The 115,343-nt window shown below is 50.3% G+C and carries 101 protein-coding genes and 1 pseudogene (2 of these 102 cut by a window edge); 32 read left to right on the forward strand and 70 right to left on the reverse strand.

All coding sequences use genetic code 11. The annotated features are described in order from the left end of the window. Positions 1 to 338, reverse strand: the 5' portion of a protein-coding gene (locus LVQ76_RS17945) for a phosphoribosyltransferase (RefSeq protein WP_154152421.1). The gene continues 181 nt to the left of window position 1, outside the view; the window shows 338 of its 519 coding nt (coding positions 1-338); its start codon is at positions 336 to 338; its stop codon lies beyond the left edge, outside the window. Positions 339 to 657: 319 nt separating this feature from the next. Here LVQ76_RS17945 and LVQ76_RS17950 point away from each other — a divergent pair, with 319 nt between their 5' ends. Further along, positions 658 to 1,458, forward strand: coding sequence for a Cof-type HAD-IIB family hydrolase (locus LVQ76_RS17950; RefSeq protein WP_232922183.1), 801 nt, complete (start codon positions 658 to 660; stop codon positions 1,456 to 1,458). Positions 1,459 to 1,520: 62 nt separating this feature from the next. Here the strand turns inward: LVQ76_RS17950 and LVQ76_RS17955 are convergent, their stop codons facing one another. The 7 genes from LVQ76_RS17955 to dapA form a co-directional block, all read right to left on the reverse strand. Beyond that, complete coding sequence (locus LVQ76_RS17955; protein WP_232866740.1) at positions 1,521 to 2,285, reverse strand: DeoR/GlpR family DNA-binding transcription regulator; 765 nt, start codon at positions 2,283 to 2,285, stop codon at positions 1,521 to 1,523. A gap of 154 nt (positions 2,286 to 2,439) precedes the next feature. After that, on the reverse strand, positions 2,440 to 3,138 hold the full coding sequence (gene ypfH / locus LVQ76_RS17960; protein WP_232922184.1) for an esterase: 699 nt from the start codon (positions 3,136 to 3,138) through the stop codon (positions 2,440 to 2,442). A gap of 74 nt (positions 3,139 to 3,212) precedes the next feature. Beyond that, positions 3,213 to 5,228 (reverse strand): tRNA(Met) cytidine acetyltransferase TmcA, encoded by a 2,016-nt coding sequence (locus tag LVQ76_RS17965; RefSeq protein WP_232922185.1) that lies wholly within the window; start codon positions 5,226 to 5,228, stop codon positions 3,213 to 3,215. Positions 5,229 to 5,252: 24 nt separating this feature from the next. After that, positions 5,253 to 6,128, reverse strand: coding sequence for a KPN_02809 family neutral zinc metallopeptidase (gene ypfJ / locus LVQ76_RS17970; RefSeq protein ID WP_232866761.1), 876 nt, complete (start codon positions 6,126 to 6,128; stop codon positions 5,253 to 5,255). A gap of 131 nt (positions 6,129 to 6,259) precedes the next feature. Then, positions 6,260 to 6,973 (reverse strand): phosphoribosylaminoimidazolesuccinocarboxamide synthase, encoded by a 714-nt coding sequence (gene purC / locus LVQ76_RS17975; RefSeq protein WP_034459103.1) that lies wholly within the window; start codon positions 6,971 to 6,973, stop codon positions 6,260 to 6,262. Positions 6,974 to 7,080: 107 nt separating this feature from the next. Continuing rightward, positions 7,081 to 8,115: an outer membrane protein assembly factor BamC gene (gene bamC, locus LVQ76_RS17980; protein ID WP_154152406.1), complete on the reverse strand. Its 1,035-nt coding sequence runs from the start codon at positions 8,113 to 8,115 to the stop codon at positions 7,081 to 7,083. Between the two features lie 16 nt (positions 8,116 to 8,131). Continuing rightward, positions 8,132 to 9,010: a 4-hydroxy-tetrahydrodipicolinate synthase gene (gene dapA / locus LVQ76_RS17985; protein ID WP_151995231.1), complete on the reverse strand. Its 879-nt coding sequence runs from the start codon at positions 9,008 to 9,010 to the stop codon at positions 8,132 to 8,134. Between the two features lie 145 nt (positions 9,011 to 9,155). On the opposite strand from dapA, the gene LVQ76_RS17990 reads away from it, so the two are divergent. Further along, the gene (locus LVQ76_RS17990; RefSeq protein ID WP_232922186.1) at positions 9,156 to 9,713 is read left to right on the forward strand and encodes a glycine cleavage system transcriptional repressor; all 558 of its coding nucleotides are present in this window, start codon (positions 9,156 to 9,158) and stop codon (positions 9,711 to 9,713) included. Between the two features lie 14 nt (positions 9,714 to 9,727). Further along, entirely contained in the window at positions 9,728 to 10,198 is a 471-nt protein-coding gene (gene bcp / locus LVQ76_RS17995) for a thioredoxin-dependent thiol peroxidase (protein WP_064512983.1), read from the forward strand. A 54-nt stretch (positions 10,199 to 10,252) separates the two neighbouring features. Here the strand turns inward: bcp and LVQ76_RS18000 are convergent, their stop codons facing one another. Then, positions 10,253 to 11,323 (reverse strand): AI-2E family transporter, encoded by a 1,071-nt coding sequence (locus LVQ76_RS18000; protein ID WP_151995234.1) that lies wholly within the window; start codon positions 11,321 to 11,323, stop codon positions 10,253 to 10,255. Positions 11,324 to 11,534: 211 nt separating this feature from the next. On the opposite strand from LVQ76_RS18000, the gene bepA reads away from it, so the two are divergent. Continuing rightward, the gene (gene bepA / locus LVQ76_RS18005; protein WP_232866748.1) at positions 11,535 to 12,998 is read left to right on the forward strand and encodes a beta-barrel assembly-enhancing protease; all 1,464 of its coding nucleotides are present in this window, start codon (positions 11,535 to 11,537) and stop codon (positions 12,996 to 12,998) included. 11 nt (positions 12,999 to 13,009) lie between these two features. Next, positions 13,010 to 13,366 carry an arsenate reductase (glutaredoxin) gene (arsC, locus tag LVQ76_RS18010; RefSeq protein WP_232866751.1) on the forward strand — a complete coding sequence of 119 codons (357 nt, stop codon included), beginning with the start codon at positions 13,010 to 13,012 and terminating at the stop codon, positions 13,364 to 13,366. Positions 13,367 to 13,406: 40 nt separating this feature from the next. On the opposite strand, the gene LVQ76_RS18015 is transcribed toward arsC, so the two are convergent. From LVQ76_RS18015 to upp, 3 genes are all read right to left on the reverse strand, one after another. Further along, positions 13,407 to 14,108: a DnaA inactivator Hda gene (locus LVQ76_RS18015; protein WP_226812157.1), complete on the reverse strand. Its 702-nt coding sequence runs from the start codon at positions 14,106 to 14,108 to the stop codon at positions 13,407 to 13,409. Between the two features lie 102 nt (positions 14,109 to 14,210). Next, complete coding sequence (uraA, locus tag LVQ76_RS18020; protein ID WP_232922187.1) at positions 14,211 to 15,494, reverse strand: uracil permease; 1,284 nt, start codon at positions 15,492 to 15,494, stop codon at positions 14,211 to 14,213. A gap of 83 nt (positions 15,495 to 15,577) precedes the next feature. Then, a complete protein-coding gene (gene upp, locus LVQ76_RS18025; RefSeq protein WP_034459132.1) occupies positions 15,578 to 16,204 on the reverse strand; it encodes a uracil phosphoribosyltransferase in 627 nt (208 codons plus the stop codon). A gap of 214 nt (positions 16,205 to 16,418) precedes the next feature. On the opposite strand from upp, the gene purM reads away from it, so the two are divergent. The 4 genes from purM (at position 16,419) to ppx (ending at position 21,909) form a co-directional block, all read left to right on the forward strand. Next, on the forward strand, positions 16,419 to 17,456 hold the full coding sequence (gene purM / locus LVQ76_RS18030) for a phosphoribosylformylglycinamidine cyclo-ligase (RefSeq protein ID WP_232922188.1): 1,038 nt from the start codon (positions 16,419 to 16,421) through the stop codon (positions 17,454 to 17,456). Continuing rightward, a complete protein-coding gene (purN, locus tag LVQ76_RS18035; RefSeq protein ID WP_232922189.1) occupies positions 17,456 to 18,097 on the forward strand; it encodes a phosphoribosylglycinamide formyltransferase in 642 nt (213 codons plus the stop codon). The genes purM and purN overlap by 1 nt, the downstream gene beginning before the upstream one ends. A 169-nt stretch (positions 18,098 to 18,266) precedes the next feature. Continuing rightward, positions 18,267 to 20,327, forward strand: a complete 2,061-nt coding sequence (ppk1, locus tag LVQ76_RS18040) for a polyphosphate kinase 1 (RefSeq protein WP_232866133.1) — start codon at positions 18,267 to 18,269, stop codon at positions 20,325 to 20,327. 40 nt (positions 20,328 to 20,367) lie between these two features. Further along, complete coding sequence (gene ppx / locus LVQ76_RS18045; protein WP_232905009.1) at positions 20,368 to 21,909, forward strand: exopolyphosphatase; 1,542 nt, start codon at positions 20,368 to 20,370, stop codon at positions 21,907 to 21,909. A gap of 36 nt (positions 21,910 to 21,945) precedes the next feature. Here the strand turns inward: ppx and LVQ76_RS18050 are convergent, their stop codons facing one another. Beyond that, the gene (locus LVQ76_RS18050; RefSeq protein WP_232922190.1) at positions 21,946 to 24,189 is read right to left on the reverse strand and encodes a sensor domain-containing phosphodiesterase; all 2,244 of its coding nucleotides are present in this window, start codon (positions 24,187 to 24,189) and stop codon (positions 21,946 to 21,948) included. 348 nt (positions 24,190 to 24,537) lie between these two features. On the opposite strand from LVQ76_RS18050, the gene LVQ76_RS18055 reads away from it, so the two are divergent. After that, on the forward strand, positions 24,538 to 24,726 hold the full coding sequence (locus LVQ76_RS18055) for a YfgG family protein (protein ID WP_072009456.1): 189 nt from the start codon (positions 24,538 to 24,540) through the stop codon (positions 24,724 to 24,726). Between the two features lie 73 nt (positions 24,727 to 24,799). On the opposite strand, the gene LVQ76_RS18060 is transcribed toward LVQ76_RS18055, so the two are convergent. Beyond that, positions 24,800 to 25,711: a LysR family transcriptional regulator gene (locus LVQ76_RS18060; RefSeq protein ID WP_134184977.1), complete on the reverse strand. Its 912-nt coding sequence runs from the start codon at positions 25,709 to 25,711 to the stop codon at positions 24,800 to 24,802. 101 nt (positions 25,712 to 25,812) lie between these two features. Between LVQ76_RS18060 and LVQ76_RS18065 the strand changes: the two genes are divergently transcribed. The 3 genes from LVQ76_RS18065 to LVQ76_RS18075 all read left to right on the forward strand — a co-directional run bounded on the left by LVQ76_RS18065 (position 25,813) and on the right by LVQ76_RS18075 (position 28,488). After that, positions 25,813 to 26,922, forward strand: a complete 1,110-nt coding sequence (locus tag LVQ76_RS18065) for an alkene reductase (protein WP_232866126.1) — start codon at positions 25,813 to 25,815, stop codon at positions 26,920 to 26,922. A gap of 64 nt (positions 26,923 to 26,986) precedes the next feature. Continuing rightward, positions 26,987 to 27,547 carry a DsbA family protein gene (locus LVQ76_RS18070; protein ID WP_232866124.1) on the forward strand — a complete coding sequence of 187 codons (561 nt, stop codon included), beginning with the start codon at positions 26,987 to 26,989 and terminating at the stop codon, positions 27,545 to 27,547. 38 nt (positions 27,548 to 27,585) lie between these two features. Then, positions 27,586 to 28,488, forward strand: a complete 903-nt coding sequence (locus tag LVQ76_RS18075) for a DHHA2 domain-containing protein (protein WP_232922191.1) — start codon at positions 27,586 to 27,588, stop codon at positions 28,486 to 28,488. Between the two features lie 70 nt (positions 28,489 to 28,558). Here LVQ76_RS18075 and guaA read toward each other — a convergent pair whose 3' ends face one another. Together guaA and guaB are read right to left on the reverse strand one after the other, a co-directional pair. Beyond that, positions 28,559 to 30,136, reverse strand: coding sequence for a glutamine-hydrolyzing GMP synthase (gene guaA / locus LVQ76_RS18080; RefSeq protein WP_064513022.1), 1,578 nt, complete (start codon positions 30,134 to 30,136; stop codon positions 28,559 to 28,561). Positions 30,137 to 30,328: 192 nt separating this feature from the next. Then, the gene (guaB, locus tag LVQ76_RS18085) at positions 30,329 to 31,795 is read right to left on the reverse strand and encodes an IMP dehydrogenase (RefSeq protein WP_151995780.1); all 1,467 of its coding nucleotides are present in this window, start codon (positions 31,793 to 31,795) and stop codon (positions 30,329 to 30,331) included. 169 nt (positions 31,796 to 31,964) lie between these two features. Between guaB and xseA the strand changes: the two genes are divergently transcribed. Then, positions 31,965 to 33,347: an exodeoxyribonuclease VII large subunit gene (gene xseA / locus LVQ76_RS18090; protein WP_232922192.1), complete on the forward strand. Its 1,383-nt coding sequence runs from the start codon at positions 31,965 to 31,967 to the stop codon at positions 33,345 to 33,347. A gap of 3 nt (positions 33,348 to 33,350) precedes the next feature. On the opposite strand, the gene LVQ76_RS18095 is transcribed toward xseA, so the two are convergent. Next, positions 33,351 to 33,572 carry a zinc ribbon domain-containing protein gene (locus LVQ76_RS18095; protein ID WP_232922193.1) on the reverse strand — a complete coding sequence of 74 codons (222 nt, stop codon included), beginning with the start codon at positions 33,570 to 33,572 and terminating at the stop codon, positions 33,351 to 33,353. A gap of 268 nt (positions 33,573 to 33,840) precedes the next feature. Here LVQ76_RS18095 and eat point away from each other — a divergent pair, with 268 nt between their 5' ends. The 3 genes from eat to eutC are packed head-to-tail and all read left to right on the forward strand — an operon-like array spanning position 33,841 to position 37,388. Beyond that, positions 33,841 to 35,220, forward strand: coding sequence for an ethanolamine permease (gene eat, locus LVQ76_RS18100; RefSeq protein ID WP_232922194.1), 1,380 nt, complete (start codon positions 33,841 to 33,843; stop codon positions 35,218 to 35,220). Between the two features lie 9 nt (positions 35,221 to 35,229). Then, positions 35,230 to 36,618 (forward strand): ethanolamine ammonia-lyase subunit EutB, encoded by a 1,389-nt coding sequence (locus LVQ76_RS18105; protein WP_232922195.1) that lies wholly within the window; start codon positions 35,230 to 35,232, stop codon positions 36,616 to 36,618. Next, positions 36,615 to 37,388 carry an ethanolamine ammonia-lyase subunit EutC gene (eutC, locus tag LVQ76_RS18110; protein ID WP_232922196.1) on the forward strand — a complete coding sequence of 258 codons (774 nt, stop codon included), beginning with the start codon at positions 36,615 to 36,617 and terminating at the stop codon, positions 37,386 to 37,388. The genes LVQ76_RS18105 and eutC overlap by 4 nt, the downstream gene beginning before the upstream one ends. On the opposite strand, the gene LVQ76_RS18115 is transcribed toward eutC, so the two are convergent. Then, the gene (locus LVQ76_RS18115) at positions 37,380 to 38,300 is read right to left on the reverse strand and encodes a transporter substrate-binding domain-containing protein (RefSeq protein ID WP_232922197.1); all 921 of its coding nucleotides are present in this window, start codon (positions 38,298 to 38,300) and stop codon (positions 37,380 to 37,382) included. The genes eutC and LVQ76_RS18115 overlap by 9 nt on opposite strands. Before the next feature lie 293 nt (positions 38,301 to 38,593). Here LVQ76_RS18115 and LVQ76_RS18120 point away from each other — a divergent pair, with 293 nt between their 5' ends. Continuing rightward, positions 38,594 to 39,205: a lysozyme inhibitor LprI family protein gene (locus LVQ76_RS18120; RefSeq protein WP_232866115.1), complete on the forward strand. Its 612-nt coding sequence runs from the start codon at positions 38,594 to 38,596 to the stop codon at positions 39,203 to 39,205. A gap of 68 nt (positions 39,206 to 39,273) precedes the next feature. Here LVQ76_RS18120 and der read toward each other — a convergent pair whose 3' ends face one another. From der to LVQ76_RS18170, 10 genes are all read right to left on the reverse strand, one after another. Next, entirely contained in the window at positions 39,274 to 40,779 is a 1,506-nt protein-coding gene (gene der / locus LVQ76_RS18125) for a ribosome biogenesis GTPase Der (RefSeq protein ID WP_232866114.1), read from the reverse strand. Between the two features lie 122 nt (positions 40,780 to 40,901). Beyond that, positions 40,902 to 42,083 carry an outer membrane protein assembly factor BamB gene (gene bamB, locus LVQ76_RS18130; protein ID WP_232866112.1) on the reverse strand — a complete coding sequence of 394 codons (1,182 nt, stop codon included), beginning with the start codon at positions 42,081 to 42,083 and terminating at the stop codon, positions 40,902 to 40,904. 10 nt (positions 42,084 to 42,093) lie between these two features. Beyond that, positions 42,094 to 42,714 (reverse strand): YfgM family protein, encoded by a 621-nt coding sequence (locus tag LVQ76_RS18135; protein WP_232866110.1) that lies wholly within the window; start codon positions 42,712 to 42,714, stop codon positions 42,094 to 42,096. A gap of 36 nt (positions 42,715 to 42,750) precedes the next feature. Continuing rightward, positions 42,751 to 44,025, reverse strand: coding sequence for a histidine--tRNA ligase (hisS, locus tag LVQ76_RS18140; RefSeq protein WP_232905020.1), 1,275 nt, complete (start codon positions 44,023 to 44,025; stop codon positions 42,751 to 42,753). A gap of 117 nt (positions 44,026 to 44,142) precedes the next feature. After that, positions 44,143 to 45,264, reverse strand: a complete 1,122-nt coding sequence (ispG, locus tag LVQ76_RS18145; protein ID WP_232866109.1) for a flavodoxin-dependent (E)-4-hydroxy-3-methylbut-2-enyl-diphosphate synthase — start codon at positions 45,262 to 45,264, stop codon at positions 44,143 to 44,145. Positions 45,265 to 45,301: 37 nt separating this feature from the next. Continuing rightward, a complete protein-coding gene (gene rodZ, locus LVQ76_RS18150) occupies positions 45,302 to 46,318 on the reverse strand; it encodes a cytoskeleton protein RodZ (RefSeq protein ID WP_232905021.1) in 1,017 nt (338 codons plus the stop codon). Between the two features lie 441 nt (positions 46,319 to 46,759). Next, on the reverse strand, positions 46,760 to 47,926 hold the full coding sequence (rlmN, locus tag LVQ76_RS18155; protein ID WP_151995793.1) for a dual-specificity RNA methyltransferase RlmN: 1,167 nt from the start codon (positions 47,924 to 47,926) through the stop codon (positions 46,760 to 46,762). 176 nt (positions 47,927 to 48,102) lie between these two features. Beyond that, on the reverse strand, positions 48,103 to 48,534 hold the full coding sequence (gene ndk, locus LVQ76_RS18160) for a nucleoside-diphosphate kinase (RefSeq protein ID WP_064513049.1): 432 nt from the start codon (positions 48,532 to 48,534) through the stop codon (positions 48,103 to 48,105). 177 nt (positions 48,535 to 48,711) lie between these two features. Next, complete coding sequence (gene pbpC, locus LVQ76_RS18165; RefSeq protein WP_232922198.1) at positions 48,712 to 51,033, reverse strand: peptidoglycan glycosyltransferase PbpC; 2,322 nt, start codon at positions 51,031 to 51,033, stop codon at positions 48,712 to 48,714. Positions 51,034 to 51,046: 13 nt separating this feature from the next. After that, positions 51,047 to 56,011, reverse strand: coding sequence for an alpha-2-macroglobulin family protein (locus tag LVQ76_RS18170; protein WP_232922199.1), 4,965 nt, complete (start codon positions 56,009 to 56,011; stop codon positions 51,047 to 51,049). A 321-nt stretch (positions 56,012 to 56,332) separates the two neighbouring features. Here LVQ76_RS18170 and LVQ76_RS18175 point away from each other — a divergent pair, with 321 nt between their 5' ends. The 4 genes from LVQ76_RS18175 to LVQ76_RS18190 all read left to right on the forward strand — a co-directional run bounded on the left by LVQ76_RS18175 (position 56,333) and on the right by LVQ76_RS18190 (position 61,107). Next, positions 56,333 to 57,877 (forward strand): PTS transporter subunit EIIC, encoded by a 1,545-nt coding sequence (locus LVQ76_RS18175; protein WP_232922200.1) that lies wholly within the window; start codon positions 56,333 to 56,335, stop codon positions 57,875 to 57,877. Between the two features lie 11 nt (positions 57,878 to 57,888). Continuing rightward, a complete protein-coding gene (locus LVQ76_RS18180) occupies positions 57,889 to 59,253 on the forward strand; it encodes a 6-phospho-alpha-glucosidase (RefSeq protein ID WP_232905024.1) in 1,365 nt (454 codons plus the stop codon). 229 nt (positions 59,254 to 59,482) lie between these two features. Continuing rightward, complete coding sequence (gene sseA, locus LVQ76_RS18185; protein ID WP_232922201.1) at positions 59,483 to 60,334, forward strand: 3-mercaptopyruvate sulfurtransferase; 852 nt, start codon at positions 59,483 to 59,485, stop codon at positions 60,332 to 60,334. After that, the gene (locus tag LVQ76_RS18190; protein WP_232866095.1) at positions 60,334 to 61,107 is read left to right on the forward strand and encodes a MurR/RpiR family transcriptional regulator; all 774 of its coding nucleotides are present in this window, start codon (positions 60,334 to 60,336) and stop codon (positions 61,105 to 61,107) included. Before sseA ends, LVQ76_RS18190 begins: the two co-directional genes overlap by 1 nt. Before the next feature lie 4 nt (positions 61,108 to 61,111). Here the strand turns inward: LVQ76_RS18190 and sseB are convergent, their stop codons facing one another. From sseB to trmJ, 11 genes are all read right to left on the reverse strand, one after another. Continuing rightward, positions 61,112 to 61,888 carry an enhanced serine sensitivity protein SseB gene (gene sseB, locus LVQ76_RS18195; protein ID WP_232922202.1) on the reverse strand — a complete coding sequence of 259 codons (777 nt, stop codon included), beginning with the start codon at positions 61,886 to 61,888 and terminating at the stop codon, positions 61,112 to 61,114. 178 nt (positions 61,889 to 62,066) lie between these two features. Then, the gene (gene pepB, locus LVQ76_RS18200; protein ID WP_232922203.1) at positions 62,067 to 63,353 is read right to left on the reverse strand and encodes an aminopeptidase PepB; all 1,287 of its coding nucleotides are present in this window, start codon (positions 63,351 to 63,353) and stop codon (positions 62,067 to 62,069) included. A gap of 70 nt (positions 63,354 to 63,423) precedes the next feature. Continuing rightward, positions 63,424 to 63,624 (reverse strand): Fe-S cluster assembly protein IscX, encoded by a 201-nt coding sequence (gene iscX / locus LVQ76_RS18205; RefSeq protein ID WP_232922204.1) that lies wholly within the window; start codon positions 63,622 to 63,624, stop codon positions 63,424 to 63,426. Between the two features lie 12 nt (positions 63,625 to 63,636). After that, a complete protein-coding gene (gene fdx / locus LVQ76_RS18210; RefSeq protein ID WP_034459208.1) occupies positions 63,637 to 63,972 on the reverse strand; it encodes an ISC system 2Fe-2S type ferredoxin in 336 nt (111 codons plus the stop codon). A gap of 1 nt (position 63,973) precedes the next feature. Beyond that, positions 63,974 to 65,824: a Fe-S protein assembly chaperone HscA gene (hscA, locus tag LVQ76_RS18215; protein ID WP_232922205.1), complete on the reverse strand. Its 1,851-nt coding sequence runs from the start codon at positions 65,822 to 65,824 to the stop codon at positions 63,974 to 63,976. Between the two features lie 13 nt (positions 65,825 to 65,837). Beyond that, positions 65,838 to 66,353, reverse strand: coding sequence for a co-chaperone HscB (hscB, locus tag LVQ76_RS18220; protein ID WP_232922206.1), 516 nt, complete (start codon positions 66,351 to 66,353; stop codon positions 65,838 to 65,840). A 65-nt stretch (positions 66,354 to 66,418) separates the two neighbouring features. Next, positions 66,419 to 66,742, reverse strand: a complete 324-nt coding sequence (iscA, locus tag LVQ76_RS18225) for an iron-sulfur cluster assembly protein IscA (RefSeq protein WP_064513071.1) — start codon at positions 66,740 to 66,742, stop codon at positions 66,419 to 66,421. Positions 66,743 to 66,819: 77 nt separating this feature from the next. After that, positions 66,820 to 67,206 (reverse strand): Fe-S cluster assembly scaffold IscU, encoded by a 387-nt coding sequence (gene iscU, locus LVQ76_RS18230; protein ID WP_064513073.1) that lies wholly within the window; start codon positions 67,204 to 67,206, stop codon positions 66,820 to 66,822. A gap of 43 nt (positions 67,207 to 67,249) precedes the next feature. After that, the gene (locus LVQ76_RS18235; protein ID WP_151995804.1) at positions 67,250 to 68,464 is read right to left on the reverse strand and encodes an IscS subfamily cysteine desulfurase; all 1,215 of its coding nucleotides are present in this window, start codon (positions 68,462 to 68,464) and stop codon (positions 67,250 to 67,252) included. A 239-nt stretch (positions 68,465 to 68,703) separates the two neighbouring features. Beyond that, positions 68,704 to 69,192, reverse strand: a complete 489-nt coding sequence (gene iscR, locus LVQ76_RS18240; RefSeq protein ID WP_151995805.1) for a Fe-S cluster assembly transcriptional regulator IscR — start codon at positions 69,190 to 69,192, stop codon at positions 68,704 to 68,706. Between the two features lie 130 nt (positions 69,193 to 69,322). Further along, positions 69,323 to 70,063: a tRNA (cytosine(32)/uridine(32)-2'-O)-methyltransferase TrmJ gene (trmJ, locus tag LVQ76_RS18245; protein ID WP_064513080.1), complete on the reverse strand. Its 741-nt coding sequence runs from the start codon at positions 70,061 to 70,063 to the stop codon at positions 69,323 to 69,325. A gap of 119 nt (positions 70,064 to 70,182) precedes the next feature. On the opposite strand from trmJ, the gene suhB reads away from it, so the two are divergent. Beyond that, positions 70,183 to 70,986 carry an inositol-1-monophosphatase gene (suhB, locus tag LVQ76_RS18250; RefSeq protein WP_151995806.1) on the forward strand — a complete coding sequence of 268 codons (804 nt, stop codon included), beginning with the start codon at positions 70,183 to 70,185 and terminating at the stop codon, positions 70,984 to 70,986. Between the two features lie 36 nt (positions 70,987 to 71,022). Here the strand turns inward: suhB and LVQ76_RS18255 are convergent, their stop codons facing one another. Together LVQ76_RS18255 and LVQ76_RS18260 are read right to left on the reverse strand one after the other, a co-directional pair. Then, positions 71,023 to 72,006, reverse strand: a complete 984-nt coding sequence (locus tag LVQ76_RS18255) for a nickel/cobalt transporter (RefSeq protein ID WP_232922207.1) — start codon at positions 72,004 to 72,006, stop codon at positions 71,023 to 71,025. Next, on the reverse strand, positions 71,997 to 72,632 hold the full coding sequence (locus LVQ76_RS18260) for a DUF1007 family protein (protein WP_232866082.1): 636 nt from the start codon (positions 72,630 to 72,632) through the stop codon (positions 71,997 to 71,999). The genes LVQ76_RS18255 and LVQ76_RS18260 overlap by 10 nt, the downstream gene beginning before the upstream one ends. 137 nt (positions 72,633 to 72,769) lie before the next feature. On the opposite strand from LVQ76_RS18260, the gene csiE reads away from it, so the two are divergent. Next, a complete protein-coding gene (gene csiE, locus LVQ76_RS18265) occupies positions 72,770 to 74,050 on the forward strand; it encodes a stationary phase inducible protein CsiE (RefSeq protein WP_232922208.1) in 1,281 nt (426 codons plus the stop codon). On the opposite strand, the gene LVQ76_RS18270 is transcribed toward csiE, so the two are convergent. The 4 genes from LVQ76_RS18270 to LVQ76_RS18285 form a co-directional block, all read right to left on the reverse strand. Then, positions 74,037 to 75,188, reverse strand: coding sequence for a 3-phenylpropionate MFS transporter (locus LVQ76_RS18270; protein ID WP_232866077.1), 1,152 nt, complete (start codon positions 75,186 to 75,188; stop codon positions 74,037 to 74,039). The genes csiE and LVQ76_RS18270 overlap by 14 nt on opposite strands. Before the next feature lie 118 nt (positions 75,189 to 75,306). Next, positions 75,307 to 76,128: an aldose 1-epimerase gene (locus LVQ76_RS18275; RefSeq protein ID WP_232922209.1), complete on the reverse strand. Its 822-nt coding sequence runs from the start codon at positions 76,126 to 76,128 to the stop codon at positions 75,307 to 75,309. Between the two features lie 3 nt (positions 76,129 to 76,131). Further along, a complete protein-coding gene (locus LVQ76_RS18280) occupies positions 76,132 to 77,571 on the reverse strand; it encodes a sugar porter family MFS transporter (RefSeq protein WP_232866073.1) in 1,440 nt (479 codons plus the stop codon). 72 nt (positions 77,572 to 77,643) lie between these two features. Continuing rightward, the gene (locus LVQ76_RS18285; protein ID WP_232922210.1) at positions 77,644 to 80,919 is read right to left on the reverse strand and encodes a DUF5107 domain-containing protein; all 3,276 of its coding nucleotides are present in this window, start codon (positions 80,917 to 80,919) and stop codon (positions 77,644 to 77,646) included. 115 nt (positions 80,920 to 81,034) lie between these two features. Between LVQ76_RS18285 and LVQ76_RS18290 the strand changes: the two genes are divergently transcribed. Next, a complete protein-coding gene (locus tag LVQ76_RS18290) occupies positions 81,035 to 82,231 on the forward strand; it encodes an ROK family protein (RefSeq protein WP_232922211.1) in 1,197 nt (398 codons plus the stop codon). A gap of 55 nt (positions 82,232 to 82,286) precedes the next feature. Here the strand turns inward: LVQ76_RS18290 and glyA are convergent, their stop codons facing one another. Then, on the reverse strand, positions 82,287 to 83,540 hold the full coding sequence (gene glyA / locus LVQ76_RS18295; RefSeq protein WP_154152297.1) for a serine hydroxymethyltransferase: 1,254 nt from the start codon (positions 83,538 to 83,540) through the stop codon (positions 82,287 to 82,289). A 392-nt stretch (positions 83,541 to 83,932) separates the two neighbouring features. Between glyA and hmpA the strand changes: the two genes are divergently transcribed. Beyond that, on the forward strand, positions 83,933 to 85,123 hold the full coding sequence (gene hmpA / locus LVQ76_RS18300; RefSeq protein ID WP_232922212.1) for an NO-inducible flavohemoprotein: 1,191 nt from the start codon (positions 83,933 to 83,935) through the stop codon (positions 85,121 to 85,123). A 93-nt stretch (positions 85,124 to 85,216) separates the two neighbouring features. On the opposite strand, the gene glnB is transcribed toward hmpA, so the two are convergent. From glnB to purL, 5 genes are all read right to left on the reverse strand, one after another. Beyond that, positions 85,217 to 85,555, reverse strand: a complete 339-nt coding sequence (gene glnB / locus LVQ76_RS18305) for a nitrogen regulatory protein P-II (RefSeq protein WP_002438074.1) — start codon at positions 85,553 to 85,555, stop codon at positions 85,217 to 85,219. A 72-nt stretch (positions 85,556 to 85,627) separates the two neighbouring features. Beyond that, positions 85,628 to 86,965, reverse strand: a complete 1,338-nt coding sequence (gene glrR / locus LVQ76_RS18310; RefSeq protein ID WP_064513100.1) for a two-component system response regulator GlrR — start codon at positions 86,963 to 86,965, stop codon at positions 85,628 to 85,630. Continuing rightward, positions 86,962 to 87,681, reverse strand: coding sequence for a two-component system QseEF-associated lipoprotein QseG (gene qseG, locus LVQ76_RS18315; RefSeq protein ID WP_232922213.1), 720 nt, complete (start codon positions 87,679 to 87,681; stop codon positions 86,962 to 86,964). The genes glrR and qseG overlap by 4 nt, the downstream gene beginning before the upstream one ends. A gap of 3 nt (positions 87,682 to 87,684) precedes the next feature. Continuing rightward, a complete protein-coding gene (locus tag LVQ76_RS18320) occupies positions 87,685 to 89,067 on the reverse strand; it encodes a sensor histidine kinase (RefSeq protein WP_370640081.1) in 1,383 nt (460 codons plus the stop codon). Between the two features lie 588 nt (positions 89,068 to 89,655). Continuing rightward, the gene (gene purL, locus LVQ76_RS18325) at positions 89,656 to 93,543 is read right to left on the reverse strand and encodes a phosphoribosylformylglycinamidine synthase (protein ID WP_232922215.1); all 3,888 of its coding nucleotides are present in this window, start codon (positions 93,541 to 93,543) and stop codon (positions 89,656 to 89,658) included. Between the two features lie 270 nt (positions 93,544 to 93,813). Here purL and mltF point away from each other — a divergent pair, with 270 nt between their 5' ends. After that, entirely contained in the window at positions 93,814 to 95,370 is a 1,557-nt protein-coding gene (gene mltF, locus LVQ76_RS18330; RefSeq protein WP_232866064.1) for a membrane-bound lytic murein transglycosylase MltF, read from the forward strand. On the opposite strand, the gene tadA is transcribed toward mltF, so the two are convergent. Genes tadA through murQ form a run of 4 tightly spaced genes read right to left on the reverse strand, consistent with a single transcriptional unit; the run spans position 95,255 to position 98,729 of the window. Then, on the reverse strand, positions 95,255 to 95,758 hold the full coding sequence (gene tadA / locus LVQ76_RS18335) for a tRNA adenosine(34) deaminase TadA (RefSeq protein WP_232922216.1): 504 nt from the start codon (positions 95,756 to 95,758) through the stop codon (positions 95,255 to 95,257). The genes mltF and tadA overlap by 116 nt on opposite strands. Before the next feature lie 58 nt (positions 95,759 to 95,816). Beyond that, a complete protein-coding gene (gene yfhb, locus LVQ76_RS18340; RefSeq protein WP_034459281.1) occupies positions 95,817 to 96,455 on the reverse strand; it encodes a phosphatidylglycerophosphatase C in 639 nt (212 codons plus the stop codon). Positions 96,456 to 96,458: 3 nt separating this feature from the next. Continuing rightward, on the reverse strand, positions 96,459 to 97,826 hold the full coding sequence (locus LVQ76_RS18345) for a PTS transporter subunit EIIC (RefSeq protein WP_232866062.1): 1,368 nt from the start codon (positions 97,824 to 97,826) through the stop codon (positions 96,459 to 96,461). 12 nt (positions 97,827 to 97,838) lie between these two features. Further along, complete coding sequence (gene murQ, locus LVQ76_RS18350) at positions 97,839 to 98,729, reverse strand: N-acetylmuramic acid 6-phosphate etherase (protein WP_232922217.1); 891 nt, start codon at positions 98,727 to 98,729, stop codon at positions 97,839 to 97,841. Positions 98,730 to 98,855: 126 nt separating this feature from the next. On the opposite strand from murQ, the gene LVQ76_RS18355 reads away from it, so the two are divergent. Together LVQ76_RS18355 and LVQ76_RS18360 are read left to right on the forward strand one after the other, a co-directional pair. Next, entirely contained in the window at positions 98,856 to 99,704 is an 849-nt protein-coding gene (locus LVQ76_RS18355; RefSeq protein ID WP_232866061.1) for a MurR/RpiR family transcriptional regulator, read from the forward strand. A 55-nt stretch (positions 99,705 to 99,759) separates the two neighbouring features. Continuing rightward, on the forward strand, positions 99,760 to 100,020 hold the full coding sequence (locus LVQ76_RS18360; RefSeq protein ID WP_064513115.1) for a YfhL family 4Fe-4S dicluster ferredoxin: 261 nt from the start codon (positions 99,760 to 99,762) through the stop codon (positions 100,018 to 100,020). Here LVQ76_RS18360 and acpS read toward each other — a convergent pair. From acpS to rseD, 12 genes and pseudogenes are all read right to left on the reverse strand, one after another. Then, positions 100,017 to 100,397 (reverse strand): holo-ACP synthase, encoded by a 381-nt coding sequence (gene acpS, locus LVQ76_RS18365; RefSeq protein WP_120065337.1) that lies wholly within the window; start codon positions 100,395 to 100,397, stop codon positions 100,017 to 100,019. The two genes, LVQ76_RS18360 and acpS, sit on opposite strands and share 4 nt — an antisense overlap. Continuing rightward, positions 100,397 to 101,128, reverse strand: coding sequence for a pyridoxine 5'-phosphate synthase (pdxJ, locus tag LVQ76_RS18370; protein ID WP_064513118.1), 732 nt, complete (start codon positions 101,126 to 101,128; stop codon positions 100,397 to 100,399). Before pdxJ ends, acpS begins: the two co-directional genes overlap by 1 nt. A 77-nt stretch (positions 101,129 to 101,205) precedes the next feature. Further along, a complete protein-coding gene (recO, locus tag LVQ76_RS18375) occupies positions 101,206 to 101,943 on the reverse strand; it encodes a DNA repair protein RecO (protein WP_232922218.1) in 738 nt (245 codons plus the stop codon). Between the two features lie 4 nt (positions 101,944 to 101,947). Continuing rightward, on the reverse strand, positions 101,948 to 102,856 hold the full coding sequence (gene era, locus LVQ76_RS18380) for a GTPase Era (protein WP_064513120.1): 909 nt from the start codon (positions 102,854 to 102,856) through the stop codon (positions 101,948 to 101,950). Then, positions 102,856 to 103,536: a ribonuclease III gene (rnc, locus tag LVQ76_RS18385; protein ID WP_232922219.1), complete on the reverse strand. Its 681-nt coding sequence runs from the start codon at positions 103,534 to 103,536 to the stop codon at positions 102,856 to 102,858. Before rnc ends, era begins: the two co-directional genes overlap by 1 nt. Positions 103,537 to 103,706: 170 nt before the next feature. After that, positions 103,707 to 104,681, reverse strand: coding sequence for a signal peptidase I (lepB, locus tag LVQ76_RS18390; protein ID WP_034459309.1), 975 nt, complete (start codon positions 104,679 to 104,681; stop codon positions 103,707 to 103,709). A 14-nt stretch (positions 104,682 to 104,695) separates the two neighbouring features. Further along, entirely contained in the window at positions 104,696 to 106,495 is a 1,800-nt protein-coding gene (gene lepA, locus LVQ76_RS18395) for a translation elongation factor 4 (protein WP_064513124.1), read from the reverse strand. A 204-nt stretch (positions 106,496 to 106,699) separates the two neighbouring features. After that, the gene (gene rseC, locus LVQ76_RS18400; protein WP_232866059.1) at positions 106,700 to 107,179 is read right to left on the reverse strand and encodes a SoxR-reducing system protein RseC; all 480 of its coding nucleotides are present in this window, start codon (positions 107,177 to 107,179) and stop codon (positions 106,700 to 106,702) included. Then, the gene (gene rseB / locus LVQ76_RS18405; protein WP_232866057.1) at positions 107,176 to 108,132 is read right to left on the reverse strand and encodes a sigma-E factor regulatory protein RseB; all 957 of its coding nucleotides are present in this window, start codon (positions 108,130 to 108,132) and stop codon (positions 107,176 to 107,178) included. The genes rseC and rseB overlap by 4 nt, the downstream gene beginning before the upstream one ends. Continuing rightward, positions 108,132 to 108,779, reverse strand: a complete 648-nt coding sequence (gene rseA / locus LVQ76_RS18410; protein ID WP_064513130.1) for an anti-sigma-E factor RseA — start codon at positions 108,777 to 108,779, stop codon at positions 108,132 to 108,134. The genes rseB and rseA overlap by 1 nt, the downstream gene beginning before the upstream one ends. A 31-nt stretch (positions 108,780 to 108,810) precedes the next feature. Continuing rightward, entirely contained in the window at positions 108,811 to 109,386 is a 576-nt protein-coding gene (gene rpoE / locus LVQ76_RS18415) for an RNA polymerase sigma factor RpoE (protein WP_034459318.1), read from the reverse strand. Positions 109,387 to 109,408: 22 nt separating this feature from the next. Beyond that, positions 109,409 to 109,498: pseudogene (gene rseD, locus LVQ76_RS22490) on the reverse strand (rpoE leader peptide RseD); the annotation flags it as partial. Positions 109,499 to 109,820: 322 nt separating this feature from the next. Here rseD and nadB point away from each other — a divergent pair. Beyond that, positions 109,821 to 111,437, forward strand: coding sequence for an L-aspartate oxidase (nadB, locus tag LVQ76_RS18420; RefSeq protein ID WP_232922220.1), 1,617 nt, complete (start codon positions 109,821 to 109,823; stop codon positions 111,435 to 111,437). On the opposite strand, the gene trmN is transcribed toward nadB, so the two are convergent. Beyond that, positions 111,422 to 112,159: a tRNA(1)(Val) (adenine(37)-N(6))-methyltransferase TrmN gene (gene trmN / locus LVQ76_RS18425; RefSeq protein WP_232922221.1), complete on the reverse strand. Its 738-nt coding sequence runs from the start codon at positions 112,157 to 112,159 to the stop codon at positions 111,422 to 111,424. The genes nadB and trmN overlap by 16 nt on opposite strands. A gap of 133 nt (positions 112,160 to 112,292) precedes the next feature. Here trmN and srmB point away from each other — a divergent pair, with 133 nt between their 5' ends. Further along, complete coding sequence (gene srmB / locus LVQ76_RS18430) at positions 112,293 to 113,615, forward strand: ATP-dependent RNA helicase SrmB (RefSeq protein WP_151995830.1); 1,323 nt, start codon at positions 112,293 to 112,295, stop codon at positions 113,613 to 113,615. Between the two features lie 144 nt (positions 113,616 to 113,759). Here srmB and grcA read toward each other — a convergent pair whose 3' ends face one another. Beyond that, complete coding sequence (gene grcA, locus LVQ76_RS18435; RefSeq protein ID WP_232866052.1) at positions 113,760 to 114,143, reverse strand: autonomous glycyl radical cofactor GrcA; 384 nt, start codon at positions 114,141 to 114,143, stop codon at positions 113,760 to 113,762. Positions 114,144 to 114,463: 320 nt separating this feature from the next. Between grcA and ung the strand changes: the two genes are divergently transcribed. Continuing rightward, entirely contained in the window at positions 114,464 to 115,144 is a 681-nt protein-coding gene (gene ung, locus LVQ76_RS18440) for a uracil-DNA glycosylase (protein ID WP_232866050.1), read from the forward strand. A 54-nt stretch (positions 115,145 to 115,198) separates the two neighbouring features. Here the strand turns inward: ung and LVQ76_RS18445 are convergent, their stop codons facing one another. After that, positions 115,199 to 115,343: the final stretch of a tRNA/rRNA methyltransferase gene (locus tag LVQ76_RS18445; protein ID WP_064513145.1), read on the reverse strand. It continues 917 nt past the right edge of the window; the window shows 145 of its 1,062 coding nt (coding positions 918-1,062); its start codon lies beyond the right edge, outside the window — the gene reads right to left on this strand; the stop codon is at positions 115,199 to 115,201.

Consider the following 115,343-nt stretch of genomic DNA (forward strand, 5'->3'; position numbering starts at 1 on the left):
TCTAAGATAAATTGAACAAGACGCTTCATCGTTCCGCCTGACTCAATGGCATCATCGATGATGATGACATCCCGACCGCTGATATCTATATTCTGATGGAAAACTATCGCTGAATTATTATTTCTGTCGCCTGGAGTATGCGGGCAGGCAATATAATCCATATTAATATCAAACTCTAACTGCCGGGTCAGGTCCGCAGTGAAGAGGATCCCGCCCGGTACAACCGTAATAATGACTGCGTCATTAAAATGCTGGTTGAGTTGTGCAGCAACTTTCGTCACGCCCTCAGCAATAGCCGACTCACTAATTATGATTTCACCAACATGTTCATGTTTCATAAAAAATTTCTCTTTAGTTATCAGAGCAATCAACACATTCAGAATTTGTAAAACCCTTACTGACCAGACTCGTTACCCCGGCAAGCTCTTGCCCACTTATACCTCTAACAGCATATGTTCTGAAGATAAATCTATCACAAACTATCACCATGGCGATTTTTTAGATCTAAATATTGCACAAAAATACACCAACGAGCATCATCAAGCAGAGTTAGATCATCATAAAGTGTGCGTAATATCGCATAACCCAACATGCTTTGTGAGATTCGAATATCAACTGTCGTCGTCAAAAACTCCAACACATAGAGGCTCTGACCTAATGATTAAACTTATTATTACTGACCTGGATGGCACATTTCTGAATAGTGACGGAGATTATGACAGGGAGTTATTCATGGGGGTCAGCGCACTAATGGCTGCAAAGGGTGTTCACTTCGCAGCCTGTACCGGAAAACAGTGCGACAGAGTTGAGGAGTTGTTTGGAGGGTACAGCAGGAACCTGTGGATTGTGGGAGACAGTGCAACCCGAATCAAACACGACGGACAATTTGTTTATCAGTCACTGATCAAAAATGAGCTGGGCATACGCATCATTAATACCCTTCATGAAGTTAACTCTCAACATGTCATCATCGCCTGTACTTCAGAAGGGGCAGTGATCCGCGCTGACCTTGCGCAAAGGCTGAAGGATAAGGTACGAAATTCGTATTCCAGTATGATTGAAGTAGACGACCTGAGTGCGCTGACATCTGATTTTGTTAAAATTACAGTGTATGACGAGGAAGGTCATTGCCCACAGACTCGACCTCACCTGTCCACTTTCGAAAATGAAGTTTACATTGTGGTGTCAGAAGCGGCGTGGATTGATATTGCGGACTATGGTGTTCACAAAGGAACCACCATACAAAAGCTCCAGGAACTGCTTGGTGTCAGTAAGCACGAAACCATGGCTTTCGGCGATGGCTACAACGATATTGAGTTGCTCGCAATGGCCGAATACAGTTTTGCAATGCGCAATGCCTTCGAGGAAACCAAATCGGTTGCAAATTTTATCACTGGATATAATGACGCAAATGCAGTCCAGGAAACAATCAAACGAATGTTGGCTCTTCAGTCCTAACATCTGCTTGCGCAAGCCATCAGTGAAGGTTCACTCCAGCCTTCACTGATGTGGATTTGAGGCTAATCAACAATCTCGATGCGAAGATTTTCGCTACTGAAATCCTGTACTCGGGTTTCACGGCTCACCACGACAATATCAATAGCATCACAGGTAGCAACTTTGTATCTCGCCACCTGACACATTTTATCTGCAATGACCGCGGCAATAACTTCGTTACTCTGAGCGATGACTTCTTTTTTAAAACAGGCATCTTCGTAGTATACGGCTGTGAGCCCAGCCTGTGGGTCAAGGCCACAAACACCGATAAATGTCTGGTCAAAAATCATATTACGGACCTGGTTTACGGTATCTAAACCTAAAGTGCTCCCTGTTTTGGGACTCACCTTTCCTCCCAACAGAATCAACTCCCCTGACTGTCTACTGCTTAATGCAGAGGCAATTTGTGGCGAATTTGTCACGATGGTGAGTTCAAAAGTCTCAGGGATAAAATCCACCATCGCCAGATACGTTGAACCAGCGTCGATGAAAATACAGGTATCCGGCTTTATCAACTCAGCGCATCGTCTGGCAACATCTGACTTCTCAGAAACACTCTGTGCCACACGGGTTTCAAAGCTTGCTGATTGCTGAAGCTGACAGACAGCCCCTCCGTAGACTTTTTTACATAAACCTTTGCGGGCCAGAACCTGAAGATCACGGCGAATGGTATGTTCTGAAACACCGAGTTGGCGGGCAATATCGGCACCAATCACCCTGCCAGTTTTAGTAAGCATTTGATGAATAAGATCCTGCCGCTGCTCAGGGAAAGCATCATAATCGATCACGAAAAACCTCAATCAAACACAACATTGCATGAAGCATAACATGGATAAATTATCTCAGCAGGAACGTGACGTTCTGGTGTGCCTTTAGACTCCTCCTGTGTTCAAAATCCAGAAGGAGTCTATAGGCAGGAGGGACTTCACTCAGACCGGGTTTTCAAAGAAACTCAACAATATCATCGTTGTTTGGTTTACCGCCGCTGAGCGCCTCATCGAAATAGTGCTTCGGCACGGTATAACGCAGGTGATCGAGCGCAATCTGAATACTGCGGTCATCTATCGCATGGCCCAAATCGTCAATCACATCCAGCGTCACATCACCGCCCAGTTGCATTAACTGTTCGTGAGCATCAAAGGCATGCTTCACATCAATCACTTTATCAACGTCGCCATGAATCAAATGAATAGTGGTTGAAGTTGAGGCATTTTGTGGAAGTTGCGCATAACGGCCATTAAAAGCCACCACGCGAGAGGCCAGTTCTGACTGTGCTTTCACACCCTCAAGCCCCATGATTGCCCCTTGCGAGAAACCAATCAGAGCTGTGGCATTCGCAGGCACGCCACTGTCTTTTTGCAAGTCACGCACCACCTGGACAAATGTTGGCATGATGGCATCAACTCGTGCCTGGCGGTTTTCTTCCGTGACTCCCGCAACGGAAAACCACTCACGGCCTTGATACGGGCCGCTGGGTGCCGGGCCACCAATGCTGACCACCAGCGCTTCCGGGAAATGTGGCGCAAACCAGCTACCAATTTCCCCCATTGCTACCGGGTTATCGCCAACACCATGAAACAACAAAATCAGTTGCTTAGCCGGGCTGGCTGGGCTTTGAACTACAAAATGGTCGTGTTTCATGGTGTTCTCCTTTAGTTTCTGGAGATGACTATACGCCGGGATTCCATGATGACCATACCGTTTGACTGAATGAATTAGTGGAAAAATTGCAATTGCATAAGCGTATTTTTCAGCTCAATACACTGTTGCTCATCGAGTTTTTCCAGCGCCTTTTGCACTTCCTGCCGCATCACAATTAACAATGCTTTACGTCCGGAAATGCGTAATTGCTGGCAAAGTGACTCCACACTTAGACATTGTTGTACTCGGCCACGTAGCGCGTTAAGGGGTAAATCACTGGTGAGCAACAAACGATTCAAAGAGCCCAGGCAGGCCTCCACAGGTCGATGCCCAAAGGCGAACCCTGCCAACTCCAGCCAATCATCACTGTTTAGCGCAGCCTTTTCATCAGGGATAACAGGTAAGGATTGGTCAATCCACGGTTGCAACCACCTAATATCGCGCTGTAGCCGCTGCTGCTCGTGACCAGTCAAAGCCTCACCTTGCTTAGTTAACGGCAATAACGCCATTGCCGTATAGCAGCCACTGCTGGCCTCCCGGTGACTTCCTACGCGCACCAACCGAAAGCCACAGCTTTCCCAAAAGCGCCATAACTCGTTGGTAAAACCAAAACTCACCGAAAGATAATCAGCAGCAAACGTTGCGTGAGCTTTCACTTTGGCAATCATCTGTTGGCCGATTTGCTGACGCTGGCGTAGTGGATGCACAGCAATACGGCTGACGCGCAATCCTTTAAGCGTTGCGGCTAATGGACTACCGCCATGGGCTGCCAGCGATTGCGCCACTAAATTGCCACGTGGGCGCCGAAATCCAGCCCATACCGCCCGACTGAGATCCTCATGAAGCCCACCCTCCTCCACAAGCCAGGTTGCTCCAATCGTTTCCCCACGACTGATTGCAGCAATGAAATGCTGCCCCGGAGCATCCAGCATCCGACGCCAGTCCAGTGGTGAAGTACGATAATGTGCGCCAGACAGTAAGCGGTACATCTGTTGTAGTTGTTGCGATGGTTGTAACGCGCTGGCACGTTCAATGACCTGCAAAGAAATCGAACCTTGCGGGGCTGTCGTTATGTCGATTTCATCAAATAGCAAAACCGCATCAATTAGTTTTTCCAGCGGATCATTTGCAGCCCAACGGATGGGAGTTGAAAGGGTGTAGCGCGTCAGTTCGTCGAGACTTGCGCAGAACTTGAGCATAAACCCACGCCCCGTGCCTTCGTAACCCTGCACCGTGGTTATCAGTAAAACCCGTGAGAAGTGGGATATTAATCTACGCAATTGAGGCGCTGGGAGCGCGGCAGCCTCATCAATAATTAGCCAGTCGGCCTGAAATGCATCGGGGTTGGCAAGCAGTGCGTCAGGCGCAACAAAGTTAAAGCGATCGCCAGCATGCTCAGCGAGCACATCTGTCGCCGCTTTTCCGGGAGCGGTTACCAGCCCTTTGCCTGGAATCCTTTGCAGTAACATACCCGCCAGTGCAGATTTACCACGCCCTCTCGGTGCGGTAACCACCGCAACGCCAGCAGACATGTTCAAAAGCTCATCCAGAATAGCGGCCTGCTCTGCAAAAGGTGCACCATTGGCTGCATGCCATTGTGGACGTGGCGAGAAATCAGGGATTTGCAGCGGCTGATGCTGCTGCCAGAGCACGCATTCGTTATCAACGCTGATACAGTGCTGTAGATGAGCGATAAAATGTGGTGTGGGAATCGCTTCCGGCTGCTCACTCCAGCGGTTTGAATCGCAATCTGGCTGCATCGACCAATTGTCCCATTCGGGAGCCAGCAGAACCAACCAACTGCCCGCTTTAAGCGTTCCCGCAAGGGCTGCCAGCGATTCAGCATCCAGCCCTTCTCTTGCATCAAAGACTGCATGCAGAAACTCACGACCCAATAGAGTGCGCATTGCCGACGTTGCACAATGAAGCGGCAATTCCGGTGCGGCCCCAACCCATAGCCAGTCACCGGGTAATTGCCGGGTAAGAGATTGTACCTGCTGGCTACTCCAGGTTTTCTCACCCGCCATGATGATCATACGGCGAATACCAGCATCAGCCATACTGGCGGTTGCTTGCCTTAGCAGCTCCATGGCTTGCGTCCTTGTCACATCTCGTTATTTGGCGGTATTACCGAAGGTATTGCACTGCGCCGGGTCGCCGCTATCGAAACCGCGTTTGAACCAGGTATAGCGCTGTTCTGAAGTGCCATGGGTGAAGCTGTCGGGAACTACGCGTCCCTGACTCTGTTGTTGCAGTTTATCATCGCCAATCGCTTCAGCTGCATTCAACGCTTCCTGCAAATCTCCGGCATCCAACACTTCTTGTTTTTGCATACTGTTACCCCAGACACCCGCGAAGCAATCAGCCTGCAATTCCATTTTTACAGAAAGACGATTGCCCTCCGCCTGGCTTACACCCTGCTGGAGCTGGCGGACTTTCGGTTCAATCCCTAACAATTTCTGCACGTGGTGTCCGACTTCATGAGCAATGACATAGCCTTGAGCGAAATCACCATCAGCGCCCAGTTTGCTTTTCATTTCATCATAGAAAGAGAGATCGATATACACCGTGCTGTCAGCCGGGCAGTAGAAAGGCCCCATGATTGACTGACCAGTGCCACAACCAGTACGCGTACTGCCGCGATACATCACCAGTTTTGGTGGTTGATAAGTGCGCCCCATCTTCTGGAAAACTTCTCCCCAGGAGTCCTCGGTCGTTGCCAGAATAACCCGGGTAAATTTAGCGGCTTCGTCATCGTTAGGACTGATAGATCGTTGCGTAGATTGCTGTTGCGGAACTGGCTGCCCACCGAGCATTGAGGTGAGATCGACACCATAATAGCTCGCCACAACGACCACTATTAATAAGATGACACCGCCTTTACCGCCGGGTAAGCGGAATCCACCACCGCCGCCTCCGAAGCTTGGGCCAGAAGAGTTGTTTCGTCTGTCTTCAACATTGTCGCTTTCGCGACGACCTTGCCAGCGCATAGTCGACCTCATTATTCACAACTTGTAATAAGTAGATCGTAGGTGGTTAATTCCAGGATTACCATAGGAAACAAGACGTGAAAACGCCGAATGTGAAAACACATTCGGCTTCATAAGAATCGTGCGAGATTTTAGTCTAATTGAACGCCAAGACGACGAGCGACTTCTTCATAAGCTTCAATCAGGCCACCAAGGCTCTGGCGGAAACGGTCTTTGTCCATCTTGTCGAGGGTTTCTTTGTCCCACAAGCGGCTACCGTCTGGGGAAAACTCATCACCCAGTACAACCTCGCCGTTGAACAAACCAAATTCCAGCTTGAAATCGACCAGGATCAGACCCGCGTCATCAAACAGTTTGCTCAGAACATCGTTAGCTTTGTAGCTCAACTCACGCATACGAGCCAAATTCTCTTTGTTCACCCAACCAAAGGTTTCACAGTAAGATTCATTGACCATCGGGTCATGCATCGCATCGTTTTTCAGGAACAGGTCAAACAGCGGTGGATTCAGCTCAATGCCTTCTTCAATACCGAGGCGTTTAACCAGTGAGCCAGCCGCACGGTTACGAATTACACACTCAACCGGCACCATATCCAGCTTTTTCACCAGCACTTCGTTGTCGGAGAGCAGAGCTTCCATTTGCGTAGGAATGCCCGCCTCTTCCAGTTTAGTCATAATGAAATGGTTGAACTTATTGTTCACCATGCCTTTACGGTCAAACTGTTCAATACGAGCACCGTCTCCTGCTGAAGTATCATTGCGGAATTCGAGCACCAACAGATCCGGATTTTCCGTGCTGTATACGGTTTTCGCTTTGCCACGATACAACTCAGCTTGCTTTTGCATCTTTCTTACTCCAGGTGTGATTTAACTAAAAATTCCGCTATCTGTGTCTACGCACACGTTTGCGTAGCCTAACAGAAAAAAGGCCAGAGAGCTCTGGCCTTTAAATGTTACTTGCTGAATGCCGCCTGGAATGCAGCTACCAGAGCATCGTTCTGAGACTGCGTCAGCGTGTGACCTTTTGGATCGATGAACTGCAGACTGCTGCGGTTATCGAGGTCGCCCACTTGCAGTTTATAGTCGCCACTGGACAGACCCGGGTCTTTCGCCCCTAAATCTTGCCATGCGCTGTCAGACAATGGTTTGTATGTTACAGCCATGCTGCCTGTTGAACGCGTAGAGTCAGTGACTTTCATGCCCACTTTCTCAAGCGTTGCCGGTAAACGGTTCCATACGACGTTGAATGGACCACGCACCACCAGCATTGGCAGGCCAGTGTCATCAGCGGCACTTTGAACATCAAGCTGCGTTGCTGCACGGCTTTCTTTGGCGTTTTGCAGATCGGTCTGGGTTTTATCCAGTGCCGCACTGATGCTGTTAAGCATTTCTGCACTATAACGTTGCATAGATGCCGCATCAGAAATTGGCTTTCCGGCCTGTTCCAGATTCAGCAGCTTAACCACCACAGCTTGTTGATAGCCCTGAGGTTTCGCACTGATTTGATAGCGTCCACGGTACTGCTGATCTTCATCAGCACGGTTCCATTGGACCCAGTCAGTGGTCAGCGTTTGGCTTGCGTCATCACGTTTATCAATGCCGTAATTTTTCGCCTGTACAGCGCTTACGACCTGTGGCCACAGCGTTGCACCACGCGCACTTTCAACCATCAGAGTTGCGGTGTCCCCAGTAAACTGAGTACGTGCGCCACTGACTAATGCCAGAGGTTGAGCCGGCGGACGGATATCCAGCTGTTTGCCTACTGCGCCGCTGCCGTTGGTGACCGGAATATTGTATTCACCATTCTGCACCGGCAGGATCATCCCCGCCGGGGAGTGGATTTCCGCGAGGGGTGCTGCATCCAGATAGGATTCGTCACCACTAACCTGGCGCTTATAACGCTGGTCGGTGCTACATGCTGCTAACAGCATGGCTAACGAAACCACTGCAACTTTCGCCACCGTCGACTTCTGTACTGAGTAAGCCATCAAATCTCCCTAAACTTTACAGCAAACCGGCATGCTTGAGCGCGCTAACAATCACCGGACGACTGGCTTCAGTCAGCGGTGTCATTGGCAGGCGTAAGGTATCGGTTGCCACAAGTCCCAACTCCCTACATGCCCATTTGACTGGGATAGGGTTGGGTTCAACAAATAATTTATTGTGCAGCGGCATCAAACGTTCGTTGATAACGCGCGCTTGCGCATATTGCCCATTGGCGGCCAGTTTACACACTTCTGCCATTTCTCGCGCGGCTACGTTTGCCGTCACAGAAATCACACCGTGGCCACCCAATTGCATAAAGTCCAGCGCACTCGCGTCATCGCCGCTAACCAGGATGAAGTCATCTTCAACCAGCTCTTTGATCTGGTTTACTCGTGTTAAGTTCCCGGTCGCTTCTTTGATACCAATAATATTTTTAATCTTCGCCAAACGGCCTACTGTTTCAGGCAGCATGTCGCAACCGGTACGAGATGGCACATTGTACAGCATCTGCGGCAGGTCTGTACTTCCAGCGATGGCTTTGAAGTGCTGATATAGCCCTTCCTGGGTTGGGCGATTGTAGTATGGAGTTACCGTCAGGCAGCCCACAATTCCGCTGTTTTCGAAACGCTTTGTCAGCGAGATAGCTTCAGAGGTGGCATTAGCGCCAGTCCCCGCGATAATCGGAATACGGCCATCGGCCAGTTCCAGCGTCATCAGTACCACATCACCGTGCTCGTCATGGCTCAACGTAGCAGACTCTCCGGTCGTACCTACCGAGACAATCGCCGAGGTCCCGCTGGCGACATGGTAATCAATCAGTTTTTTCAGGCTTGACCGGCAGACATTACCTTTCTCATCCATCGGCGTCACAAGCGCGACAATACTTCCAGTGAACATTGGCCATCCTCTGTGCTAACAAGTGTCTCAATGGTACGTTTGGTGCAGGATCAAAAGCAAGTCACCAGGTGACGCTACACGGTTGTACGCAACTTTTTTTTATGCTTTCCTTATGATATCTCACCGATTCACAGGAAGAACACGTTTGACACTCTCACCACACCATTATTTGGTCATTACGGCCCTTGGGGCGGACAGACCTGGTATTGTTAATACCATCACCCGCCATGTGAGCAGTTGCGGCTGTAATATTGAAGACAGTCGCCTCGCTATGCTCGGTGAAGAGTTCACGTTTATTATGCTGCTATCGGGCAGTTGGAATGCCATAACCCTGATTGAATCAACGCTACCGCTGAAAGGTGCTGAGCTAGATTTATTAATCGTTATGAAACGTACCGCAGCGCAAGAGCGCCCGGCAATGCCAGCAACAGTCTGGGTGCAGGTAGAAGTGACCGACTCGCCTCATTTAATCGAGCGTTTCACCCATCTGTTTGATGTCCATCACATGAATATTGCGGAATTGAGTTCACGTACCCAGCCAGCTCAGGATGGCAATCCACCCCAGCTGTATATTCAGATAACAGCTCATAGTCCGGCAGGTCAGGATGCGAATGTTATTGAAGATGAATTCAAGGCCCTCTGTACAGAACTTAAAGCACAAGGCAGTATTAACGTTGTGAATTATCCACAGCAAGATGATTAAGACGGAGAGTTGTAATGAGCCCACTGAAAGCCGGTGACAGTGCACCGAAATTTAGCTTGCCTGATCAAGACGGCGAGCAGATAAATTTAACCGACTTCCAGGGACAGCGCGTTCTGGTTTATTTTTATCCTAAAGCGATGACACCAGGCTGCACCGTGCAAGCATGTGGCTTGCGCGACAACATGGATGCGTTGAAAAAAAGTGGTGTGGAAGTGCTGGGTATTAGCACCGACAAGCCAGAGAAACTTTCACGTTTTGCCGAAAAAGAGTTACTCAACTTCACCCTGCTTTCTGATGAAGACCACCAGGTCTGTGAGCAATTTGGGGTTTGGGGCGAGAAGTCATTTATGGGTAAAACCTACGATGGCATCCATCGCATTAGCTTCTTGTTGGATGGTGAAGGCAAAGTTGAAAAAGTGTTTGATGATTTCAAAACCAGCAACCATCACGACATTGTGGTGAACTGGCTGAAAGAAAACGCTTAATAGCTACGCTAGAAATATTAAAAAAGCCGACTTTATGTCGGCTTTTTACTTTCTCTAGTTTGGCTTATCGTCTATTAACACGCTATCCGGCCAGGCATGCACCACCGCTTTAATCAGGGTAGCAAGTGGAATCGCGAAGAAGACGCCCCAGAACCCCCACAGACCGCCAAAAATAACTACCGACAAAATGATGACCAATGGATGCAGGTTAACCGCTTCGGAAAATAATACCGGTACCAACAGATTGCCATCTAATGCCTGAATAATTAAATACACGGCAAATAGCGTCCAGAACTCCGGCCCCACTCCAAACTGGAATAACGCCACGCACACCACTGGGATTGTCACGACAAACGCGCCAATATATGGAATCAGCACAGAGAATCCGACCAGCACCGCCAGCAGCAGAGAGTAATTCAGGCCAAAAATCACAAAACCAATATAGGTCACCACACCCACAACCAGCATTTCCAGCACTTTGCCGCGAATGTAGTTCGTAATTTGCTGATTCATCTCCAGCCATACCTGCCCCGCAAGCCCACGGTTTCGAGGTAAAACCCGGCGAACAGCATTAAGCATCTGTTCTTTGTCTTTGACGAGGAAGAACACCATTAGCGGCACTAACACCAGATAGATTGCCAGCGTTAACAGCCCAACTAATGAAGCCAGTGAATATTTCACCACTTGATCGCCCATACCCATCATGCGCCCACGCATGTTCTCGGCGATGGCATCAATGATGCCTGCATCAACCAGTGCCGGGTAACGTCTTGGCAGAGTGGCCGCATAATCAGAAAGTTTATTCAGCATTCCCGGCATGTCACGTATCAGATAGATACCCTGCTGCCAGGCAACTGGCGCAACTACCAGCACCATCAACAGCAAAATGCCGACAAACAGCACCAATACAATCGTTGCAGCCCAGGTTCGTGAACATCCGATACGCTGAAGCCGTGCGGTTGGCCACTCCAGTAAATAAGCCAGCACAATTGCCACCAACAGCGGCGCTAACAGTCCGTGGAAGAAGAACAGAATGACAAATCCTGCAACCAGAATGACTAGCAGTGCGATAGCCTCCGGATCGCTAAACCGTCGTCGATACCACTGCAACAACATTTCAAGCATACATCCCTTCCCTGACAGTATTGTGCGAGGAGAGATTGTATCTAAATGTCACTGTAAAGACTTTGCTTTTTATCTCCGTTCAATGGCGGTTTAAAATTGTCGCAGATAAGATAGGTCTCAGTCATGCGGTGGGCTACAGTTCATTTTTGTATGCGAACAAATTCACGTAATACATGTCGAAGATTAACTTTGATTAAACAGGACAGGACGTATGTTCAAGCAGTTGAAAAAATCGCTGGTTGCAACACTGATGGCAGCTTTGCTTGCGGGTCCAGTAACTCCAGCCTTTGCGGACGTTAGCGACCAACTGCCAGATATGGGAACTTCAGCAGGTAATACTCTGTCAATTGGCCAGGAAATGCAGATGGGCGACTTTTATGTTCGTCAGCTGCGAGGCAGCGCCCCATTAATCAATGACCCTTTGCTCGTGCAGTACATCAACAAACTGGGTATGCGTCTGGTTAGCCATGCCAACTCAGTTAAGACCCCATTCCATTTCTTTCTGATCAATAACGACGAAATCAACGCCTTTGCTTTCTTCGGCGGCAACGTGGTGCTGCACTCTGCGCTATTCCGTTATGCCGATAATGAAAGCCAGCTCGCGTCGGTTATGGCGCACGAAATCTCTCACGTCACACAACGTCACCTGGCGCGAGCCATGGAAGATCAGAAAAAAAATGCCCCGCTAACCTGGGTGGGTGCATTAGGTTCTATTTTACTGGCGATGGCCAGCCCACAAGCGGGTATGGCAGCGTTAAGTGGAACACTCGCCGGCACACAACAGGGCATGATCAGCTTCACGCAACAAAACGAGCAGGAAGCAGACCGCATCGGTATTCAGGTGTTACAGCGCTCCGGTTTCGATCCACAAGCGATGCCAACCTTCCTTGAGAAACTACTCGACCAGTCGCGTTATTCATCTCGCCCACCGGAAATTTTGCTCACCCACCCATTGCCTGAAAGCCGTTTGGCAGATGCGCGCAACCGCGCCAACCAAATGCGGCCGGTGGTGACACAATCTTCAGAAGATTTTTACATGGCAAAAGCCCGTACGTTGGGTATGTACAACTCCGGACGTAACCAACTAACCAGTGATTTATTGGATAGCTGGTCCAAGGGAAATATTCGCGAACAGCACGCAGCAGCATATGGTCGTGCGCTTCAGGCGATGGGCGGTAATAAATGGGATGAGGCCCGTAAGCTTTTGCAACCACTGCTTACCGCACAACCTACAAATGCGTGGTATCTCGATTTATCTACCGATATTGACCTTGGGCAAAATAAATTCGCAGACGCTATCAATCGACTGAAAAACGCGCCTGATTTGAAACAGAACCCGGTATTACAACTTAACCTTGCTAACGCCTATGTTCAGGCAAAACAACCAGAGCAGGCAGCAGCAATTCTCAATCGTTATACCTTCGCTCACCCTGATGATAGCAATGCCTGGGATTTGTTAGCGCAAACCGAGGCAGATTTAGGCAATCGTGATCAAGAACTCGCTGCACGTGCTGAGGTTATGGCACTCGTTGGGCGTCTCGACCAGGCTATTTCGCTGCTCAGTAGTGCCAGCGCTCAGGTGAAATTGGGTAGCTTGCAGCAAGCCCGTTATGATGCGCGAATCGATCAGTTCCGCGAATTGCAAAAACGCTTCCTTCCGTATTCTAAGATGTAACAGGAGTTACGATGTCTACAGCCGTTTCTATTTATCACAATCCGCGCTGCTCTAAGAGCCGTGAAACGTTAAGTCTGCTAAAAGCAAATGGCGTAGAACCCGAAGTGGTGCTGTACCTGGAAACCCCTCCGGATGCGGCAACCATCAAAACGTTGCTCAGCCAATTGGGTTTTGCCAGCGCACGCGAGTTAATGCGTCAGAAAGAGGATTTGTACAAGGAGTTGAATCTGGTAGATAGCGCATTAAGCGAAGAGCAATTGATTCAGGCGATGGTCGATAATCCAAAGCTGATTGAGCGCCCGATAGTACTGGCTAATGGCCAAGCCCGTATTGGTCGCCCGCCTGAGTCGGTGCTAGAAATTTTGTAGTGATAATGGCGGATGCCGCGCTGGGTATCCGCCAAACGAATTAAAGACTCAGAATCTCTTTCACAAACGGGATCGTCAGTTTACGTTGCGCCGTGATAGAAGCATGATCCAGCTGATCGAGCGTCATAAACAGCGTACGCATTTCGCGATCCAGGCGTTTTAACAGGAAGCGACCCACATCTTCTGGCAGCTCAAAACCGCGCAGTCGTGAACGCAGTTGCAGGGCTTGAAGTTTGTCTTCGTCGGAAAGCGGTTGCAGCTTATAGATTTGGCCCCAGTCAAGGCGCGATGCGAGGTCGGGAAGTTGCAAATTGAGCTGGCGCGGAGGACGATCGCCGGTAATCAGCAGACGGGTTTTTCCTGATTCAAGAATGCGGTTATAGAGATTAAAGATCGCCATTTCCCACAGTTCGTCGCCCGCTACACACTCGATATTGTCGATACACACAAGCGAAAGCTGTTCCATACCGTCCAATACTTCCGGGACAAACCAGGTACGCTTATCAAGTGGCACGTAGCCAACCGCTTCGCCACGTTGTGACAGTTCCGCACAGGCGGCATGCAGCAAATGGCTGCGCCCTCCTCCCTCTCGCGACCAGAAATAGATATATCCGCTGTGATCCTGACGGAGCACGGATTGAAGTGCGGCGAGTAAAGAAGGGTTATCACCCGGCCAGAAACTCGCAAAAGTTTCGTCATCAGGCAAATAGAGTGGCAGTGATAGCTGTGCCGGCGTATTCAGAATTACCTCAACCATAACAGGCAGAAAAACGCAGAGAGTCTAACACAGAAATGAGGATCAATAGAACCGGGCGAACGCACCGCCCGGCTTGAGGCAAAACTACTATTTTACGTCGTTTTCTTCAGCATCCAGCACCACTTCTTCCGGGCGCAGCACACTGATAAGTTTGAAGATTAGGCTCAGACTCACGCCAACGACTGTCGCCAGCGCCATACCTTTGAGCTCAGCCGCGCCAATGTGCACTTTCGCGCCACTCACACCGATAATCAGGATAACGGAGGTGAGGATCAGGTTTTGCGTTTTGTTGTAATCGACTTTTGACTCGATCAACACGCGAATACCGGATGCACCGATCACGCCGTACAGCAGCAAGGAAACACCACCAATCACCGGTACCGGGATAATCTGGATCGCCGCCGCCAGTTTACCAACGCAAGAAAGCAGAATTGCCAGAATCGCCGCGCCACCGATAACCCAGGTGGAATAAACACGGGTAATGGCCATAACGCCGATGTTCTCACCATAAGTGGTGTTTGGTGTCGAACCAAAGAAACCGGAGAAAATCGTCGAAATACCGTTGGCCAACATTGAACGATGCAGGCCTGGGTCGCGAATCAAATCTTTCTTCACGATATTTGCCGTTACGACCAGGTGACCCACGTGTTCCGCAATCACTACCAACGCTGCAGGCAGAATTGTGAAGATCGCAAACCACTCAAAACGCGGGGTGTAGAAGGTTGGCAGTGCGAACCAGTGCGCGTTAATAATTGGCGTGACATCGACCACGCCCATGGCGAAGGAGAGCGCATAACCCGCCAGCACACCGATAAGAATCGGGATAATCGCCAGGAAGCCACGGAACAGAACCGAACCAAAGATGGTTACCCCAAGCGTCACCAGGGAAATAATAATGGTGGTTGAGTCAGGAGAAGTGCCATCAGCAGGTAGAAGACCGGCCATATTCGCAGCCACACCCGCCAGTTCAAGGCCGATAACCGCGACAATCGCGCCCATCGCCGCAGGCGGGAACATCACATCCAGCCAGCCAGTACCGGCCTTTTTAACAATCAAAGCCACGATACAGAACAACACGCCACACATGATAAAACCGCCCAGCGCCACTTCATAACCCAGCGGCAGGAGTAGCAGTACCGGTGAAATAAACGCAAAGCTCGAACCGAGATAGGCCGGGATTTTACCTTTACAGATAAAGAGATACAGCAGTGTCCCGATCCCGTTAAACAGCAGTACCGTCGCCGGGTTGATGTGGAACAGAATCGGCACCAGAACGGTGGCACCAAACATCGCGAACAGGTGCTGCAAGCTTAACGGTATCGTTTGCAGCAGGGGTGGTCTTTCGCTCACTCCAATAGCGCGGCGTGTCATCTTTATTTCCTCTGAGGATGGTGTTGTTGTGTTTTAGCCAAAAAAAAGCCGACTCTCAAAGTCGGCTAATTTTATTGAATCAATTATTTGGTACCGAAAATCTTATCACCAGCATCACCGAGGCCCGGAATAATGTATCCGTGCTCGTTCAGACCCTGATCGATAGAAGCGGTGAACAGCTCTACGTCCGGGTGCGCTTTTTCCAGCGCTGCGATACCTTCAGGTGCTGCGACCAGAACCAACACTTTAATGCTGGTACAACCGGCGTTTTTCAGCAGGTCGATGGTTGCGATCATAGAACCGCCGGTTGCCAGCATTGGGTCAACCACCAGCGCCATACGTTCTTCAATGTTAGAAACCAGTTTCTGGAAATAAGGAACAGGTTCCAGGGTTTCTTCGTTACGGTAAATACCCACAACGCTGATACGCGCGCTTGGAACGTTTTCCAACACGCCTTCCATCATGCCCAGACCGGCACGCAGAATTGGCACAACGGTAATCTTCTTACCTTTGATTTGATCAATCTCTACCGGGCCGTTCCAGCCTTCGATAGTGACTTTTTCAGTTTCCAGATCCGCCGTGGCTTCGTAAGTCAGCAAGCTGCCAACTTCTGAGGCGAGTTCACGAAAGCGTTTGGTGCTAATGTCGTTCTCACGCATCAGGCCCAGCTTGTGTTTGACGAGTGGGTGTTTGACTTCCACGATCTTCATACTCTTTCTCCCCGAGATAGTTGGCCACCATAAAAAAAATCGCCGGATTATACCGCTTTTTTAACACCGCGCCACCGCTTCGAGATCAAGCTGGGTGAAATGAGTATAGATTGATAATAATTACATCCCGCTGAATAAGAGGCTCGCAAACGTTTGCCTGCACTGTTAGAATTGCGGCGTTTTTTATTTCTAACCCATCCGCGGGGACTAAGCAGTGACCGACAAAACCTCTCTTAGCTATAAAGATGCCGGTGTTGATATTGATGCTGGTAACGCTCTGGTCGATAAAATCAAAGGTGTAGTGAAAAAGACTCGCCGCCCGGAAGTCATGGGTGGGCTGGGCGGTTTCGGTGCGTTGTGCGCGTTACCTCAAAAGTATCGTGAGCCTGTGCTGGTTTCAGGCACCGACGGTGTGGGTACTAAATTACGTCTGGCGATGGATTTAAAGCGCCACGACACTATCGGCATCGATCTGGTCGCTATGTGTGTCAATGACCTGATTGTTCAAGGTGCTGAGCCGCTGTTTTTCCTTGATTATTATGCAACAGGAAAACTTGAAGTAGAGACTGCTGCGAGCGTTATTTCTGGTATTGCCGAAGGTTGTCTGCAATCTGGCTGTGCATTAGTTGGCGGTGAAACGGCTGAAATGCCGGGCATGTACCATGGCGAAGATTACGACGTTGCTGGCTTCTGTGTTGGCGTGGTCGAAAAATCTGAAATCATCGATGGTTCTAAAGTCACCGACGGCGATGTGCTGATTGCCCTGGCATCAAGTGGCCCGCATTCCAACGGTTATTCTCTGGTACGTAAAGTACTGGAAGTGAGCGGTACTGACCCGCTGACGACAGAGCTTGAAGGCAAACCGCTGGCAGATCATTTACTGGAACCGACTCGCATTTATGTGAAGTCTATTCTGGAATTGATTGAAAATGTTGACGTTCATGCGATTGCACACCTGACCGGCGGTGGCTTCTGGGAAAATATCCCTCGCGTTCTGCCAGACAACACGCAGGCTATTATTGCTGAATCTTCATGGCAGTGGCCTGCGGTATTCAACTGGTTGCAAAAAGCCGGGAATATCAGCCGTCACGAAATGTACCGCACCTTTAACTGCGGTGTAGGCATGCTGATTGCCCTGCCTGAGTCAGAAGCTGAAAAAGCGATAGAATTTTTGAATGCAAAAGGTGAAAACGCCTGGAAAATCGGTAGTATCAAAGCTTCTGATTCCTCCGAGCGCGTGGTTATTGAGTAATGAGACGTATAGTGGTGCTAATTTCCGGCAACGGAAGCAATCTTCAGGCAATTATCGATACTTGTAAGCTGAAAAAGATTAATGCCACCGTGGCGGCTGTATTCAGTAATAAAACCGATGCCTTTGGTCTTGAGCGAGCGCGTGCTGCGGAAATTCCTGCTCACGCGTTAACGGCTAGCCAATTCGCTGACCGCGCAGCGTTCGATCGTGAGCTAATGCTTGAGATCGATGCCTACGCCCCCGATCTGGTGGTGCTAGCCGGTTATATGCGCATTCTTAGCCCGGAGTTTGTCGGTCATTACGCAGGGCGACTGATCAACATCCACCCTTCTCTGCTGCCAAAATATCCTGGCCTCAATACGCATAGCCAGGTGTTGGAAAACGGCGATGAAGTGCATGGAACATCCGTGCATTTTGTCACTGAGGAGCTAGATGGTGGGCCGGTTATTCTTCAGGCCGAAGTTCCAGTTTTTGAAGGTGATGATGAAGAAGACATCACCGCCCGCGTGCAGAATCAGGAACACGCTATTTATCCATTAGTTGTCTCCTGGTTTGTCGAAGGACGCCTGGAAATGCGTGAAAATAGCGCCTGGCTGGATGGCAACAAATTACCACCGCAGGGTCATGCTGCAGACGAATAAAACTTAGGGGCTACGGCCCCTTTTTCACGCCTCCGCCCTACAACGCTTATTAAACTTCATCACGATTTGTCATACTTTACGGCCATCGTTGGACATTCCACGGCAAAGCTCGCCATAATGACAGACGTGACGGCATTTTAACGTCCACGAAAACGGAGTGTGAGGGCTAATGGGTCAGGATAAGCTGTATATCGAAAAAGAACTGAGCTGGTTGTCTTTTAACGAACGTGTGCTCCAGGAAGCAGCGGATAAAATTAACCCGCTGATCGAGAGAATGCGTTTTCTCGGCATCTATTCGAATAACCTTGATGAATTTTACAAAGTTCGTTTCGCCGAGCTAAAACGGCGCATTCTGATCAGCGAAGAACAAGGTACGGCTCCTAACTCGCGCCATTTGCTCAACAAAATTCAGGCGCGTGTTCTTAAGGCCGATCAAGAATTTGATGGGCTATATAACGATCTGCTGCTGGAAATGGCGCGTAACCAGATCTTCTTGATCAATGAACGCCAGCTTTCCCCGAATCAGCAAAACTGGCTACGACATTACTTTAAACACTATTTGCGCCAGCACATCACACCGATCCTGATTAACCACGACACCGACCTGGTGCAGTTTCTTAAAGATGATTACACCTATCTGGCGGTGGAGATTATTCAGGGCGACGATATTCGCTATGCGCTGCTAGAAATTCCATCAGATAAAGTGCCGCGCTTTGTGAATTTGCCGCCGGAAGCCCCGCGCCGCCGCAAACCGATGATCCTACTAGATAACATCCTGCGTTATTGCCTGGACGATATTTTCAAAGGCTTCTTCGATTACGATTCGTTGAACGCCTACTCAATGAAAATGACCCGCGACGCAGAATACGATCTGGTAACGGAAATGGAATCGAGTTTGCTGGAACTGATGTCATCAAGCCTGAAACAGCGTTTGACCGCTGAGCCTGTGCGTTTTGTGTATCAACGTGATATGCCTGATGCGATGGTTGAAATGCTGCGTAACAAGCTGACCATCACCAACTACGACTCCATTATTCCCGGTGGCCGTTACCACAATTTTAAAGACTTCATTAACTTTCCGAATGTCGGCAAAGCCAATTTAATCAACAAGCCACTGCCACGCTTGCGTCATATCTGGTTCGATAAATTCCGTAACGGCTTTGATGCGATACGTAATCGTGACGTATTGCTCTACTATCCGTATCACACCTTTGAGCACGTACTGGAATTGTTGCGCCAGGCGTCGTTCGACCCAAGCGTGCTGGCGATTAAAATCAATATTTATCGCGTGGCAAAAGACTCGCGCATTATCGAATCGATGATTCATGCTGCGCACAACGGTAAGAAAGTCACCGTGGTAGTTGAGCTGCAAGCGCGCTTTGACGAAGAAGCCAATATACATTGGGCTAAACGCCTGACTGAAGCGGGCGTACACGTTATTTTCTCAGCCCCGGGTCTGAAAATTCACGCCAAACTGTTCCTGATTTCCCGTAAAGAAGGTGAAGAGGTGGTGCGTTATGCCCACATCGGTACCGGTAACTTTAACGAGAAAACCGCACGTCTTTATACCGACTATTCGTTACTGACCTGCGATGCGCGCATCACCAACGAAGTACGCCGCGTATTTAACTTTATCGAAAACCCTTATCGCCCGGTGACATTCGAGCATCTGATGGTTTCACCACAGAACTCACGCCGCCTGCTTTACGATTTGGTCGATAAAGAAATCGCTAATGCACAAAACGGCGAGCCATCTGGCATCACGCTGAAACTGAACAACCTGGTCGATAAAGGGCTGGTAGACCGCCTGTATGCGGCTTCTAGCTCAGGTGTAAAAGTAAATCTGCTGATTCGTGGCATGTGTTCGCTTATCCCAAATCTGGAAGGTATCAGCGACAATATCCGCGTAATCAGTATCGTTGACCGCTATCTCGAGCACGATCGCGTCTATGTTTTTGAAAATGGCGGCGACAAAAAAGTGTATCTCTCCTCTGCCGATTGGATGACGCGCAACATTGATTACCGCATCGAGGTGGCCGTCGCTATTCTCGACCCGCGCCTGAAACAACGGGTGCTGGATATCATTGAAATACTGTTCAGTGATACGGTTAAAGCGCGCTACATCGACAAAGAACTGAGTAATCGCTATGTACCGCGCGGCAACCGCCGTAAGGTACGCTCGCAACTGGCGATTTACGATTACATTAAATCTCTTGAACAACCTGAATAACGCACTATGTCGACTATAAAACTATGTTGATGATAAAAACATGCCGATAAAAAAACATGCTCCACGGCCGCAAGAGTTCGCAGCAGTAGACCTTGGCTCGAACAGTTTCCACATGGTTATCGCACGTGTGGTAGATGGCGCAATGCAAATCATTGGTCGTCTGAAACAACGCGTCCATTTGGCCGATGGTCTGAATGCTGAAAACGAGTTAAGCGAAGAAGCAATGGAACGTGGGCTGTCGTGCCTTGCGTTATTTGCTGAACGTCTTCAGGGGTTCTCTGCGGAAAACGTCTGTATCGTGGGTACTCACAGTTTACGCCTGGCCGTAAACGCCGAAGAGTTTCTTAAGCGTGCCGAACAGGTTATCCCCTACCCAATTGAAATTATCTCCGGTAACGAAGAAGCGCGTCTGATTTTCATGGGTGTAGAACATACCCAGCCGGAAAAAGGCCGCAAGCTGGTGATTGATATTGGAGGCGGATCAACCGAACTGGTCATTGGTGAGGATTTCGAGCCAATGCTGGTCGAAAGCCGCCGCATGGGCTGTGTGAGCTTCGCACAAAACTTTTTCCCAAAAGGGAATATCACCCCAGAAAACTTTAAACGCGCTCGCCTCGCAGCTGTACAGAAGCTGGAAAACCTCTCCTGGCAGTACCGCTTACAGGGCTGGAATGTGGCGATGGGGGCCTCTGGCACCATCAAAGCGGCGCATGAAGTGCTGGTCAACATGGGCGAAAAGGACGGGATTATCACCCCTGAACGCCTGGAAATGCTGCGTGATGAAGTGCTGAAGTATAAGAGTTTCAGCACTATGAGCCTTCCGGGGTTATCGGAAGAGCGTAAAGCGGTGTTTGTGCCCGGTCTTGCGATTCTCTGCGGTGTTTTCGACTCGCTGGCCATTCGAGAGTTACGTCTGTCTGACGGGGCTCTGCGCGAAGGTGTGCTGTATGAAATGGAGGGCCGCTTCCGCCATCAGGATATTCGTATCCGTACCGCACAGAGTCTGGCAAACCAGTACCATATTGACAGCGATCAGGCTAAACGCGTACTGACAACGACTGAGCATATCTATCAGCAGTGGGAACTACAAAACCCAAAGCAAGCTAATCCGCAAATGGCCGCGCTGTTGAAATGGTCAGCGATGTTGCACGAAGTTGGACTGAATATTAACCATAGTGGGTTACACCGCCACTCGGCTTATATCCTGCAACACAGCAACTTGCCTGGCTTTAATCAAGAGCAACAGATGCTCATCGCTTCTCTGGTACGTTATCATCGCAAAGCGGTAAAAATTGATGACCTACCACGATTTACGCTGTTTAAGAAAAAGCAGTTCCTACCGCTAATTCAAATTCTGCGCCTGGGGGTGTTACTGAATAACCAACGTCAGGCAACAACCACTCCGCCGACATTGGTGCTAGAAACTGACGAGCACCAATGGACACTGCGTTTCCCACACGACTGGTTCAGCCTGAACACTTTGGTATTGCTCGATTTAGAGCGCGAACAGCAGTATTGGGATAATACGCCAGGCTGGAAGCTTAAGATTGAAGAAGAAGCTAGCCCGAACACTACCGCCTGATTGTTTACACAACCAAACGCCCATCAGGGCGTTTGGTTACTCGGTATCTCGATTTTCCTGAATGACAAGCTTCTCAAGCAAAAGTGGTCGTCCAACCAAATACCCTTGTATGTAATCAATCCCCAGACTTTGCACCGCTGCTTTGACCGCCTCGCTTTCAACATACTCGGCAACCAACTGCATCTTTTTCATCCGTGCCAACTGGCAGATTGAATCAACAATTTGATAATCCAGACTACTGGTCAGGACATTCCGGATAAAACTACCGTCAATTTTCAGGATATCCGCGCTAATATCTTTCAGCCGCGCATAACTGGCATATCCCGTACCAAAATCATCAATAGCAATCCGACAGCCCATATTTTGCAACATAGTCAAGGTCGCGTTAGCTTGCTCAAGATTGGTTAATGAGTTGCTTTCGGTGACTTCGAAAATAAGCTGCCAGGGTTCAATTTTGTAACGCTCCAGTAGACGTTTCACTTCGCTCGCAAACTGCAAACGCCCTACAGAAGCGGGGGTGAGGTTAATTGAGAAACGGCTACCAGGAAGCTGTTTACGATAATTATTCATAAACTTAAGCGTCGCTTCTAATACCCATTTATCGATTTTAGAAGACAAGCCAAACTCATGTGCCACAGGCAAAAACGCATCGGGCATAAACATCGCATCCCCTTCGTTATCCCCTTTCATGCGTAGCAAGATTTCATGGTAAGAGTCGCCACGAATCCCTTCAATACGTTGCGCCATCAAGATGAAATTCCCTGAATCAATGGCGACTTGCAGGCGGTTCATCATCTCCACTTTCTTTCTCACCGCATTCTGCACTTGGTTTGTGCCTTGCTGCTGCAAGCTTTCAGGCTTTGATGTCGAAAGTGACAAATCAGCCATGGTGCTGAGCTCGCCTAGCAGGAAGTAAATATGGGTGACAGGCTGGCGTACATAACAAAAGCTGATACCCACTTGTGGCTGCATCGGCATACCATCCCACATAAAGCGGAACTGCTTAACACGATGGTCAAGGGCGTCGATACGCTCATGATAAGAGTCATAGTTCAACCGAACAGCCAGCTCATGCCCAGACAAGTGATAGACACGTTCGCTGGCGGTTAATATCGGATTCAGATATTCATTGAGTTGCTGCTTGTATTGAATACGAAGTTGCACCCCGTAATTACGACCTAAAAGCTCAAGTTCAGGCACGCGTAGAAAAGCCAGCGCTGAACAAGGATAACGAGATAAGTCACGATTAAGCGCGCGCAAATTGGGCATTTGAACGATGGGGTCGATAAAAGCAACACGGCGCGCCTTGCTATGCAAAAAACGCTGACGAGTGGTGACAACAGCCATCAAGTATATGGTGATAGAAAACACAGCATAACAGGATGAGGCAATGGCCAGATGGAGTTGAAAGCCCATATATGGCGGCAAATAGTTATGAAAACCGCTGCACAGGATCGTCAATATCACCGTCCATGACGTGGTGATAAACAGAAAACCAAAGCGCATCGCTCCCCACAACATTAGCGGTAGAATCAGCGTTAATGTGTAATCCGTTGTGAAAATGGTGCTGAAATCATTGAAGGGCAATAACAGCAGGCTTACCAGTACGATGACCAACACAGCCCATAGCGTAATCTCGACTTTGGTCACGCCCGACTGCATTTGAGCTTTCATCCGCGAGAAAAATGAAAACATAAAACGTGGATTTCGGAACATACGAATGACGGAGTAAAAGAAAGGCATCCCCGTCAAACAACCAATCAGCACCGCCTGAAAATTAATGAGTGTCCGGGTGTGGAGAGGGTTTTCTGCACCGATATTGTTGGATACATCATACCAACCGAAGAAAACCCCTATCTGGTAAATAACTAGAAATGTTGCAGCGTTAACTAACACCAACCACAGCATGCGTTGAGCTGTAAGTTTGATAGCACCAAACATCACTGAGCCACGCCGTGGAACGAAAATACGGTAGCCACCCCAACTAATCGTGATAGGGACGATAAAGTGAACTACTGCCAGTAATGCAGCAATTTCACCTTTTAGAGGGACATATCGGAGGAGTAACGCAATAATAATTCCCGGCAGTGCTGCCCAACCGAAAACCATCAAAAACGCTGTCATTAACCCAAGTGGCATATAGACGAGGAATACGCGCCCTCCGTCCATGACGGTATTGGCATTACACCATTCGGCTATAGGGAAAAGTAGACTCGGCAGCACCAGAGGCAGTGCCCACCATTGATTTTTATACTTGTTATACCAGCTTGCCAGATACATTAGTTATCGCCAAGAACCCTGTCGTCCAGCTCGGGTAAGTTTCGAACAGGCTTCCAACCTGGCCGATAAAACCATATCGCTATGGAATAGAGTGCAGATTCTAGTTAGGGATTGAGTTACGAAGATGATCTAAATCAATTTCTTGATGGAGATTAAAGTCCAATAGTGAATAATTCACAAAAATAACTGTAGATATACTAATCAACTAATATTAAGAAATGTTTATATAACAGGGAGAAATGATTTAGTACGTTATTCACCGATGACCCGGAATTGACCTTGGGGCATCACTGTGTATAAATATCACCGTCGCCCGCGGTTGACGGGTAAACATCAAGGATCATTTGCGTGACACAGGTTACGAGTATGCGAAGACGACATAAGTTTAACAATCGTATGACCCGCATTATTCTGCTCATCAGTTTTCTCTTCCTTTTCGGCCGTTTTGTCTATTCTGCCATCGGTGCCTGGTACCATCATCAGGACAAAGTAGAAGCACAACAAAGTAGCCTGTCAGTGGATAGCACTAACCGGTAACGCCTTATTTTAATTAAAAATTATAACACTGATAACCGCCAGTGGGATTTGTCACGCCTATTACCCGGCCGATTTATTCATTATCCAACCAGTTGATGAAAAATTCGCTGAACATGGAAACCTGTAATGGCTGAAAGCGGCGCTGCGGGTAAACAAACTGTAGCCCCACCTGTTTTTTGTCGTGCCTGCTAAAGCCAATGAAACTGTCTGCCAACAACACTTTCAGCCGCCCTTGTTCAACATCGCGTTTAACATCCCACCAGGATTTACTGGCAATACCGGCCCCGGCCAGCACCCACTGGCGCAAAAGTGCACCGTCATCGCACACCATGGCAGGTGTAACGCGTGCACTTTGCATTTCCCCTTCAGCCTCAAAGCGCCATTCATTCATCAGCGTTCCACGACGCTCCATCACCAGGCAGCGATGTCCGGCCAGATCTTGCACTGAATGCGGTTCCCCATGGGTATGAAGGTAAGCCGGAGATGCCACCAGCACGCGATAGTTCTGCCTGATGACTTTCGTTACCAGATTGCTGTCCGGCAGGTTACCAAAGCGAATGCTCATATCGAGCCGCAAAGAGATCAGATCCACCACATCTTCGCTCAGATACAACGAACTTTTAACTTCCGGATGCTGGCGAGAAAAATCGAGTAACGCAGGTGATAAGTACTGACGCCCAAAATCAGACGGTGCTGCAATCCGTAACGTGCCGCTCAGAATGCCCTCTTTCTGCATCAGTTTCGATTCGGCCAATTCCACTTCCTCAAGCACACGCAGAGCGGCGTAGTAAAACTCTTCACCGCTACGAGTCAATGCAATGGCCCGTGTTGAACGGTTAAAAAAGCGCGTCTGATAGCGTTCCTCTAATGCTTTTAGTCGCGCAGTCATGGTCGCAGGCGACAAATTCATCCGCCTACCCGCTGCCGCCAGCCCACCGGCATCAACCACGGCAACTAGCAGGGTCATATCTTCGAGCTTACCCATTATTCTAATTTCCTGAATAGATAATCAGATTTCAATGCCATTATCAAAACGGCAAGCAGGACGTAAAGTCAAGGCGTCATAATTATCTCGGAGTCGAATAAATGAAATCACGTCACCTGTTTGAGGCCTCTCGTGTAGGATCAGTTGAAACCCGTAGCCGTATTGTTATGGCGCCAATGACGCGTTCTCGTTCCGCGCAGCCAGGTAATATCCCTACCGCGATGATGGCAAAGTATTACCAACAACGTGCAAGTGCCGGACTTATCATTACCGAAGCCACGCAAATTTCGCCACAAGGTCAGGGTTATTCCTGGACGCCGGGTATCCACTCTCCGGAGCAGATTACCGGCTGGCGCCTGGTGACGGATGCGGTTCATCAGGTGGGCGGGAAAATCTTCTCGCAGCTGTGGCACGTTGGCCGCATGTCCCATGAAAGTTTCCATGCGGACGGCAAGCCGGTCGCGCCCTCAGCATTAGCGCCGGATGCACAAGTTTGGGTCGTGGGCGAAGACGGCAAAGGTCGAATGGTGGACTGCCCCGTTCCGCGCGAATTAACGCACGACGATATTGGCCAGGTGATTGCCGATTATCGCCAGGCGGCGCTCAATGCCATTGACGCCGGTTTCGACGGCGTAGAAGTTCATGGTGGCAACGGATATTTGATTGACCAGTTCCTGCGCCGCAGCTCCAACAAACGCACCGACGAATACGGCGGTAGCCTGGCGAACCGCGTGCGTTTTGCGCAAGAAGTGCTGGAAGCCATTAGCGATGCCATTGGTGCCGACAAAACCGGTATTCGCCTGGCTCCGTTTATTACTCAGCGTGGAATGGACGACCCGCAGGCCATCGAAGCGATTCTGGCACTGGCGGCATGGTGTGAGCAAAAAGGCATTGCCTTTATCCATCTGGCGGAAGCCGACTGGGATGACGCACCTCAGGTGCCGTATGAATTCCGTGAAACACTACGGGCGACTTTCAGCGGTGCCATTATCGTGGCGGGGAATTACACCCAGGAGAAAGCAGAAAAGTATCTGGCGGCAGGTATCGTCGATTTAGTTGCTTTTGGACGCCCGTTTGTTGCCAACCCTGATTTCCCGCGCCGCCTTGAGGAAAACTTGCCGCTGGCACCTATTAGCAATCACGCCGCACTGTTTGGCGGCAAAGAAGCGGGTTATACCGACTATCCGGTTTGGTCTTCAGACGAAGTATAAATCCGTTCAATATCTGATAAGTTGTTTCGCATACCAATGCTGAAAACACAATAAAGGGATCGCTATGAGTCAAAACGATAAACCGAATGCCCAGCCACTTGTCTTGGGTCATGGTCCACGTACATTTGAAGTTTTTCTTGAGCCGACCTGCCCATTCTCAGTTCGCGCGTTCAATAAGCTCGGCGCACTGTTGGAAAAAGTGGGTGAAGATAACGTCACGGTGAAAATTCGCCTTCAGTCGCAACCATGGCACATGTTTTCAGGTGTGATTGTGCGCTGTATTCTGGCGGCATCCACCCTGCCAGAAGGCCGGGAAGCGGCGCTTAAAGTGATGCAAGCCGTTGCCGATCATCGTGAAGAATTTGAGTTTACCGATCATTGCAGCGGGCCAAATATGGATGCTACTCCGCAGCAGATTATTGACCGTATCGAACGTTATAGCGGCGTGCAGTTGGCGCAGGCATTTGCTCATCCGGCATTGCAGAATGATATTAAGTGGCACAGTAAATATGCCCGCCAGAATGGGATTCATGTTTCACCGACCTTCATGGTGAATGGCCTGGTGCAGGCCGACCTCGGCAGCGGTGATGATATAAGCGTCTGGGCAGAACGAATTTTAGCTTAAGCCGCGAAGCACATAGAATTGTGAGCAGGAGAGATTAAATGATACATGTCTTTGGCCATTTAAATCCGGACAGCGATACCATCTGCACGGCCTATGTGGCTGCGCGTTGGCTAACGATTAAAGGGCAACATGCTCAGGCGTTTCGCCTCGGTGAGTTAAATAGAGAAACAGCCTACATTTTCCGCCATGCTGACCTGACGCCCCCACCACTGCTTAATGATTCTCTTGCCGGCAAAGATGTCTGGCTGGTTGATTTCACCGAACCCGCACAAGGGCCGGCCTCGCTCAATGAAAGCAATGTCGTCGGAATTATCGACCACCACCGTCTTGGCGGCCTGATCACCCAACTCCCTCCTGAAGTCTGGATTAAACCTGTCGGCAGCAGTGCGACATTGTTATGGCAGTTGATGGTTCCCGCTCATCGCCGTGAGATATCCCCTGGTGAAGCCATTTTGCTATTGGGTGCCGTATTAAGTGATACCGTCGCACTTCGATCACCGACCACCACTGAAGACGACCACCTGGCCGTTGATGAGCTCTGTGCTCTCGCAAAAATTGAGCGTGAGGATTTCATTCGTGATTTGCTGACGGCCAAGACAGATATCATCGGCTTGAGCGCGGATGAGTTGCTCAACAAAGACAGTAAAATGTTCGATATTTTGGGGAATAAAGTCCTCGCCGCACAACTCGAATTATATTCTCTTGAGCAGGCGGAGCCGCTGATTGATGAGCTTAAATCAGCCATGGAACAGCGGGTCATCACATCAGGGGCCGGGTTGGTTGTATTGATGCTGACCGATATCAGCACGGAGTGTTCAAGGCTCTATTTTACTGGCCCGGCACTTGCCGATAACGCGCCCGTTACCATCGCCGGAATGTTAAGTCGCAAAAAACAGCTGCTCCCCTGGCTGCACACTCGACTCAGCCAGACTGCACCATAAAAAAAGCCCATTAAAAATGGGCTTTAATTCAATGAAGAAACGACAGTTATTATTGTTACCTAACGACTGATTATTCCCACTCGATAGTTGCTGGCGGTTTGCCAGAAATATCGTAAACCACGCGGGAAATGCCGTTAACTTCGTTGATAATGCGGTTGGAAACACGGCCAAGGAAATCGTATGGCAGGTGTGCCCAATGTGCGGTCATAAAGTCGATGGTTTCTACTGCACGCAGTGAGACAACCCAATCGTATTTACGGCCATCGCCCATCACGCCAACAGAGCGCACCGGCAGGAACACGGTGAACGCCTGGCTCACTTTGTTGTAGAGATCTGCTTTGTGCAGTTCTTCAATAAAGATCGCATCAGCACGACGCAGCAAGTCGCAATACTCTTTCTTCACTTCGCCCAGCACACGCACGCCAAGGCCTGGGCCCGGGAACGGATGACGGTACAGCATGTCGTAAGGCAGGCCGAGTTCCAGGCCGATTTTACGCACTTCGTCTTTGAACAGTTCACGCAACGGCTCAACCAGCCCCATCTTCATCTCTTTCGGCAAGCCGCCCACGTTGTGGTGAGATTTGATGACGTGTGCTTTACCGGTGGCAGAAGCCGCTGATTCGATAACGTCAGGGTAAATGGTGCCCTGAGCCAACCACTTCACATCTTCCAGTTTCAGTGCTTCTTCATCGAACACTTCAACGAACACACGGCCGATGATTTTACGTTTCGCTTCTGGATCGTTCTCGCCTTTCAACGCGGACAGGAAACGCTCTTCGCCTTTAACGTGAATGATGTTCAGGCCGAAGTGGTCGCCAAACATATCCATCACTTGCTCTGCTTCATTCAAACGCAGCAGGCCGTTATCTACGAACACGCAAGTCAGACGGTCACCAATGGCACGGTGCAGCAGCATTGCGGTAACGGAAGAATCCACGCCACCGGACAGGCCAAGAATCACCTTGTCGTTGCCGACTTGTTCACGCAGGCGAACAATCGCATCTTCGATAATTTTTGCCGGAGTCCACAGCGCTTCGCAGCCGCAGATATCCAGAACAAAACGCTCCAGCAGACGTTGACCCTGGCGGGTATGAGTCACTTCCGGGTGGAACTGCACGCCATAAAAACGTTTTTCTTCGTTTGCCATAATTGCAAACGGGCAAGTCTCAGTACTGGCAACGGTCACGAAGTCCGAAGGGATCGCGGTGACTTTATCGCCGTGGCTCATCCAGACATCCAGCAGTGGCTTACCATCTGCACTCAGGGAGTCTTCAATACCACGAACCAGCGCGCTGTCAGTTTTCACTTCAACTTGCGCGTAACCGAACTCACGTTCGTTGGAGCCTTCAACATGGCCACCAAGCTGCATCGCCATGGTCTGCATGCCGTAGCACACGCCAAATACAGGCACGCCAGCGGTAAAGACATATTCAGGAGCGCGTGGGCTATTCAGCTCAGTAGTACTTTCCGGGCCACCAGAAAGGATGATACCGCTTGGATTGAATTCACGAATCTGTGCTTCCGTGACATCCCATGCCCACAGCTCACAGTAGACGCCCAACTCACGCACACGGCGCGCAACCAGTTGGGTGTACTGAGAACCGAAATCAAGGATAAGTATGCGATGTTTATGGATATTTTCCGTCATTGACGCTTATTCCGAGGCAAGTGAAACAGATAAAGTAAATCGCCCTAAACATTGGCTCTAAATAATTCGAGTTGCAAAAAGGCGGCAAGCTCGTGAATCCCCAGGAGCTTACAAAAGTAAGTGACTGGGGTGAGCGAGTGCAGCCAACGCATTTGCAGCTCGAAGTATGACGAGCAATCAGGTCGAAAAGAATTAAGAGCCCATGCGGTAATTTGGGGACTCTTTAGTGATCGTCACATCGTGCACATGACTTTCCTGAATGCCCGCACCACTGATGCGTACAAATTCCGCTTTGGTACGCAGGTCGTCGATGGTAGCACAGCCGGTCAGGCCCATACAGGAACGCAGGCCCCCCATCTGCTGATGAACGATCGCTTTCAGGTGACCTTTGTACGCCACGCGACCTTCGATACCTTCCGGTACCAGTTTGTCGGCTGCGTTGTCAGTCTGGAAGTAACGGTCAGAAGAGCCTTTGGACATCGCGCCCAGAGAACCCATACCGCGGTAGGATTTGAAAGAACGGCCCTGGTAAAGTTCGATTTCACCTGGAGATTCTTCAGTCCCTGCCAACATGCCGCCAACCATTACCGCAGATGCACCAGCAGCGATAGCTTTAGCAATATCACCAGAGAAACGAATACCGCCGTCAGCGATAACAGGAATGCCCGTCCCTTCCAGTGCTTCAACAGCATCAGCAACCGCAGTAATTTGCGGAACACCTACGCCGGTAACGATACGAGTGGTACAGATTGAACCTGGACCGATACCCACTTTAACCGCACTCACACCGGCATCAGCCAGAGCGCGAGCGCCAGCAGCAGTCGCGACGTTACCGCCGATGATTTGCAGGTCAGGATATTTAGCACGAGTATCACGAATACGTTGCAGAACACCTTCGGAATGGCCATGAGAGGAGTCAATCAGTAAAACATCGACACCAGCGGCCACCAGAGCGTCGATACGCTCTTCGTTGCCTGCACCTGCGCCAACGGCTGCCCCAACACGCAGACGGCCCTGGTCGTCCTTACAGGCGTTAGGTTTACGTTCTGCTTTCTGGAAGTCTTTTACGGTGATCATGCCGAGCAGATGGAAATTGCTGTCTACAACCAGCGCTTTCTCAACACGTTTTTCGTGCATCTTGGATAACACGACATCACGCGCTTCGCCTTCTTTCACGGTAACCAGACGCTCTTTCGGAGTCATGTACACGCTAACAGGCTGGCTCAGGTCGGTAACGAAACGAATATCACGGCCAGTAATAATACCAACCAGTTCGTTACCTTCGGTCACGACAGGGTAACCCGCAAAGCCGTTACGCTCGGTGAGTTCTTTAATTTCGTGCAGGGTGGTTGTCGGCAACACGGTCTGTGGGTCAGTAACAACACCACTTTCGTGTTTTTTCACGCGTTTGACTTCAGAAGCCTGGCGTTCAATCGACATGTTTTTGTGAATGAAACCAAGTCCACCTTCCTGAGCCAATGCAATGGCCAGACGGGCTTCCGTTACGGTATCCATGGCTGCGGACAGCATAGGGATATTCAAACGAATAGTTTTGGTCAGTTGGGTGCTGAGATCGGCCGTGTTAGGCAGAACTGTAGAGTGAGCTGGAACGAGGAGAACGTCATCAAACGTCAGTGCTTCTTTAGCGATTCGTAGCATGGCAATATCTCAACCTGGGGTGAATGAGAACAGATAAAATATTGCCGCGGCATTATACAGAGCGGAATCGATTGCATCCACACTTTTTTCAGAAAACTCCTTGCCAAGTACGATATGGAAGATACTATTGACCGAATAACCCGCTGATTTAAAATTTGATCTGGCTCACATGTCATCGATAAATTCCCCTTCAATTTTTACCGTCAGCCGTCTGAATCAGACGGTCCGCATGCTGCTGGAACAAGAGATGGGGCAAGTCTGGATCAGCGGTGAAATTTCCAACTTTACCCAACCGGCTTCCGGTCACTGGTACTTCACACTTAAAGACGATACAGCTCAGATTCGCGGAGCAATGTTTCGCAACAGTAATCGGCGAGTGACTTTCCGCCCGCAACATGGGCAGCAGGTTTTGGTGCGTGCCACCATCACGCTTTACGAACCGCGTGGTGATTACCAGATAATCGTTGAAAGTATGCAGCCTGCCGGTGAAGGGCTGTTGCAGCAGCAATATGAAGAATTAAAACAGCGCCTCACCGTTGAAGGTTTGTTCGACCAAATTCACAAGCAGCCATTGCCGACGCCTGCACGTCAGGTTGGCATCATCACGTCAAAAACCGGTGCTGCACTGCATGATATTTTGCATGTGCTAAAACGTCGCGATCCCTCGCTGCCGGTCATTATTTACCCGACTGCGGTACAGGGTAACGATGCGCCGATGCAAATTGTTCGCGCCATAGAACTTGCGAACCTGCGCAAAGAGTGTGACGTGCTGATTGTTGGGCGCGGTGGCGGTTCGTTGGAAGACTTGTGGAGCTTTAACGATGAGCGCGTTGCCAGGGCTATTTTCGCAAGTAAGATCCCGGTCGTTAGCGCCGTAGGGCATGAAACTGACGTCACGATCGCCGATTTTGTGGCAGATGTTCGTGCACCCACGCCATCCGCTGCGGCAGAGATTATCAGCCGTAACCAGCTTGAATTGTTGCGCCAGATTCAGTCCCATCAGCAGCGTATGGAAATGGCGATGGATTACTATCTCGCCCAACGCACGCAGCGTTTCACTCGTTTGTATCACCGTTTACAACAGCAACATCCGCAACTGCGTTTAGCACGTCAACAAACCGCGCTTGAGCGCCTGCAACAGCGCCTGAATGCCGCGATGGACACAAAGCTGCGCCGCGGTACCCAACTGCAGCAACGCCTAATGCAGCGTTTGAATCAGCAACAACCGCAGCCAAGAATCCATCGTGCGCAGACTCGCCTGCAACAGCTTGAATATCGTTTATCGCAGGTTGTTACCGCACAGTTGAACAATACCCGGCAGCGCTTTGGCACCGCTATCGCGCAACTTGAAGCTGTCAGCCCGCTGGCAACGCTCGCTCGTGGCTATAGCGTAACAACGGCGACAGACGGCAAAGTGCTGAAGAAAACCAAACAGGTGCATTCCGGGGATATGCTCACTACGCGCCTTGAAGATGGCTGGGTGGAAAGCCAGGTCACCGGCATTACACCGATGAAACCTGTTCGCAAACGTAAAATTGCGGCGAAAAGTTAGAACTTAGTTAGCAACGGGCACGAATTCGACGCGTTTTTTTGAAATCAGCCCGTGGCTGTTCTGGCAGAAATAGTCGACGGCCCCACAAGCTTTTAAGACTTCCAACGGTTTGTGGCAATCCGGGCAGCGGGCCTCCAGGTGAAATTCCTGCTGGCATCTTTCGCAGTGCGCACCTGAGTCTGTTTGCTGTAGCAGTTGTTCACACACTGGGCATTTAATTTCCATCATCACTCCTTACAACACTTCTATGAAAGCCTGAGCCTGTTGTCTTCGATGATAAAGACAAACAGGCGAATAAGCATCATTAACGCTCTTTGTCGCCTACTCTCCCAAATGTAACAATATCGCACCCCAAAACAGTGCAACACACTTCAACACTTCCCGTCTTGTTCATCCAGACATCACTATCTATATGATTAATTTTAATTTTATATTCTGGCATCCTGTTTGCATCGCCTTACAAATACTGTGACTAATGGCGAGGCAGTAAATAATGACAACGCAAACAACAACACTAAAAAGAACACTGGGCAGCTTCCGTCTTTGGGGAATTGCTGTAGGGCTGGTGATATCCGGGGAGTATTTCGGCTGGAGTTATGGCTGGGCTCAGGCGGGAACGATGGGGTTCCTGATTGTCGCAATCGCGATTGCCGCAATGTACTGCGCGTTTATCTTTAGCTTCACCGAACTGACTACGGCAATTCCTCATGCCGGTGGGCCGTTTGCTTACGCTTACCGGGCATTTGGGCCTACCGGAGGATTCATTGCTGGTTTCGCGACGCTTATCGAATTTGTTTTCGCACCGCCCGCCATTGCCATGGCAATTGGCGCCTATCTCAATGTTCAATTCCCGGCGATTGATCCTAAGTGGATAGCCTGCGGCGCGTATCTCATCTTTATGATCCTCAATATTCTTGGCGTCGGTATTGCCGCCACCTTTGAATTAATTGTCACGCTGCTGGCTATCTTCGAGTTGCTGGTATTTATGGGCGTGGTAGCACCGGGTTTCTCTTGGGAGAATTTCACGGCCAATGGCTGGGCTGGCTCAAATAGTTTCAGCGAGCTGGCATTACCTGGGATGTTTGCCGCAATTCCCTTTGCTATCTGGTTTTTCCTCGCCATTGAAGGCGCTTCAATGGCGGCAGAAGAAGCAAAAGACCCACAACGCACCATTCCACGCGCACTTGGCGGCGGTATTATCACTCTGACTGTTCTGGCCATTGGCGTGATGGTTTTCGCTGGCGGCGTCGGCGACTGGCGTACGCTAGCTAACATTAACGACCCGCTACCGCAGGCAATGAAAGTGGTGGTTGGCAGTAACAGCGGTTGGTTGCATATGTTGGTTTGGCTGGGATTGTTCGGCTTAGTTGCCTCGTTCCACGGCATTATTATGGGCTATTCCCGCCAAATTTATTCTCTGGCACGAGCGGGCTATCTACCTGCAAGTCTCGCCAAACTTAATAGCCGGACTCGCACGCCGACGCTGGCAATTCTTGCGGGCGGTGTTGTGGGAATCGCAGCTATTTTCTCTGACTCACTTATCACCATCAGTGGAATGCCGCTCACCGCCTGTATTGTAACAATGTCCGTATTTGGCGCGATTGTTATGTACATCACATCGATGGCGGCACTGTTTAAATTGCGCCGCAGCGAGCCAAATCTCATCCGCCCTTTCAGAGCCCCACTCTTCCCGTTTGCCCCTGCCTTTGCCCTGGCGATGGCCGTCTTGTGTCTGGCTGCGATGGTATACTACAACACATTACTGGCGATGATTTTCGCCGCCATGATGCTGGCAGGTTATATCTGGTTCAAAACCACAGCGAGTGCACGAGAGCGTGCGGCATTGGATCCACAACTTCGGGCAATCTCCTGAGGAGGAGAAATGTATAACACCACTCTGGCGCATCGCAGTTATCGGTTCGCCAGCCTCAAGGCGCTAATGGCTAAAGCATCCCCGGCGAGATCCGGGGATAACCTGGCAGGAATCGCAGCAGAATCAGCTGAAGAGCGGATGGCCGCAAAAATAGCGTTGGCTGACGTACCATTGCGTGAAATTCTCGATAACCCGCTAATTGCCTACGAAGATGACGAAGTCACCCGCCTGATTATTGATACTCACGATAAAACTGCTTTCAAGACCATCAGCCATTTAACCGTAGGTGATTTTCGTGACTGGCTGCTTGATGACACCACCGATAGCGAGACCTTACGCAGCGTCGCAAAAGGCATCACACCGGAAATGGCAGCAGCAGTAAGTAAGTTGATGCGCAACCAGGATTTGATCCTGGCAGCGAGCAAATGCCAGGTGACGACAAAATTTCGCAATACCATCGGATTACCCGGCCGGCTCAGCGTACGTTTGCAACCCAATCACCCAACCGATGATTTGAAAGGCATAGCTGCCAGTATGCTCGATGGATTGCTGTACGGTGCAGGTGATGCGGTGGTGGGTATTAATCCGGCAAGCGATAGCCTGCCCGTGCTTGAACGACTGAACTACATGATGGATGACATCATCAACCGTTTTGCCATTCCGACTCAATCTTGCGTATTAACTCATGTGACTAACACATTGCAGCTGATTGAACGTGGTTCCCCCGTAGATTTAGTTTTTCAGTCTGTAGCGGGAACCGAAGCCGCCAACAGTGGTTTTGGAATTAATCTGGCGCTGTTGCAAGAGGCTTACGATGCAGCGTTAAGTTTAAATCGCGGTACGCTCGGCAATAACGTGATGTATTTCGAAACCGGCCAGGGCAGTTGTCTGTCTTCTAATGCGCATCATGGTGTTGATCAGCAAACTTGCGAAGCCCGCGCCTATTCTGTCGCACGTCATTTCAATCCGTTGCTGGTAAACACAGTCGTAGGATTTATTGGCCCTGAATATCTGTATGACGGTAAACAAATTATTCGTGCCGGCCTGGAGGATCATTTTTGTGGCAAGTTGATGGGGCTGCCGTTGGGTTGTGATGTTTGCTACACCAATCACGCCGAAGCGGACCAGGATGATATGGATACCTTGCTTACTCTGCTATGCAACGCCGGGCTCACCTTTTTAATCGGTGTGCCGGGTGCTGATGACATCATGCTCAACTATCAAAGCACTTCATTCCACGACGCCCTGTATGTCCGCCGCTTGTTGGGACTTAAACATGCACCTGAGTTCGCCGAATGGCTGATCCGTATGCAGATCATTGATACTCATGGGCAGCTTCGCTTAAACGGGATCAACCATCCACTGCTAGCCGCTCTCCCTCAAGGGGTAAACTTATGAATTCAGATGCCTGGACATTGCTGCGGGAGTTCACCGATGCACGCATCGCACTTGGACGCAGTGGCGCAAGTCTGCCAACCAAAGAAGTGCTGAATTTTGGCCTTGCTCACGCGCAGGCCAGGGACGCAGTTCATCAACCATTCCATAGTGATGAGATCAGCAACGAATTAGCCGAATTGGGCCTAATGACCTTAACAGTTAAGAGTGCAGCTGAAGACAGACACATCTATTTGAACCGGCCCGATTTAGGTCGCCAGTTGAGTGATGGAAGTCGGAATACGCTACTAACCAGCAATATTGGAAGTTACGACCTGTTGCTGGTGATTGGTGACGGGCTTTCTTCTCATGCGGTCCACCGTCAATCTGTTGCGTTAATTCGTGAACTTCTGCCCTATGTAAAAACGCTTGGGCTTACGCTTTCCCCAGTCGTACTGGCGCATCAGGCGCGTGTTGCACTTGGAGATGATATTGGTGAGATACTAAATTGCAAAGCCGTAGCAATGCTGATTGGCGAGCGCCCCGGACTTTCATCGCCTGATAGTTTGGGCGTGTATCTGACGTGGAAACCAGAGCGCAAACGACTGGAGTCAGAACGCAACTGTATTTCTAATATTCGCCCAGAAGGGCTGAGTCATTGTGCTGGCGCATTTAAACTCGCCTGGTTACTAGAGCAAGCATTTTTGCGCCGTTTAACTGGTGTAAAACTGAAAGATGAAAGCGATAACCCCGCCTTGCAGCAGAGAATTAAGCCGCTTATCGGTTTAGAATAGTTTTTTATGGGCCAGCGACGGATATTGAACGTTCCATTTCGCTATTTCCTGCTTCAATCGAGCTGGCATCGGCATATTAATTAAAATGTTATCCGGTGGTACTGGCGATAAAAACCATTTGTTATAAATCTTGTCAAATTCGTTAGTAAAAAACATTTCCATCATTGCATTATTAACTGCTTTTTGCAGCGTAATTGATTGACGGGGCAACGCTAATGCAAATGGTTGTGCAGCAATAAGATTATCCTGGGAGATATTATAGCAACCCGGTTTTGCACTTGCAGCCTTGAGCGAATACAGCAAAACATCATCAGCAACAAATACAGAATTATTAGTCACTTTCATCTCCTCAAACCCCGATACTGCCGATTGAGAAAGATGGGTAAAAAGCGAATAACCTAACCTAACATTTAACTTTGCTACAGCCTCCACGGCGATATCACCGGAAGTGACAAAAATAGTATGGCCGGACAACATTTTGATGCTGCCGAGGTGATCCTCTTTATGTGAAATAAATGCTGTAGAAGCATAAAAATAAGGTATTGAAAATAATAGAAATTGCCTTCGATCACTGGTATTGGTTATGTTAGAACATTCAACATCAGATTTATGAGTCAGCAGTGACTGGAAACGTGCGGCTGGAGATACTTTAATCCAATGAATCTCCAGTGGCTTTCCCCCCAATGCCTTCCCAAGATGTTCAGCCACGCTTTTGCATAAATCAATAGCTATACCCGTGGGTTTACCTGCCAGTGTGTAGGAAAATGGAAACTCACCCTCCAAATAGGAAAAAGTAATGCTGTGATTATTTTTAATATTAGTTATCGAATCATCTGACCTGACAATAAATGAAAATAAAGAAAAAAACAAAATCACAACATATTTCATCAGACCAAGTGTTGACTTTAACATTTTGATTGTTCGCTAATGTGTTCTCTTTTATTAAGTAATACATAGAGAGGTTTGATGATGCAAGCTTTCAGGTGATTAAAAGCCGCTCGTTTAGAAAGGATATAGATAATGCATCATTTTTATATTTTTTGTTATGAATGCATTATCGTTTCATTAATAACAAAGTGATATTTCTTTGTGGGATTTTATATTGTATGAGTTATAGAACCACAATTATATGAGACCTTATTATATTTTACTTTTTATATTATAATCGTTAGTAAAATATCACTGCTTTGACCTAAGGTTTGATCATGAAAAAGTACACTCTCATTGCACTTGCCCTACTTCCTCTGGCTTCATTCGCCGCTCCGCCACAGGCATTCAATTTTAGCTGTGGGAAAACTACTGGCGTCTACAGCGACGGCAATGGTGGCGTTTGGGTTGATGGCAAAAAAGCAACGGTTAAACAGAGCAGCCCATCCTACTGGGAAGCAACCAGTGGAAAAACGGTTATCAGTATTGTGCGTTCAACAGAAGGTAATCCTGACATTTCTTTCACAGGCCCGAACCGTATCCATGGGGTCTGTTTAGCCGAGGATGAAGTGAGTTTTGCGCCTACTGCACAGAAGAAAACCCCAGCCAAAGCTGGCCCATCATTTTCTTGTGCTGCGGTAACTAAAGGCAGCATGGAAGATCTTATCTGCCAAAGCTCCACGCTATCAGCAATGGATCTTAAATTGACCGAAACCTACAAACAGGCGCTGGTAAAATCCCATAATAATTCAACGCTTAAAGCCGAGCAGCGTGGATGGATTAAAGGAAGAAATGAGTGCTGGAAGGAAGACGATAAAAACGCATGCCTTGCAGACTCTTATCAACAGCGTTTGAGTGAACTGCAAAGTAAGTATCAAATTAAGGAATAACGGTTATAAAAAAACCCGGTGTGAAAACCGGGTTTTTACTTTTCGTAAGCGGTTATCTCCGCAACAAATTATTTGCTTTTCTTGATGTGTTTAATCAAGCGCTGACGTTTACGCATCTGGTTCGGCGTCAGGGTGTTACGTTTGTTGGCAAACGGGTTCTCCCCTTCTTTGAACTGAATACGAATTGGCGTACCCATTACATCCAGCGATTTGCGGAAGTAGTTCATCAGATAGCGTTTGTAGGAGTCTGGCAGGTCTTTTACCTGGTTACCGTGAATCACAACGATTGGTGGGTTATAACCACCGGCGTGAGCATATTTCAGCTTAACGCGACGGCCACGTACCAACGGTGGCTGGTGATCTTCAGCAGCCATAGACATGATACGAGTCAGTAACGCCGTGCTTACGCGACGAGTAGAACTGTCATACGCTTCACGAACAGACTCAAACAAGTTGCCTACACCGCTACCGTGCAGCGCAGAGATAAAATGAACGCGAGCAAAGTCGATAAAACCAAGACGGTAATCCAGGGTCTCTTTAACTTGCTCTCTGACTTCGTTGCTCAGACCATCCCACTTGTTGACCACAATTACCAGTGAGCGCCCACTATTCAGGATAAAGCCGAGCAGAGAGAGATCCTGATCGGAAATACCTTCACGAGCATCAATTACCAGCAATACAACGTTGGCATCTTCAATCGCTTGCAGCGTTTTGATTACCGAGAATTTCTCAACGGTTTCAGTGATTTTCCCACGCTTACGTACACCTGCGGTGTCGATAAGAATGAATTCGCGCTCATCACGTTCCATTGGGATGTAGATGCTGTCACGGGTAGTGCCCGGCATGTCGTAAACCACAACGCGGTCTTCGCCAAGAATACGGTTAGTAAGCGTTGACTTACCTACGTTCGGACGGCCAACAATCGCCAGCTTGATGGGTAAATCGATAGGGTTGAAGGCTTCTTCTTCCTCTTCTTCTTCCATCTCGTCATCTTCAGACACAATGCCATGTTTAGCATTGAATGCAGCCCAATAGGCTGCATCTTCATCAATTTCTTCTTCCGGCTCACGCGGATTTTTTTCGTCAATGAAAGGAATCAGAACGTGTTCAAGCAGGGTTGTCACGCCACGGCCATGAGAAGCAGCAATAGGGTGAATCTCACCTAAACCCAGAGAGTAGAAATCAATAACCGCCTGGTCAGGGTCCATACCATCAGTTTTATTCGCTACCAGGAAGGTAGGTTTCTGACGTGAGCGCAGGTGTTTAGCAATAGCTTCATCGGCAGGCATCAGGCCTGCACGCGCATCAACCATAAACAGCACGACATCGGCTTCTTCAATCGCCAACAACGATTGTGCCGCCATATGCGTTTCAACGCCGTCTTCCGTGCCATCAATACCACCGGTATCAATAGCGATAAATTCGCGACCTTCCACTTCAGCACGACCATACTTGCGGTCGCGAGTCAGCCCCGGGAAATCCGCGACCAGCGCATCTCGGGTACGCGTCAAGCGGTTAAACAACGTGGATTTTCCGACATTAGGGCGCCCGACAAGCGCAACCACAGGTACCATGATTAAAACCTCATAACTCAAAATTCATCTTAAAACGACGTCAAATCACATCGTTTCTAAAAACAGGAAACGGCTCCTGGACTACCGGAACCGTTTCGCACTTAAAAATACTTCAGGCAAATTTAACGCTTGATAGCGTACAACGTACCGTCTTTCGCCTGAATCAACAGCTTGTCGCTGGCAACAACTGGCTCAGTCTGGAAGCCAGAACTGTCCACTTTTTGTTGAGCAACAAAGCGGCCATCGTCGGCATTGATCCAGTGCATATACCCTTCGCTGTCACCTACAACCAGATAACCGTTGTACAGAACAGGAGAGGTCAGATTACGGTGCAGCAGGTCGCTTTGCGTCCACAGCGTTACACCGCCATCAGCATTCAGAGCCACAACGCGGTCATTCTGATCGACAAGGAAAATACGATTCGCATCAACGATGAAGTCGTTTACTGAACCCAGTTCACGTTTCCACATCACCTGACCTGAACGTAAGTCCAGTGCAGTCAGGTTACCGTTATATGCCAGAGCATAGACCACACCATTAACAATGACAGGTGTGGTATCAACATCGCTCAAACGGTCAATTTCGGTAGCACCGGTTGCCTGAGAGATACGCTGTTGCCAAATAAGCTGACCTTGCTTCATTAACACAGCGCTAACGCGACCGTTATCACCGCCGACAATCGCAGCACCAAACGCTACTGCCGGTGCAGATTCACCGCGCAGAGAAAGTGCTGGCATATCCAGGTTGACGGTCCATTTCACTGCACCATCAGTTTCATCAAATGCCTGAAGCTGGCCATTGCTGGTGTGAACCAGAACTACACCGTCGCTGACCACAGGACGAGAAAGGACTTCGCCTGCAGCTTTACTTTGCCACGCAATACTACCATCAGAGGTGTTAAGCGCATAAACCTGCGCTTTCTCACTCCCAATGTATACGTGTGCACCATCAACTGTTACACCACCAGAAAGCAGTGCTGGCAGGTTGCTGGAGTAGAAGTTTGTCTTTTCAGACAGATCAACAGACCAGACTTCTTTACCATCATCCGCGTTAACGGCTTTAACGGTACCACGGCGGTCTGCGGCATAAATATTGCCGTCCTGCCATGCTGGATGCAGATTGGAATAGAAATCACCAATACCGCTACCAACGGAAGTACTCCATGATTTTTCAGGTTCAAACTGGTTTTCAACTGTCGGCAGTGGAGACATCTTTACCACGTCTTCTTCACCGCTAAACAGTGAACAACCGCTGAGCAGCGTCAGAGAAATCAGCCCTGGTACAAGTAGTTTACGCAATTGCATCGGGTCCCTCTTAGCTCGACAAATTATTAATTTTCATCTGCATCATTTCGCGCAGGGCTGGAGAAGCATCAGTTTGTGAGCCTTTGCTCCACGCATCGCGTGCACCTTGCTTGTCCCCTTTGCTGAGCAGCGCTTCACCGCGCAAATCAGCAACAATCGCTACCCAACCTTCGCCTTTAATGCTGTCGAGGGTTTTCAGCGCCGCATCAGATTGCTTTTGTTGTATTTGAATACGTGCCAGACGTGCGTTGATCAGCGCCTGCAAATTTGCATCGCTGGTGCTGCTCAGGCCTTGCTGCAATTGAGCTGCCGCTTTCGCCAGATCATTGTTATCAGCATACTTCTGAGCCAATTCCAACGACGCTAAAGCACCATATGTATTCTTTGTGCTGGCAGCGAATTTCTCTGCAGCACTCAGTGTTGCAGGTTGATCGGCACGCACAGCATCTGTCACAGTTTGATATTCGAGAGAAGAAGCCATCGAGCTTTCAACCTGATGACCGTTCCAGTAACGCCAACCAACCAGTGCGCCAATACCTAATACGACACCAACCACTAGCGCTTTGCCGTTTTCAGCAAAGAAGCGTTTTACTGCATCAACCTGTTCGTTATCGTTTTCGTAAATTTCCACGCAGTCCTTCTCCTTAACGATTTATCACCGGGGAAATTAACCCAGTAGCGCCTGCAAATGAGCGACCGCGTTTACTTGCTCAACGGTAGTTTGCTCACCTGTGCGCAGATCCTTCACGACGACCTGACCACTTGCAACTTCGGTTTCGCCCAGCACCAGAGCTACACAAGCGCCCCACTTATCAGCACGGACGAACTGCTTCTTGAAGTTGCCACCGCCATAGTTGGTCATCAGCTTAATAGCCGGGACCTGATCACGTAATTGCTCAGCTAACAGCATCGCTGCCGCTTGCGTTCCCTGACCTGACGATATCAGGTAAATATCGACAACAGATTCTGCTTTAAATTCCGGGTTGATAGCTTGAACCAGTAAAACAAGTCGTTCCAGACCCATGGCGAAGCCAACAGCAGGTGCCGCACGGCCCCCCAGTTGCTCGACCAAACCGTCGTAACGGCCACCCGCGCAAACGGTGCCTTGGGAACCCAGGCTGCTTGTCACCCATTCGAAAACGGTGCGGTTGTAGTAATCCAGACCGCGTACCAGGCGCTGATTCACGGTATACGCGATACCAGCAGCATCCAGGTATTGGCACAGCCCTGCGAAATGCTCACGGGACTCTTCGTCCAGATAGTCGCCAAGCGTCGGCGCATCATCCAGCAGAGCCTGAACTTCAGGATTTTTAGAGTCCAGTACGCGCAATGGGTTGCTGTACATGCGACGCTGACAATCTTCGTCAAGCTTCTCTTTATGCTGCTCCAGGAACGCGACCAGCGCATCACGGTAGTTAGCACGCGCTTCTAGCGAACCAATTGAGTTCAGTTCCAGACTTACGTGCTGGTCGATACCCAATGCACGCCACCAGCGAGCAGTCAGCATGATAAGCTCAGCATCAATATCTGGCCCTTGCAGACCAAATACTTCGACACCCAGCTGATTGAACTGGCGGTAACGCCCTTTTTGCGGACGCTCATGGCGGAACATCGGCCCGATGTACCACAAGCGCTGTTCCTGATTGTACAGAAGACCATGTTCGATACCGGCACGCACGCAGCCCGCGGTGCCTTCAGGACGCAGAGTCAGGCTATCGCCGTTGCGGTCCTCAAAGGTATACATCTCTTTTTCAACCACGTCGGTCACTTCACCGATTGCGCGTTTGAATAACGGGGTCTGCTCTACAATCGGCAAACGGATTTCACTGTAACCGTAGCTGCCGAGCACCTGTTTCAGAATGCCTTCAATGCGCTGCCAAATGGCGGTTTCGCCAGGCAGGTAATCGTTCATGCCGCGGATGGCTTGAATGTTTTTTGCCACGTTTATTCTCTACCGAATTTATACAAAAAATGAACCCGAAATCAGACTGCTTGCTTTAGCAAAACGTCTGGCGGGTTCAATCATACACGGGAAGCCGAATGCTTCCCATGTTTCGCTCTATTTTTCCAACTGCTGGATACTAATCCGCTGCGATTCATCAAGCATGGAAGCCTTGGCACGAATACGCGCTTCAAGCTGCGCAATCATGTTTTCGTTATCCATTCGCTCGCGCTGACGCACACCGTCTTCGTAGAAACCACTCATTTTGTGGCCACCGGTCACGCCCAAAGTGGAAACCAGCGCTTCGCCCGGCCCGTTCACCACACAACCAATAATTGAAACATCCATTGGCGTGATGATGTCTTCCAGGCGCTCTTCGAGAGCGTTCACGGTACCAATAACATCGAACTCCTGGCGTGAACACGTTGGGCAGGCGATAAAGTTAATACCGCGAGCACGGATTCGCAAAGATTTCAGAATGTCGAAACCGACCTTGATCTCTTCAACCGGATCGGCAGCCAGTGATACGCGCAGCGTGTCACCGATGCCTTCGGAAAGCAGTAAGCCGAGGCCAATCGCCGATTTCACTGATCCGCTACGCATGCCGCCAGCTTCGGTGATCCCAAGATGCAGCGGTTGATCAATTTGCTTAGCCAGTAAACGATAGGATTCAACCGCCAGAAAAACGTCGGAGGCTTTTACGCTCACTTTGAACTGATCAAAGTTGAGACGATCCAGATGATCGACATGACGCAGCGCTGATTCTAACAACGCCTGGGGCGTTGGCTCGCCATACTTCTCTTGCAGATCTTTTTCCAGCGATCCGGCGTTAACACCGATACGGATCGGAATATTTTTATCCCGGGCACAATCTACAACGGCGCGAATACGCTCTTCGTTGCCAATGTTGCCAGGGTTGATGCGTAAGCAATCGACGCCATACTCAGCAACTTTGAGGGCGATACGATAGTCAAAATGGATATCAGCGACCAACGGGACGTTGACCTGCTGTTTGATGAGCTTGAACGCTTCTGCTGCGTCCATTGTTGGCACGGATATACGAACGATATCTGCCCCAACTCTTTCTAAGGCTCTAATCTGGTTAACAGTAGCTTCAACATCCGTAGTACGGGTGTTGGTCATAGACTGAACGGCGATCGGTGCCCCGTCGCCGATTGGCACATTCCCTACGTAGATCCGCTTGGATTTTCTACGTTGAATTGGGGCTTGATTATGCATTATAAATCTCCACAATTACGCGTCATGCTGGCTGCGATTATTCAGCACTTACTGTCAGACGTGCAACCTGGCTAGTTCTGATAAAGCGACTCAAATCGACAGGTTTACCCTGGAATTGAATCTGAACCGCAGCTGGAGCACCAATTTTCAACTTATACGGTGCCTGACCGGCTAAATTCAAATTGCCATCTTTACGCTGCATACCGCTGAACAATTTCTTGCCGGTTGCGTCAGTCACTTCAAGCCAGCAATCGGCGTTAAAGTTCATCACTAATGCATTCGGGTCAGCTGCAGGAGCCGTAGTCACAGCAGCCTGATCGGTAGGGAGTGCGGCATTTTGCGCCGGAGCCGTTGGTGTTGCAGTGGCTTGCGCATTATCTACAGGTGCCTGGCTTGGTGCCACTACTGCGGAAGAATCCGCTGTAGTGGTTTGCTGAGCCGTTGCTGCCGGAGCCTGATTTGATGCTGAGTCAGTCACTGGAGCAGGCTGCGATGCCGCTGGAGTCTGCACAGGTTGCTGTGCAGAAGTATCAGCAGTAGATGAATCGCTGGTAGTTAAAGGTACTGACTGAGAGTTGCTGTTGCTGGCAGAAAGTTCAGCTGAAGATTGATCGGCCATAGTCGAAATCTCTTCCTGCTGCGCTTTGTGGTTTTGCCACCACCATGCACCTGTCAGGCCGACAACGACAAACAACACGAGCCAGGTAAAGCTCATCAGCCAACCGTCACGTTTCTTACGGCGTTTCCCCAGTGAAAAACTTTGCATCGGAGCCACTTTAGCAGCCCTGATAGGTGCCTGTTTTTCCATCATTGGCAACAGTTCTTCTTCCGGAATACGCACAAGACGTGCATAAGAACGGATATAACCACGCAGGAAGGTAGACGCTAACTCGGCAGGTGCCTTGTCATCTTCAATATCCCGAACGGTAGAAACTTTCAGGCACAGGCGTTCGGCCACGGCTTGTTGGCTAAGACCGAGTTCTTCACGGGCAACACGTAAACGTTCACCCGTGGTTTTTTCTGCATTTGATTCGTGAGTGGCTTCAGTATTCATTAGCTACAATTGCTGGGACTGTTCGATTGAGGAATTAGGCAGGAGTCTTGTAGCACAGCGTTTCCGCTTGACCACGCACTCCCGCTTCGCGAAACAAATCTGTGTTCTGGAAGGTAAAACTCCAGACAACATAACATTCAGCTCAAACTACTTGTTCACATAAATATGCTGCATTTTGTGAACGACTTAATCACTGATGAGTTAACCATAGACACCATTTTTAATGTTGTCAGTCAATTGCGACCAGCGATGGCTTAAATAGATGCGCCTAAACTATTGTTGTACCGTTACATACTGCCTTAAAGTACGGTGAAACGCACCGTAATTATTAATCTTAAAGTCACTAGCCAAACTTGCATAACTGCAAGATATAACTATGTGTTTTTAGAACCCCGCAGCATCACTGCCACAGGGTTCTTATCTGACTAGCGCAATAGTTTATCAGACTGCTTTAACATCAATAGGTTCACCTTGCATACGCTTACGTAACGTACGTTTGGTGCGGTCAATCACTTCGCCAGCCAGCTGACCACAAGCCGCGTCAATATCATCGCCACGCGTTTTACGCACGATGGTAGTGAAGCCGTAACTCATTAATACTTTTGAGAAACGGTCGATACGGCTGTTGGAGCTACGGCCATATGGTGCCCCAGGGAACGGGTTCCATGGGATCAAGTTAATTTTACATGGCGTATCTTTCAGGCATTCTGCCAATTGATGCGCATGCTCAGTACCATCGTTGACGTGATCCAGCAGAACGTATTCCACAGTGACACGGCCCTGATTGGCGTTGGATTTCTCCAGATAACGACGCACAGAGGACAGGAAAGTCTCGATGTTGTACTTTTTGTTGATTGGCATAATCTGGTCGCGAATTTCGTCGGTCGGAGCATGCAGAGAAATGGCTAATGCCACATCAATCATGTCGCCCAACTTATCCAACGCCGGAACCACACCTGAAGTAGAAAGCGTAACGCGACGTTTGGAAAGCCCGAAACCAAAGTCATCAAGCATGATTTCCATTGCTGGAACCACGTTGTTGAGATTCAGCAACGGTTCACCCATGCCCATCATCACGACGTTGGTAATAGGACGTACGCCAGTTTTCTTTTGCGCGCCGATAATTTTCGCCGCACGCCATACCTGACCGATGATTTCAGAAACACGCAGGTTACGGTTGAAGCCTTGCTGAGCTGTTGAGCAGAATTTACATTCCAGAGCACACCCAACCTGGGAAGAAACGCACAGTGTGGCGCGGTCTTCTTCAGGGATATACACCGTTTCAACGAGCTGGTCAGCTATGCGGATTGCCCATTTAATGGTGCCATCGGCAGAACGCTGTTCTTCGGCAACTTCAGGAGCGCGGATTTCAGCGACTTCTTTAAGTCTGTTACGCAGAACTTTGTTGATGTCAGTCATTTCATCGAAGTCATCACTGCAATAGTGATACATCCATTTCATGACCTGATCGGCGCGGAATGGTTTTTCGCCCATTTCGGCAAAGAACTCACGCAGTTGCTGGCGGTTAAGGTCCAACAGGTTAATTTTTTCGGACTTGTTGGAAACGACTGAAACTGGTGTCTCAGGAGTGACAATTTGCTCTGACATAATTTCTTCCGGCCTCGTTGTTACACGTTACGGCCCCAGGTGGGTTAAAAAGATACGCCCCGAAGAGCAAGCTCATCCGGGGCGTAGCATTGTACAAATTCTATGGCACAGAAGCCATGGCTGAAAGCGACGTACATACAAATAAAATGTAACTGTCGCTTAACAGTTAATGCTTATTAGCGAGTGCGTGGGCAAACTTCGCCTTCCGCGAAGAAATAAGCGATTTCACGCGCAGCAGATTCAGCAGAATCAGAACCGTGAGTGCCGTTTTCGGTGAAGCTGTCAGCGTAATCTGCACGCAGAGTACCAGCCAAAGCGTTAGCCGGATTTGTTGCACCCAGGATGTCACGGTGACGCTGAACGGCATTTTCGCCTTCCAGTACGCTAACCATGATTGGGCCGGAAGTCATGAATGCAACCAGACCGTCGAAGAAAGGCTTGCCTTCGTGCTCAGCATAGAAACCCTGAGCCTGTTCAGAAGTCAGGTGCAGCATTTTTGCACCAACAATCTTAAACCCTGCGGACTCAAAACGAGCATAAATATTACCAATAACGTTTTTTGCCACCGCGTTTGGTTTGATGATGGAAAAAGTACGTTCAATAGCCATGATTACCTCTGTGTCTGTTCTGTTTGCCCGGACCCTGTAGGGATTACCGGTTATGATTTGGCGCCGATTATAATGAGCAAGTCTCGCGTTGCCTATGGATGCGGGTAACATTTTTTTAAAATAAGATGAATATCGGCAACATTTTTAAGGCAAACGCCTAAAAATTAGACTAATGCTCTACTGCAATACAAAATGAGCCGCGGCAATCTGCCCAGCTTCATCAAGAACCAAAACCTGGTACGCTCCCGGTTTATCCAGATTTAGTGCGATTCCGCTAATATTTCCATTGACCGGTTCACCGTTCAAAAACCACCAGCGATCGCCCTGTCCTCCCTGAGCACTTAAACGAAGCGGTAAACGCAACTCACCGGGAAGACGCTTCAAAATAGCGCCCTCGCGAACCCCTAACAACAATAAAGGCGTAACTTCATCTTTCTGCTGGGGCGGGCATTGTTCTGACACTTCCGGCAAACGGGCCGTACGTCTTTCACTTATCGGTAACCATGGTTCAAGCGGTAGCGGCCACAAAGAGATAATCTGCTGTCTGGCTCCCGAGCAATCAGCAGCCACGCGTTTTCCCTGTTCATCTAACCAGATGACCTTTCTTAACCCCTGTATCCCTTCCTGGCCCGGTGCTTCAAGCGTGGGCGGCTCGCTGTTATCGAGTAACCAGCCCGTTAATCTGCGCCGACAATTACGGTCTGTGGCTGGCAAGTTCTGCCCACCCGGCCAGCAAATTTGCCCTTCGGAAACAGAAGGCGGACGAGGGTCAACCGGCAGACGCGCCTGCTGCACCGCGGAACTGGCTTGTAGTAAGTTGTTAACCTGATTAAGTAGCGGTACAGCACTTCCTAAGCCAAACTGCCCCGCAACCGGTGTGCTATCCGGGCGCCCTGTCCAGATACCAATCACATAACGTGGATTAATTCCAACTGCCCACGCATCTCGATATCCATAACTGGTGCCTGTTTTCCAGGCTAAAGGCACGATTGCTGGCAATGTGGCATCGGGCTGCGGCTGCGCCTCTCCCGCAAGAATGCGGCGAATAATCCAGGCAGCACCAGCCGACATCAAGGGGCGTTCGACTAATGGTTGCTCTGGCTGTAAACGTAACTGCGCGGCTCGACCATGGCGAGCAAAAGCGCTATATGCGGCGACAATCTGATCAAGACGCGCACCGCCGCCGCCAAGGATCAGCGAGAGATTAGGTTCACTGCCTTGCGGGAAGCGCAAATCCAAACCAATGTTCCGCAATTGCGCGGCAAAACGTTTAGGGCCGTACGCTTCTAGCACCTGAACTGCCGGGAGATTAAGCGAACGCACCAACGCTTCACTCATACTCACCGGGCCATGAAAACCGGTATCAAAATTCCCTGGCCGATAATCACCAAAGCGGCGCGGCACGTCCTGTAACAATGACGTGGCGTGAATCAGCCCATCATCCAGCGCCAGACCATAAACAAAGGGTTTCAGCACCGATCCGGGCGAACGAATGGCAGTCACCATATCGACGTGCCCGAAACGGCTTTGATCGGTGATATCGGCTGAACCTACCCAGCCACGCACTTCCATCGTGGTGTGATCGACGACCAGTATCGCCATTGATGAGCGAGGCGGGAGCTGAGCTTTCCAGTTGAGTGCCAGTTCTTCCAACTGGCGCTGCAATGGCGCATCGAGCGTCGTCGTTATTTTCTGATCTTTGCTGCGATTCACCAAATAGCGTGAAAGCAACGGGGCCAATTGCGGCATTTGCCGTGGCACCAGCCATACCGGTTCTTCGAGAGATTCTTTTACCTGCTGTGGCTCCCAGACGGCTTGCTCAGCCATACGCATAAGAACTTTGTTACGTGCGGCTTGAGCTCTCTCAGGCCAGCGATCCGGGCGCAAACGGCTTGGTGCTTGCGGAAGAACCGCCAGTAAAGCGGCTTCAGCATAACTCAGGTGTTGCGGGGATTTTCCGAGGTAAACCCAACTGGCAGCCCCCACTCCCTGTAACGTCCCGCCAAACGGTGCGCGGTTAAGGTAGAGCGTGAGAATTTGTTCTTTCGATAGATGCCATTCGAGTTGCAAAGCGCGCCAAACCTGGCGGATTTTACCCCCAAATGTACGAGGGTGCGGGTCAAGCAAGCGGGCGACTTGCATCGTCAATGTACTGCCACCGGAAATCACTTTGCCGCTAAGCAAATCCTGCCCGGCTGCACGCAAAATCGATAGAGGATTAATTCCCGGATGATCCCAGAACCAGCGATCTTCATAGTTGATTAAGGCTTCGAGATAACGAGGTGAAACATCGTTTAACGTAACCGGATAGCGCCAGATCCCGTTCTCATCAGCGAAACGCCACAATGGAGTACCATCAGCCGCGACGACAACTCGAGCGGGATTAGCCTGAGAAAGCGGCAGCGGCCAAAGCTTGTCTGCCAGCCAAATCCCCAGACATAAAATAATTGGCAGCACCACCAGGAAATAGCGATGCCGCCAGCGAAATGGCTTTAGCATTTTGCCTTGCCAGTTACGGATGAACAGTCAGCATGCCGGTGCTGGTTCCTGTTGCCCGCCACTGAGGTACATACATCGACTCCACTTGCGAAACCGGCACGTTATAGCTTCCCGGAGTCACAGCGCGAGCAAGATAAACCAGGGTCGCATGCTGCCCTTCATTGAGCGGTAACGCGGCAACAAAGCGATCGTCACGGAACTCCATATGCTGGATATCCGCCTGCTGCATCTGGGTTAACAGACCCTGAACCTGGCTATCACTGTCACTCAGGTTGGCGCTGCTTTCAGAAAGGTTCTGGTTTTCCAACTCAAGCCCGGCAGGCAACAAATCGACCACCAGTGCATCAGGCACATTTTTATCTGCCCATACATCCAGCCAGACCATCACCAGTTCACCACTTTTCAATTCTGACAACGACTTGCTGTTGCCTTTCGCATCAAGGAAATGGCGCTCAATATGCAACACGTTGCTGTAAGGCGCTGGAGCCTGCTGCGGAAAACCAACCGTATCCAATCGAAGATAGAGATTACCCGTCCCGGTATTAGTAATCTGTAGGCCAGCGAGTTGTTCAGCGGACAAATTACGAGTCACTGATTGAGTACCCGATAATGAATCGGTTGCAAAAGATACCTGTGACTGCCAATCCCCTTTCGCCGTTTGCCAGTTGCGACCCGCCAGGAACAACGCATTACTTTCCTGCGTGGAAAGCCAGCGCTGGCTGTATGCAAGATTAGAGAGGTCCATCAGCAATTGATTCTGCTGTTCTGGTAGCAATTTGTTCTCTTCCAGCAGGCTCAGCATCATCGCTTTGTCACGCAACTCACTGCCATAATCTGCCATCCAGATACGCTCGTCGCTACGACTGGTTTGCAAACCTAACTTGATAGCTTCATCGCCTCGTGGTGCGTCCCCCATCAACTTCAATGCCACACCAAGTTGTACCAGCGGTAAGCCTGCACGAGCGCTGCTATGGCGCAACCAAAGTTCACGCAAGGCACCCAATGGCGCTTTTTGCTGACGGGCTAATACCTGAGCGGCGTACGCTTGAACAGCAAATTTACTGGCAGCAGCATCATCGCTGTAGCGTAAAGCGATAACTCCGGAATCCTGGAGATAACGTAGCAGGCGCTGGTTAGCTTTATTTAGCGAATCAGTATTAACGCTATAACCCTGCTCACTCGCACGAACAAGGAAATCGGTCACATACGCTGTTAGCCAGTATTCTTCTGGCCCTTCTTTATCCCATAGCCCAAAACTGCCGTTGTCGCGTTGCATATCCAGCAGGCGAGCAATCCCCAGGTCGATTGCAGCGCGGCGCTGTTCATCGCTAGTTCCTGTAATACCCAGAGCTGCTAACTGTGCCTGGTTGGTATAAAGCGACGGGAACAACCCACTAGTCGTCTGTTCCAGGCAGCCATATGGATAGGCTTTCAGTTCACGAATATAGCGGGCGAGGTTTAGCGGCGGCCGACCACTCAATAGCAACTGGCCTTCAAGTGTTGCTGGTGCCAGGCCGGAAATATGCTGCGGTGGAATATCCCACACTTCACCCGCTGCAAGCACCGCACCACTGTTGATGTTTTGCGCCGGGAACGGAGGACGGACACCTAATTTCCACTGTTTTTGCTGTGCGGCAAAAGTTTCACCCGGCAAGCTAAGCCCAGTAATTTGTGCTGTTAATTCCCCATCACCGAAACCGTCCAATGCACGAACCGGAATAAACACGGTTTTACGCGCACCTGGTAATAACGTCACGGATTGCACTGAAGCAGAGTTCAGCGCAATCAAGCCGGTAGTTTTCAGGTTAATACTGAGTTGTTGAGGTTGGTCTGTCAGGTTGGTGAGATCCATAGCCAGGCGGCTGCTGTCTCCACTGGCCATAAAGCGTGGTGCTGCAAGTTCAGTAACCAGCGGAGCCGCAACAACAACTTTTTCCTCACTGTTACCAAAATGGTCATCGGTCCAGGCTTGCGCCATTACCCGTAGCTCACCATTAAAATCACCAATAGGGAGCGTGACAGTACCTTCACCCTTTTCATCCAGTTGTACAGGTTGAGCTTGCTGAGCAATGATAGTGACATGGTTTACCGGCTTTTTACCGCCACGGCTTAATTCGTCACCTTCATCGCCATCACCACCAAAACGTAAAGCTGCAAGCCGCCCTTCACCCTCAATAACCTGGCCATAGATATCGTATAAATCCGCTCCATAACGTTTACGGCCAAAGAAGGCTTCCCACGGATCTGGGGTTTTATAGTCGGTAATATTCAGTACGCCGCTATCAACAGCTGAAACCAGCACATGAATTTGCTTTGGCATTTCACCGTTAATCGGCTTGGTTTTTACTTTTACCGTGAGGTTTTGATTCGGACGCATTTTGGCTGGTGCTTCTAAAGAAAGCGCCAGTCTGCGACTTTCATCTCCCAGTGGCAGATGCAAAATCCCAACAGAACGTTTTGGCGTGGAGGCGCGGCTCTTATCCCCAGGTCGAATAACAAGCGTGCTGAGATAGAGATCATGCCGCTGCCAACTTTTATCGACCGGAATCGCGATATCCAGACCTTTCTCCGGAACATCAATTTCTTTCCACCACAGCGGGCCATCGCTGGATTCAACCATTGCATAGCCTTTGCCAGCCGCCGGAGCAGAAATATGCAGATTGATGGTGTCACCAGGCTTATAACTCGGTTTATCAATTTTCAGCGTTACACGGTCAGGGCGCACAGCCCCCTCTCCATCGCTGTTGTCCTGCCAGCTGTAGCCTGCCCAAAAGCGAATGCTGCTGACGATATTAGTGTCAGGATCGCGAACTTCCAGACGGTAGGAACCCCACTCAACCGGGAAAGCCACTTTGCCCGTTTCACCTGCGGCAAGATCCAGTTTTTGTTCAGCCTCTACGAGATCTTTCTGATCGTATTGCGACTGCCAGCCCTGGCCCTCTTCCCAGTTCCAGAAGTAATCCCGACGTTCGCGAATTAAACGCACATCAAGACCAGAAACCGCCAGTTTCTCACCTTTAGCATTGGCATAAACAATATCAAAACCAGCGTTCGTGTCCTCGTCGACTATCGGTTGGATTCGTGTGCTGTCAGTGCGGTAATCGTAGATTTCTTTACTAGCAAATTGAGGACGAATGCCTGGCAGTGCTTCAGCAGGCCAGATAGCTTGCTCAGCACGGCGTGTTACCGGACGGCCACCTGATTCCAGCAAGCTGGCTTGCAGCACCAGCCGTAACGGAGAGTGAACATCTGCCCATTGGCTATCGGTGCTTACCGTTGTTTTGCCTTGTTCATCAAGCTGAAGCTGAACCTCATCAAGATTTCGGGTGAGGTTTTCCTCGTTGATGTCGCCAAACTGGAAACCTGGTAAGGACGATACAGCTTCACGTAATGGACGCAGGAACAATTGCCCTTGCAAGCTGTTCCCCGAGGCTGGTGCACCATAGAGATACCGCCCGGCAATCTGGAAGCTCACAGACTCATCAGGGCCAATGGATTGCGATTGGTTTGTGATGTTCAGAGCCATACGCTCCGGCATGAAGTCTTCAACTTTAAAAGCCCAAATACGTGGCTGGTTATCACCCGTATTTACACGCACTTGCCAATTACCCGTTTGTGCATCCTGGCTTAGCGGATAACTGAACTGATATAAGCCATTTTCTGATTTCCAGACCTGCGTTCTGGCGACTTGACCATCAGGTTTTACAACTTCCAGTTTTACTGGCTGCGCTGGTAATACCTTCCCATCACTATCACGTAACAATGCATTCAACAGTACTGTTTCCCCAGGGCGGTAGAGATCCCTCGGGCCAAACATAAACAGCTCCTTACTGAAACCGGGTTCTCCAGCAATGTTAAACTCGGCCAGATCCAGCGCCGGGCGGTTTAAGTCCAGCATCGTAGTCTGCTCGCTTGTTCTCGCCAGCAACAACGTGCCTTTTTCTATTTTTTCAAGCACCGCGTGACCATCGCCATTACTCTTAGCCTGTGCCAGCGTGTGCCCTTTTTCATCAAGCAACGTGATTTCGACATTTGATTGTGCAGCACCATTTTCAAGGCTTTGAGTAAACACATCCAGGCGGTCATGGTAACGATGCGCTGACACCCCGATATCACTCAAAGTAAACAACGTTGCCGCGTTACTGTAACTGTAATGCCCCGCCTGATTCATAATCGCGATATAAACGCCTGGCTGTTGCAGCGGTTTAATCTCGCCTAACGGTAGCAATAGTTTTTCACGGGTATTACGCGCAGGATTAAGATCGAACCTGCCGCTGTAAACTAAGTCAGCAAGTTTTAATAAATTGTCTGATTCCCAATTAGATACTGAGTTTCGGTATTGCCACTGGCTAATAAAGGAACCTAGTGATTCACTTTTTATGCGGTAGAAATTGACATCAATTTTATCGACGTTGAGCGCCATGACCGGTAAACCGGCAATAACTTTAGTGGGAAGTAATGACCCCCGGCTGGCAAAACCAACGCTCGGTTGAATATCACGGGTTGAAATTTGCTTCTCAAAATTACTATCGAATGTCGCTTTATTGAGCGCAAGCAGCCCACTATCAACGGTCAAAATCAGTTCACGTTTCGGCTCGAGATGGCGTAAACGCAATTCTTTAAGGTCGGCTGAAAGCTCCCACGCGCCATCAACTTTCCCACTGGTTTTATCGACTAAATGCGCCACCCGGGAGAAGTCCTGGTTGGGATCTAAAGGGATAGAGAATGTGAGGACCAACGTGCTTGCGCCATCAAGCTGTACTTCAGAGGCATCAAGCAATTTCAGCTGCTTGCCCGCAGAATCCTTCGCCAGTTTTTCGAGCTGCGAGGCATCAGGCTTAACAGGGGCAGCAACCTGTTGCTGAGCGGAAGTTTCGCTCTTCGCCACCGGTTTTGATTTGTCGTTATTGTCACAGCCCGTAAGCGCCAATGCAGCCATTAGCGTTGCAGCCAGTCCTACCAGACGAATTGATCTCATTTTTATCCCTGGCCGATAAGGCCCATTAAATCACCAAGTTCTACAACTATTATGCGGGTTCATCAGAAAAACGAAAGTATCCAAATTCTGCATTGCGTACTCACTCGCAAAGGGAAGCTGGCATCGTGCAACGGTTTCATCAGTAAACCGTGTCAAAGTGCAAGCGCGATCACAGCCTGAAAGGTTACATGTTACCTTCTGAGTCATTTGTTTTTAAAACAATAAGATAGATGGATCGCATGCCTTTTTCCTTGCTACATTTCGCTCTGAGTCGCTGCCTCAACGCGGTGTTTAGCCAAAGTGATAATAAGAGATTGCTAAATGAAAAGTGCCGTTAACGCTCTACAAAACTTCGGAAAATCACTCTACGGGCCTGTGCTTATTTTACCCATCGTCGGTTTATTTATCGCGTTTGGTAATGTATTGGGCAATGGCAACCTGGCCGAATATTTACCGTTCCTTGGCCATTCCTCTATTCAACACACGGGCGTTCTCATCTCCAAATCAGCGGTATCGGTTTTGGCGAACCTGGCGCTGGTATTTGGCGTCGGCATCCCCATTGGTCTGGCGGCCAAAGACAAAGGATATGCTGCATTAATTGGTCTGGTTACTTTTATCGTATTTATTAATGCGATGAACGTAACGTTACAGCTTCAAGGCGAACTGGCTCCTGCCGACCAAATGCGTGCCGCAGGGCAAAGCATGGTGTTGGGTGTCCAGGTGCTTGAGATGGGCGTTTTCGCTGGGATCCTCACAGGCGCACTATCGGGATACTTATACAACCGCTATTCCAGCGTACAGTTTTCTGGTGCGATGGCGATTTACTCCGGTCACTGTTTTGTCGCCATTATTATGCTGCCGGTTTCAATGTTACTCGGCGTAGTGATGAGCGAACTCTGGCCGTTTGCTCAACATGGCATCAGCGCACTGGCGCTGGCGATTAAAGGTGCCGGGGCGTTTGGCGTAGCCATCTACGGTTTCCTGGAACGCATTCTGGTACCAACGGGCCTGCATCACCTTGTTTATACCCCATTCCTGTATACCGAATTAGGCGGTACGGCCGATGTTTGCGGCAATATTTACCAGGGCGCGCGCAATATTTACTTTGCAGAAATGGCCTGCCCGAGCGTGCATCAACTGAGCAGCACTGTGGTGTGGGACGCCCGTGGAATCAGCAAAATGTTCGGCCTCCCTGCGGCAGCACTCGCCATGTATATGACGGCGAAACCCGAACGCAAAGCTGCGGCCAAAGCGATTCTCATCCCGGCTGCGCTGACATCCATGCTGGTTGGGGTCACGGAGCCACTGGAGTTTTCCTTCCTGTTTGTCGCCCCATTGTTGTTTGGCGTGCATGCGGTACTGACCGGCATCGGCATGATGCTGTTCTATTTGCTGGGCGTTCACGCCATCGGTGCCAACGGTATTATCGATTTCATTCTCTATAACCTGCCGCTTGGCACTGAAAAATCCAACTGGCCGATGTATATCGCCGTCGGGCTGACGATGTCGGTTATCTATTTCCTGGTGTTCCGCTTCCTGATTCGTCGTTTCGATATGAAAACACCAGGCCGTGAAAGCGATGAAGAAGAGACAAAACTGTATAGCAAACAAGAATATCAAGCCAAAGGCAGCAATGATGGCTTGGGTGAAGCGATTGTCGAAGGCCTCGGTGGCCGCGCGAATATTGAAGTGGTCGACAACTGTTACACCCGTCTGCGCGTTACGGTACGCGATGTGTCAATTATCGATGAACCCCGCCTCAAATCAACGGGTGCGAAAGGGGTGATTAAACAAGGTAATAACGTTCAGGTGGTCTACGGGCTGCATGTCAAAAAAATGCGTGAAGCAGTAGAGACGTTTCTCTAAAGGAGTCAATGATGTTTAAACCCCCATTTATTTTGTCCATTGCCGGTGGCGGAAGTACTTACACGCCGGGCATTGTTAAAAGCCTGATGGTGCGCCTGGCCGATTTCCCGTTATCTGAAATTCGCCTTTACGATATTGATGGCGAGCGCCAGTCAGTCATTGCTCCGGTGGTTGAGAAAGTCATTCGCGACCATAGCCAAAGCATAAAATTCACTGTTACTACAGACCCGGAAGTGGCGTTTAGTGGTGCCCATTTTGTCTTCGCACAAATGCGCGTTGGGCAATACAAGATGCGTGAGCAGGATGAAAAAATCCCACTACGCCATGGTGTGGTTGGGCAAGAAACCTGCGGGCCAGGCGGGCTGGCATATGGTTTGCGCACCATTTTGCCGATGGTCGAGTTATGTGATTTTGTTGAGCGTTACGCCCATCAAAAAGCGTGGATTGTGAACTATTCCAACCCGGCGGCAATTGTTGCTGAAGGGGTTCGCCGTCTGCGCCCGAAAGCTCGCGTTTTAAATATTTGCGATATGCCGGTTGCGGCAATGCGCAATATGGGTGCCATCCTCGGAGTTGATCGCCACAAGCTCGAAGTTGATTACTTCGGCCTGAACCATTTCGGCTGGTTTACCCGCGTGCTGGTTGATGGTGAAGACCGCCTGCCAGAGCTGCGTCGCCATATCGCTAAGTTTGGCCTGCTGACAGAAGATGCCGCGCAAACCGATCCGCAGCATTCCGACCCGTCATGGGTGAAAACCTGGCGTCACATTAAGCCGATTATGGACCATTTCCCGGAATATCTGCCGAACCCGTATTTGCAGTATTACCTGATGCCAAACGATATCGTTGAGCACCAAAACCCTGATTACACTCGTGCCAACGAAGTGATGGATGGGCGCGAGAAGAAACTGTTTTCTGCCGCCGCTGAATATAAGCAAACCGGGATTTTGCCTGACGCATTCCATGTCGGCGTACACGGTGCCTTTATTGTTGATGTCGCCTGTTCACTGGCCTTTGATTTACGCCAGCGCCATCTGGTGATTGTGGAAAACAAAGGGGCGATTGCAAACCTGCCTTATGACGCAATGGTTGAAGTCCCAGCTTATATCACTTCAGAAGGGCCAGAACCGGTACGCATGGGTGCGGTTCCTCTGTTCCACCAGACATTGTTGATGCAGCAGTTAGCCTCTGAACAACTGCTGGTTGAAGCGACCATCGAAGGCAGTTACGAGAAGGCATTACAGGCGTTTACGCTTAACCGCACCGTGCCAACCATGCAGCATGCGAAAGCGATTCTCGACGATATGATTGAAGCCAATCGCGATTACTGGCCGAAACTACAACAAGCATGGAAAGATGGCGAAAAAGTGGTTTAGTTTTGTGATGTAACCTAAATAATTCAAGTTGCAGGTAGGCGGCAAGGGAGCTTATCCCCAGTCACTTACTTAAGTAAGTGACTGGGGTAAGTGAGCGCAGCCAACACCCCTGCAGCTTGAAGTCTGACGGGTATAAATACGAGACACCTCGCAGCGGTGGATATGGTTGCTTGTCGGTTGGGTAAAAAACACCGACAATCCGATAGTGAATAATCATTCGGAGGCAACCATGTCCACTTCTTTCTTCGTTGCAGGCGACTGGCTCGCAGAACATATTAATGATGAGAATATCCAGATTATTGATGCTCGCATGTTGCCTCCAGGCCAGGAGCATCGGGATATCGCTGGCGAATACCGTGCTGGCCATCTGCCACGCGCGATATTTTTCGATATTGAAGCCCTTTCTGACCACACCAGCCCTCTGCCGCATATGATGCCGCGTGCTGAAGCCTTTGCAGTCGCCATGCGAGAGCTGGGTATCAGTAGTGATAAACATCTGGTTGTTTACGATGAAGGCAACCTGTTCTCCGCACCGCGAGCATGGTGGATGCTGCGTACTTTCGGTGTTGAAAATGTGTCGATTCTTGCAGGCGGCCTGGCCGACTGGCAGCGCGAAGAACTGCCTCTACAGCAGGGTGACGTTAAATTACCGGAAGGTGAATTCGACGTGAATTTCGATCCAATGGTTATTAAGCGCCTGACCGATGTTCTGCTGGTTAGCCATGAAGGCACTGCGCAAATTGTTGATGCCCGCCCTGCTCCACGTTTTAACGCGCAAGTTGACGAGCCGCGCCCCGGCTTACGGCGTGGGCACATTCCTGGTGCTTTCAACGTGCCGTGGAACGATCTGGTTGAAAATGGCCAGTTGAAAACCACTGACGATCTCAATGAAATCTTCACCCGTCAGGGCGTGAGCTTTGAAAAACCGATTATCGCCAGTTGTGGCTCCGGCGTTACCGCCGCAGTTGTGGTGCTGGCGTTAACCACGCTGGGCGTTAACGGTGTTTCACTGTACGACGGTTCCTGGAGTGAATGGGGCGCACGCGCAGATTTACCTGTCGAACCTGCTCAAACGCCATAATGGACAACCGACTGGCTGGTCTTCTTGAGCGCGGGGAATCTTTAACCCGCGCTGAATATCGCGTGCTCTCGCATCTGACCAACCACCCGCTGCTGGTGGGGAATATCACGGTGCGGGAACTGGCCCAGGCGACATTTGTTTCCAGCGCGACCATCATGCGCCTGTGCCAAAAGCTAGGGTTTAGCGGTTTTAGCGAGTTTATCTGGCACTGTAAGCAACTACTTTCCAGCACTCCGCATATTGCTAACCAGCCGGCCCAGTCTGCTTCCGCACTGCCGGTTTTATTTGATCAGTTTGTCGATAATTACCGCCAGACATTCCGTTGGGTAACGCCGGAATTAATGGCGCAGTTCGCCGCATTGCTACGCGAAAAAGAGAGCTTCTTTTTGTACGGTGCTGGTTTTTCTTATTTGTTCGCGGAATATCTGACAAAGAAACTTCAGGTGCTGGGAAAAACTGCCTTTATTTCCGGGCCAGGCGATAGCCGGGGAATATTTCTAAGTAATGCCTCGAAGTATCAAGTATTCATCGCCATTTCTCGTAGCGGTGAAACTGAGCAGGTGTTGGATAAGGCGCGAATTGCGCAAAATGTGGGAATGTCGATTGTGGCATTTACGCGAGCTTCGCCAAACAGTTTATCAGGGCTGGCTGACGTGCATTTTGCACTGTACGACGAGGCGATTCACTATGCGGCCGAAGCCGCAGGCATTACGTCTTTTGAGTCGAATCTGGTGATGCTGATTGATTTACTGCTGTTGCAGGCAACAGCATAAACCATCAAATAATGCGGTTGGTTTTGAAATCGCGCAGGAAACTTCCCCAACGGCGTTCGTAGAAAGGTGTGATGTGAGCCATCATAAAGTGGCTAATACCTTTCTCGCCTTCTACGACCTGGCAAACATCAACCGGTTCATCGCCCGGTAAGGTATCGGACGCGACACTTCCCGCCTGGCGAATAATCGCTTCGATTTCCCCTTCTGCTTCAATGCCAATTAGCAGGTTCGGCTGCTCGTCTGCACGTTCTTTAATGGAGCAGATAAACGCACGCTTCACGGTTTTCAGGTTTTTAAACAGCGTAGTCAGGGAGTCGACCATTTGTGCTGGCGGTTCAGCCACTTCGGAAAGCAGCAAAGAAGTCCCACCATCCAGCACTTCTTGCTGAGTTAACGGGTCGCTTTCATCACTGATTAAATGGGTGATTTCACGCGGGGTGAATTCTTTGCCAGTTGGCAATTTAGCGTTCAGAAACAGCGTCGCGCCCTGCGTCATCTCGAAGAGGGTGCGCACTGGCATTACGACAAATGCCTGCTCGTGGCTGATGGCTTGTTGCAGCGCCTCAACAGAAGTGAAGAACGGAATGACTGAGGTGCCATCGTCTTTTTCCCAGTGTTGCAATTCAACGGCACTATCCGCGTCAATGGCCTCGCCTTCAGCGGCGGTTCCCGGTACCCAAACGGTGGATTCCAGTAACACGCGGAAGAATGCCGGGCGATGAGCAGGTTCAGTGGCGGCCTGCTCAAGCAGGGTTTCGAGTTCGTTTTTTGCTTCTGACATGGTGGTTCCAGGGGAAAACAGAATGAAAATTTGTTGGGTAGATAAATGGAGTGCTATCCACCGCTCGCTTACCAGCAATATGGTGGATGTCGCTTCGCTAATCCACCCTACAACTGCTTTCATTACCTTCGTAGGTCGGATTAGCGTTAGCGACATCCGACATTAACTTGAGGTAACGTTACTTTCCAGTCAACAGATTCGCAATCGCACGCACACCAATGCCGGTTGCACCAGCAGACCACTGCTCAACCGCACCTTTACGGTAAGTAGCAGAGCAGTCAATGTGCAGCCAACCTTCGTGATAGTTTTCCACGAAGTGGGACAAGAACCCGGCAGCCGTGCTCGCACCCGCAGGGAAAGACGCGTTGGAGGTGTTGTTCAGCTCGGCAAAATTAGACGGCAGCTGGTTGCGGTGGAACTCAGCCAGCGGCAAGCGCCAGAATGGCTCGTTTTCTGCCGCAGCGCTTTCCATCAAACGGTTTACCAACCCATCGTCGAAGCTGAACAGCGCGTGGTAATCGTTACCCAATGCGGTTTTCGCCGCACCGGTTAAGGTTGCGCAGTCGATGATCAGTTCTGGTTTTTGTGCACAAGCGTCAATCAGGCCATCAGCCAACACCAGGCGGCCTTCCGCATCGGTGTTCATGATCTCAACGGTTTTGCCGTTGCGATATTTAATGATGTCACCCAATTTGAAGGCGTTACCGCTTACCAGGTTATCAGCACAGCACAGGTAGAGTTTCACGCGTTTGTCCAGGCCGCGAGTGATAGCAAACGCCAGTGCGCCGGTAATGGTGGCAGCGCCGCCCATATCGGATTTCATGGAATCCATGAACGCGCTTTGCTTCATGCTGTAGCCACCGGAATCGAAGGTGATACCTTTACCGACCAGGCAGGCATAAACCGGTGCATCCGGGTTGCCGGTTGGGTTGTAATCTAGTGCCAGCAGTACTGGTGGGCGCTCCGAACCACGGCCAACAGTGTGAATACCCATATAGTTCTGCTCGCGCAGATCTTCGCCTTTGGTGATGCGGTAAGAAACGTTGTCGCAGGCGACATCACACAGCAGGTCAACCGCGCGAGAAGCAAGTTGCTCTGGGCCGAGTTCTTCGGCTGGTGTGTTGATGGTGTGGCGAACCCAATCAATGATTTTCAGGCGGTTATTGAGTTCTTTTTGTTCTTCGTCGTTCAGTACAGCCCAGTCCACTTTACGGGTACCTTTTGGCGCACGGTAACCCTGCCAGAATGCCCAGCTTTTCTCGACATCCCAGCCATCACCCGCCAGCTGGACGTACTTCAAACCCTGACCGTCAATTTTACGTGCCGCACGTTGGATTAGCCCCAGGTCATCTTTGCCTGTCAGGTGCAGGGTAATCCCTTCGTCGTTGATGCTATACGCGGCTTTTTCGCCCCAACGCGCATCGGCAGGCGACGTGGATAGCGTGATTTTCATGGCTTCTGACATTTTCTTTTCCTTATACTTTTCAGCTCATGCTTCATAGAAAAACGGGCCGCCAGAGGCAGCCCGTTGATTTTTATTCCGCTTCATCTAACCAGACTAACAGAATAGCTTCCAGAACTTTTTCATTGGATGCGCTGGGCTCGTCGTCAAAATCTTCGAGTTCGCAGATCCACTGATGCATATCGGTAAAACGTACCGTTTTTGGATCAAGATCTGGACGGCTGTCATACAGAGCTTCACCAATTTCGCGGCTATCGGTCCATTTCAGTCCCATAAGCTACTCCTGTTAGTGCTCACGTGCATGGTTGATGGTGTAACGTGGCATTTCAACCACTAGATCTTCATCCGTTACACGCGCCTGGCAGCTTAAGCGGCTTTCAGGTTCGAGACCCCATGCTTTGTCCAGCATGTCGTCTTCGTCTTCCGTGCTTTCAGCCAGGGAGTCGAAACCTTCACGCACCACACAGTGGCAAGTGGTGCAGGCGCAGGATTTTTCACAGGCGTGTTCAATCTCAATACCGTTGCGCAGCGCAACATCAAGAATGGTTTCACCGACATTCGCTTCCAAAACTGCGCCATCTGGACACAAATCCTGATGAGGCAGAAAAACAATCTTTGGCATGTTAAACCTCGTCCACGGAGTGGCCTTTCAGCGCCTTACGGATTGATTCATCCATACGACGAGCGGCAAAATCCTGTGTTTGTTTGTCTACGTTTTTAATGGCTTGTTCAATCGCATCAATGTCTTCACCGGCAGCAGCAGCATGGAGTGCCACCATTGCCGCGTCGATATCTGCGCGTTCTGCACCGCTCAACAGCGCAGCATCTGTAGCTAATGCACCCTGCAAACTTTCCAGCACGCGGGCCGCATCGACTTTTTGTTCTGCGAGCATGCGCGCTTTCACGTCATGCTCGGCATAGCTCATGGAGTCCTGAATCATGCTGGCGATTTCGCCATCGCTCAGGCCATAAGAAGGTTTCACCTGGATAGAGGCTTCAACGCCGGTGGATTTCTCCATAGCGGTAACACTCAATAAGCCGTCAGCATCAACCTGGAAGGTAACGCGAATATGCGCCCCGCCCGCAGGCATCGCCGGAATACCGCGCAGTGCAAAGCGTGCCAATGAACGGCAATCTTGTACCAGTTCGCGCTCGCCCTGCATCACGTGAATCGACATTGCCGTTTGGCCGTCTTTAAAGGTAGTGAAGTCCTGCGCACGTGCGACTGGAATAGTTGTGTTACGTGGAATGACTTTCTCAACCAGGCCGCCCATGGTTTCGAGGCCGAGCGACAGCGGGATAACATCCAGCAGCAGCATTTCGCTGTCAGGCTTGTTGCCCACCAGAATATCCGCCTGAATTGCCGCGCCGATGGCGACAACTTTATCCGGGTCAATGGAGGTCAGCGGCGTGCGGCCAAAGAACTCGCCGACACGTTCGCGCACCAATGGCACACGGGTAGAACCGCCAACCATCACCACTTCCAGCACTTCGTCAGCGTCCACGCCTGCATCTTTCAGCGCGCGGCGGCAGGCCAGCAAAGTACGTTTTACCAGCGCTGCAATCAGCTCGTTGAACTGCTCGCGAGTGACGGAGCCAGTCCAGCCAGCTACTTCCACTGTGACAGTTTCGGCATCGCTTAAGGCAATTTTGGCGGCAATCGCGGCGTCCAGCAACTGGCGCTGCACACGGTCGTCGCTACGGTCAGCCACGCCGGCTTGCTCACGCAGCCAGTCGGCTAACAGGTGGTCAAAGTCATCGCCGCCCAGCGCAGAATCGCCGCCGGTTGCCATCACCTCAAACACGCCACGGCTTAAGCGCAGAATGGAAATATCAAAGGTACCGCCGCCCAAATCGTAAACCGCGATAACGCCTTCTTTGCCTGAGTCCAGTCCGTAGGCGATAGCCGCTGCGGTCGGTTCATTGAGCAGGCGCAGCACATGCAGGCCAGCCAGACGCGCTGCGTCCTTAGTGCCCTGACGTTGTGCATCGTCGAAATACGCAGGAACGGTAATCACCACGCCATCAAGCTGGCCTTCTAACGCTTCGGTTGCGCGTGCGGAAAGGGCTTTAAGGATGTCGGATGAGATACGAATAGGGTTCAGCAGCCCGGCCGGGGTGTCGATCATCGGCAGGCCGTTTTCACTCGCTTTGAATGAATAAGGCAGATGCGGGTAGCGCGTCTGGATATCAGCAAGTGATCGCCCCATAAGCCGTTTTACGGAGCTGATGGTGTTTGCCGGGTCTGTTGCGGCTTGCGCACGCGCGTCCCAGCCCACATTCAGGCCTTGTTGCTGATAGTGCACCACAGAAGGGAGCAGATGACGCCCTTCATGGTCAGGCAGCGTTTCAGCTTGCCCGCTACGAACAGTTGCAACCAGTGAATTGGTGGTGCCTAAGTCGATACCCGCCGCCAGCTTACGCTGATGAGGTGCCGCACTCAGACCCGGCTCACTAATTTGTAATAACGCCATATTGAGCTTCCAGTTAAAAATCGAGCAGCTTTTCTTCGAGTTGTTCTATTTGGCTGCGCAGTTTATCGAGAAAACGAAGTTTACGCACAGTATCCGCCGCTTGCGTCCACTCCTGGTTGTCCAGTTGCTGCACCATTTGCGCCATGCGGGTTTTCACCATCGCATTCACGTTGGCACTAAAGGATTCCAGGCGGTCGCTGTCTTTGGCGTGCTCGATGTTATCAAGCTCTTCGCGTAATTCGAGTTGTTCCATCAAAAACGCGGTATCGCGCACGGTATGCTGTTCATTCGCCAGATCAAAACCGTTTAATGAAAGGATGTACTCGGCACGTGGCAATGGATGGCGCAGCGTTTGCCAGCCCTGATTAATGGTCGCAGATTGTTGCACCGCAAGCAGTTGTTCCGCTTGTGGACGGCTGGTGTATTTATCAGGGTGGAACTGGCGTTGCAGCTCCTGGTAACGGGTAGCCAGCAGCTCTTTGTTGAGGGTGAAGCCTACCGGTAACCCAAAGAGGGTGAAGTAATCCATAACAGACTCAGGGTTAACATGGTGGTAAAGCGCCATACCCCACAGGCGTGGGGTATGAGCTGAAATCAGACGTGGAAGCTTTCGCCGCAGCCGCACTCATCTTTTACGTTCGGGTTAGTAAATTTAAACCCTTCGTTCAGACCTTCTTTCACGAAGTCGAGTTCGGTGCCGTCCAAAAATTGCAGGCTTTTACCATCGACGACCACTTTCACGCCTTTGTCTTCGAACACGGTGTCTTCTGCCATCGGTGCGTCAACAAATTCAAGAACATAAGCCATGCCGGAGCAGCCTGAAGTACGAACGCCCAAACGCAGACCAAATCCTTTACCGCGATTAGCTAAGAAGGCATTCACACGATCGGCAGCGCTGTGGCTAAGGGTAATCGACATACAACAACCTCAATTGATTTTTCTTCATTCTTTAAGCTGCAGCGGCGTTGGCTGCAACTCAAATTATTTTGAAAAGACTATTTAGCTTCACGCTTACTTTTATAATCCGCAATAGCCGCTTTAATCGCGTCTTCTGCCAGGATTGAGCAGTGAATCTTCACCGGTGGCAGTTCGAGTTCTTCTGCAATGTCGGTGTTTTTGATGGCTTGCGCTTCATCCAGAGATTTACCTTTGACCCATTCGGTCACCAGCGAGCTGGAAGCGATGGCAGAGCCACAGCCGTAGGTTTTGAAGCGAGCGTCTTCAATAATACCTTCATTGTTGACTTTGATCTGCAACTTCATCACATCACCACAAGCAGGTGCACCCACCATGCCGGAGCCGACGTTATCATCGCTATTATCAAAAGAACCAACGTTGCGTGGGTTTTCGTAGTGATCGATTACTTTTTCGCTGTAAGCCATTTTTAGTTTTCCTGAATCCGATATCGACGTTCGAAACGAACGATTAGTGATGAGCCCATTCGATGGAATTAATATCCACGCCCTGCTTAAACATGTCCCACAGTGGAGAAAGTTCGCGCAGACGGCCAATGGACTTACGTACCAGTTCGATGGTGTAGTCGATCTCTTCTTCAGTAGTAAAACGACCCAAAGAGAAACGGATAGAGCTGTGAGCCAGTTCGTCGGTCATGCCCAGTGCGCGCAGCACGTAGGATGGCTCGAGGCTTGCTGATGTACAGGCAGAACCGGAAGAAACCGCGAGGTCCTTCAGAGCCATAATCAGTGACTCACCTTCAACGTAGTTAAAGCTCACGTTGAGGATAGTTGGCACGCCATTTTCCAGGTCGCCATTCAGATAGACTTCTTCCATATCTTTCACGCCGTTCCACAAACGGTTACGCAGCGTGCGCAGACGGGACATTTCTGTCTCCATCTCTTCTTTCGCGATACGGTAAGCTTCGCCCATGCCAGCAATCTGGTGAACAGGCAGAGTACCAGAACGCATACCGCGCTCGTGACCGCCACCGTGTACCTGAGCTTCGATACGAATGCGTGGTTTACGGCGAACATACAGCGCGCCGATGCCTTTAGGGCCATAAATTTTGTGACCAGAGAACGACATCAGGTCAACTTTCAGGGTGCTCAAGTCGATAGGCAGTTTGCCCACGCTCTGAGTCGCATCCACGTGATAGATAATGCCACGCGCACGGCACATTTCGCCGATTGCCGCGATATCTTGCACCACGCCGATTTCGTTATTCACGTGCATGATAGAAACCAGAATGGTGTCGTCACGCATCGCAGCTTCCAGCACGTTCAGGTCAACGATACCGTTGCTCTGTGGTGCCAGATAAGTCACTTCAAAACCTTCACGCTCAAGCTGGCGACAAGTGTCCAGCACAGCTTTGTGTTCGGTTTTAACGGTGATGATGTGCTTGCCTTTCTTCTGATAGAAGTTAGCCGCACCTTTGATGGCGAGGTTATCAGATTCAGTTGCACCGGAGGTAAAGACGATTTCACGCGGGTCTGCACCAACCAGTTCAGCGATTTGGTTACGGGCGATATCAACAGCTTCTTCCGCCTGCCAACCGAAACGGTGAGAACGAGAAGCCGGGTTACCGAAGGTTCCGTCCATAGTCAAAAACTGCATCATTTTCTGCGCAACACGCGGGTCAACCGGCGTAGTCGCAGAGTAATCGAGATAAATCGGTAATTTCATTGCTCTTAAACTCCGTACATCACTCAATGCAATGAATCAGGCAACTGGCTGAATGAACGACCTTTTTGACGGGGTGTGACACCCCGGCCTGATTCTGAAATCTATTTTATTTTTACCCTAAATAGTTCGTGTTGCAGCAAGGCGGCAAACTTGAGAGTCCCCAGGAGCTTACATCAAGTAAGTGACTGGGGTGAACAAGTGCGGCCAACATAGTTGCAACCCGAAATATGACGGGTAAATTAGGCGCGCAGTTTGACGTCGATTGCGTCTTGAGAGCGCGTACTACGATGGTTTTCATTTTGCTGACGGCCAGAGACGTCCAACACTTCCTGGTTATTCACCAGTTCACCCAAGGTGATGTTATTGAGAAAACCGGTCAGACGATCGCTCAGGTCGCGCCACAGCGCGTGAGTCAGGCACTTATCGCCACCCTGACAACCGCCTTTGCCCGCGCAACGCGTGGCATCAACAGATTCGTCTACAGCACTGATAACTTCGCCAACTGCGATGCTGTTTGCTTCTTTACCCAGCAGATAACCACCGCCTGGACCACGTACGCTGGCAACCAGGCCATTTTTACGCAGACGGGAGAATAACTGCTCCAGGTAGGAGAGAGAGATTCCCTGACGTTCAGAAATATCAGCCAACGGTACCGGGCCTGATTCGGAGTTCAACGCAACGTCAAGCATTGCGGTCACGGCATAACGTCCTTTCGATGTCAGTCTCATGTCTTACTTAACCTCAAATCGCCCCTCGAACCGGGGGTTTTTTATAAATGTGATTGTCACATAGCAGGTCGCAAGTCTGACATTCCCGAGTAAATTGGTCAACTATTTAACCTAGTAATTTACTCAAGTATTATTTGCCGGATTTTTTCTCGTTATCAATAGAAGAAAGCATGCCGCGCAGAATGTTAAGTTCTTGAGTTTCCGGGCGTGCGCGGTTATACAAGCGGCGTAATTTGCTCATAATCTGGCCCGGATGGCTGGTGCGAATAAAGCCGGTTTTCAGCAATACTTGCTCCAGGTGAACGTAAAAACGCTCGAGATCGTCAGCCGATGGATACTGAGTCTGGTCTTCAACAACGACCGCTTCTTTGCCTTCTTCTTGTGTAGCAAGCCAGGCGATGCGCACTTCATAAGCGAGGATTTGTACCGCCATCGCCAGGTTCAGTGAACTGTATTCCGGGTTAGCCTGAATCGCGACGTGATAATGGCATTTCTGCAATTCGTCATTGGTCAAACCAACACGTTCACGGCCAAACACAATCGCCACTGGCGCATCTTGCGCTTCAGAAATGGTCTTTAGACCACATTCGCGTGGGTCGAGCATCGGCCATGGCAGCGTGCGTGAACGAGCGCTCGTTCCTACCACCAGACTACAACCCGCCAGGGCTTCGTCGAGGGTATCAACAATTTTCGCCTCGCCAATAACATCACTGGCACCCGCAGCGAGCGCGATTGCCTGAGAGTCAGGTTTCACCAGTGGATTAACCAACCACAGATTTGTCAGCCCCATGGTTTTCATTGCACGGGCTACGGAGCCCATGTTGCCGGTGTGGGAGGTTTCAACCAGCACTATACGTACGTTTTGCAGCATCGTTGACTCATAGCCTGAAAAGATTATCGCGATATCCTATCATAACCCTGGGACATATTCCGAACGCTCTGCTATACTCCGCCGCGTTTTCCCGTTCTTTAACATCCAGAGAGAGACCGATGCATCCGATGCTCACCATCGCCGTGCGCGCAGCGCGCAAGGCGGGCAATTTAATTGTCAAGAACTACGAAACCCCTGACGCTGTAGAAGCGAGTCAAAAAGGGAGTAACGATTTTGTGACTAACGTAGATAGAGACGCCGAGCGTCTGATTATCGAAATTATCCGCAAATCCTACCCGCAACACACCATTATCGCTGAAGAATCAGGCGAACTTGCGGGTACCGAGCAGGATGTGCAATGGGTTATCGATCCTCTGGATGGCACTTCAAACTTCATCAAACGTTTGCCACACTTCTCTGTATCTATCGCTGTCCGTGTTAAGGGCCGCACCGAAGTTGCTGTTGTTTATGACCCAATGCGTAATGAGCTGTTCACAGCTGTTCGTGGTCAAGGCGCACAGCTGAACGGTTACCGTCTGCGCGGCAGCAATGCACGCGACCTCGATGGCACCATTCTGGCAACTGGCTTCCCGTTCAAACTGAAGCAACACGCTACTCCTTATATGAACATCATGACCAAACTGTTCACGCAGTGTGCTGACTTCCGTCGCACCGGTTCTGCTGCTCTGGATCTGGCATACGTTGCGGCTGGCCGTGTTGATGGTTTCTTCGAGATTGGCCTGAAGCCTTGGGATTTCGCAGCAGGTGAACTGATTGCTCGCGAATCTGGTAGCCTGGTATGTGATTTCACCGGCGGCCACAACTACCTGACCAGCGGCAACATCGTTGCAGGTAACCCACGTGTTGTTAAAGCGATGCTGGCAACAATGCGTGATGAACTGAGCGAAGCGCTGAAGCGTTAATCTCGGAAAATGCCTTCCCGTCGGGAAGGCATTCAATTAAAACGGTCGTATCCCTCGCATTACCGGTTGAGCACTCAGCCACATCACCACTGCTGCTAATACTAAAATTCCACCACCTGCAAATGCCAGTGTCGCCCAGGCGACTTGCCGCCATAAAACGGGTGCTTTATTCCCGCTAATGCGTACCGCAAGCTGACGGAAACCGTGGACTAAAAAAGCCAGGCCAGAAATGGTAATAGATGTACCTGCAGCCATCGCAAGCGTCGACAACACTCCCCAGCTATACACGCCAATCACTTTGCTAAACAGCAGCACCATAATTGCCCCAGAGCATGGGCGCATACCCATGGATAAAACAATCATCATTCGGGCACGCCAGTCTTCTCCTGATGCAAGCTGTTCCTGCGTGGGTAAATGCTGATGGCCACAGCCACATTTTTCATCATGTACATGATGAGGCGTGAATGAAGTGAAACGCTTCGGTTTTCGCAGCACACGTTGCAATTTACCCAGGGCTCGACCACACAACATCACACCTAAAACACCCACCAGCAAATAGCTTCCCTTTTCGAGCCAAAAACTGCTCATGTGCAATTGGCGCGAAGGCAGAGCCAAAATCCCCAGCACTACCGTTACCAACCCAATCGCCACCACTCCTTGCAATAAAGATGCTGCAAACGTCAATTTAAGGCTGCTTTTCAGGCGCGAAGGATGTGTCGCAAGCCAGGTCGTAATCACTATTTTCCCATGGCCTGGCCCCAATGCGTGAAGCACACCGTAAACAAAACTAAATGACAGCAATGACCAACCCGCCCGGGTAGGGTTCTCGGCAACCTCACGCAGGAGGGTGCTCATTTGTTGGTTAATCGATTTCTGCCACATCGCACTTTCAATGAGGATTTGCGGCCAGTAATGCCACAAGCTGTAAAGTGCTCCTGCACAAACCAGCAGGAAAAATGCCAGCGGCCACAGGTGAAGCCAACGGCGTGAATGGGGTTTAGCTGAAGGCATTACTGACATTGCAATATCACCTGTTGAGCAAACTGTTTACCCAGTTCCATATCTTCGGGAGGGGCATCGGCTTTATCCAGCGATTGTGCGAAGGCCAGCGTATCTTCGTTCGGCTGCGGGGTTTTCACTGAGATTTTGCAAAGTGAGGCTAATGTTTTCGGCAATTTGGCATCACTGGAGTTGTCGTAACTCATATCAACAAAATAGGTCGGGTCGAACGTCGCAAACTGATACGTCTGCCCCTTCAATGGCTGCGGATGTGCAAGGGGTAAAACAAAGGTCAATACTGCCTGGTGCCCTACCCGTGCAAGGCCATACTCTGGTGGCAGGTTATTAAAGGTCACTTTTTTACCGTTATGCCAGAATTCGGTGAAGTAATGCTGGCCTAAAACATTGGCCATGACTTCGGCTGCCAACTTCTTCCACACTGGCGAGTCCGGTTTGGCATTCCCTGCGTCATACAGTAGATCTGCTGAAGTGATTTCATCCATCGTCCACTGCATTTTAAGGCCAGTAAGCTGGTCGTTTTCGGTCATCACCGTCGTCACAAGGGTGATAAAACTATGTGGATGTGCCAAAGCCACCGGGCTAAAAAGCACGCTATTTAAGGCGAAAAACGCAATTCTGTTACACATTTTCCTGCTCATTATTCTCTCAAGCTTAAAATTCTGTGAGCCAGTCAGAATTACGTAATTAAAAAGCTCAAATGTGACTCTCTACGACAAAAGGTTTAGCTACTCTTAGCATTAATTACTTTGACTCGGTTATGCGGATGATGACACTGCTCTCCCCACCACCATCTGTACTCTCCAGTCCGCAGCGCCGCTGCCACCTGCTTTTGTTGCTATACATACCGGGCCAAACCGTCACTCCTGAGATCCTCGCAAGACTCAACGGGGTCGATGACACCAAAGCCCTGCAAGATATAGCCGACACAGGTGATGAAATCCAGCGCTATCACCGGCTGAGGCTTATCACGCAACAGGATGGTAGCTATCGGATTGAGGGCACGCCTTTAAACCGCCGTCTGTGCTTATTGCATTGGCTACGCCGTGCATTGCGTTTGTGCCCACACTTTGTGCAGCAGCATTTTACCCCGGCGCTCAAAATACAGCTTAAACAGCAAGGAATTCTGACCGCGTTATATGACGAGAAGAACCTCCAGGCGCTGATCGGGCTTTGCGCACGACGCTTGCAAAGGCAATTTGATAGCCGTGATGTGCAATTTTTAACACTGTTTTTGCAGTACTGCTTGCACCAGCACCATGCCGGGATCACGCCAGAATTCACCGAGCAACAACGCGCGTGGACACAAATTCGCCCGGAGTTTGTGGCGGCACTTGAGATTGCCCGCCATTGGAAGCGTCGCGTGCTGCAATCAGCCAACGAAAACGAGCAATTATTCCTGGCGCTATTATTCCAGTTACTACGTACTCCCGACCCGATTCGTGACAATCATGAGCAAGATTTACGCTTACGCTCGGCCATTTTCGGAATGATTGCGCGCTTTCGCGAGCTGGCGGGTATGTCCTTTAGCGATGAACAAGGCCTGAGCGACCAGCTCTACATCCATCTTGCTCAGGCATTGGATCGTTGCCAGTTCGGTATTGGGATTGATAACAGCCTACCGGAAGAAATAACTCGTCTTTACCCACGCCTGATGCGCACCACACGTGAAGCGTTCAATGATTTTGAAAACCATTTTGAAATGCGTTTTTCAGATGAAGAAGTGGGACTGGTGGCGGTGATCTTCGGAGCGTGGCTGATGCAGGAAAATGATCTGCATGAAAAGCAGGTTTTGCTGCTCACTGGCAACAACATTGAACTTGAACAGAGTATTGAACAGCAGCTGCGCGAGCTCACGTTACTGCCGCTCAATATTAAACATCTGACGATTCACAGCTATCAAAAAGAGGGAGCGCCGAAAGAAGTGGTGTTGGTGATTACACCCTACTCCACCACTTTGCCACTTTACTCACCGCCACTGATTCACGTAACGCTGCCGCTGGGTGAACACCAGCAGCAGCAGATCCGTAAGATTATTGAGTGTTAACGCAATATGAGATCGGACGTGGCCGAATGAACAATGCAGGAACGGCCACCAACGCCATAATCCAGAACACCCCACCCTGCATATGCTGGTAAAGGTAGCCGGAGAACATCGTCATAATGGCAATACCACCACCCATTGCTACCGCTGAATAGACGGCCTGCAAACGGATGACTTCGTTACCCTCGCGAGCCGAGATATAACGCATCGCCGCCAGGTGGCAAACAGTGAAGCTGCCGCAGTGAAGGATTTGCGCAGCAATCAGCCACGGCAAATCGGTCGTATACGCCATCAGGCTCCAGCGTAGTATTCCAGTCACACCAGAAAGCAGCAGCAAGTCACGCGCACTCCAGTTACGGAACAGCTTGTTGCTCAGAGCAAAAATCACAATTTCCGCAACAACACCCAGCGACCACAGATACCCAACAACCGACGCGGAATAACCCGCTCCTTGCCAGTAAATCGCACTGAATCCGTAGTAAGCCGCGTGTGCGCCTTGAAGTAATGTCACGCAGGCCAGGAATCGCCATGAACCGAGCACCAGTTTCTTCCACGCAGGCCAACCCGCACCTTCTTTATGGCGAGTTTCACCTTGCGGCATCACGGATGGGCGCAGCATCATGCCGATTAACATCGACGCGACACCAATACTCAGCAGCACCAGAATTGCCTGGTAGCTATACATGCTCACCAGCTTGCCCGTCATGGCGGAGCCAATCACAAACGCCAGCGATCCCCACAGGCGCACACGACCATAATCCATGGTGATTTGACGCTGCCAGGTTCCGGCCAACGCATCGGTAAGCGGCACCAACGGTGAGAAGAACAGGTTAAAACCGACCATCACAATCAAAAGCCAGGTGGCGGTTTGCCCAAACCAGAATGCGACGGCGAAAAGTAATGTGAGTAAGGCGAGGATTCTGAGTGCAAAGACAAGTCGGGAGGGGTCGGTAACTCGAGGTGCCAGCAGCAAGCTGCCGAGGAAACGGGCGATTAATCCTGCCCCTAATAACAGCCCGATGGTTTCAGGCGGTAGTCCTACTCCAGCGAGCCATACGCTCCAGAATGGTAAGAAAATCCCGTAGCTAAAGAAGTAGGTAAAATAACTGAGCGCCAGCCAGCGCGTTGAATGCAAAACCATGATCCCTCCCGTTTTGGAGGCGTTAGTGTGTCCGAGCACTGGCTGGCATGCAAGCAATCATTAACAGACTAATAACACGTTGAAATAGTATGGTCATCCGACACAAAACTGCCGCTCACTACAAAACAACGACTTCCATCTGCAACCGTGTCGTCTCCCCTTGCCTCAACAACACCAAACCCGGCTGCCCGGCCATATTATGGGCATTCACCGGGTGGCTTTGTGGCTCAAGGCAAATAAATGGTTCGTCTGCCATACGGAACACCATCAAGTACGGCGTGGAACATTTTAGCTGCACAAGCAGGTCACCAGATTCAATCAACGCCAAACCGTTCCAACCGGAATAGCCAACATTCAGCCAGTGGTTGTCCGGAATTTTCGCCGTGATGAAATTGGTTTGTGCCGTCAGTTGGTCACTCCACTCAAGAGGTAAGTGACTCTCTCCTTCAGGCCAGAAGCCCGTTGCTCCAAACTGCACGTGTGTCGTGGGTGTGAGATGGAAAAAGGGATGAAAACCCAGCCCATAAACCATCGGCTTACTTCCCCGGTGAGTGAGTTGAAGCTCCGCGATAAAACGCTTATCTTCCAGCCGGTAAACCAGCCGCGCGTGATAATCAAACCCGCACTCATGCTGACTATCCAGCGTTAAAACAATCTGCTTACTATCCTCGGTTTCGACCTGCCAGCTTTTCAGCCAGCCATCCCCATGGAGAAAAAATTGTTCATCGACCGGACTTTTCGGCAGTGTGACCATTTCTCCGTGTAGCCGAAAGCAATTCCCTGCGACTCGGTTTGCCAGCGGTAGCATCGGGAATAATGCTTTTTCAGCTGTATAAAGAATCGGTTGCTGGTGCTTTAGCGAGTCCAGGCTGAGGATTGCCGCCCCTTGCGGGGCGACGGTTAAACGTAAGTGTTCATTTTCGAGTTTCAGACTTTCCATAACTCAGTGCGCCGCTCTTTCAGCACGCACTTTTGCCGCTGCACCGTATTGGTCTGCCATACGTTTTTCCAGCGCTTCCAGGCTCACGCCTTTAGTTTCCGGAACATAACGGCGCACATAGACAAAGCCTGCCGCACAAATCACGCCATATAACAGGAAACTACCCGCAGCCCCGAGACTGGCGTTCAATAACGGGAAGGTATACGTCAGCAAGAAACAGGCAACCCATAACGCCAGGGTGCCTAAGGACATCGCCAGACCACGCACACGGTTAGGGAAAATTTCTGATAGCAGAACCCAGGTAACAGGTGCCAATGTCAGGGCATAAATCGCAATCGCCGCCAGAACGAGGATCAACACCGGCAGCCCCATAATACCGAGACCATATGCTGCACCAATTAATGCATAGATGATGGTCAACCCCGCAGCACCAAACAGCATCAGCTTGCGACGGCCAATTTTGTCCACCAGCGGCAGTGCGGCGAGGGTGAAGATCAGGTTAATCAAACCCGTCGCGACGATGGATTTCAGCGTGCTGTTGATATCAAAACCTGCGGAAGCAAAAATTTCCTGCGCATAGTTAAAGATCACGTTAATCCCGCACCACTGCTGGAACACTGCCAGCACCATCCCGATGATAATGATCGGCTTCACCTGCGGCTGCCACAGCGCACTCCAGGAAACTTTTTGCGTGTCATTGTTCAGCGTTTGCAAAATATCATTCAGGGTGTCGTCGGCGTATTTCTGGTTACCGATGCGTTTAAGCATCTGGTGAGCGCGTTCATTTTTCCCGGCACGTGCCAGCCAGCGTGGCGATTCAGGGACAAAGAACATCAGCACTAAAAACGCCAGCGCCGGAACCAGTTCTGCACCAAACATCCAGCGCCAACCAACCTGCCCGTTCCAGCTTTCAGTAATTTGCTGCATGGTCGCCGCGGTACCAACCGGTTCGGCAATCAACAGGTTAATAAGCTGTGCTGCCAGTACGCCAATCACAATGGTTAGCTGGTTGATAGCAACAAACTTGCCGCGTTTTTCAGCCGGGCTCACTTCCGCGATATACATCGGGCTTAATGCTGATGCGAGACCAATCCCTACGCCACCGACGATGCGATAAACCACAAACATATCGAAGTTACTGGCCATCGCCGTACCCCAGGCCGATGCAGTAAACAGTATCGCCGACATGATAAGCGGTGTTTTGCGCCCGAACCGGTCTGCACACCAGCCGGAAATCAGCGCGCCGAAAATACAACCTACCAATGCGGAACTCATCGCCCAGCCGGACTGAGCGGGATCGGTTATTGAAAAGTAAGCTTCGTAGAAGGGTTTGGCGCCACCAATTACCACCCAGTCATATCCGAATAGCAAACCGCCACAGGCGGCCACCAGACAGATAGTCCATACATACCCCATGCGTAGTTGTGTCTGCACAGTTTTCATTGTTATTCCTCACTTTGTAGAGATACAGAGGAGGCGGGATTTATTTCCCGCCGTTTATTGTTATTTCAGCGCTCAGGCAAAGACGCCGCGCTGCATTGCCAAATGCAGCAAGTGTGCTTTGTCGTGTGCCGGGTTTTGTGACAGTAAAGCTTTCAATGCTGCTTCGAACTCGGAGTGTTCCCCTAATCCCAGATGCCCAAGGGCTGCGACAAACAGGCAGTGTTGCTGGTGTGCAGTCTGACGATCACCATCCAGCGCGACCAAATCTGGCAGCGATACGGCGAAGAAATCGGGTTCAGACGGGTCGTTAAAGTGCTCATCAGCCCAGGTAATAAAGCTACGGAATTGCTGTTGAGCCTGCTCTTTGTCACCTGTGCGCACCAGCGCCATCGCCTGGTAGAACAGGTAATCGACGGGTTGGTCGTTGTAGTAACGCCCGGCTTCCAGAGTGGAGCCCCCTTCCAGCGCACGTTCAAAATAAAGCTGAGCACGCTCCGGTTGCTGGAGTTGCTGTGCGCACCAGCCGAGCAGATACCAAATATCGTTATCGCTCTGGCCGACTAAACGCCCCTCACCTAAGTTCTCCGGGTAACTGAGCGCTTGCTGAAGTAACTCTTCTGCTTCGCCAAACTGTTTATTGGCAATGCACTCCAGCGCACGATATTGCAGGTTAATTAGATACTGCCCGGTGATTTTGCCTTCACCACCTTCCCAAGGATGGAACTTTCTCCGTGCCAGGACTTGCGCCGCCGCATCAGTTTCACCGTGAATATTCCACAAGCTCAACAATTCAGCGGTGAGGTCGTCGCGTTTAAGTACCACATCACGACGAGCTGCGAGATTCGCCAAACGCTGCTCGGTAGCGCGCCCGTTAAGTTTTTGCAGATAATCGAGTTCAAACAGGAAGCGGGCGTTATCGGGCTCAAGTTCAACCGCTCGTTGCAGATAGCTTTCGGCGAGCCTTAAATCGTGTGTTTTATTCCAGGCATGAATCCCCAACACACGCTGTACTGCAGCAAACTCGGGAAGTTGTTGCGCGGCAAATTGCCAACAGGCAACCGCCTCGTTATACCGGCGTTTGCTGTACCAGAAACAGCCGAGCAGGTATTGCGCAAAACCGTCGTGTGGCAGTCGTTGCAGCATTTGCACTTCATCCAGGGTATTTGGGAAGCGCACTTTACGAGCAAAGCGTTCCTGCGCCTGCTGCACAAACGCATGTTGCAGGGCGTGGTCAGTTTCAAGAGAGGCTTGCCATAACAGCGGCATCGCTTCTTGCGAATCGAGCACTTTGAGTAGATCTTTCGCCGCCGAGTCTTTACCAATACTCACCAACCAGCCAGCTAACACACTTGCGTTCACGCCGCGTTTGCCAGTGACACGCAGCAGTTCGGCGCGGTCCGTTTCAGTTTGCGTGATGGTCCAGCGAGCGTAGTGCAGAACATAGCTCAGCGGGTATTCCTCAAGCTGCTGCGCAATCCAGTCGAGTGCTTTTTGTGATTCACCCGTTTGATGCAGTGCCAACGCTTTCAGCCCCATCGCCAGGTTATTGCTGGCATTAAATTTCAGACTTTGGTTTACCAAAGTCAGTGCCTGAGAAGCCTCCTCCTTACGCAGCGCCAGACGTGCAAGCGCGTAGAATGCAGCATCGCGGCAGTTGCCACTCCAGCTTGCTTTGAAATAATCATCAAATGCGCCGTCGAGCTCGCCCTGCTTCTCTTTGGCAGCACCGCGCAACATACTTGCGTCACCGTTTTGCGGGTTCTTATTCAGACGATGTGCGCGTTTCAATGCCGCATCTGCGTACTGTTCAGCAAGCTCCCAGTTGCCACGGTTAAATTCAAGCTGGCCGAGCGCCACGTTGCAGCGGTAATCCTCGGGATCTAATGCCAGCGCTCGCTGGTAATAATCTAATGCTGAACGACTGGCATGGAGGTATTGCTCCAAATGTTGTCCGATAAAATACAGCTCATCACAATTGGTGATGTCATGCGGTTTAGCGGGCACGCTTGCTGGTTGTGGAAGTGGTAAATCTTCAGGGACATGTTCGCAATAGCTGAGAATGAGTGAGCCCTGCGCATCACGCAGATTGAGCGTCAGACGCTGCGGCCAGGTGTCGTTGACCGTTTCCTGCCACGCCTGCGCCGGTTGCAGAGAAAGCGTGGTTTTCCACAGTGTGTTTCCTGCCGATTCAACTTCCAGCGTCACACCAACCAACGGCGCAATGGCGTACACGCCGAGATGTAGTTCACCGTTGAGACGTTCGAGTTTTATCGCCGCCTGAGTGTTGGCATTTTGCAAAGTGCCAAGTTGGCTGTATGGCAGGAAGTTTTGGACGAAGACTTTTTCTTCGTAAGGGGCAATCCAGGTGAAATCGGGCTGATTATCGGTAAACACACCGGTCATCAACTCAATATAAGGACCATTTTCATCGGTTAGATTACGGTCCCAGGCCTGGCCGAAATCACAGTTTCCCCATGACCATTGTTTCTTACCCGGTGAAACATGGTGGTCCGCAATATGTAATAAACCGCCCTGCTCGCCATGATGGTAGGCGCCAACAAAATCGTAATCTGATTTATCCGCCATATACGAGGTTGGTACCGGGATATTTTTGTAGCGCGAGATATCCACGCCTGCGGAATAATCAACTTTGTAGTAAGTGCCGTGGGCCATCGGGAAAGCGGAAACATCGCGTTTACCGTGATCGAATACCGCCGTGACATCGGGCGGGAATACGCTTTGGTGATCATCACCGCCTTTTACCGCCGGGTTCGCCCACCACAGGAAATGACGCGGCGTGGCGTTGCCATTGAATACTTTTCCGGTAATTTCAATCAGCGCTTTTTCTGGATATAGCGTAAAGCCGGTCATCACTTGTAGGCCGCGCATTGGCTCAACTTCACCGAGCCAGACGGTTTGCGCACCGTTGTCATGTTTCTGGAAAGTCACATCTACCGGCATGAAAGTAGTTGGGCGATGATGCTGCGGCCAGTTAAATTCGATACCACCGGAAATCCACGGCCCGACCAGTCCAACCAAAGCTGGTTTCACCACTTCGTTGTAGTAAACAAAGTCGCGCTCCATCACTTTGTCGTAGGCGCGATGAATACGGCCTCCCAGCTCAGGCAATAACATTACGCGGATAAAGTCGTTCTCAATCCACACCGCGTTGTAATCACGCATCTCGCGATTGCCAGTAAGTGTGTCAATAACACCGTAAGGATAAACAGCACCTGAAGATCCCTGATAGACACGGTTCTCCAGAAACATAGGATTCGGGTCTTCCGCACCGGTAGTCCAGGTGGGTAAAGCAATCGTCTCTTGCCAGACGCTAACGGCTCCGTACATTTCGCCTCTCCAGTAAACAAATAACAGTGAAATACGTTATGTTTGCAGTGTAGAGAACTCATTACGGCTTAGAGCGCTTAATGCTCACACAATAAAGTTAACGGGGTTTAGTGAAATGCATAATTCAGGGCTGAATAATCAACGCGTGCGCCAACTTAACCGCCAGACGATTATGAAACTGGTTTGGCAGCATAAGCGGCTAAGTAAATCGCAGTTTGCGCAGTACACCGGGCTGTCCATTCCAGCGGTGAGTAAGATCCTTGAGGAGTTGGTGAGCGATGGCAAACTGAGCCACTCCAGCGAAAACCTCAGCAACCGAGGCATTAACAGCGGCAGTTACCAAATTCCACCTGATGGCGATTTCATTCTGTGCATGAATGTCACCCCCACCAGTATTGAAAGCCAACTGTGCGACGCACAGCTTTCACCGCAAGGGGAATTTGAGCGTATCCATGTGAACGCCGCCACACCGCAGGTATTACTGACTGCTGTTGAGAACATCTGGCGTAATCAACGCAAAATCTGGCCGAAAAAAGTCATCAATCTCGCTCTGGCTATTCATGGGCAAGTCGATCCTGTGACAGGGGTTTCGCAAACCATGCCACAGGCTCCGTGGCGTGAGCCGGTAGAAATTAAATATCTGCTGGAGGAAAAGCTGGGGGTAACGGTAAGAGTCGATAACGACTGTGTGATGCTAGCTCTGGCAGAAAAGTGGCAAAATCCAGCAAACCGCCAGGATTTCTGCGTGATAAATGTCGATTACGGAATTGGTTCATCGTTTGTCATCAACGGACAGATTTATCGCGGCAGTTTGTATGGCAGTGGGCAAATCGGTCACACCATTGTGAACCCAGACGGCATGGCTTGTGACTGCGGGCGCTATGGTTGCCTGGAAACAGTAGCTTCGTTAAGTGCGTTAAAAAAACAGGCGCGCATATGGTTAAAATCGCAACCAGGAACGCCTAAGCTCGACCCTGAATCGATTACCTCAACACAGCTTATTGCTGCCTGGCACGAAGGCAATGAACAAGTACGCCGTTGGGTCGAAAGTGCCGCAAACGCTATTGGGCTAAGTCTGTACAACTTCCTCAATATCCTGAATATCAATCAGATTCTGTTTTATGGTAGAAGCTGTGCTTTTGGTGACAGCTGGCTCGCAACTATCGACAGGCAAATTGGATTCAATCCATTTGATCACGGCGACTCATTAAAGATGAATGCCACACAGATTAGTTTTGGGCAATTAAGCAGGCCACAGCAAGTCATGGGGATTGGGTATTTGTACGCAGAAGTCGCGTTAAATGAGATGTAATAACGAGCAGGAATAAAAAAACCCCGGCAAGCCGGGGTTTCAATGTCAGACGATATTAAGCGTACACAGGTAAACGTGCGCAGATATCGAGAACTTTTTGCTTGGTGCGCTCAATGACAGCTTCGTCGTTGATGCTATCAAGCACATCACACATCCAGCCAGCCAGTTCGCGAACGTCTGCTTCATTGAAGCCACGGCGAGTTACCGCTGGAGTACCGATACGGATACCAGAAGTCACAAACGGGCTCTTCGGATCGTTTGGCACGCTGTTTTTGTTCACGGTGATATTCGCGCGACCCAATGCAGCATCAGCTTCTTTACCGGTCAGGTTTTTATCAACCAGATCCAGCAGGAACAGGTGGTTGTCAGTACCGCCAGAAACCACTTTGTAACCGCGATCCAGGAACACAGAAACCATTGCTTTTGCATTCTTAGCAACTTGCTGCTGGTAAGTTTTGAACTCAGGTTCCATTGCTTCTTTCAGTGCAACAGCTTTACCCGCGATGACATGCATCAGTGGGCCGCCCTGCGCGCCTGGGAACACAGCGGAGTTCAGTTTCTTATAAAGCTCTTCGCTGCCGCCGTTCGCGAGAATTAAACCACCGCGTGGGCCTGCCAGAGTTTTGTGCGTAGTGGTTGTAACAACGTGCGCATGTGGAACCGGGTTCGGGTAAACGCCCGCGGCAATCAGGCCAGCAACGTGTGCCATGTCCACGAACAGTTTGGCATCAACCATGTCTGCGATTTCACGCATTTTTGCCCAATCAACCACGCCGGAATAAGCAGAGAAGCCACCGATGATCATTTTCGGCTTATGGGCTTTAGCTTGTTTTTCCAGATCTGCGTAGTCGATATGACCGCTTTCATCGATACCATAAGGAACGATGTTGTACAGCTTGCCGGAGAAGTTTACCGGGGAGCCGTGAGTCAGGTGGCCGCCGTGTGCCAGGTTCATACCCAGAACGGTGTCGCCTGGTTCCAGCAAAGTGGTGTATACCGCGAAGTTAGCCTGTGAACCGGAGTGCGGTTGCACGTTAGCGTAATCAGCGCCGAACAGCTCTTTTGCACGGTCGATAGCCAGTTGTTCAACCACATCAACGTATTCGCAACCGCCGTAGTAGCGTTTGCCTGGGTAGCCTTCAGCGTATTTGTTGGTTAACTGAGAACCCTGAGCCTGCATCACGCGTGGGCTGGTGTAGTTTTCGGAGGCGATCAGTTCAATGTGCTCTTCCTGACGTACTTTTTCTTGCTCCATGGCCTGCCATAAATCGGCATCGTAATCGGCAATGTTCATTTCACGTTTTAACATTCGCATCTCCAGACTCAGCTAACAGTAAAAATTCGAACAGCTTTGAGGGCTCTCTCAAACAACGGGCAACAGTGTAAACCGAATTGGTATCAGGTGATAGGTCTTGACAGAGGTTTTTACGCAAACGATTGGCTCGGCATCCAGCAAGGGTTTGAAGCCAAAAGTGGCAAGCTATTTCTGCGGATATTAATTCATCATCAACATGCAGAAATTTCACGTTCTGTGAGCCGAATCGACTCAGTAAGTATCCATTTACAATGTAGTACTTTTATTTTGGCGGCGAGTTTTATAAGATGCATTTAAAATACATCAATTAGAAAACCCTAAATAATTCGAGTTGCATCCAACACCCCTGCGGCTTGAAGTATGACGGGTATAAAAGGAGCTATACCATGCTTGATGCCCAGACCATCGCTGTTGTGAAATCCACCATTCCCCTGCTTGCAGCAACCGGCCCAAAACTTACCGCGCACTTTTACGATCGCATGTTCAGCCATAACCCTGAGCTGAAAGAGATCTTCAATATGAGCAACCAGCGCAATGGCGATCAGCGTGAAGCGCTGTTCAATGCCATCTGTGCGTATGCGACCAATATTGAAAATCTGGCGCTGTTACTACCAGCGGTAGAAAAAATCGCGCAGAAACACACCAGCTTCCAGATCAAACCGGAACAGTACGACATCGTCGGTGGTCACCTGTTAGCAACGCTGGATGAAATGTTTAGCCCGGGCCAGGAAGTGTTGGATGCCTGGGGCAAAGCATACGGTGTTCTGGCTGGCGTATTTATCAACCGTGAGGCTGAAATTTACCAGGATAACGCGGCGAAAAATGGCGGCTGGGAAGGGACACGTGCTTTTCGGATTGTGGCAAAAGAGCCGCAGAGCGCACTTATCACTAGCTTCGAATTTGAACCGCTGGATGGCAAACCGGTCGCTGATTATCAACCAGGCCAATACCTTGGCGTATGGCTCAAACCTGAAGGCTTCTCGCATCAGGAGATTCGCCAATATTCATTGACCCGCAAGCCAGATGGCAAAAGCTATCGCATTGCGGTGAAACGCGAAGATTTGGGCCAGGTTTCAAGCTGGTTACACAATCACGCGCAAGTAGGCGATGAAGTGCATCTGGCTGCGCCTGCTGGTGATTTCTTTATGGACGTGAACACACAAACGCCGGTTACGTTGATTTCAGCAGGTGTTGGCCAAACGCCGATGCTGTCAATGCTCGATACGCTGGCGAAAAATGACCATAGCGCGCAGGTGAACTGGTTCCATGCGGCTGAACATGGTGACGTACATGCATTTGCGGATGAAGTGAATCACCTGGGTGAACAGTTGCCACGCTTTGAGCGCCACGTCTGGTATCGCACACCATCCGAAAGCTGCCGTGCACAGGCAAAATTTGATAGCGAAGGGCTGATGGATTTAGTCGCACTTGAGAGCAAAATCAGCGCGCCAGATATGCAGTTTTATCTGTGCGGCCCGGTGAGTTTTATGCGTTTTGCTGCTGAGCAATTGGTGAAGTTGGGTGTTGAGCAAGACCGGATTCATTATGAATGTTTTGGTCCGCATAAAGTGATGTGATCAAAAAACACGGTGGATGTCGCTCACGCTAATCCACCGTAGTACTGCTTTTCGTAGGTCGGATTAGCGCAAGCGACATCCGACATACAATTATTAAATTGCTGCGTCGTCTTCTTCGCCAGTACGAATACGCACTACGCGCGCCACATCAAAGACAAAGATTTTACCATCGCCGATTTTACCGGTTTGCGCAGTACGGATAATGGTGTCCACGCAGGTATCAACGATGTCGTCTGTGACGACAATTTCAATTTTTACTTTTGGCAGAAAATCCACCATGTACTCAGCACCACGGTACAATTCGGTGTGCCCTTTCTGACGACCAAAACCTTTGACTTCAGTTACCGTCATGCCGGTGATGCCAACTTCTGCCAGCGCTTCGCGCACGTCATCCAGTTTGAACGGTTTAATAATCGCATCAATTTTTTTCATGGTATTTCCGGTTCCCGCACAACTCAAGTGTGCTGCCTGGTTACAGTAATCGTGGCTTCAAACTACCACAAACTACTCTTTAAAGTCATTGGCATCGAGTTCATGGCGTGAGAGTAATTTGTAGAATTCAGTACGGTTACGCCCCGCTACGCGCGCGGCCTGGGTAACATTACCTTTGGTCATTTGCAGCAATTTTCGCAGATAGTTCAGCTCGAACTGGTTACGTGCTTCAACGAAAGTAGGCAGCGCAGTATTCTCACCTTCCAGAGCCTGCTGAACCAGCGCTTCGCTGATAACGGGAGCGGATGTCAAAGCAACGCACTGCTCAATCACGTTAACCAACTGGCGCACATTGCCAGGCCAACTTGCCGCCATCAGGCGTTTCATTGCATCGGTCGAAAAGCTACGAACAAACGGCTTATGGCGATCGGCTGACTGACGTAATAAATGATTCGCCAGCAAAGGCACATCTTCCGCGCGTTCTTGCAGGGCCGGGATCTTCAGGCTCACAACGTTCAGACGGTAAAACAGATCTTCACGGAACTCACCGCGCTCCATCGCTTTGGGTAAATCGCGGTGGGTAGCGGAAAGAATACGTACGTCGATATCGAGATCGCGGTTACTGCCTAGCGGGCGCACTTTGCGCTCCTGCAACACGCGCAGTAATTTGACCTGCAAAGGAATCGGCATATCGCCAATTTCATCAAGGAATAACGTTCCGCCTTCTGCGGCCTGGAACAACCCTTCTCTGCTGCTGACTGCACCGGTAAACGCACCACGCGAATGGCCGAATAGTTCAGATTCCAGCAACTGTTCTGGTAATGCACCGCAGTTAATAGCGATAAATGCCTTCTTGCTGCGGGGACTGGCGTTGTGAATGGCCTGCGCAAGGATCTCTTTGCCGGTTCCGCTTTGCCCGTTAATCAGCACGCTGACATCCGACTGAGCCACCATGCGCGCCTGATCCAACAAGCGCAGCATCGTAGGACTGCGTGTAACAATAGTGTCGCGCCACATATCATCACCGGCAGTGACCGTATGCTCGAGAGCATCGTCAATCGCCTTGTAGAGCGCGTCTTTATCAACCGGTTTAGTCAAGAAACTAAATACGCCCTGCTGTGTTGCGGCCACGGCATCCGGAATAGAACCGTGAGCGGTCAGAATGATTACCGGCATTCCCGGTTGTGCTTTCTGGATTTCGGCAAACAACGCCATGCCATCCATTTCGTCCATCCGCAGGTCGCTAATCACTAAGTCGATTTTTTCTCGTCCCAGGAGACGTAACCCTTCAGCACCACTTTCCGCGGTGGAAACGGTATAACCTTCACTGGTCAGGCGCATACCGAGAAGTTTAAGCAGGCCCGGATCGTCATCGACCAACAGGAGTCTTGCAGGCTTACGTTGCGTCATGGTTTCGCCTCCTGCGCGGGCTTGGTATTGTCCGGCAACTCAGCACCGGCAGGTTTGCGGCTGGAAAGCTGGCGTTCGATGTCCGTCAGGTTTTCCAGTTTGCGAGTCGTCAGGCTGAGCTGGCCTCTGAGACGTTGCTGTTGTTCACGCAACGTATCCAGCTCGTTGTCTGACGACTGTTGTAGTTTGCTGTAGCGGGTACGTTCATCTGACAGCGCGAGCAACGATGCCTGCCCATCACGCCAGACCTGGAATAACGAGCGCACCTGTGTAGGCACTTCTGTCGTCATCGTATCCAGCTTAACCATGTAACGGCGGCGCTCGGTTGGGCTAATTTTGGCATTCGCCAACAAAATCCCTCTTTTGAACGTGTCGCGCCAACTATCAGATGGCCAGCGACGTGCTTCAGCCCGCGCCTGAATCGGCGCTAAACGCTCCGCACAATCCATCGCCCGAAGCCAATAGAGAGGGTTACTCATTGAGTCATGGCTCTGGTTTTGCCAGATATCCTCACACTCCGTAGACAAGTAATCGGCCAGTTGCTGTTCCGGCTCTTCCGCTAGTTGTGGGTGTTTAACATCTTTTGGCACAGTATTCTGAACACAGCTCGCCAATAGTAATGGCACAAGTAATGCGGACAGCGGGCGAATTGAAACTGGGCTGCGTAGGCATGGGATTAAGCCGTTACGCAACACGTGAAAAATAGTCGCTTTCATTTTTTATTTGTTCTCGGGAAAGACAGGTAACTCGATTCGGAAGCAGACATCTGCCGTTTCATCATCAATCAGGTGCAATTCGCCATGCATACGACGGATACAATCCTGGGCGATACTCAATCCCAGGCCGCTACCTTTAACTGCACCTTTACGCTGGTGGCTTCCCTGATAAAAAGGTTCAAAGATCATCTCTCGCTCCGCGGATGGAATGGGGTCACCTGTGTTACCCACATCAATATAGAGCAAGTGACCCACCTGCGAGCTTCGTAGATAAATGGTACCGGATTCAGACCCATAGTGCACCGCATTGGAATAGAGATTATCCAGCACGCTCATTAACAACATCGGCTCCGCCAGACAAGCAACCGGGCTAATATCACACTCGGTACGCATCATTTTAGCCCGTGCAGGCAAACTGTGAGCGGCAATAATGACATCCACCAGCGGTGCCAGTTCAACTTTACCCATCTCGAGTGGGACATCTGCCAGTTTACGGTTGTAATCCAGTAACTGCTCAATCAATTTTTGTAAGTGGCGACTACTGTTATCAAGAATTTCCACCACCTCTTTTTGGTCGGTGGTCAGCGGCCCAACAACCTGATCGGCAAGCAGTTCGGTACCTTCACGCATACTGGCTAGTGGTGTTTTTAATTCGTGGGAAATATGGCGCAAAAATTCGTGGCGCTGGGACTCAAGCCAGGAAAGACGCTCACTGAGCCAGACAATTCGCTGCCCAACAGAACGTAGTTCACTCGGCCCTTTAAACAACACCGAATTACCTAATGAACGCCCTTCACCGAGTAAATTAATCATCTTCTCGATACCTTTCACCGGGCCGATAATCATGCGCGTAAAGATAATGACCAATGCAAAGCTCAACAGGAATAACACCAGTGCCTGCCAGCCAAAGAACTGCCCGCGCTCGGCAATCTCTTGTTGAAGTTGCTGTCCACGGGAAAACACCACCGCGCGTGTCGCTTGTACCATCTCAGCATTTTTGGTCGCGAAGTTTTCAAGGTGTGCAGCAGCAGCGGTATCTGGGCCGCTATTTTTGCATTGTATGTTGGCAAGGTCGTTTAACGACTGGCTGAGGTCTTTATAAAGATGGTTATCAGGCAAAACACCGGAATGCGCTTCGAGCATTTGCGTGTAACGCTTACGCTGCCCCTGGTAGACCGTCTCAAGCGTTGCATCATCCAGCACACAATATTGGCGATAGCTACGTTCCATTTCCAGAGCAACGTTTGTCATAGCTTCACTGCGGCGAGCATCCACCAGCGTGGTGCGATTCGTTAACGCAGCTTGATCGCTGAGCGCATTAAGGCTTTGCCAGGCTTGCCATGCCAGAACCAACAGTGGAACCAGCACCAGCAAAAAGGCCATCATGACGAGCTGACGTAAGGATCGCGGGAAAAAATGCCACTGGTTCAATAGACTTATCTCATTGGGACTGCGGATAATTTGATGCTAGCGGGGATTGGCGGGAGTTTAAAGTCTTGAACGCAGAAACAACAAAGGCAGAGAATAATCTCTGCCTTTGTTCTGGAATCAGGCGGTGCCTTACTCAACGTTTCGCCCGGAGCATGATAAAGCAGTACAAGACTGGCAATAATCAAAAGTCGGACGGCAGGCACCTTGAGTGCATCATTCTATGGTTTATGTAGCACAACCCTTGCGGGGGCTGACATAAGAAGGTGAATGAGCCACTGCGCAGTATTATGCATTATATGTGCCACTATTGCTACAAATTACATACATCAATGTTTCCATTATGTTTATTTGCAATAACACACATGAATAACATAGGCGATTTTTTGAACGCACTGTCGCTATTTAGCAACACCAATAGAGCCCGACTTCACAGACCTTTAAAATCAACAAGTTAAACGTCTCCATTTGGAGACAGTAAAAAATAGTGAATGTCGGGTTTTAGTGACAAAAAAATCCCTGCCGAAGCAGGGACTCTATTAAGGCTTAACCAAGTTGCTTACGCGCATTGCGGAAAATACGCATCCACGGGCTATCTTCGCCCCACTCGGCTGGGTGCCAGGAGTTGCTAACAGTACGGAACACACGCTCAGGGTGCGGCATCATAATGGTGACACGCCCGCTTTCGTTGGTTACGGCAGTGATACCGTTTGGTGAACCGTTCGGGTTCGCCGGGTAATTCTGCGTAACTTTACCGAAGTTATCGATAAAGCGCAGTGCCACCAGACCTTTGCTTTCCAGTGCCGCCAGATGAGCCGCATCGCGCACTTCCACATGCCCTTCGCCGTGTGAAACCGCGATTGGCATATGTGAGCCGACCATGCCTTGCAACAGCAGCGACGGGCTTGAAGTGACTTCAACCAGGCTGAAACGCGCTTCAAAACGATCAGAATGGTTACGTACAAAACGCGGCCACAGGTCGCTACCCGGGATCAGTTCACGCAGGTTCGACATCATCTGGCAACCGTTACACACGCCCAATGCCAGGGTTTGTGGACGGTGGAAGAAGGTTTCGAACTCGTCACGGACACGTGAGTTAAAGAGAATGGACTTCGCCCAACCTTCACCCGCGCCCAGTACGTCACCGTAAGAGAAACCGCCACATGCCACCAGCGCCTGGAAATCTTCCAGACCACGACGACCCGCCAACAGGTCACTCATGTGCACGTCGATGGCATCAAAGCCCGCACGGTGGAAGGCTGCCGCCATTTCAACGTGGGAGTTCACACCCTGCTCGCGCAGCACGGCAACTTTCGGACGAGCACCTTTAGCGATAAATGGTGCCGCGATATCTTCTTTGATGTCGAAGCTGAGCTTAACGTTCAGGCCAGGATCGTTGTCATTGGCTTTCGCTTCATGCTCTTGATCGGCACATTCTGGGTTATCACGCAGGCGCTGCATCTGCCATGTGGTTTCTGCCCACCACATGCGAAGCGTGGTGCGGCTTTCGCTAAACACCGTGTGCTTATCAGCGGTCAGCGTGAAACGGTCACCCATAACAGCTTTACCGAGGAAGTGAACACAATCTGCCAGGCCGTGGTCTGCCAGTGTTTTCTCAACCGCTTCGCGATCTGCCGCTCTCACCTGGATTACTGCACCTAACTCTTCATTAAAGAGTGCCGCCAGATGGTCGCTACCTAAAGTTGCGATATCCGCTTCCATGCCACAGTGACCAGCAAATGCCATCTCTGCCAGAGTAACCAACAGACCGCCGTCGGAACGGTCATGGTAAGCCAGCAGTTTCTGTTCGGCCACCAGCGCCTGAATCGCGTTAAAGAAGCCTTTCAGTTGTTCAGCACTGCGCACATCGGCTGGTTTGTCGCCCAGTTGACGGTAAACCTGAGACAGCGCCGTGGCACCCAGCGTGTTATGGCCCGCGCCCAAATCAATCAGCAACAGGGCGTTATCTTCAGTTTGCAGTTGTGGCGTTACGGTACGGCGCACATCTTCAACACGGGCAAATGCGGTGATAACCAGCGACAGCGGAGAGGTCATCTCGCGTTGCTCGGTGCCCTCCTGCCAGCGAGTTTTCATCGACATCGAATCTTTGCCGACCGGAATAGTCAGGCCAAGCGTTGGGCAAAGTTCTTCACCCACTGCTTTTACCGCTTCATAAAGACCAGCGTCTTCACCAGGGTGACCTGCGGCGGACATCCAGTTTGCGGAGAGTTTAATGCGATTGAGCGCGCCAATTTGCGTAGCTGCAATGTTGGTCAGTGCTTCACCAACAGCCAGGCGGCCCGATGCTGCGAAGTCGAGCAGCGCAACCGGAGCACGCTCGCCAAGCGACATCGCTTCGCCGTAATAGCTATCGAGGCTTGCGGTGGTGACCGCACAGTTAGCGACCGGGATTTGCCACGGGCCAACCATCTGATCACGCGCCACCATGCCGGTAACGGAACGGTCGCCGATGGTCACAAGGAAGGTTTTCTCAGCAACGGTCGGCAAGTGCAATACGCGGTTAACTGCATCTGCGATGGTGATGTTGCGAGTGTCCAGCGCGTCGCCCTTCGCTTTCAGGGTTTCAACGTTACGTTCCATTTTCGGCGTTTTGCCGAGCAGCACGTCCAGCGGCATATCAATCGGCTGGTTGTCGAAATGGCTGTCGTTAAGCGTCAGGTGTTTTTCTTCAGTCGCTTCACCGATAACGGCATATGGCGCACGTTCACGGCGGCACAGTTCGTCAAACAGCGGCAACTGGTCTGGCGCAACCGCCAGAACATAACGTTCCTGGGATTCGTTACACCACACTTCCAGCGGGCTCATGCCAGGTTCGTCGTTCAGAATATCGCGCAGTTCAAAACGACCACCACGACCGCCATCGCTCACCAGTTCAGGCATTGCATTAGACAGACCGCCTGCGCCCACATCATGAATAAACAGAATCGGGTTGGCATCGCCCAATTCCCAGCAGCGGTCGATAACTTCCTGGCAGCGACGTTCCATTTCTGGGTTGTCACGCTGTACGGATGCAAAATCCAGATCTGCGTCAGATTGACCGGATGCCATAGAGGATGCAGCACCGCCACCCAGACCAATGTTCATTGATGGGCCACCGAGCACAATAAGTTTCGCGCCCACGGTAATTTCGCCTTTCTGAACGTGGTCGGCACGAATGTTACCAATGCCACCAGCCAGCATGATTGGCTTGTGATAACCGCGTAACTCTTCGCCGTTATGGCTATTCACTTTCTCTTCGTAAGTACGGAAGTAGCCAGTCAGAGCCGGGCGGCCGAATTCGTTGTTAAACGCCGCACCACCCAGAGGGCCATCAGTCATGATATCCAGCGCGGTGACGATACGATCGGGTTTGCCGAAATCTTCTTCCCAAGGCTGTTCAAAACCTGGAATGCGCAGGTTTGATACCGAGAAACCTACCAGACCCGCTTTCGGTTTAGCACCACGGCCCGTTGCACCTTCATCACGGATTTCACCACCGGAACCAGTTGCAGCACCCGGCCATGGAGAAATAGCTGTTGGGTGGTTGTGGGTTTCGACTTTCATCAGGATATGAGCATCTTCCTGGTGATAGTCGTAGCGGCCCGCTTCGTGGTCGGCAAAGAAGCGCCCAACCTGTGAGCCTTCCATGACTGCGGCGTTATCTTTATAAGCTGATAACACGTACTCAGGGTTTTTCTCGAAGGTGTTTTTAATCATTTTAAACAGCGATTTAGGCTGTTCAACGCCATCAATAACCCAGTCGGCGTTAAAGATTTTGTGGCGGCAATGTTCGGAGTTGGCCTGCGCGAACATATACAGCTCGATGTCGTTCGGGTTGCGCCCCAGTTTGGTGAACGCATCCTGTAAGTAGTCGATCTCATCTTCTGCTAAAGCCAGCCCTAAACGGATGTTGGCTTCAACCAGTGCTTCGCGACCTTGCGTGAGCAGGTCAACACTTTGCACCGGCGCAGGCGTGTGATGAGAGAACAACTGCTGTGCACCATCAAGCGAACCAAATACGCTTTCCATCATGCGGTCGTGTAGCAGCGAGGCAACTTCCTGGCGCTGTGCATCGGTCAACGTGCTGGCAGTGATGTAATACGCCACGCCGCGCTCAAGGCGCTTAACTTTGGCCAGATCGCAGTTGTGGGCAATGTCGGTGGCTTTGGAGGACCAGGGTGAGATGGTGCCAGGACGCGGCGTGACCAGAATCAGGTCGCCGGTCGGGGCGTGGTCGGCAAGGGTTGGACCATATTTCAACAACCGTTGCAGACGGGCGTGCTCTTCAGCCGTTAACGGCGCGTCGAGATCGGCAAAGTGAACATACTCGGCATAAATGTCGCTGACCGGAAGGTTGGCGTCATTAAAGCGGGCCAGTAATTTGTTAATACGAAATGCCGATAAAGCGGGCGAACCACGCAGAATTTCCATCATCAAAGATCTCTCGTCTTCGAAACGCCAGGGGGACGCTTCAGTGGGCGCAAGGGGAAAACGGGCGCCATTATAGATAATCCGCCGCCGCGACGAAACCGTTTGCGTAGAAATAAGTGGATTACTTTTCATTGCTTAAAATTCAGCCAGAAATGTTGAATAAGTTGCGCGGTGGCGTTTTGTTAAGCAAAATGCGCCACACCTTTTTGTATAACCTCAACTTTTGAAGCCTGTTGTTAGCGAAGACTCGACGCACCGCAGAAGATTAACTATTTGAAAAGATTTAAGATTAATTATCTGCTCATCGGTGCCGTAACCGTGTTGCTGGCAGTGGCGCTCTGGCCCTCCATACCCTGGTTCGGACAAGCCGAAAACCGTATCGCCGCTATTCAATCGCGGGGGGTTTTACGCGTCAGTACTATTGAGTCACCGCTGACCTACACCCTTTATCAAGGCAAAAAAATAGGCCTCGATTACGAGTTGGCTCAGCAGTTTGCTGACTACCTTGGCGTAAAGCTGGAAGTCACCGTTCGTCCGAATATCCAGGAACTGTTTGATGACATTGACAATAACGATGCCGATGTGATTGCGGCAGGACTGGTCTATAACGCGCAACGCGGTCAGCGTTATCAAGCTGGACCAGCATACTATTCAGTTTCTCAGCAGATGGTTTATCGCATCGGCAGCCCACGCCCCAAAACGCTGGCAGGTGTCAAAGATAACCAACTGGTACTGTCGCCTGGCGTAACTTCACTTAATGCTTTGAACAAGCTGAAAGCAGAAAAATTCCCGGATTTAAGCTGGCGAGTCGATGAACAACACAGCAGCACTGAACTGATGCAAAAAGTGGTTGATGGAGAGATTGCCTTTACCATTGCGGACTCTGTTGCCATCAGCACCTTCCAACGCGTCCATCCACAGCTTGCTGTCGCTCTGGATGTGACCGACGAGCAGCCGGTCACCTGGTTTAGCGCGTTAGATAATGATGATAGCCTTTCCGCGGCGCTACTCGATTTCTATAACCGCCTTAATAGCGATGGCACCTTTGCGCGTCTTGAAGAGAAATATCTCGGTCACGTTGGGGATTTTGACTACGTAGATACACGTACCTTCCTAAAAGCGGTTGATACCGTGCTACCAACGCTTCAGCCGTTATTCGAAAAATATGCCACTGAAATAGACTGGCGTTTGCTGGCGGCGATTTCGTATCAGGAATCGCACTGGGATGATCAGGCCACCTCACCAACTGGCGTGCGCGGGCTCATGATGCTGACCAAAAATACCGCGCAAAGTCTCGGTGTTACTGACCGCTTAGACCCAGAGCAAAGCATTGAAGGTGGGAGTCGTTATCTGAAAGATATGATGTCAAAAGTGCCCGATAGCGTGCCAGAGGAGGAGCGTATTTGGTTTGCTCTGACGGCATATAACATGGGGTATGCCCATATGCTTGATGCCCGTCAGCTTACGGCGAAGCAGAAAGGTAACCCGGACAGTTGGGCGGATGTCAAAACTCGGCTGCCGCTACTGAGCCAAAAACAGTATTACAGCAAAACGACTTATGGCTACGCCCGTGGTCATGAGGCGTACGCCTATGTAGAAAATATCCGTAAGTATCACATTAGCCTTGCGGGATATTTGCTTGAAAAAGAGAAACAGGTAGCGCAAGAAGAAAAATATGCCGAAGCTTACCCGGCAGTAGCTCCTGTAGAACTAGCTACTCCGAGCTACGGGCCTTTTCCTTTAGGGCCTTTTTCTCCAGACGGCGGACTCGAAAAAAATCACTTAACATTGCCGAGCACTCTTCTGCCAGTACGCCCTCAGTCACCATAACCTGGTGATTCATACCAGGGTGCCCTACCACGTCCATCAGAGATCCAATTGCTCCGGTCTTAGCATCACGCGCACCAAACACCAGGTTTCCGATACGTCCATGCACCATCGCACCTGCACACATAACGCACGGTTCGAGGGTGACATACAGTGTTGTTTCCAACAGACGGTAGTTCTGCAGCACCAAACCGCCCTGACGCAACGCCATAATTTCAGCATGGGCAGTCGGATCGTGTCGCCCGATAGAGCGGTTCCAACCTTCACCAATCACCTGGTTGTTATGGACCAGCACTGCACCGACCGGAACTTCACCTTCTTCCCACGCACGGCGGGCAAGGGTCAGCGCATGGCGCATCCAGTGTTCGTGGTTAAATTCGCTTTCTGACAAGGGATTCTCCGGCCTATATTCGGGCGCGCATTATACACAGTCGTTATGCCAGACGGAATTATTCGAGCTGCTGTAACTGACCTTGCGGCGTTACCCGCCAGCGGTGCTGGCAAAAATAGAGCAGAGGGTTATCCTGGTTGCTGTCGCTGTAACCGCTGTAGAGTTGCAAAGGTGTGCCGATTTGCTGTTCCAGCTGTGAGACTTTTTCATGCCCAAGGCAACGTAATGTGAGCACCCACCCACCGTGGGAACGCTTGATTTGGCTGGCAATCAGCTTCACTTTCGGTAACCAGGGAGTATCGAAATACACCTGCTGCACCAGCGGTTGCGGTGAGCCAGTAATCAGCCAGACATCAGCATCTGAGCTTGTCAGGTAATCGGTAAGACGCTGCTGCACAACAGGAAAAGCTGTAACTTGCCCACGGAACCAGGTGACGAAGTTTGCTTCCAACTGCTTGAGGCGCGTTTCGCTATGACCAAAGGTCGCCCCCCACAGTAACAGGCTCATTGGCCAGCGAGCAGCACGTCCTTTAATCAGCAACGCGCCACCTATCACCGGCAAAAGCGGAATGACAAGTAACAGATTGAGAGGCTGATGACGCAGCAGGAAGCGCAAGAAGCTGCCAAACATATCCTGCTGATGAAGCGTGCCATCTAAATCGAAAAATACTACCCGACGCTCACTCTGAGTTGTCAAACGTTACTCCTCTGGATCGTTAAAGCCCATAAACCACGTAAATAAGAACCCTGCGATAACCGCTATCAGAAAGCCTAACAGATAGAGCATCACTTTTCCGGTAACAATGGTTAATGCCAGTGGTAAACCTGAAATGCCAAATGTAATAACCGTCGCCACTTTCCAGTAGCTAATTAATGCCCCGCCAACCGCACCACCCAAACACGCGCCAATAAACGGTTTACCAAGCGGCAAAGTCACCCCGAAAATCAGCGGTTCACCAATACCGAGCAGCCCGACTGGCAATGCCCCTTTGATAAGTTTTTTCAGCCGCTGATTGCGGGTTTTCATGTAGACCGCAAGCGCAGCGCCAACTTGCCCAACCCCAGCCATCGCCAGAATTGGCAGTAAGGCGTTCTGCCCGTGAGTCTGGATAAGCTCAACGTGAATCGGCACCAGCCCCTGATGCAAACCCGAAAGCACCAATGGCAAGAATGCGCCGGAAAGCACCGCGCCAACCACCAGACCACCTTTGTCGATTGCCATTGTGGCGCCGTGAGCAATCGCATCAGAAATCAGGCCACCCAACGGTTGCAAAGCAACAATAGCAATCGAAGCGGTAATCAAAGTCGTCAGGAGCGGGTTGAGGATCAGCTCAATTGAACCGGGCAACAACTTGCGTAAGCGTTTTTCAATCCAGCACATCAACGCTACCACCAGCAACACGGCGATAACGCCGCCGCGGCCAGGCTGGAGGTTTTCACCAAACAGATGGATTTGCGCGAGTTGCGGGCTGGAAAGTATCCCCGCCATCACGCCACCCATCGCCATCGAACCGCCGAATACTTTGGCCGCGTTGACGCCCACCAGAATATTCATGATAGCAAACACGGCGCTACCGAAGATGGCGAGTAAGCCGAGAATGTTCGGGTACTGGGTGGCCATGTCGCCAACAATATCCGGGCGCTTCAGAATGTTGATAATTCCAGTAATCAGACCCGATGCAATAAAAGCTGGAATCAATGGAATAAAGACATTAGCCAGTTTACGCAGCGCTTCGCTCATCGGCGCCTGGTAACGCGCTTTGGCTTGAGCCTTATTCTGCGCAATATCATCTTCTGCTGTGATGACCTGCCCGCTGCTTTGCAGCAGCTCGCGCATGGCATCCACTACTTGTGCGGCACGCCCTGGCCCGACAATCAGCTGATGCTGCTGGCCCTGTTTCACATAACCGCTGACACCTGGCAGTTTTTTCAGACCAGCAATATCCAGCAGGTCATCGTCATTCACTTCTACCCGCACGCGGGTCATGCAGTTTTCGAGACGGGCGATGTTTGCCTGCCCACCGATGCCAAGCAAAATCTCACTGGCCAGAGCCGCTGTCTTATCCATGATTCAGTACCTTTATTTTAAGGCGGAGCGGAGATAACCGTGGCTATCAGCCAGGCGCACTTGCGCGGTTTGAGCATCCACGCCGGTGAGTATCATAAGAATGGCGGGTTTTACTTCATAATCAGTTTGTTTGAGTGCGTTTTCGGCATCGATACGAGCAGCACCAGTAGCCTCAACAACAATACGGCAGGCGCGGTCCACCAGCTTGATATTGGTGGCTTTCATATCCACCATCAGGTTCTGGTAAACCTTCCCTAATTTGACCATCGCGCCAGTGGAAATCATATTCAATACGAGCTTCTGCGCAGTGCCCGATTTCAGACGAGTAGAACCGGTCAACGCTTCCGGGCCGACGACCGGAGAAATAGCAATTTCAGCTTCCAGCGCAATAGCGGAACCCGGGTTACAGGAAATGGCGGCAGTACGGCAACCAAGGTTACGCGCATAACGCAGGCCGCCAATCACATAGGGCGTGCGGCCGGACGCTGCAAGCCCAACCACCATATCGTTAAACGTCAGGTCTAATGCTTTCAGATCGTCTTCACCCAACTGCTGGTTATCTTCGGCACCTTCGACGGCTTTCAGCAATGCCCCTGGACCACCCGCAATTAAGCCAATGACCAAACCGTGCGGAACACCAAACGTTGGTGGACATTCGGAGGCATCCAGAACCCCAAGGCGCCCGCTGGTTCCCGCGCCCATATAAATCAAACGCCCGCCCGCCTTGAGTGATTCACTTGCGGCATCGACGGCAAGGGCAACTTCCGGCAATGTTTTTTCAACTGCCCCCGCCACCAGAGCGTCTTGTTGATTAAAACGCTCAACCATTTCGAGTGTTGAGAGGCAATCGAGATCCATTGTTTGTGGATTACGAGTTTCAGAAACGAGTGAGCCGAGATTCATCATGCACCTTTGAATATTTAATTCCTTACAGTTTCCACATAATGGAATATAAAATTCATTCAGGCGAGCGTAATTTACGTTATTATGGAGCGGCTCACATTATTGACCCGGCAGACTGGAGAGGACATGAACTGTTTACTGCGTATCCGAAGCCGCTACTCAACGCTTGCACAGAGTGACCGTAAACTGGCCGACTTTCTGCTCGAAAAGCCCGACTACGCCCGCCATTTAAGTTCTCAGCAGCTTGCTACTGAAGCCGGTGTGAGCCAGTCAAGCGTGGTGAAGTTCTCCCAAAAACTGGGGTTCAAAGGCTTCCCTGCCCTCAAACTTGCTATCAGTGAAGCGATGGCCAGCGGCCAGCAACCACAATCAGTCGCGGTACATAATCTTATTCTTGGAGACGATCCGCTGCGGCTGGTGGGCGAGAAACTGATCAAAGATAATATGGCAGCGATGCACGCAACACTTGATGTCAACAGCGAAGAAAAGCTACTGGCGAGCGTGAATATGCTGCGCGATGCGCGACGCGTGCTGCTGGTTGGCATCGGTGCATCAGGGCTGGTTGCCAAAAACTTTGCCTGGAAGCTGATGAAAATCGGGATTAATGCAGTGGCAGAGCAAGACATGCATGCGCTACTTGCGACGGCACAAGCCTCAAGCAGTGACGATGTATTACTGGCGATTTCTTATTCTGGTGAACGGCGTGAGATAAACCTCGCGGCAGATGAAACCCTGCGCACCGGCGCGAAGATCCTCGCCATCACAGGCTTTACGCCAAATGCTTTACAGCAGCGCGCGACGCTGTGTCTGTACACCATCGCCGAAGAGCAGGCGACACGCAGTGCAGCAATATCCTCCACCAGCGCGCAGATGATGTTAACCGATTTACTGTTTATGGCGCTGGTACAGAGGGATTTGGAGCACGCACCGAAGCGTATTCGGCACAGTGAAGCACTGGTAAAAAAACTGGTTTGATCGGGGATTGGGCGTATAATGCCCGCCCAGTTTCTGATGTTATCGAGATCTTCCCATGGCGCTACTTATCACTAAAAAATGTATCAACTGCGATATGTGCGAGCCGGAGTGCCCGAACGAGGCCATTTCCATGGGCGATAGTATTTATGAGATCAACGCCGATCGTTGTACCGAGTGCGTTGGGCATTACGAAACGCCAACCTGCCAGAAAGTCTGCCCGATCCCGAATACCATCATCAAAGATCCGGCTCGCATTGAGAACGAAGAGCAACTGTGGGATAAGTTTGTCCAGTTGCATCACGCCGACAAGCTTTAGCTCTCAATAATGACTGTTGCGCAAGCATAGTGGCGCTCATCAGCAAGCGTCACATGCACTGAACGCACACCTAATTTTTGCGCGACTCGCTCGGCCTCTTCCCAAAAACGTAATTGCGGTTTACCCAACGGATCGTTAAACACTTCAAACTGGTTAAACGCCAGGCCGTTGCGAATACCCGTTCCAAACGCCTTCGCCGCCGCTTCTTTTACTGCAAAACGTTTAGCCAAAAAGCGCACCGGTTGCTGGTGCGCCTGATATTGCAGCCATTCGTTGGCACTGAGTACACGCTTTGCCAGTCGGTCTCCCGAACGCGAGATAACGCCTTCAATACGCGCAATCTCCACAATATCGGTGCCCAGGCCAAGAATCGCCATTAGCTACGCGCTTCCTGCATCAGGCGTTTCATTTCTGCCACTGCCTCTTTCAGGCCACTCATCACCGCACGGCCAATAATCGCGTGACCAATGTTCAGCTCATGCATTTCTGGAAGGCGAGCAATGGCTTTCACATTGTGATAAGTCAAACCGTGCCCCGCATTCACTTTCAGGCCTTTTCCGGCGGCGTATGTTGCTGCTTCGGCGATACGAGCCAACTCTTTTGCCTGAGTCGCTTCGTCTTCGGCATCTGCGTAGCAACCAGTATGAATTTCGATATATGGCGCACCAACAGCGACAGCCGCATCAATTTGCGCGTGGTCAGCATCAATAAACAGGGAAACCAGAATACCGGCATCAGCCAGGCGTTTGCAGGCATCACGCATTTTATCCAGCTGACCAGCAACATCCAGACCACCTTCAGTGGTCACTTCCTGGCGTTTTTCCGGCACCAGGCAGCAGAAATGAGGTTTGGTTTCGCAAGCAATACCAATCATCTCTTCGGTTACAGCCATTTCAAGGTTCATGCGTGTATCAAGAGTCTGACGCAGGATACGAACATCACGGTCGGTGATATGGCGGCGATCTTCACGCAAGTGAACCGTAATGCCATCAGCACCAGCTTGTTCACAGATAAATGCTGCTTGTACTGGGTCTGGGTATGCCGTACCGCGCGCATTACGTAAAGTTGCGATGTGATCGATATTGACGCCTAACAGTAATTCAGCCATGACAATCCTCGAGGTCAGAACGGTTTTAGTTGAGGCAGTTTACACCGGGTAAGGAAAGCGTGGCTACGGGCCTTGCGTTATTGCGGGTCTTGAGGTGATTTGAGTGGTCGAATTTTGGGCACAAACTGGCGGAACAATTCGCGGCTTTTAAGAGGCTTGCCGCCAAGATAGGGTTTTAATGCCATACGCGTAAAACGTTTAGCAGCGCGCAACGTGGCGACGTCAGGAAACTCACGGTTAGCAAGCGCTCTTAATTCATGTCCGGTGAAGCTGTATTGATCGACAACAAGGCTTGCGATAAAGCCTTTTTCTTCACGGTATCGATAGGTCATGGTATCGCTGACTTCTTCGCCGCTTCCTGCGCAATGCAAAAAATCCACGCCATAACCCAGATGCCCAAGCAGAGCTAATTCAAAACGGCGTAAAGCGGGTTCGGGTGAACCGCTCGTTCCAGCGAGAGCCTGAATACAGTGGAGATAATCGAAGAATAATTCGGAGAAACGGGTTTCGTCTTCCAGCACGCGTGAAATCAGCTCGTTGACGTACAGGCCGCTGTAAAGCGTGATGCCACTTAGGGGAAGTGCAAGCGAGACAGCTTCGGCGCTACGGAGTGTTTTAACTTCTCCGCGCCCGCCCCAGCGAACCAGCAAGGGGGTAAAGGGTTGTAAAGTCCCTTTGAGATTAGAGCGGCGAGAACGAGCTCCTTTCGCAATTAAACGAACGCGCCCGGACTCTTCAGAAAAAAGATCAAGTAGAAGGCTGGTTTCGCTCCAGGGGCGACTATGCAGGACAAAAGCCCGTTGCCAGCCTTCCATTTTCTTATTTCAGATCGTCGGTATAACCCAGGCTACGCAGCGCGCGCTCGTCGTCTGCCCAACCGGATTTCACCTTAACCCACAGTTCAAGGTGGATTTTGGCTTCAAACATCTCTTCCATGTCTTTACGCGCTTCGATACCGATGGTTTTGATTTTGGCGCCTTTATTGCCAATAACCATCTTCTTCTGGCCTTCACGTTCAACCAGAATCAGGCCATTGATGTCGAAACCACCACGAGCATTCTCTACAAACTGTTCAATTTCAACAGTAACGGAATATGGCAGTTCCGCGCCCAGGAAACGCATCAGTTTTTCACGGATGATCTCAGACGCCATGAAACGCTGTGAACGGTCAGTGATGTATTCTTCCGGGAAGTGATGAATTGCTTCTGGTAGACGCTTGCGAACAATGCTTGCAATGGTGTCTACGTTCATACCGTGTTCCGCAGAAATAGGCACGATATCAAGGAAGTTCATCTGGCTGCCGAGGAATTGCAGGTGCGGCAACAGAATACCTTTGTCCTGAACGTTATCGACTTTGTTCACCGCAAGAATTACCGGCGCGCGCGCGTCACGCAGTTTGTTGAGCACCATCTCATCGTCGGCGGTCCACTTAGTGCCTTCAACCACGAAGATAACCAGTTCAACGTCACCGATGGAGCTGCTGGCAGCTTTGTTCATCAGGCGGTTGATGGCGCGCTTTTCTTCCATATGCAGCCCCGGGGTATCGACGTAAATCGCCTGATACGGGCCTTCAGTATGGATGCCCATAATGCGGTGACGCGTGGTCTGCGCTTTACGGGAAGTGATAGAGATTTTTTGCCCAAGCAACTGGTTTAGCAGCGTGGATTTGCCGACATTCGGGCGACCAACGATGGCCACGAATCCGCAAAAGGTTTGTTCTTCGCTCATTATTCCAGCTCCAGCTTGATAAGCGCCTGCTCAGCTGCAGCCTGTTCCGCTTTACGGCGGCTTGAACCAGTACCAACGACTGGCTCAGGCAGGCCACTCACCTGACAGTGAATGGTAAATTCCTGATCGTGCGCTTCACCACGAACCTGTACGACCAAATAAGCTGGCAGTGGCAAGTGGCGACCCTGCAAATATTCTTGCAGACGCGTCTTAGGGTCTTTTTGCTTATCGCCTGGGCTAATTTCATCCAGACGAGATTGATACCAGGAAAGAATTAAACGCTCAACATTCTGGATATCGCTGTCGAGGAAAACACCACCAATTAAGGCTTCGACGGTATCGGCCAGAATAGATTCGCGGCGGAAACCACCACTTTTCAACTCACCCGGCCCAAGGCGCAGACATTCGCCTAATTCAAATTCACGGGCAATTTCTGCCAGTGTATTTCCACGAACAAGCGTTGCACGCATACGACTCATATCACCTTCGTCTACACGAGGGAAACGATGGTAAAGCGCGTTTGCAATAACGTAGCTAAGAATGGAGTCACCCAGAAATTCCAGACGCTCATTGTGCTTGCTGCTGGCACTGCGATGCGTTAATGCCTGCTGCAACAGATCCTGATGTACAAAAGTGTAGCCCAGCTTACGCTGCAGCCTATTAATTACGATGGGGTTCATGCGATACCAATTAATGAATGCGTCAATTATTCAGCACACGGAACAGACCTGAAAAAGAGAACCAACGCTGTTTCGTTTGCCGTGGCTCCCTTATGGGAGCCAACCTTAATACGGGGGGATATTCTATAGATAACGACATAGAAAGTCGTTATCTGAATGGATTTAATTGATCAATGAATTCCGCCAATACGACTTAAGCGAACACCCGTTGGCCATTCACCCTCTTGTTTCTCAAAACTCATCCAGATAGTGGTTGCTTTACCTACCAGATTTGCCTCAGGAACAAAGCCCCAATAACGGCTATCAGCGCTGTTATCGCGGTTATCACCCATCATGAAATAATGGCCCGGTGGCACAATCCACGTAGCAAGTTGCTGGCCCGGTTGCTGGTAATACATACCCAGTTGGTCTTGAGCGATTGGCACAGTTAAAATACGGTGAGTTACATCACCCAGTGTTTCTTTGCGCTCAGACAGGCGAATCCCGTCTTCTTTAGTCTGGTTCAGCGGCAACTGGAAGAAACCAGAATTAGCTTCACTGCCATTACGACGCGCAAAAGTCTGCACAAAATCACTTGGCTCTACATTGCTGTAGGTAATTGGCAGAGCGTTATCACATGCCTGACCTGAACTGCAATTTGGCTGAATAGTGACTTCTTTTGCCACTGGATCGTAACTGACGCGATCGCCCGGTAAACCAACGGCACGCTTGATGTAATCCAGACGTGGATCTTGTGGATATTTGAACACCACAATATCACCGCGTTTTGGGTGACCCGTTTCTATGAGCGTTTTCTGGTAAATCGGATCTTTAATACCGTAAGCAAATTTCTCCACCAGGATAAAGTCGCCAATTAATAACGTTGGCATCATTGATCCTGATGGAATCTGGAATGGCTCATAAATAAATGAACGTACGATCAAGACAATAGCGAGCACCGGGAATACGGATGCCCCCGTTTCTAACCAACCTGGCTTAGGTGCGACTTTTTTTAGCGTTTTGCTATCAAGTGCATCACCAGTGGCAGCTTGCGCTGCCGCCTGTTTTTCATGACGCTTTGGCGCAAAGATAAATTTATCAATACACCATAAAAGGCCTGTTACCAGCGTCGCTATCACGAGGATTAGCGCAAACATATTCGCCATGCCAACTCCTTAATTTATTTGCTGTCTTTGCCGACGTGCAGAATGGCGAGGAACGCTTCCTGAGGCAATTCGACGTTACCGACTTGCTTCATACGCTTCTTACCGTCTTTCTGTTTCTGCAACAGCTTTTTCTTACGGCTGACGTCACCGCCGTAGCATTTTGCCAATACGTTTTTACGCAACTGTTTAACAGTAGAACGCGCGATGATATGTGCGCCAATAGCCGCCTGAATCGCAATATCAAATTGCTGGCGTGGGATCAGCTCTTGCATCTTCTCAACCAACTGACGGCCACGGAACTGCGAGTTACCACGGTGCGTGATCAATGCCAGGGCATCCACACGATCGCCGTTAATCAGTACATCAACACGCACCATGTCAGAAGTCTGGAAGCGTTTGAAGTTGTAATCCAGAGAAGCATAGCCGCGGGATGTTGATTTCAGACGGTCGAAGAAGTCGAGAACCACTTCAGCCATTGGAATTTCGTAAGTCAATGCAACCTGGTTACCGTGGTAAACCATGTTGGTCTGCACACCGCGTTTTTCGATACACAGAGTGATAACGCTGCCCAGATATTCCTGCGGCATCAGCATATGACATTCTGCAATTGGCTCGCGCAGCTCTGCGATGTTATTCAGTGCTGGCAGTTTAGATGGGCTATCAACATAGATAGTTTCGCCGGTCGTGGTTTCGACTTCGTAAACTACGGTAGGTGCAGTGGTAATCAGATCAAGATCGTATTCACGCTCCAGACGCTCCTGAATGATTTCCATGTGCAGCAGACCCAGGAAGCCACAGCGGAAACCAAAGCCCAACGCAGTGGAGCTTTCTGGTTCATAGAACAGGGAAGCATCGTTCAGGCTAAGCTTGCCAAGCGCATCACGGAAGTTTTCGTAATCGTCTGAGCTAACCGGGAACAGACCTGCATAAACCTGCGGCTTCACTTTTTTAAAGCCTGGCAGCGCTTTATCTGCCGGGTTACGCGAAAGGGTCAGGGTATCGCCGACCGGTGCGCCGAGAATGTCTTTGATTGCACAAACCAACCAGCCAACTTCACCACAGCCCAGAACATCACGATCAACACGTTTCGGTGTGAAAATTCCCAGACGGTCAGCGTTATAAACCTGGCCGGTGCTCATTACTTTGATTTTGTCGCCTTTTCTCATGGTACCGTTTTTGATACGCACCAGAGAAACAACGCCAAGATAGTTATCGAACCATGAGTCAATGATCAGTGCCTGCAATGGCGCTTCCGGATCACCTTCAGGGCCTGGGATATCACGCACCAGGCGTTCAAGAACATCCGTCACACCAAAACCAGTTTTTGCCGAGCAGCGCACAGCATCGGCGGCGTCGATGCCGACGATGTCTTCAATTTCTTGCGCAGCACGTTCTGGATCAGCTGCTGGCAGGTCAATTTTGTTTAGAACTGGAACCACTTCCAGATCCATTTCCATCGCGGTGTAGCAGTTTGCCAGTGTCTGAGCTTCTACACCCTGCCCGGCATCCACCACCAGCAATGCACCTTCACAGGCTGCAAGAGAGCGGGATACTTCATAAGAGAAGTCAACGTGGCCTGGGGTGTCGATGAAATTCAGGTGGTAAGTTTCACCATCAGATGCTTTGTAATCCAGCGTAACGCTTTGCGCTTTGATGGTAATACCACGTTCACGCTCCAGATCCATGGAGTCAAGAACCTGGGCTTCCATTTCACGGTCGGACAAGCCGCCGCAAATTTGGATAATACGGTCAGACAGCGTCGATTTGCCGTGGTCGATGTGGGCAATAATAGAAAAGTTACGTATATTCTTCATAGTTAGAGGTTTTATGCCTTACAAATCCGGGAAAGCTCGGCGCAATGCGCTGTACAGAGCATGATGTCAATGGCTGTCTTTTGCCTGAAACGCCGCATTCTACACTACAACGAGAAAGCGAGGAAACAGGTCATCATGCAAGCGTAGCTGAGTGATGAAAAGCCGGTGGAATGTGTGTCAAATAGATCGTGGGTAGAAGAGGCTTCACCGATTGTCCGCAGAAGTAACCGTTTCGACTCTCAGTGCATCAGGCGGCAGAGCAACGCTTAAAATAACAGGCTGCCAGGTTTCACGACGACTGAGTTTCAAAGAGAAGCCGCGAGCGATAAGAAAACCGCCAACCCCACCCAGCAACGCACCACAAATCGCTGCAAGGTTTGTCCCAAACAGGGCCTGGAAGAGAGCTGAAACCAGAAATAAACCGACCAACGGTGACATGTAAACCAGTAAGGCAGAACCAATCAGGCTACCTTCCGCAATGCCCAATTCGACTTTTTGACCGGCCACCAGCGGCGTATCACACGCAACTGATAAGGTGTGATTGGTTTGCGGGCCAAGCTTATTGAGTATGCGACTACCGCAGCCAGCGCGTGAAGCACAGCTGCTGCATGACGCTTTTACATCACAGCTCAGCAATGCTTCACCTTTTTGCCAGGAGACAACTGTTGCCCACTCTTTGATCATTGCGCAGCCTTGAATTTGATACTGTCAGCAATACGTTTTGCTGTTTGCGGAGGTAATTCACCCACAATGGTGATCTCAGTTTTGTCACGAACCTCAGAACTGACCGTACGGCGACCCGTGCGTAATAGCTGATCGGTACTATTACTTACAGCGCGGCTAATGTTTACTGAGAAGCTAAACAAGCCATCAGAATAGAGACGTGATTCAATCGGGACGTCAACAGTTGGCAATGGACGACGGCTGCTGGATACCTCGCTAAAACCTTGTGGCAACCAGGTCGGTGCCCAGGAGAAATTGACTTTCTCAGCACCTGGAACCGACAGCAATGGCGGTAAATTTGCCTTTGCCAGACTTTGCATCATGGTATTTGCTTCTTTGCTAACGTTGAAAGAAATAACGCGGAATTGTTCCAACGTTTCGCCATCACGATCCAGCAAATCAACACGCAGTGGTAATTTGGTTTCAGAGTCCATCCAAACCATATAGCTGTAACGTGTACCGTCTCGTGCCACAACACGAATGACTTCACACAGGCGATCGGCTATACGTGTACGTCCAACAGAGATGAAGTCGTAATAAGGGGTGAGACGTTTGAAATCGGTGTAGACGATTGATGGGAGCGAATCAACGATGTAATCCCCAGTGAGCGTAAACGGCTCAAGTCCTGGTTCAAAATAGCTGATTTCACTGCCACGCTGGACAACCTCACGACGTGGGCCATCCATCTGAAGCAATTGAGCAAGCGGACGATTATCAAGCCTTGCATGTCGATAGCGTAAAGACTCTATCCCCTGCTTATTAATGCTGATAAATGCCAACTCATAATTGAGTGACTGACTTGCCTGGTTCATCTGCTGCAACAATGCCCCGGACGAAACAGTGTCCGCCGAGGCATTTGAGGTGAACAACAGGCTGCTTGTCATAAGAGACAGGGCATACCAAAGTTGCTTCATTACTGCGATTGAGTTCCTAAAGTTTGGTTTCCTGGCACTTGTACCGCAGCTTGCTGGGTTTGTGCCTGTTCAAACTGGAGTTGCTCGGCGTGTAAACGACGCTGCAATTCGTAATCTTGCAACATGGCATTGATACGTCGACGCTGTTCCTGTACCTGCTGCTGACCTGTGCTGGCTGTGCTGTCAGACGGCACACCCAAACTTACCGGACTCGCTTTACCCATCATCGGCAAGGTGTTAAACACCGGAGCCTCGGGCTGAGCAGGGTTGTCAGACTGACCATTATAGTGCTGCACCCCGACGATTACCGCAAGCGATACGCACGCTGCAACGCCCATTTGGGTGAGTTGGCTTGCCCACGGACGAACCTTATTCCAGAATGACATTTTCTGCCATTGCTGAGGTTCGGGCTGCTGTTCAGTAATGAGTGGCGTGACATTACGCACTGGCTCATTTTCAATCGCGGCCATGACATTGGCTGCAATATCAAAATGAAGTAATTCACTGGTATCGCCGCGCATAGTATCGCGGATTAGGTGGTAGCTCTCCCAGCTGTTCTGCAATGTTTTGTCCTTCGACAAAGTACCGAGCAGTTCGCTATCCAGAGTTTCCCCATCCATTAAAGCGGAAAGCTGTTCTTTCTGCATGCCTAATTACCCTTCCAGTAACCCGCTATCGTCAACGCCTGATTAGCGGTTGAACTTTATTATCAATAGCTTCCCGTGCACGGAAAATACGAGAACGTACAGTCCCTACTGGGCAATCCATGATGACGGCTATTTCTTCATAGCTCAAACCATCCAACTCCCGCAACGTAATTGCCATGCGTAAATCTTCCGGGAGTGACTCAATAGTACGGAAAACTATTTGTCTCAGTTCTTCAGACAACATTAAGTTCTCAGGGTTCGATATTTCTTTCAATGCGCTGCCACTTTCGTAGTTTTCCGCATCAATTGCGTCCACATCACTTGATGGAGGACGGCGTCCCTGAGCAACAAGATAATTTTTTGCCGTGTTGACCGCTATACGGTACAACCATGTATAAAACGCGCTATCGCCACGGAATGAATCCAGCGCACGATAAGCTTTAATGAAAGACTCCTGCACCACATCAGGAACATCTCCTGAAGGTACATAGCGGGAAACCAGACTCGCCACTTTATGCTGATAACGAATTACCAGTAAATTGAATGACTTCTGATCTCCCTTCTGGACCCGTTCGACGAGGACTTGATCCGTTAACTGCTCGCTCATCCGAGGTAATGTCTCCCCAAACCTATTTCCACGCGTAATTGAAAAGCCACCCGAACTCTGCATATCTGAGCAAGTTCACGGTTGGAGCGCTCGATTTGAGCAAAGTTCCGTTACGCCTTTGTTTTCCTGATCTGTTCCACGAATTATCTCTTCTTGATTATAAGTTTCGTGGCACAAACCGTGACACCTTTTTTATCCTAAAAGGCGATCGCTAAACTGCTTGCAGAGTATCGCATGAATCATGATTTTTCATCAGAAAATCTGCCACTAACATCGGACCTGTAACAAATATGGCTTATTCAGCACATAATTCAGATGAAACTGAGATCTTCAGCTCTTTTGTTTAGTTCATATAACACTGGATTAAAAAAATCGTGTTAGAGCCCACATCGGGTGATATGCTGGCCCAACCTTTGTTTAGTAAATTAAACACGATGAATGCAAATTCCGAACTAGCTTGTGATGTATTAATCGTCGGTAGCGGAGCTGCTGGCCTCTCTCTTGCTTTACGGCTTGCCGAAAACAGTAAAGTTATTGTTCTGAGTAAGGGCCCAATCAATGAAGGCTCAACTTTATATGCTCAGGGTGGAATCGCTGCTGTGTTCGATGAAACGGACAGTATTGATTCACATGTAGAAGATACTCTCATCGCAGGTGCTGGAATTTGTGATCGTGACGCGGTGGAGTTTGTCGCCAGTAATGCACGCCACTGTGTGCAATGGCTAATCGACCAGGGCGTGCTGTTTGACACAGAGGTCCACGCAAATGGTGCGGAAAGCTACCATTTGACTCGTGAAGGTGGGCACAGCCATCGCCGAATTCTTCACGCAGCTGATGCCACAGGTAAAGAAGTTGAAACCACGCTGGTCGGTAAAGCGCTGAGCCATCCTAATATTCGCGTTATTGAACGCAGTAATGCTGTCGATCTTATTGTCTCGGACAAAATCGGCCTGCCGGGCACGCGCCGTGTTGTCGGTGCCTGGATTTGGAACCGTAACCGCGAAAAAGTAGAAACTTGTCGGGCGAAAGCTGTGGTCCTTGCCACCGGTGGCGCATCAAAGGTTTATCAGTACACCACAAACCCGGACATCTCTTCAGGTGACGGTATAGCCATGGCCTGGCGAGCGGGTTGCCGTGTAGCAAACCTAGAATTCAATCAGTTTCACCCTACCGCTCTGTTCCACCCGCAAGCGCGCAACTTCCTGCTGACCGAAGCATTGCGCGGTGAAGGTGCCTATCTCAAGCGCCCGGATGGCACTCGCTTTATGCCTGATTTTGACGAGCGTGGCGAACTGGCACCGCGAGATATCGTGGCACGCGCCATCGATCATGAAATGAAACGCCTGGGTGCAGATTGCATGTACCTGGATATCAGCCACAAGCCGGAAGAGTTTGTGCGCCACCATTTCCCAACTATCTATGAAAAACTGATGGGCCTGGGTATCGATCTCACCAAAGAACCCGTGCCGGTAGTACCCGCTGCGCATTATACCTGCGGTGGCGTAATGGTAGATGAGAATGGCCGCACTGATGTTGACGGGCTTTATGCTATAGGCGAAGTGACATATACCGGCTTGCATGGCGCAAACCGTATGGCATCAAACTCATTGCTCGAATGCCTGGTTTATGGCTGGTCTGCAGCGGAAGATATACTGAAGCGCATGCCTTATGCGCGCATTTCCCGCTCTTTACCTGACTGGGATGACAGCCGTGTAGATAATCCGGATGAACAAGTTGTTATCCAGCACAACTGGCATGAACTTCGTCTGTTTATGTGGGATTACGTCGGTATTGTGCGCTCAACGCGTCGTCTGGAACGCGCATTGCGCCGTATCACCATGTTGCAGCAAGAAATCGACGAGTACTACGCCAACTTCCGTGTCTCGAACAATTTGCTGGAACTGCGCAACCTGGTGCAGGTTGCTGAGTTGATTGTGCGCTGCGCCATGATGCGGAAAGAAAGCCGGGGTCTGCACTACACGCTGGACTACCCGGATTTAGCCGAAAACTCAGGGCCAAGCATTCTCTCGCCACTCTACATAAATAAATAGAAATCCTGGGTCAGGCTGCAGTAGCCTTCTGAATATTGCTGGTCTGGCCCACGAATCGTTAATCGATCGGTATAATATTCACCGTCTGTCGGTGACAGCGCCAGCATGACACGATGCGGCAAGCGCGTTTCGTTATCAGCAACGTCGGTACGATAACGAACATGCCATCCCTGCTTTTTAGCCAGTTCAGTAAACGCCGTTCCCGCCGTTTCAGGCATGATCACACAGAAAAAACCGTCTTCCGTAATTAACTGCGTTGCGCTGTTTAACAACGCGCTATGATCCAATGTCGTGGTGTAGCGCGCCTGTGCTCGTTCTGCCGATGCACAATTGCTGCCCTGTTCAAAGAATGGCGGGTTACTGACAATCAGCGAATAGCGCTGTGTCGCCTGCTCAGCCCATTCGCGGATATCTGCACAATGCACAGTTATGCGCGAGGCCCACTGGCAACCTTTGGCATTTTCCGCAGCTTGCTCAGCGGCAACAGGATCAAGCTCCACAGCATCGATCGTGACATTATCAGGTGTGCGTTGCGCGAGCATCAGCGCCAACAAACCACTACCTGTACCGATGTCCAGCACGCTAGTCACGTTTGCAACAGGCACCCAGGCGCCAAGCAGTGTGCCATCTGTACCGACTTTCATGGCGCATCGATCGTGCGCGACAAAGAACTGTTTAAAGGTGAATCCATCACGACGCAATACTGCTTTTTGACTGCACATCTTAGCTACCCTATAGAGAAACGGGTGTAGCATAGGGGAAACTCGCTGCCAGGAAAAGCGTCAGTTACCCACACAAACAGATGAAGATCGCAGCCATAACGTCTATAATCGGCGCCCTACATAGAGGAAGACCATGACTGTAACCACTTTTTCCGAACTGGAACTTGACGAGAGTTTGTTACTCGCGCTCCAGGACAAGGGCTTTACCCGCCCGACAGCTATTCAGGCTGCCGCCATTCCACCTGCACTTGAAGGGCGTGATGTCCTCGGTTCCGCGCCAACCGGTACCGGTAAAACAGCCGCTTATTTGCTGCCTGTGTTACAGCATTTGGTCGATTTCCCGCGTAAGAAATCTGGCCCACCACGTATTTTGATCGTCACGCCAACGCGTGAACTTGCAATGCAAGTGGCCGATCACGCTCGTGAACTGGCAAAACATACTCATCTTGATATCGCAACCATCACCGGTGGCGTGGCTTATATGAACCACGCGGAAGTGTTCAGCGAGAACCAGGATATTGTTGTTGCAACGACGGGTCGTCTACTGCAATACATCAAAGAAGAAAACTTTGATTGCCGTGCGGTAGAGACACTGATTCTTGATGAAGCCGATCGCATGTTGGATCTGGGCTTTGCGCAGGATATCGAAACCATTGCTGCTGAAACACGCTGGCGCAAACAAACCATGTTGTTCTCCGCAACGCTTGAAGGCGACGCGATCAAGAACTTCGCAGAGCGTTTGTTAGAAGATCCGGTAGAAGTTTCTGCAACCTCCTCAACTCGCGAGCGCAAGAAAATCCACCAGTGGTATTACCGCGCAGACAACGTTGAGCATAAAACGGCAATGCTGGTGCATTTGCTTAAGCAGCCAGACACTACACGTTCAATCGTGTTTGTCCGTAAACGCGACCGTGTGCATGAACTGGTTGCATGGCTTCGTGAAGCGGGAATCAACACCTGCTACCTCGAAGGCGAAATGGTGCAGATGAAGCGTACCGAAGCTATCAAGCGTTTGACTGATGGCCGTGTGAGCGTGTTGATTGCGACCGATGTTGCCGCTCGTGGTATCGATATTCCAGAAGTGAGCCACGTGTTCAACTTCGATATGCCGCGTACTGCTGACACTTACCTGCACCGTATCGGGCGTACAGGCCGCGCGGGTCTCAAAGGTACCGCAATTTCTCTGGTTGAAGCGCATGACCATTTGCTGCTGGGCAAAGTCACGCGTTACATGAAAGAACCAATGAAAGCGCGCATTATCGAAGAGCTGCGCCCAACGACCCGCGCACCAAGTGAGAAACTCACTGGTAAGCCGTCGAAGAAAGTGCTCGCGAAGCGCGAAGAGAAGAAAAAAGACGAGAAAGAAAAACCGCGTGTGAAAGTTCGTCTACGCGATAAAAAGAATGTCGGTAAGCGCCGAAAACCTAGCAGTGCTAAAACCGAATCAGCTGAATAAATCGTCAGTGAATATAAAAACCGTCTCCATTGAGGCGGTTTTTTTACGATCTGAGTCAGGTTTTTAACCGTTTAATAACTGTTATTAAGCCAAACCCATAAAAAAGCCGGCGCATGAGCACCGGCTTTTTAAATACTTTAGAAATTACAGGCTAGCAGTGAAAGTACGAGCAATCACGTCACGCTGCTGTTCTGCAGTCAGTGAGTTGAAACGCACCGCATAACCAGACACACGGATGGTCAGCTGTGGGTATTTTTCTGGGTGCTTAACAGCATCTTCCAGAGTTTCACGACGCAGCACGTTCACGTTCAGGTGCTGACCACCTTCCACACGAACTTCAGGTTTTGCTTCCACTGGGATTTCACGATATTCGATTTCACCCAATTTGCTTACTTCTACAACTTCGTCTTCTGCAAAGTCAGCTTTAGCACAAACACAACGTGCTTCGCCTTTCTCGCTGTCCAGCAGCCAGATTGAGTTCAGGAGGGAATCATTTGCAGCTTTAGTAATTTGGATACCAGTAATCATTTTATTTCTCCCTATGGGCTAATTTTGTGATTCTATTTCGGGCCATAAGCTGGCTCATTGGTAAAACCATTGTTGCGTTACTGATCTTTATACTAGCCAAAGTCGCTTCAAACTTTGATTTAAATCAATTAAATCCATGCCTACAATGTGGCTATGATATCATTTATTTGTTTTACATCAACTTAGCTCATCTCGTTCAAATTAAAAAATATGTAAATTTTCAAATTTTTTTAGGTTCCTGCGCATATAGACGCTCAACCATTTTGCTTAGTAGAAAGAAGTGGTTAAGCTAACATCATTCCTAATCGCAGGAGAGCGAGATGACTACCCCCCTCACGTGGCACGACGTGCTGGCGCAAGAAAAGCAGCAACCCTATTTCACAAATACCCTGGCAACCGTTGCCGAACGGCGAGCAGCCGGTGTAACTGTTTATCCGCCTCAGAAAGATGTGTTCAACGCTTTCAGGTTTACTGAGCTGGGTGATGTGAAAGTCGTGATCCTTGGTCAAGACCCTTACCATGGCCCAGGACAGGCGCATGGGCTAGCCTTTTCTGTGCTTCCCGGTGTTGCAGTGCCGCCATCATTAGCCAACATGTATAAAGAATTACAGACCGATATTGCTGATTTTACGCGGCCAAACCACGGCTATCTGGAAAGCTGGGCGCACCAGGGCGTATTGTTGCTCAATACTGTACTAACTGTTGAAGCAGGCAATGCGCATTCGCATGCGAAACTAGGTTGGGAGACGTTCACGGATAAAGTGATAGCGCTTATCAACGAACACTGTGAAGGTGTGGTCTTTTTGCTGTGGGGTTCGCACGCGCAGAAGAAAGGTAGCTTTATCGATCGCAATCGCCACCATGTTTTACAAGCCCCCCATCCTTCGCCTTTATCAGCACATCGTGGGTTTATGGGCTGCGGTCACTTCTCTAAAACTAATGAGTATCTGACAGAGCGCAACCAACCAGCGATTAACTGGACGCCGGTATTGCCAGATTAAAGAGACAAAAAAGCCAGCTTTCGCTGGCTTTTTAAAGCAGTCATTAACAAAGCATCACGCTTTGTTTTGACGCCACCACTCAGAGAGCAACACACCGGTTGCTACTGATACGTTCAGGCTTTCGACATTACCAGTACCGGTAATCGCCACGCTCATATCAGCATTTTCGAAGGTTGCATCGGAAACGCCTTCGCGCTCC

The organism is Buttiauxella cochleicola (assembly GCF_021283185.1).
GTDB classification, from domain to species: domain Bacteria; phylum Pseudomonadota; class Gammaproteobacteria; order Enterobacterales; family Enterobacteriaceae; genus Buttiauxella; species Buttiauxella massiliensis.

Coding starts and splice junctions, on each gene's coding strand:
- LVQ76_RS17950 (WP_232922183.1), top strand. CDS start 658: ATGATTAAACTTATTATTACTGACCTGGATGGCACATTTCTGAATAGT.
- ypfH (WP_232922184.1), bottom strand. CDS start 3,138: ATGAAACACGACCATTTTGTAGTTCAAAGCCCAGCCAGCCCGGCTAAG.
- LVQ76_RS17965 (WP_232922185.1), bottom strand. CDS start 5,228: ATGGAGCTGCTAAGGCAAGCAACCGCCAGTATGGCTGATGCTGGTATT.
- ypfJ (WP_232866761.1), bottom strand. CDS start 6,128: ATGCGCTGGCAAGGTCGTCGCGAAAGCGACAATGTTGAAGACAGACGA.
- purC (WP_034459103.1), bottom strand. CDS start 6,973: ATGCAAAAGCAAGCTGAGTTGTATCGTGGCAAAGCGAAAACCGTATAC.
- bamC (WP_154152406.1), bottom strand. CDS start 8,115: ATGGCTTACTCAGTACAGAAGTCGACGGTGGCGAAAGTTGCAGTGGTT.
- dapA (WP_151995231.1), bottom strand. CDS start 9,010: ATGTTCACTGGAAGTATTGTCGCGCTTGTGACGCCGATGGATGAGAAA.
- bcp (WP_064512983.1), top strand. CDS start 9,728: ATGAGCCCACTGAAAGCCGGTGACAGTGCACCGAAATTTAGCTTGCCT.
- LVQ76_RS18000 (WP_151995234.1), bottom strand. CDS start 11,323: ATGCTTGAAATGTTGTTGCAGTGGTATCGACGACGGTTTAGCGATCCG.
- bepA (WP_232866748.1), top strand. CDS start 11,535: ATGTTCAAGCAGTTGAAAAAATCGCTGGTTGCAACACTGATGGCAGCT.
- arsC (WP_232866751.1), top strand. CDS start 13,010: ATGTCTACAGCCGTTTCTATTTATCACAATCCGCGCTGCTCTAAGAGC.
- uraA (WP_232922187.1), bottom strand. CDS start 15,494: ATGACACGCCGCGCTATTGGAGTGAGCGAAAGACCACCCCTGCTGCAA.
- upp (WP_034459132.1), bottom strand. CDS start 16,204: ATGAAGATCGTGGAAGTCAAACACCCACTCGTCAAACACAAGCTGGGC.
- purN (WP_232922189.1), top strand. CDS start 17,456: ATGAGACGTATAGTGGTGCTAATTTCCGGCAACGGAAGCAATCTTCAG.
- ppk1 (WP_232866133.1), top strand. CDS start 18,267: ATGGGTCAGGATAAGCTGTATATCGAAAAAGAACTGAGCTGGTTGTCT.
- ppx (WP_232905009.1), top strand. CDS start 20,368: ATGCCGATAAAAAAACATGCTCCACGGCCGCAAGAGTTCGCAGCAGTA.
- LVQ76_RS18050 (WP_232922190.1), bottom strand. CDS start 24,189: ATGTATCTGGCAAGCTGGTATAACAAGTATAAAAATCAATGGTGGGCA.
- LVQ76_RS18060 (WP_134184977.1), bottom strand. CDS start 25,711: ATGGGTAAGCTCGAAGATATGACCCTGCTAGTTGCCGTGGTTGATGCC.
- LVQ76_RS18065 (WP_232866126.1), top strand. CDS start 25,813: ATGAAATCACGTCACCTGTTTGAGGCCTCTCGTGTAGGATCAGTTGAA.
- LVQ76_RS18070 (WP_232866124.1), top strand. CDS start 26,987: ATGAGTCAAAACGATAAACCGAATGCCCAGCCACTTGTCTTGGGTCAT.
- LVQ76_RS18075 (WP_232922191.1), top strand. CDS start 27,586: ATGATACATGTCTTTGGCCATTTAAATCCGGACAGCGATACCATCTGC.
- guaA (WP_064513022.1), bottom strand. CDS start 30,136: ATGACGGAAAATATCCATAAACATCGCATACTTATCCTTGATTTCGGT.
- guaB (WP_151995780.1), bottom strand. CDS start 31,795: ATGCTACGAATCGCTAAAGAAGCACTGACGTTTGATGACGTTCTCCTC.
- xseA (WP_232922192.1), top strand. CDS start 31,965: ATGTCATCGATAAATTCCCCTTCAATTTTTACCGTCAGCCGTCTGAAT.
- LVQ76_RS18095 (WP_232922193.1), bottom strand. CDS start 33,572: ATGGAAATTAAATGCCCAGTGTGTGAACAACTGCTACAGCAAACAGAC.
- eat (WP_232922194.1), top strand. CDS start 33,841: ATGACAACGCAAACAACAACACTAAAAAGAACACTGGGCAGCTTCCGT.
- LVQ76_RS18105 (WP_232922195.1), top strand. CDS start 35,230: ATGTATAACACCACTCTGGCGCATCGCAGTTATCGGTTCGCCAGCCTC.
- eutC (WP_232922196.1), top strand. CDS start 36,615: ATGAATTCAGATGCCTGGACATTGCTGCGGGAGTTCACCGATGCACGC.
- LVQ76_RS18115 (WP_232922197.1), bottom strand. CDS start 38,300: ATGTTAAAGTCAACACTTGGTCTGATGAAATATGTTGTGATTTTGTTT.
- LVQ76_RS18120 (WP_232866115.1), top strand. CDS start 38,594: ATGAAAAAGTACACTCTCATTGCACTTGCCCTACTTCCTCTGGCTTCA.
- der (WP_232866114.1), bottom strand. CDS start 40,779: ATGGTACCTGTGGTTGCGCTTGTCGGGCGCCCTAATGTCGGAAAATCC.
- bamB (WP_232866112.1), bottom strand. CDS start 42,083: ATGCAATTGCGTAAACTACTTGTACCAGGGCTGATTTCTCTGACGCTG.
- ispG (WP_232866109.1), bottom strand. CDS start 45,264: ATGCATAATCAAGCCCCAATTCAACGTAGAAAATCCAAGCGGATCTAC.
- rodZ (WP_232905021.1), bottom strand. CDS start 46,318: ATGAATACTGAAGCCACTCACGAATCAAATGCAGAAAAAACCACGGGT.
- rlmN (WP_151995793.1), bottom strand. CDS start 47,926: ATGTCAGAGCAAATTGTCACTCCTGAGACACCAGTTTCAGTCGTTTCC.
- ndk (WP_064513049.1), bottom strand. CDS start 48,534: ATGGCTATTGAACGTACTTTTTCCATCATCAAACCAAACGCGGTGGCA.
- pbpC (WP_232922198.1), bottom strand. CDS start 51,033: ATGCTAAAGCCATTTCGCTGGCGGCATCGCTATTTCCTGGTGGTGCTG.
- LVQ76_RS18170 (WP_232922199.1), bottom strand. CDS start 56,011: ATGAGATCAATTCGTCTGGTAGGACTGGCTGCAACGCTAATGGCTGCA.
- LVQ76_RS18175 (WP_232922200.1), top strand. CDS start 56,333: ATGAAAAGTGCCGTTAACGCTCTACAAAACTTCGGAAAATCACTCTAC.
- LVQ76_RS18180 (WP_232905024.1), top strand. CDS start 57,889: ATGTTTAAACCCCCATTTATTTTGTCCATTGCCGGTGGCGGAAGTACT.
- sseA (WP_232922201.1), top strand. CDS start 59,483: ATGTCCACTTCTTTCTTCGTTGCAGGCGACTGGCTCGCAGAACATATT.
- LVQ76_RS18190 (WP_232866095.1), top strand. CDS start 60,334: ATGGACAACCGACTGGCTGGTCTTCTTGAGCGCGGGGAATCTTTAACC.
- sseB (WP_232922202.1), bottom strand. CDS start 61,888: ATGTCAGAAGCAAAAAACGAACTCGAAACCCTGCTTGAGCAGGCCGCC.
- pepB (WP_232922203.1), bottom strand. CDS start 63,353: ATGTCAGAAGCCATGAAAATCACGCTATCCACGTCGCCTGCCGATGCG.
- iscX (WP_232922204.1), bottom strand. CDS start 63,624: ATGGGACTGAAATGGACCGATAGCCGCGAAATTGGTGAAGCTCTGTAT.
- fdx (WP_034459208.1), bottom strand. CDS start 63,972: ATGCCAAAGATTGTTTTTCTGCCTCATCAGGATTTGTGTCCAGATGGC.
- hscA (WP_232922205.1), bottom strand. CDS start 65,824: ATGGCGTTATTACAAATTAGTGAGCCGGGTCTGAGTGCGGCACCTCAT.
- hscB (WP_232922206.1), bottom strand. CDS start 66,353: ATGGATTACTTCACCCTCTTTGGGTTACCGGTAGGCTTCACCCTCAAC.
- iscA (WP_064513071.1), bottom strand. CDS start 66,742: ATGTCGATTACCCTTAGCCACAGCGCTGCCGATCGTGTGAATGCCTTC.
- iscU (WP_064513073.1), bottom strand. CDS start 67,206: ATGGCTTACAGCGAAAAAGTAATCGATCACTACGAAAACCCACGCAAC.
- LVQ76_RS18235 (WP_151995804.1), bottom strand. CDS start 68,464: ATGAAATTACCGATTTATCTCGATTACTCTGCGACTACGCCGGTTGAC.
- iscR (WP_151995805.1), bottom strand. CDS start 69,192: ATGAGACTGACATCGAAAGGACGTTATGCCGTGACCGCAATGCTTGAC.
- trmJ (WP_064513080.1), bottom strand. CDS start 70,063: ATGCTGCAAAACGTACGTATAGTGCTGGTTGAAACCTCCCACACCGGC.
- suhB (WP_151995806.1), top strand. CDS start 70,183: ATGCATCCGATGCTCACCATCGCCGTGCGCGCAGCGCGCAAGGCGGGC.
- LVQ76_RS18255 (WP_232922207.1), bottom strand. CDS start 72,006: ATGTCAGTAATGCCTTCAGCTAAACCCCATTCACGCCGTTGGCTTCAC.
- LVQ76_RS18260 (WP_232866082.1), bottom strand. CDS start 72,632: ATGTGTAACAGAATTGCGTTTTTCGCCTTAAATAGCGTGCTTTTTAGC.
- csiE (WP_232922208.1), top strand. CDS start 72,770: ATGATGACACTGCTCTCCCCACCACCATCTGTACTCTCCAGTCCGCAG.
- LVQ76_RS18270 (WP_232866077.1), bottom strand. CDS start 75,188: ATGGTTTTGCATTCAACGCGCTGGCTGGCGCTCAGTTATTTTACCTAC.
- LVQ76_RS18275 (WP_232922209.1), bottom strand. CDS start 76,128: ATGGAAAGTCTGAAACTCGAAAATGAACACTTACGTTTAACCGTCGCC.
- LVQ76_RS18280 (WP_232866073.1), bottom strand. CDS start 77,571: ATGAAAACTGTGCAGACACAACTACGCATGGGGTATGTATGGACTATC.
- LVQ76_RS18285 (WP_232922210.1), bottom strand. CDS start 80,919: ATGTACGGAGCCGTTAGCGTCTGGCAAGAGACGATTGCTTTACCCACC.
- LVQ76_RS18290 (WP_232922211.1), top strand. CDS start 81,035: ATGCATAATTCAGGGCTGAATAATCAACGCGTGCGCCAACTTAACCGC.
- glyA (WP_154152297.1), bottom strand. CDS start 83,540: ATGTTAAAACGTGAAATGAACATTGCCGATTACGATGCCGATTTATGG.
- hmpA (WP_232922212.1), top strand. CDS start 83,933: ATGCTTGATGCCCAGACCATCGCTGTTGTGAAATCCACCATTCCCCTG.
- glnB (WP_002438074.1), bottom strand. CDS start 85,555: ATGAAAAAAATTGATGCGATTATTAAACCGTTCAAACTGGATGACGTG.
- glrR (WP_064513100.1), bottom strand. CDS start 86,965: ATGACGCAACGTAAGCCTGCAAGACTCCTGTTGGTCGATGACGATCCG.
- qseG (WP_232922213.1), bottom strand. CDS start 87,681: ATGAAAGCGACTATTTTTCACGTGTTGCGTAACGGCTTAATCCCATGC.
- LVQ76_RS18320 (WP_370640081.1), bottom strand. CDS start 89,067: ATGATGGCCTTTTTGCTGGTGCTGGTTCCACTGTTGGTTCTGGCATGG.
- purL (WP_232922215.1), bottom strand. CDS start 93,543: ATGATGGAAATTCTGCGTGGTTCGCCCGCTTTATCGGCATTTCGTATT.
- LVQ76_RS18345 (WP_232866062.1), bottom strand. CDS start 97,826: ATGGATAAGACAGCGGCTCTGGCCAGTGAGATTTTGCTTGGCATCGGT.
- murQ (WP_232922217.1), bottom strand. CDS start 98,729: ATGAATCTCGGCTCACTCGTTTCTGAAACTCGTAATCCACAAACAATG.
- LVQ76_RS18355 (WP_232866061.1), top strand. CDS start 98,856: ATGAACTGTTTACTGCGTATCCGAAGCCGCTACTCAACGCTTGCACAG.
- LVQ76_RS18360 (WP_064513115.1), top strand. CDS start 99,760: ATGGCGCTACTTATCACTAAAAAATGTATCAACTGCGATATGTGCGAG.
- acpS (WP_120065337.1), bottom strand. CDS start 100,397: ATGGCGATTCTTGGCCTGGGCACCGATATTGTGGAGATTGCGCGTATT.
- pdxJ (WP_064513118.1), bottom strand. CDS start 101,128: ATGGCTGAATTACTGTTAGGCGTCAATATCGATCACATCGCAACTTTA.
- recO (WP_232922218.1), bottom strand. CDS start 101,943: ATGGAAGGCTGGCAACGGGCTTTTGTCCTGCATAGTCGCCCCTGGAGC.
- era (WP_064513120.1), bottom strand. CDS start 102,856: ATGAGCGAAGAACAAACCTTTTGCGGATTCGTGGCCATCGTTGGTCGC.
- rnc (WP_232922219.1), bottom strand. CDS start 103,536: ATGAACCCCATCGTAATTAATAGGCTGCAGCGTAAGCTGGGCTACACT.
- lepB (WP_034459309.1), bottom strand. CDS start 104,681: ATGGCGAATATGTTTGCGCTAATCCTCGTGATAGCGACGCTGGTAACA.
- lepA (WP_064513124.1), bottom strand. CDS start 106,495: ATGAAGAATATACGTAACTTTTCTATTATTGCCCACATCGACCACGGC.
- rseC (WP_232866059.1), bottom strand. CDS start 107,179: ATGATCAAAGAGTGGGCAACAGTTGTCTCCTGGCAAAAAGGTGAAGCA.
- rseB (WP_232866057.1), bottom strand. CDS start 108,132: ATGAAGCAACTTTGGTATGCCCTGTCTCTTATGACAAGCAGCCTGTTG.
- rseA (WP_064513130.1), bottom strand. CDS start 108,779: ATGCAGAAAGAACAGCTTTCCGCTTTAATGGATGGGGAAACTCTGGAT.
- rpoE (WP_034459318.1), bottom strand. CDS start 109,386: ATGAGCGAGCAGTTAACGGATCAAGTCCTCGTCGAACGGGTCCAGAAG.
- nadB (WP_232922220.1), top strand. CDS start 109,821: ATGAATGCAAATTCCGAACTAGCTTGTGATGTATTAATCGTCGGTAGC.
- trmN (WP_232922221.1), bottom strand. CDS start 112,159: ATGTGCAGTCAAAAAGCAGTATTGCGTCGTGATGGATTCACCTTTAAA.
- srmB (WP_151995830.1), top strand. CDS start 112,293: ATGACTGTAACCACTTTTTCCGAACTGGAACTTGACGAGAGTTTGTTA.
- grcA (WP_232866052.1), bottom strand. CDS start 114,143: ATGATTACTGGTATCCAAATTACTAAAGCTGCAAATGATTCCCTCCTG.
- ung (WP_232866050.1), top strand. CDS start 114,464: ATGACTACCCCCCTCACGTGGCACGACGTGCTGGCGCAAGAAAAGCAG.